Here is a 115343-nt window from a genome sequence, read left to right on the forward strand (position 1 = left end):
TGTCGCGTGAATTCACCACCCGCGTCACGCCGACGACCGCTGGCGGCGGCCCCACTGCCACCTCCAACGACACGGCTCATGGCGGCGGCTTTGGTATCGGCATGTTGCTGCCGCTGGTTCCGAAGGTGCTTGATCTGCAGCTTTCGGGCATGAGCGGTAAGGGCATTGGCCGTTACGGTACGGCTGGTCTCAATGACATCACGCTCAATCCGGCTGGTGGCCCGCATCCGCTGAAGGAAAACATGGCGCTCGGTACGCTGACCTGGCACGCCTCCGCTGCGCTTGATGTGTACGCTTCCGCTGGCCGTGAGCAGGAAGACAGCTACATTACCGCTGGCGCCAACGGCAAGGACTTCGGTTACGGTTCTGCGCTGCTCGGCTACAACAACAGCGATTGCTTGATCTACGGTGCGCCGACCGATTGCACGGGTCAGACCCGTCAGGTGGCCGAACAGACGCTCGGTTTCTGGTGGAAGTTCTACCAGGGCAAGTTCGGCCGCGTGCAGTTCGGTACGCAGTTCTCGCATGCAACGCGCCAGCTGTTCACGGACAGCAAGGGCAATGCTCCGACCGCGCCGGACAACATGGTCTTCACCAGCTTCCGCTACTACCCGTTCTAATCGGTGGAAAGCAGATAGCAGCAACAAATATCGGAAGGGAGTTCGACCTAAGGATGGAAAACGGCGGGCCTATGCCCGCCGTTTGTTTTTTGCGTTTCGTGTAGGCGAGGCGCGGCAATGTGAATGGATGCCATGTCGGGCATGGATAGCCATGGCTGTTTTGTCTTGCAGTGCGGCATCGTGATCCGATAGCTTGTGCGCATGTCGTCAGTTCGCCGCAAGCGTTCCATCCTTCTGACCTTCTGCGCACTCATCGCGTTATTGCTGATGAGCAGCCACGTGGCGACTAGTGCTCACGCGCGGATAACGGCGCTGTTGCATGACACGGCGCCATGCTTGACGGTTTCGGTCGATATTCATGCGACAAACGGGCATGGCAGCTTGCAGCGAGCCATTACGGGTGATGATTCCGGTGCTTTTGTCGACGATCACGATGCCGATGACGAGCTGGTCTTGCCGTCTTCTGTGCGCGTACGGTTGGATTATTTGCCCTCTGCCGCACCCTTGAATGCCGATGCTTCACTGCATCCCGCGCCTGTCAAATCCCCGCTGCGGCCTCCAAGCTTCACCTGATGCCTTGGGCGGCGTAATCGCCGCCATGTCCCTGATCAACCGATAAGCGCCTCGACGCGCGGCGATCACGCATCCGCATGCCCATGCCTGCGCTTATCGCATCCCTATTTCGAACGGCGGCGTCGACCGCCGCGACATCCTGCATCGTGAGGTTTTCCATGAAGCGTTTGATCCTTGGTTTTGAGCACTTTCGTCATCAGGTCTTTCCGCAGCAACGCGACTTGTTCAAGAAGCTTGCAGCGGGCCAGAGCCCCAGCACCATGTTCATTACCTGCGCCGACTCGCGCGTGATGCCCGAAATGATGTTTACCACCCAGCCGGGCGAGCTGTTTGTCTATCGCAATATCGGCAATATCGTGCCGCCGTATGCCCAGCACGTCAGCGGTGTGGTGGCTGCCATCGAATATGCGGTGAAAGTGCTTCAAGTCGAGCACATCGTTATCTGTGGCCACTCCGATTGCGGCGCCATGAAGGCCTTGCGCCAACCGGAACTGGTCCGCGGCATGCCATCGGTGGCCGCGTGGCTCAAGCATGCCGAAGTCGCGCGCTATGTTGTGGAACAGAACACCGAAGGGTTGCCGGATGACGAACGCCTGCAATGCCTGACACGCGAAAACGTGGTCGGCCAGCTCGAACATCTGCGCACGCTACCGGTAGTGGCCGCAGCGTTGGCGGGCGGCAGCCTCAGCATTCATGGCTGGGTTTATGACATTGCCCATGCGCGGCTGGAGGCGTTCGATGCGCAGCGAGGGTGCTTCGTCGAGATCGAGTCGAACGCCGGTTACTTGCCTGAGGCGACGCCGCACCTGCGCTTCGCCGCCGCTGCCACAACGGTTGCCTGAGGAGCGTGTCGTGATACGAGGATATGTTTCACGGGGATGGTTCAGTCGCGATCTGCTCGGGTCCATCGTGGTGTTCCTGGTGGCGCTGCCTTTGTGCATGGGTATCGCCATTGCGTCAGGCATGCCGCCGGCAGCCGGTCTGGTGACCGGCATTGTCGGCGGCGTGGTAGTAGGGGCGATTTCCGGATCGCCTCTGCAGGTCAGCGGTCCCGCCGCAGGTTTGGCGGTGCTGGTGTTCGAGCTGGTGCGCGAACACGGTGTGGCTGCGCTTGGGCCGGTGGTCCTGTTGGCCGGCCTGATCCAGATCGTTGCCGGCCTGGGCCGGGTAGGCGTGTGGTTCCGGATGATTTCACCCGCCGTGGTGGCGGGCATGTTGTCGGGTATCGGCATCCTGATTGTCGCTTCGCAGTTGCATGTGCTCATCGACGCCCTGCCCAAGGCGCGTGGACTGGAAAACTTTGCGGCTTTACCAGGCGCCCTGATGGATGCCATGAGTGGTGGAGCCGGCAGCATGGTGGCGTTACTGGTTGGTCTGGCGACGATCGCCATCATGCTTGGCTGGGAAAAACTGCGGCCGCCGTCATTACGCTTCGTGCCGGGCGCGTTGCTCGCCGTGGTCGCGGTGACGGCGACGGTGCAGTGGCTGGGTGCGGATGTGAAAAAGGTCGAAGTGCCTTCGAATCTGCTTGCAGCGATATCGTTGCCGACTTTCGAAAGCCTTGCTGCCTTGTCGCAGCCGTCACTGCTGTTGGCCGCTTTGACTTTTGCATTGATCGCAAGCGCGGAAACCCTGCTTTCGGCCGCCGCGGTCGATCGCATGCACGGCGGCGCGCGTACCCACTACGATAGGGAGCTGACTGCGCAAGGCGTGGGCAATCTGATCTGCGGCGTGCTGGGCGCCTTGCCGATGACCGGCGTTATCGTGCGCAGTGCGGCCAATGTGCAAGCCGGTTCGGCGACACGCATGGCGACGATCATGCATGGTGGCTGGATCCTGGTGTTCGCGATGCTGTTGCCGTGGCTGATGCGTATGACGCCAGTAGCCTGTCTGGCCGGCATCCTGGTTTTTACGGGCATCAAGATGGTGAACCTCAAGCAGATGAAGGCACTTGCTGCTTACGGTCGCAGTACGGCCTTGATCTATCTGGTGACAACCCTCGCCATCGTGGCTACGGACCTGCTTACGGGTGTGTTGATCGGGTTTGCTTTGTCCCTGTTGCGTTTGGTTTGGCAGTTCTCGCAGCTGCGGATAGGCCTGGATCAGCACGCCGAACCGGGTACCAGTCGGCTTCGGCTCGATGGATCCGCAACCTTCCTCAAAGTACCGGCGCTGGCGCGTGTGTTGGAGCGCGTGCCGCCAAATACGCGGCTAATGCTCGAGCTGGACCGCCTCAATCATGTTGATCAGGCTTGCCTGGAGTTGCTGGCCGATTGGGGGCGTCATGCGCCTGCTCGCGGTAGCGAGCTCGTGGTGGACTGGTCTGCCTTACAGCGGCGTGTGGAAGGAACACGGCAAGCAGCATAGCCATTGGCAGTGATACTTCACGCCGTCGTCCTGGCGAGGGTCGGGGCGACGGCGTGCTTGAGCTAAGCCGCGAACGTGCAGGTCGTTGGCATTGCCGTGCAGCGACGGATTAATTGGCGGACGTTTTTTCTTTATACCGGCAAAGATCCCGAATCACGCATTGCGGACAATCTGGCTTGCGTGCCTTGCATACATAGCGCCCATGCAGGATCAACCAATGATGCGCGTCCTGCTTGAATTCTGGTGGCACGATCTTTTCCAGCTTGTCTTCAACCGCGCGTACATCTTTGCCCGGCGCCAGGCCGGTGCGATTGGCGACCCGGAAAATATGGGTGTCCACTGCGATGGTGGGATGGCCGAAGGCGGTATTGAGCACCACGTTGGCTGTCTTGCGACCAACGCCAGGCAGGGCTTCGAGCGCTTCGCGATGATTCGGTACCTCACCGTTGTATTGCTCGACCAGGATCCGGCAAAGCGCGATGACATTCTTGGCCTTGGCGTTGAATAACCCGATGGTGCTGATATATCGCTTCAGCTTTTCCTCGCCAAGATCAAGCATTGCCTGCGCGGTGTTGGCAACCGGGTAGAGCTTGCGCGTGGCCTTGTTGACGCCGACATCGGTCGCTTGTGCGGAGAGCACCACGGCCACCAGCAATTCGAACGGCGTGGTGTAGACCAATTCGGTGGTGGGGCGCGGATTGAGTTCGCGCAGCCGCGTGAACAGTTCGATCACATCCGCTTTCTTCACGCTTTGGGCTCCTGTTTCTTGGCTTTGGCGCGTGCAAGCGCGTCCAGCACGTTCTGGCTGGCGCTGTGAACTTGCGCTTTGCGCGACGCGAGTTCGGCTTCGCGCTGGGCTTGTTGTGCGGCCAGGCGCACTTCGCGGCGCTGGAAATGCCGGCGTGCAAGGTCGGCGTGGTACGGATCATCGGCCTGCGCAAGCGGCATTGGTTCCAGCACGATGCAATCAACAGGGCAGGCGGGTACGCAGCGTTCGCAGCCGGTGCAATCATCTGCGATCACCGTATGCATCAGCTTGTTGGCACCGACGATCGCATCGACCGGGCATACCTGTATGCACTTGGTGCAGCCGATGCAATCGGCTTCGATGATGCGTGCCAGGGTGCGCGGTTTTTCCACGCCGTTGTCGGGGTTCAGCGGCATGGGCGCGCGCCCGAGCAGTGCGGCGAGTTTGGCAATACCTTCGCTGCCGCCAGGTGGACATTGGTTGATCTCGGCCTCGCCGTCGGCGATGGCCTCTGCATACGGGCGGCAGCCGTGGTAGCCGCATTGTTCGCATTGCGTTTGCGGCAGCAGGGCGTCGATGCGGTCGGCTAGCGTGGTCATCGCGGTTGTGGCTGATCCTGCAAATCTTTCGCCAGATTGGCCCCTCACTCCAACCCCCGGATCAAGTCCGTGGCAGGCTCTCTCCACGGAGGGGAAAGAGGGTAAAGCGTCTTAGCGTACCGTTGCGCCTGGTTTCGCGCCGTTATCTGCATCCAGCAGGAACAAGTCGCTGCCGCCGTCACCCGCGGAAAGAATCATTCCCTCGGACAGGCCAAAGCGCATCTTGCGCGGCGCAAGGTTGGCGATAAACACCACATTGCGGCCAATCAGCTTTTCCGGTTCGGCATATGCGGCGCGGATGCCGGAGAAGATCTGGCGCTTGCCGAGCGAACCGGCATCCAGTTCAAAACGCAGCAGCTTGTCCGAGCCGTCGACGAATTCACAGGCCAGCACCTTGCCTACGCGCAGGTCGAGCTTGGCGAAATCGTCGATGCCGATGGTGGCGGTGTCTTGCGTGGCGGCGGCAGTGTTTTCGGTCATCGGCTGGCTGTCTTTCTTGGCGGGGTTCTTGGCGGCGCTTTCGGGCTCCGGCGTGGTGCCCATTGATTCTTTCGAAGCTTCGACCATCGCCTCGATGTGCTTGGGATCGATGCGCGAGAGCAGTGGCTCGAAAGCGCGAATGGTGTGATTGTGCAAGGTGGCGCAGGCCGAATCGAAATCAGCGATCGGTGCGGCCAGGAACTGCTCGGCGGCTTCCACCGTGACGGGCAGCACCGGCTTCAACAGGCCACCGAGCAAGCGGAACGCGGCCAGCGAGAACGAGCAGACCTGGTGCAGTTCTTCACGCTGATCTTCGTTCTTGGCCATCGCCCACGGCGCCTTGGCGGCGATATGGCCGTTGACCAGATCGGCAATCAGCACGAACCGGCGCATGGCTTCGGCGAACTCGCCGCTTTGATACAGCGCGGGCACGCCTTCGTAATGCGAGATCAGCACGCGCCACAATTCGTTTTGTTCTTCCGAGAACTGCGCTGCCAGGCGGCCGTCGAAGAACTTGTGCACGAAGCCCGCGGTGCGGCTGGCGATGTTCACCCATTTGCCGATCAGGTGCGAGTTGACGCGTTCCTCAAAGGCTTTGAGGTCCAGGTCCACATCCACCGGCGTGTCGCTCAACATGGCGGCGAAGTAGTAGCGCAGGAATTCCGGATGCAGGCCCGCATCCAGGTAGGTCCGCGCCTGGATGAACGTGCCGCGCGACTTGGACATCTTCGCGCCGTTCACCGTGAGATAGCCGTTCACATGCAGCGCGGTCGGCGTGCGCAGCTTCGCGCCATGCAGCATGGCGGGCCAGAACAGGCCGTGGAAGTTGATGATGTCCTTGCCGATGAAGTGATGCATCTCTGCATCGCTGTCCGGCGCCAGGAAGTCGTCGAACTTCAGTCCGGCCTTGTTGCAGAGGTTGAGGAAACTGGCGAGATAGCCTACCGGCGCATCCAGCCATACATAGAAGAACTTGCCGGGCGCGTCAGGAATCGGGAAGCCGAAATAGGGTGCATCACGCGAGATATCCCAGTCCTTCAGGCCGCCGTCCAGCCACTCCTTCAGCTTCGCCACGACGCCTGGATTGGCCACCGGTGCGCCGTGAGTCAGCTTGCCGCCAAACCAATCGCGCAGCAGTGTTTCGAACTTGCCCAGTTCGAAGAAGTAATGCTCCGAATCGCGCAGTACCGGTGTTGCACCGGATACCACGGAATACGGATTGATCAGATCGGTCGGCGCATAGGTGGCGCCGCAATTCTCGCAATTGTCACCGTACTGATCCGGCGTACCGCATTTCGGGCAGGTGCCCTTGATGTAGCGGTCCGGCAGGAACATCAGCTTGTCCGGGTCGAACAGCTGCTGGATGCTGCGCTTGGCGATGTAGCCACTGTCGCGCAGACGCGTGTAGATCAGCGACGCCAGTTCGCGGTTCTCGTCCGAGTGCGTGGTGTAGTAATTGTCGTAGCTGAAATGGAAGGCGGCAAAGTCCGCCTCATGGCTGGCACGGATGCCTTCGATAAACGCTTCCGGCGAAAGTCCTGCCTTCTCGGCAGCCAGCATGATCGGCGTACCGTGGGCATCGTCCGCGGCCACGAAATACACCTCGTTGCCCATCATCCGCTGTGCACGGACCCAGATATCGGTCTGGATATAACCCAGCATATGGCCGAGGTGCAGCGGGCCATTGGCATAGGGCAGGGCATGGGTAACGAGTAGGCGTCGGGACATGGCTTCGGCGCAGGCTGGAGAGCTGCGCATTATGGCACGACCGGCAACGAGTCCTTGTGATCAAGGGTTGGCGCAGTATGCCAACCCAGCCTGCCTCAAGCCTGTCCTGCTCGAGGTTTTGCCTGTTCGGTTTGATCTGCCTGGAATGCCGATGACCTCACCGTCACTCAAGCGAATTGCGGTGACGGTGAGGCAGGCTGAAATCAGATCAAGCGAGTGTTGCGCACGACAACGGCAACTACTGCTGGCGGATCCAGACCTGACTGCGGCCGAGCAGCGAGAAGCCGACGTAGCCATGCACGTCGAGTTTCTGTCCACCGTTGGATATGCTCAGCTTGACCTTGTAGACCGTGCCGCTTTTCGGATCGAGGATCTTGCCGCCATCCCACACATCGCCATCTTTGTGGACACCCCACATGATGGTCATGCCTTCGATCGGCTGATCTTTCTTGTCTCCCTCGCACTTCGTGCAGACCGGGTGCGGGCCAGTTTCTGAAATCAGAACCTGCAATACCTTGCCTTGCAGCTCACCGTTGTTGTCGGTGATCTGGATGATCGACTTCACCTTGCCGGTCTGGTCGTCCACCTGTTGCCAGGTGCCTACCGGGGTGTCGGTGGCGGCCCAGGCTACGGCGGAGCTGAGCAATAGGCAGGCGGCGAAGGCGAATTGCGGCAGCTTCGATTTGGACAGGTGTTTCATCGTAAAGCGCTCCCTACGTTGGCGTATGGGGAGCCTGCCCAGCTGCTCCGGGTGGGTCAAGTTGCATTGCGCAAACCGACCGCGACGCGTTCTCCGCTACGAGCCAGGGAAGCCGTGCTGGCATAATTGACGATCCCTACAGCCACTCCTTTCTCATGACGCAGGCGAATGAAGCCCTGGTACGCCGGATTCTTGGCGACCTCATCGATCCCCATACCGGCGGCCCGCTGGCCGAAGCCGTTCGTGCCGTCGGCGCGGATGGCGCCAGGGTGTCGGTGGATATTCAGCTTGGCTATCCGGCCGCCGGGGCGAGCGAGGCGTTGGCCTCGCAAGCGAAGCAGGCGCTGGAAGCGGATCCGGCCATTGATTCAGCCGCGATCTCCATCAGTAGCCGCATCCATGCACACAAGGTGCAGGGCACGCTGGCGCCGTTGGGCAATGTGAAGAACATCATTGCCGTCGCCTCCGGCAAGGGTGGGGTGGGCAAGTCCACCGTGTCGGCCAATCTGGCGCTGGCGTTGGCGGCGGAAGGGGCGAAGGTCGGCATCCTGGACGCGGACATCTACGGTCCCAGCCAACCGCGCATGCTCGGCATCAGCGGCAAACCCGAATCGCCGGATGGCAAGAGCATCACGCCGATGACTGCGCATGGCCTGCAGGCCATGTCGATCGGTTTCCTGGTCGACGAGGAAACCCCGATGATCTGGCGCGGTCCGATGGTCACCCAGGCCATGATGCAGCTGCTCGGCGATACACGCTGGGACGTGCTCGATTACCTGATCATCGATCTGCCGCCGGGCACCGGCGACATCCAGCTCACGCTTTCGCAAAAGGTGCCGGTGGCCGGTGCGGTGATCGTCACCACGCCGCAGGACATCGCCCTGCTCGATGCGCGCAAGGCGCTGAAGATGTTCGAGAAGGTGGAAGTGCCGGTGCTGGGCATCGTGGAGAACATGGCCACGCATATCTGCACGAACTGCGGCCATGAAGAACACATCTTCGGTGCCGGTGGCGGCGAGCGCATGGCCGAGCAATATCACGTGCCGTATCTGGGCTCGTTGCCGCTGGATATCCGCATTCGCGAGCAGGCTGATGGCGGTACGCCGACCGTGGCGGCCATGCCCGATTCGGATCTGGCTGCGCGCTACCGCGACATCGCCCGCAACACGGCCGGCCGGCTGTCGCGCCAGCCGCGCAATAAATCGCTGGGGCTCGGCAAGATCATCGTGCAGGGCACGCCTGCCGCATAAGCGGCGCATGGCGTGCCGCGCCGCTGCAAGAGCCCGTGGACTGAATGGTCCGCGGCCCGGCATGCCCGGACCAGCCGGTGCTGCGCAGATCCTTGCGAGCCCGGAACGCCGTCTGGAGCTGCGCACGGTACCGGCATGCCTTAACGCCAGCCAAGATGGGCGGTAGCCGACTGGCACAGTGGCCGTCAGACCATGTATTTTTGACGCTTTGCGCCCGGGGGAGCCTGGCGCATTCCAGGAGCACCGGAGTCCGCGTGAGTATCAAATCCGATAAATGGATCCGCCGCATGGCGGATCAGCACGGCATGATCGAGCCGTTCGAATCAGGCCAGGTCAAGCTGCGCGATGGCAACAGGCTGGTTTCCTACGGTACGTCCAGCTACGGCTACGACGTTCGCTGTGCACGCGAATTCAAGATCTTTACCAATATCAACTCCACCATCGTCGATCCGAAAGCTTTCGACCCGACCAGCTTCGTGGACGTCCAGGCGGATGTCTGCATCATTCCGCCCAACTCTTTCGCGCTGGCCCGTACGGTGGAGTATTTCCGTATTCCGCGCCAGGTGCTTACGGTGTGCCTGGGCAAGAGCACCTATGCGCGCTGCGGCATCATCGTGAACGTCACGCCGCTGGAGCCGGAGTGGGAAGGCCATGTGACGCTGGAGTTTTCCAACACCACACCGCTGCCTGCCAAAATCTATGCCAACGAGGGCGTCGCGCAGATGCTGTTTTTCGAGTCCGACGAGGAATGCGAAACCAGCTACAAGGACCGCGGTGGCAAGTACCAGGGCCAGCAGGGCGTGACCTTGCCGCGGACCTGAACGCAGGGTTCAGTCATCTCATCCACCTTTACGGGGCGGCGCTAAACTCTGCCACGCCTCACCGAATATTTGCAGGAGATCCGCATGATCCGTACTTCCACGTTGCCGAGTCGCGGCGCTGCCGTGCTTCTGTTCGGCAGCCTGCTGGTGCTTGGCGGTTGCCATCGCGGCGCAACCAAAGACACGATCCCGACCGTACAGACGCAAAGTCAGTTCGACATGACGATCAAGGCGTACAAGAGCGGTCAGTTTCTGATCGATGGCGCCGTGCTTTCCGCGTTGGATACCGGCAGCCACTTCGCTTATCTGAAGGACACCGGCCGGTTGCCCAAGACCGTATTGTTAGTGCCTAGCGATGATTCCGGGATCCGCAAGCAGCATCTGCAGTACCTGGCGCGTCTGCAGCTCGATTACGGTTTTGTCGCCTATTACGACGACGGCGGCAAGCTGGCGCGCATCAACCCGCTCGAAACCAAGGCCCGTGCGCTGGAGGATTACCACGCGCCGGTGCAGGAAAGTGATGAGCAGAAGGGCAAGGAGGCCGGCAGCAGTCCCAGTGATGTTCCCAGTGGCCAGCCCGGCGGTCTGCCCGGCGGCATATAACGGATTCGAGTTTGCCGATGTTTGCCGAAACGCCCGCGCATTGCGCGGGTGTTTTGCTTTTAGTCGCGAGCAGCTTCATGCTTCAAAGCCGTCGTCCCGGCGAAGGCCGGGGCCCAGTGTCTTGATCCGAAAATCCCCTCGGTTGCCGCGACGATAAGGCTTTGCTGAGATGAGCAGACTGAGTGTGGATCAGTGTGTGCTGGCAAGCTTTCCACGCAGCGCATCCACACGCGCCTGCAGCGCAGCTTCCTGATAAGGCTCCGCGCGCCCATGTCCCCATACCGGCCCTGGCCACGCTGCATCACCTTCCTTGCGTGCAATCACATGCACGTGCAGCTGACGCACGATGTTGCCCAGCGCACCGATATTGAGCTTGTCGCAAGGCGCGGATTCGCGCAGTGCCGTCGCGACCTGATTGACCTCCTGCCATAGCTCCTGCTGCGCGGCAGTGGGCAGATCCACTATTTCCACCGCACCGGTGCGGCGTGGTACCAGGATCAGCCACGCGTAACGGGCGTCGTTCATCAGCAGCACGTCGCACAGTGGCAGTGATGCGACGGGGTGCGTATCGGCCTGCAGGCGCGGATCGAGTGCGAAATCGATGGTTCTCATGCGTGGGCGAGATATTTGTCGAAGAAAGCCATGGTGCGTTGCTGGGCCAATTTGGCGCTGGCTTCGTGATAGTGATGCGGGTCGATATCGCGATTGAAGGCGTGGCCTGCACCAGCGTAGGCATGGACATCCATCTGCGGCAGCATCTGGCGATGCCTGGCAACGGTCTCGGGTGGAATGGATGGGTCGTCCTCGCCGAAGTGGAACATCACCGGCGCTTTGGGCTGTTCACCCAGAAACGGCACATTGCGCGCGCCGTAATAGCTGACGGACGGCAACCCAAGCCGGATCGCCGAGAGCAGGGCGACGGTGCCGCCCCAGCAATAGCCGACGGTGCCGATCTTGCCGGCGGAGGCGATCGCTTCGGCCGCGCTGGCCACATCTTCTATCGCCCGATCCAGGCCCAGCTCGCCCACCAGCAGCCGTCCCTGTTGCAGGCCTGCGTCGGTATAGTCGAGTTCGATGCCGGTTTCCAGATGATCGAAAAAAGCCGGTGCGACAGCGGCATAGCCGGCGGCGGCAAAGCGATCCGCCACCGCGCGGATATGCGCATTCACGCCGAAAATCTCCTGGATAACCACGATGCCGCCCCTGGGTTTGCCCTGCGGTTCAGCCAGATAGGCCCCGATGCATTGGGTGCCGCTGGTGGGAATATTGATCGCCTTGCCCATCGCACCCTCCCTTAACGGAAACTTCGGCCAGTTTAGCGGCCGGGCCGGGTCGGCTGGTCTGGCGTATAATTGACGGTTTCCCGCGTGTTTACGGTAGTCAGGGCGATGTCAAAGACCTCCCAGAAAATCGGCTTCGTCAGTCTCGGCTGCCCCAAGGCGCTGGTCGATTCCGAGCGCATCCTCACCCAGCTGAAGGTCGAAGGGTACGAGATCGTGCCCAGCTACGACGCCGCAGATGCGGTAGTGGTGAATACCTGCGGCTTTATCGATGCCGCCGTGCAGGAGTCGCTGGATGCGATCGGCGAAGCCTTGCATGAGAACGGCAAGGTGATTGTCACCGGTTGCCTGGGCAAGCGCTCGGAGCTGATTCGCGAAGCGTATCCGGACGTGCTGGCGATTACCGGGCCGCAGGATTATTCCAGTGTGATGAGCGCGGTGCATAGCGCGTTGCCGCCCAAGCGCAATCCGCTGCTGGACATCATCCCGGATACCGGCATCAAGCTGACACCGAAACACTACGCATATCTGAAGATTTCCGAAGGCTGCAATCATCGTTGCAGCTTCTGCATCATTCCGTCGATGCGCGGTGATCTGGTATCGCGCCCGGTGGATGAAGTGCTGCTCGAGGCTGAAAGGCTGGTCAAGGGCGGTGTGAAGGAATTGCTGGTGATCTCGCAGGACACCAGCGCCTACGGTGTCGACGTGAAATACGCCGAGCGCATGTGGCGCGAGAAGAGCTACCGCACGCGCATGACCGAGCTATGCGAAGGTTTGTCTCAGCTTGGTGTGTGGACACGTCTGCACTACGTCTATCCGTATCCGCATGTGGACGAGATCATGCCGCTGATGGCGGAGGGCAAGATCCTGCCGTATCTGGACATCCCGTTCCAGCATGCGAGCCCACGCATCCTCAAGCTGATGAAGCGCCCGGGCAATATCGACAAGACGCTGGAGCGTATCCAGAACTGGCGCAAGCTGGTGCCGGATCTCACCTTGCGCAGCACATTCATCGTCGGCTTCCCCGGCGAAACCGATGCGGAATTCGAAGAACTGCTCGACTTCCTGCGTGAAGCCGAACTGGATCGCGTAGGCGCTTTCACCTATTCGCCGGTGGAAGGGGCCAAGGCAAACGAATTGCCCGATCCGGTTTCCGAGGAGCTGAAGGAAGATCGTCTTGAGCAGTTCATGGCCGTGCAGGCAGAGATCTCCGCGGCGAAGTTGCAACGCAAGATTGGCCGTGCCATCAAGGTGCTGGTTGACGAGGCGGGTGTCGACGGTGCGGTGGCGCGTTCGGCCGCCGATGCGCCGGAGATCGATGGTGTGGTCCGCATTGCCAATGGCCAGTCGCTGAAGCCTGGCCAGTGGGTTGACGTGATGGTTGAGGCGGCGGACGAACACGATCTGCATGCCAGCCTGATCAACTGATACGACGGGCGATGCGCTATGTAGCGCCAACGCGTGATGCGGTCGACCCAGCGGTGTTTGGATTGGCGCCTCTGCGGGATTGGCCGGAGTACGCCGACTGGCTGCAAGGTCCCCGCTGGCCATCGATAGACGAGCTCAACGCACGTTGGCCGCAGGAGGCGGGCGAATGCTTTGTAGCCCAGACGCGCGAATTGCTTGACGATGGCCTGCATTACGAAGAACGCATTGCACAGCGTGGCGTGATTGCCACGCGTGAAGAAAACTGGCACGACTTGTTCAACGCGATGATCTGGTTGCGCTATCCGTCATTGAAGCGCGCGCTTAACCGCCAACAAGCGGCGGATGTGGTTCGCTTCGGTCCACGCGAGCGCTCGCGCCCGCAATGCGCGCAGACGCATTTTGACGAGGCGGGCGTGATGGTGATCCTGCGTGAACCGGATTTGTTGACACTGTGGGATGCGCACGACTGGCATGGTTTGTTTTGGCGCCACCGCGATGCCTGGAACGACGGCTCGATCCGGGTGGACGTGTTCGGGCATGCCTTGCTCGAGCATGCGCTGACGTCCGGCAAACTGTTGGTCGGCAAAGCGCTGGCGGTTCAGGTGTGTGGCGGCGAGAGTCGACAAGACGTGGTTGCACACTGTGCGAATGCCATCACTGCGAAGCGCCTGCTGCGTGATCCGCAAGAGCTTCGCCCGCTGCCGCTGTCCGGCATTCCGGGATGGTATGCCGGCAATGACGATGAAGCATTTCATCTGAGCGCAGCGTGTTACCAGCCCCTGCGCGATGGCCGCCGTTATCCAGCGCCTCTGCAGCTGTCTTGATAACTAACGCATCCTCCGGCTCTAGCGGATGATGCTCAGGACTTCGGTGGTTTATCCGGAGTGATCATCTTCGACAGACGCTCGAAAGCCTGCGTTTTCGCCGCTAATTGATGCCCTAAGCGCTCATACTGGATGAGCAGATTGTCCAGATGCGGCGTGTACAGGTCCGAGATGTTGCGCAGGACCAGGGCGCAATGGCCGAGTGAGCTCCAATCACTTTTTCCACGGGCCACCGCGAGGCAGTTTGCGTAGAACTCGGCGGTGAAGGGTTGCATGTCCATCAACGACGCGTCATCGCCGAAGGGCGTGGTAGCCACATGATGGCGATGATCTGCATGCAGGAAGGCGTCGATGTCGGCAGCTGCTGCGGCTTCGCTGCGAGGCCATGCCAGCGAGAGTTCGCTGGACACGCGCTGCATGGTGCCGCGCCAGTCGTGCAGCAGCTGATCGTAGGTGATCAGCGCGCGCGGGTACTGCTGGGTCGCGAGCACCGCTTCCATCATGTAATGCGCCCACAACAGGAAGATCGGTTCGCGCGGCCAGTTCTCGCGTGTCTGCAATGAATCGGCGACTTCACGGGGATCGCGTACCACGAACAGGCATTGCACGTCGTAACCGGCGGCCTCGAACGCTTCGATCCATATCGGCGCCGTGAGGCACATGCGTGGATCCTTCAGGGCGATGAGCGGACGTGAAGCGAATTCGGCCTGGATGATGGCGCGAATGCCAACCAACGCTTCGCGCGCGGCAGCTTGCTGCGACCAGTGCTGCGGCAGCGGCCGGATGTCAAACCACGAGCGGCCAAACGCTTGCAGCAGGTAATGGTTGCTCTTCATCGCATCAGCGTGTTCCCAGAAGCCTTGGGAGTTATCGTGGCCAGGCAACAGGATGTTGTTGCCGATATCCGCGCCGAGCAGATTGACCACGCGAGTGACCGCCGATGTGCCACTGCGATGCATGCCGAGGATCAGCAGTGCTTTCGGGCGTGCTGGATTGACTGACATTTCCCGAACTGCGTCCTCGAACAAACGCGACAATGTTTAAGTTTCAGGAAAGTTTTAACGTGTCGACATCGGTGCGGTTGACGCAGCGGCATTGATGCAAAAAAGATCGATGCGGCACAGGTTTTTACGCGGGATATTCGACTGTAATGACAACAAAGCGTGTGCGCCCGCCAGGCAGCTCCGCTTCGAATTCGTCATCCAGCTTTTTCTTCATCACGGCACGGGCCAGCGGCGAGTCGATGCTGATCCAGCCGCGCTTGGCGTCCGTTTCATCGGGGCCGACGATGCGGTAGCGCAGAGTGTCACCGCTGTCGATGTTTTCCAGTTCGATCACCGCGCCGAAAAACACGGTTTCACGATCGGCAGGCGCGCCTTCGGCCACTTTCAGCGATGGAATCCGCTTGCTGAGATAGCGCACCCGGCGGTCGATCTCGCCCAGCTGTTTCTTGCGATAGGTGTATTCGGCGTTTTCCGAACGGTCGCCTTCGGCCGCGGCGGCGGCGAGCGCCTTCACTACTTCGGGGCGCAGCGTGTGCCAGAGGTGGTCGAGCTCGCTCTTGAGCTTTTCGAAACCTTCGCGGGTGATGATCGCGGTGGAGCGTGGGGCAGGGGGACGCCAACGGGTCATGGCAGTACGATGGTTTCCGTTTGCAGCGAGGATGTATGGGTTCGATGGCGCTGAGCGCGCCGTCGGCCGGTCCGGCATGGCGCCTGGGCGGCTGGCTGGCGTGATTGTAACGATGTCGAAAGAAGTTGTTTGAGTCTGTCCGCAAGGCCCGCTATGGTTGCGCCTTCATTGCAGGTGTATTGCCCATGCCTAACCGTCCCGCCGCTGGTTCCCTCCGTCTGGTTTTATTGGTCGCGGGGCTGACGCAACTGGCGGCCTGTGCTTCGGGTGGCAAGGCGGTCAAGCCGCCGCCGTCGACCTCCGTCAATGCGCTCTACGCCCAGCTCGATCAGGCCAGCCAGAGCTACGAAAACGCCTTGCAGCAGACGCGCGCCGGCGACACGCAGGGCGCGCAGAAAACCCTGGATGGAGCGCTCGATCAGCTCAAGGAGGCCTCGGCGCATTGCGGTACCACGCCGGGTTGTGACCCGCAGCGCTTCTTCTCGGTATTCGACCATTTGCTGCGCCTGAAAGACGGCAGCTTCATCGGCGACGAAACGCCAGGCGAGGGTGAAGACACGGGCGAAACATCCGAGGTGTCAGTTCCCGCACAAGCTGGCGCCGCCGGCGCCCTGCCGGAGGCTCAGCGCGCCGTCACGTTGCTGCGCGGCCACCAGCTTTCCGAGCTGATCGCCATGAACGGTCCGGTCAAGGCGGCACTGGAGATGTGGCTGACACAGTGGCGTGGCAACCTGATGGATGCCTACGTGAATTACCAATACCTGCGCCAGGAAATGTGGCCGCAGTACCAGCAGGAAGGTCTGCCGGAAGCGCTGTTGTTTGGCATCCTGGCCAAGGAGTCCGGCGGCAAGGTGCATGCGGTGTCGCGTTCGGGCGCGGCGGGCCCGCTGCAATTCATGTATGCGACCGGCTTGCGTTTTGGCTTGAGTGACCAGGATGGTTTCGACACGCGTTTCGATCCGGCGGAATCGGCGCGCGCCAATGCCGAATACATGGACGAGCAGCTAAAGGTGTTCAACGACAACCTTGAGCTCACCCTGGCCGCCTACAATGGCGGGGAAGGGCGCATGAGGCGCCTGGTCGGAGATGACACCTCGGTGAGCTTCTACGACCCGCGCATCTACGGCCAGGTTTCGCAGGAGACCCGCGACTACGTCCCGGCTGTGCTGGCGGCAGCGTGGCTGTTCCTGCATCCGGATAGCTACAACCTGCGCTTTCCGAAAGTGGATGGTCTGACGGGCAGCATTACGCTCAAGCGTGCAGCGTCGATTTCCGAACTCACGGTATGCCTGGGGTCGGCCAACGACATGCCCGATGGCTGGTTTCGTACGCTGCGTAATCTCAATCCGCGTCTCGATCCGCAGCAGGAGCAGCCGGTTGGCGCAGAACTCCAGGTGCCCAAGTTGCTGGAACAGGCTTATGCGGCGCGCTGCGTGGACGGCCCCTGGCCCATTCTTGCTGCCGACCTGCACAACGCCGTGGTGCCGGTGTACCCGGATCCGCCGCCGCAAGAAGCTGACCCGGTGGTGCATTACACCGTTCGCCGCGGCGATACGCTCGCCAGCATCCTGCACAGGCACTCGGGCTGCTCCAGCGAGAGCGAAGTGGCGCGCATGAACAACCTCAAGTTCAATCACATCAAGGTTGGGCAAGTACTGAAACTGCCCAGCTGTCGTTAACCGAATAGCCGACCAAGTTGAATTAGCGCAGAGTATCTCTGGTCATCTGCGTGTCAGGGGCGAGGGACGAGCAGCGAGGGTGCTCGCCGGCAAACGGCCGCCTAGAGCCGCCCGCCGAGTCGCCTCGTCAAGTACCGTTCCCGTCTGTGAGGAGGAGGCTGGGGCGTTGACGCCCTCGCTACTCGTCCCTCGTCCCTGTCGTCATGTCATGACAAAAGACGTGCCGCAGTGGATCGCGATATTCAGGCGGCAGCGCCCGAGCGTATCCACTGGGAGGAGGCATCCGACGCCTCGTTGTTGCCGGCGCCGCGCAGTTCGCGCAGTACACGCAGCAGCTGGCGGTGCTGTGGTTGCAGGCTCGGGTAAGGAGATTCCTTGGTTTCGTGATAGGCCACAGCCAGCCACAGCGCGATCCCGCGCAGGGCAACCTCGGGGTTGTCCGACTGCGCACGGTTGAAACCGAGCTCGGTGCCCTGGCCCCACGGCATATAACGCTGTTCCGGAGCGGTGCCGTACAGATGAGGGAATTCGCACCTGGAAGCCTGACCGATCTCGCGCAAGGTCATGATGGCCAGCCGCGAGCGAGTGCGCGAAGGCAGCGCGGTGATGTTGCGTTCGATCTGCTGGAATTGGCGCTGCAACTGGCGGGCGCGAGTCATCGCAATCAGGCGGGTGACGATCTGCATGGAACCCCTCGCTGGACAGTGCCGCACGGCTGCGCGGATTAGGCGCGGAGCATAGCGAGCCGCCCAACGTGGATGCGCCGAAAACGTCACAAAATGACGACATGTGTCAGAGTTCGGCGCGCAGGGCTAAGCGAAAACACTTCTCCGGCGGATCAAGTGTGACGCAGTTCACCTAATCGTTCGCCGACCTTGATCGCTTGCTGTGGCATCAGGGGGTCCAGTTCGGCCGCGCCTTCAGGTAACAGCACGATGACGGTGGAGCCCATGTTGAAGCGCGCCATCTCGCCGAAGCGGTCCAGCGAAATGGTCTGACCGACAAATGATTTGCGGCGAATCGACGGCGCATAGGGCGGAATGACCAGTCCATCCCACACGGTGGCTACCGATGACACCAGGATCGCGCCCACCATCACCACGGCAAACGGACCATGCGCGCCTTCGAAATGACAGACCAGTCGCTCATTGCGCGCGAACAGACGTGGGATCGCCTCCACCGCAAAGGGGGCCACGCTGAAGATTCGGCCCGGTATATGCACTGTCTCTTTCAGCTCGCCGCGCAGGGGCATGTGTACTCGGTGGTAGTCGCGTGGCGAGAGGTAGATGGTGACAAAGCGTCCGTGGCGGTAGGGGGCTGCCGCGGCTTCGTCACCAAGCAGCTCGGCGGCCGTGTATTCCTGTCCCTTGGCCTGGAAGATGCGTCCGTCGAGGATGGGGCCCGCCTGGCTGATGCGTCCGTCAGCTGGCGAGAGCAGGGCGGCTGGGTTCGTGTCAGCACGGCGGGCATTTGGGCGCAGTTTGCGCGTGAAAAACGCATTGAAGTGAGGGTAAGCGAGCGGATCGGGTTGAGCGGCTTCGGTCATGTTGACCTGGTAGCGGCGCACGATCTGGCTCACCAGAAAATTCTTCCAGGGCGCAAATGTCCAGCGCGTGGCCCAGTAAACCACGCGTGAAAGTGCCCGATGGGGAAGGATGTATTGCAGGAATACCTTGAAAGTCATCTGGCAAGTATAAGGAAAAGGAAGCGATTCTCAGACGGGGGCTGATATCGCTTTCGGGGAGGCAACATGCAAGAACGTATGACCCCGGCCACCGCGTTGGCCGCACTCGATAAAGCGCGCAAGGCATCGGCCGGCATTTTCAGGCACGGCACCCTGGAGGTGGAAATCTTCCAGCCGGCCGGCATCGACACCCAGACACCGCACCGTCGCGATGAGTTGTGCATGGTGATTTCCGGCAAGGGATATTTCGTCTGTGGCGATTCGCGCCAGGCATTTGGGCCGGGCGAGCTGCTGTTCGCGCCCGCCGGTACACCGCACCACTTCGAGGATTTCAGCCGGGATTTCAGTGCCTGGGTGATGTACTACGGACCGAATGGCGGAGAGGCTGCGTGAGTTCGATCCATGAATCTGCATGGGGCCAATGACGAGCAGTCGCTATACTTCACAGCCCCCAAGCCGGACCGTGCCTACGTGACTGCCGAACTCGCCTCGATCATCGACTTTATCCGTTATGGCGCCAGCCGTTTTTCCGCGGCAGGGCTCACCTTCGGCCATAGCCACGACAACCCGATCGATGAAGCCACGCATCTGGTGCTGGCCAGCCTGCATCTGCCGCCGGATATTCCGCCGGCCTACGGCGCCGGCAAGCTCACCGCCGAGGAACGCCTGCGCGTGCTCAACTTGATCGAGCGTCGCATCACCGAACGGCTGCCGGTGGCTTACCTGGTCGGCGAAACCTGGTTTGCCGGGCTGAAGTTCAAGAGTGACCGCCGCGCCCTGGTGCCGCGCTCGCCGATTGCCGAGCTGATCGAGTCGGGCTTCACGCCCTGGCTGGATGGGCGGCATGTGGAGCGTGCGCTGGATCTTTGCACCGGCTCAGGTTGCATCGGCATCGCCATGGCCGAGTACAACCCGCATTGGCAAGTCGATATCGTCGATATCAGCGACGATGCCTTGTCGCTGGCGCGTGAGAACGTGGCCTTCCAGCACGTAGGTGATCGCGTGGAGATCATCAAGTCGGACCTGTTCGGCGGACTGCAGGGGCACAAGTACGACCTGATCGTGTCCAATCCGCCCTACGTCACCGAAGACGAATATGCCGCGCTGCCCGGCGAATACAGTCATGAGCCCAAGCTTGGGCTGACCTCGGGCGAGGATGGTCTCGATATCTGCCTGCGCATGCTCGACGAAGCAGCTGATCATCTGACTGAAGAAGGCCTGCTGATTGTCGAGGTGGGCGAAAGCGAGCACGCACTCAACATGCTGCTGCCGGAAGTGCCCTTCGTGTGGATCGAGTTCAAGGTTGGCCAGATGGGCGTGTTTGCGCTTGAGCGGCGTGAGCTGGTGGAACACGCTGCGGCGATCCGCGCCGTGGCGGCTGCGCGGCGCTGACGCGGGATTTCCACTGGACTTGTTTGATTGTCTCTCTCGTCGCCCCGGCCGTCGCCGGGACGACGAAGGCAGCCTGCGGTTCAAGCGGAGTTATCCATGGAAATGATCACAGCACGACTGCGCCTGGATGCGTTGCGCGAAAGCGACGTGGATACATTCTTCCGCTACCGCTCTGATCCCTCCGTCGCGCGCTATCAAGGCTGGTGGCCTGCCTCCAGCGACGAGGCGCTGGGCTTCATCGTGTCCCAGCAACAGGCGTCGCTGGACATTCCCGACAGCTGGCTGCAGTTTGCCATCCGTCTGTCTGCGGACGGCTGCCTGATTGGCGATCTCGGCTTGCACCTGCCTGCCGATGCCGACGGCTCGTATGAATTCGGCATCACCATCGCGCCGGCTCACCAGGGCAAGGGCTACGCCCGCGAAGCCGTGGCAGCGTTGTTCGATTTGCTCTTTCGCGGCTTGGGCGCGCATCGCGTGTATGCGTCGATCGATCCCCGCAACGTGGCCAGCGCCGCCTTGCTGCGCTCGCTGGGCATGCGTCAGGAAGCCCATTTTCGGGAAAGCCTGAAGCTGCGCGGGGAATGGGTGGACGATGTAATCCATGCATTGCTGGCAAGGGAATGGGCGGGCGCTGACATGCATCCCTAGGGCATCATCCATTCAGGCGTGGCAAGATGGGACATTGTCCGGGCCGTTTGCATGCAGCGCGGTCCACCAAGGGCGATATGCCAATCCCCCATCGCTAATGGTCCTCCTCGTGTCCAGCAATTCCACCGGCAAGTTATTTACCGTCACGACCTTCGGCGAAAGCCACGGCCCGGCGATTGGCTGCGTCATTGATGGGTGCCCGCCGGGTTTGCCTATCGATGCCGAGGAGTTTCGTACCGACCTGGAACGCCGTGCCACCGGCCGCAGCCGTCACACCTCGCAGCGCCGCGAGGCGGACGAGGTGGAGATTCTGTCTGGGGTGTACCAGGGCCGGACCACCGGTACACCGATCGCGCTCCTGATCCGTAACACCGATCAGCGCAGCAAGGATTACGGCGATATCGCCGATACCTTCCGCCCGGGCCACGCCGACTACACCTACTGGCAGAAATACGGCATTCGCGATCCGCGTGGCGGCGGCCGTTCTTCCGCGCGCGAAACCACCATGCGCGTAGCGGCGGCGGTGATCGCCAAGAAGTGGCTGGCGGAGCGCTACGGCGTGCGCGTGCGTGGCTATCTGGTCCAGCTCGGCGAGGTTACACCGGAGGGTTTCGATTGGAACGCGGTCGAGCAGAATCCGTTCTTCTGGCCGCATGAAGCACAGGTGCCGGCGCTGGAGGCATACATGGATGCGCTGCGCAAATCCGGCGACTCGGTCGGCGCGCGCGTGAACGTCGAGGCCGACGGCGTGCCGCCGGGTTGGGGCGAGCCCATCTACGGCAAGCTGGATGGAGACCTTGCTGCCGCCCTGATGTCGATCAATGCCGTCAAAGGTGTGGAGATCGGGGACGGCTTCGATGCGGTAACCCAGCGTGGCAGCCAGCATCGCGACGAAATGCATATGGACGGCTTTACGTCCAATCATGCGGGTGGCATCCTTGGCGGGATCAGCACGGGTCAGGTAGTGCGGGCATCCATTGCACTCAAGCCCACGTCGAGCATCCTGATTCCCGGCCATAGCGTGAACCTGGCCGGCGAACCGGTCGAGGTGGTGACCAAGGGACGCCACGACCCGTGCGTTGGGATCCGCGCCACGCCTATTGCCGAGGCGATGATGGCCCTGGTGCTGATGGATCATGCTTTGCGTCATCGTGCACAGTGCGCTGACGTGGGCGAGATAAAACCGCGTATTAGCTAATGGATTTCACTTCCTCCCTTGCGGGTCCATGAGGGACTGCCTTCGGGTCGCGGGGAGGGTTAGGGCGGGGCAGGCGAGCCGGGCGCTGAATCTGCGCAAGTCTCGCCGGCTCTGCCGTGAGCAGCTCGACGCTGCTCTCTGTCGGTAACGATGATGACCAAGCAACAAAGCGTCTGGGTTTCTCGCCCGCTATTTCCAGAAGTGCTGGCCAGCCTGGCGCAGTACGTCGACGTGCGCGTGGAAACCAAAGAAGCCAAGCGGACGCAGGCGCAACTGCGTGCCAAGCTGGCCGATGTCGATGGCGCGATCGTCGGTTTGAGCGATCGTGTCGATGCGTCCGTGGTGGCGGGCAACCGTCGCCTGCGCGCGATTGCGAACCTCGGAGTGGGTTACAACAATCTTGATCTGGCTGCGTTGACCGCGGCTGGCATCCTGGCGACCAATACACCGGATGTGCTGACCCAGACCGTCGCTGATTACGCGTGGGCCTTGCTGCTTGCGGCAGCGAGGCGGGTGAACAGCGCCGAGCGCTGGCTGCGTGCCGGGCGCTGGCGTGGCGGCATGCGTTTCGATGATTGGCTGGGTCTGGATGTGCACGGCAAGACGCTGGGCATACTCGGGATGGGGCGCATCGGTCAGGCCGTGGCGCGCCGGGCCAGTGGCTTCGATATGTCGGTGATCTATCACAATCGCTCGCGTCTGCCCGAGGCGGCCGAGCGCGAATACCGTGCTGTCTGGGTCGACAAAGCCGAACTGCTGCAGCAGGCGGATCATCTGGTGCTGGTGCTGCCCTACACGGCGCAGAGCCATCATGCGATCGGCGCGGCAGAGCTGGCGCAGATGAAGCGCTCGGCGGTGCTGGTGAATATTGCGCGCGGAGGCATCGTCGATGATGTGGCCCTGGCTGCGGCCCTGCGCGAAGGGCGCCTGGCTGCCGCCGGGCTGGATGTGTTCGAGGGCGAGCCGGCGGTGAACCCGGCGCTGCGCGAACTCGAGAACGCCGTGCTCAGCCCGCATATCGCCAGCGCCAGCGCCGATACGCGCCGCGCGATGGCTCAACTGGCAGCCGATAATCTGCTGGCCGCATTGGGCCATGGTCCCCGTGCGGGCCATCCGCCGTCGCTGCTGAATCCCCAGGTAGTCGGGCGGCATGCAGGTGAAACGTGATATGCCTCACGTTGATAAGGCTATGTGATGTCGTTCGCGTGCTGCTCGGGCTAGATTTCCCGTTTGGGATGTTGGTGCCGACAGCGAATTACCCGCAGACCGTTTAACCGTCTGCCAGGGCAGGCCACGGATGGCCTGCCGTGAATCAAGCTCCGTTAGGTGCTTGATTTGTCGGAGCCGAGTTCGGACCAGTGCTGACTTCGGCGGGTTGGGAAGCGCGGGAAAGCCATTCTCAACATTCAGCTAACTCCCCTGACAAGTGACCCGAGATGAGTAAGAAGAGTAGTTACAAGGTAGCCATGGTAGGTGCGACTGGCGCTGTCGGTGAAACGCTGCTGGGCATCCTGGCGCAGCGCGAATTTCCGGTCAGCGAGCTGGTGCCGTTGGCCAGTGAGCGTTCGGCGGGCGGCAAGGTGGAGTTCGCCGGCAAACAGATCACCGTGAAGAACCTGGCCGACTACGACTTCAGCGGCGTGGATATCGCCTTCTTCTCGGCCGGCGGTTCAATCAGCCGCGCGCACGCCCCGCGTGCGGCGGAAGCGGGTGCGGTGGTGATCGATAACACCTCCGAATTCCGCTATCAGGACGATATTCCGCTGGTGGTGAGCGAAGTGAACCCGCATGCCATCGCGCAATACACTCAGCGCGGCATCATCGCCAACCCCAACTGCTCCACCATGCAGATGCTGGTGGCGCTGGCGCCGATTCATCGTGCCGTGGGCATCGAGCGCATCAACGTCGCCACGTATCAATCGGTATCCGGCGCCGGGCGTTCGGGCATGGAAGAGCTGGGCAAGCAGACCGCTGCGCTGCTTAACTTCCAGGATGTGGAAAAGTCCAAGTTCCCCAAGCAGATCGCCTTCAACGTCATTCCGCACATCGACGAATTCCAGGCCAACGGCTACACCAAGGAAGAGATGAAGATGGTGTGGGAGACGCGCAAGATCCTGGAGGACGAGTCGATCCAGGTGAATCCCACCGCCGTGCGCGTGCCGGTGTTCTATGGCCATGCCGAAGCCGTGCATATCGAAACCCGCGACAAGATCAGCGCCGAACAGGCGCGTGAGTTGCTGGAAAACGCCGAGGGCGTGGTGGTGCAGGACGAGCGCAAGCCGGGCGGCTACCCCACGCCGGTGGGCGATGCGGCCGGTCAGGACCCGGTTTTCGTGGGGCGCATTCGCGAGGACATCTCGCATGACCGCGGTCTGGATCTGTGGATCGTGGCGGACAACATCCGTAAGGGTGCGGCGCTCAACGCCGTGCAGATTGCCGAGTTACTGATCGAGGATTACCTGTAATGCAACGTATTGCGCTGGTTCTTGCGGGTGGCCTGCTGGTTTCAGGGGCTGCCTGGGCCGCTCCGCCGTCCGCCACCCCCAGCTCACCGGCATTGACCGGCATGAACCAGCGCATCGCCAGGCATCAGGCCGAGGTCGACCATTTGCAGAAAGATGTGGGCCAGCAGGAGACGGCCAGCCAGCAGGCCGCGGCACGCCTGCAACAACAGGACCGTACCATTGCCGAGCTGCGGCAGCAGCTCAAGGCTACCCAGCAAACCAAGGGATCGGCGACCGGGCATTGACGGCCGTCACGTCCGGCAAAAAAATCGGCCATGGAGAGGGCCGACAAACCAAATCTGGTATTGTTGATTGACGTTTATCTAACTAAAGTGACGCCTTCCAAGAGGAAGTCACCGCAACCTGCGGTGATTTTTGAGTAAAGCGTCCGGGTTGTCTCGGGGGAGCACGCGATGAATCGTTCGTTGAAGCTGTCGATACTGATGGCGCTTGCGCTGGGCAGCACTCAGGCGGCGGCCGTGGAGTTGGGCCAGGCGCACGTCAAGTCGGCGCTGGGCCAGCCACTGCTGGTGGAAATTCCCGTCACCCAGGCCACACAGGCTGAACTGCAAACCCTCGGCGCCCAGCTGGCTTCGAACGATGCCTTTGCCAAGGTGGGCGGTGAACGCCCCTCCGTCGCGCTGCAGTTCAATGTCGTGGACGAGGCTGGTCACAAGGTGATTCGCATCACCAGCAGTGCTCCGGTGGACGATCCCTATCTTGACCTGCTGGTGGAAGTAACCAGCACCACCGGCAGCAGCGTGCGTGAGTTCGCCATCCTGCTTGACCCGCCGGGCAAGTTCGAGCAACAGGCTGCGGCGAGCAGCGCGCCGACTCGTCGGCGTGCGCCAGTCACCAGCGCTTCGGCGCCGGCTGGCGAAACCTCCGCGCCGGCACCGCGCGAGACCGCCGCAGCGCCATCCCATCATGCTGTGGCTGTCACCAATGGCCAGTTCGGTCCGGTGGAAAAGGGAACGTCACTGTCGCATGTAGCGGCTGAAACAGCCCCTGCCGGAGTCGATACCGACCAGATGATGCTGGCGCTGAAGGCAGCCAATCCGGACGCCTTCTATCGCGACAACATCAATGCCCTGAAGGCGGGCGTGATCCTGCGCGTGCCTTCGCGCGATGACGCGCTGGCGACCGCCGTCGCTGCTGCGACTGCGGCCGTGCGTCAGCAAAACAGCGATTGGCGCAATGGTACGGTCAGTGCGCCGGTTGCCGTGGCGGCCGGTGGAACGCGCGCCAACGCGTCGGTCGCGCCCACCCAGACCAGCAACGCCGACAAGCTGGCGTTGGTGCCGGTGGGCGGCGAAGGTCAGTCTGCGGGCGGCACGAATGGCAAGGGCAACACCGCCATCCGCCAGGAGCTGCAGCGCAGCCAGGAAACCCTGGCCTCGCTGCAAAAGCAGAGCGACGATCTGAAGTCGCGCCTGAAGGACCTGGAAGATATCAACGGCAAGAATCAGCGCCTGTTGTCGCTCAAAGACAATGAAATCGCGGATTTGCAGAAGCAGCTTGCCGATGCACGCAAGGCTGCGGGCATGCCGCCTGCACCGGCTGCGGCAGTCCCCGCGGCTCCCACGGCATCGGCTCCCGCGGCGGTCAAGCCGGCGCAGCCAGTGGCTGCCGCTCCCGCGCCGGCGCAGGTAACCAAGCCGGCCGCCACCACGGCGCCGGCCAGCAGCGCGACCGTGCAACACGCTGCGGCAGTTACCACGCCGGTCAATGCGTCGGCCAAGCCGAAGCCAGTCGCTCATCCCCCCGTGCACCGCGTACCGACGCCGGCCATGGCCGAGCAGCCGTGGTACACACAGACCTGGGCCATGGCGCTTGGCGGCGGTGTCGTTGTGCTTGTGCTGCTGGGCTTGCTGGCCCGCCGTGGCAAGTCGGGCAGCAAGCCGTCCAAGTCGAAGGCGGATACAGCGGCAAACAAGGGGTCGCTGGCGGATCGCTTCGGCACGGTCGACGTCGATAGTCTGGGCGGCATGCCGGGTTCCGATCCCGATCAGGATGAACTGCTCGACCAGCTTGCCGAACAGCCGGACGACATCGACCTGCACCTGGAACTGGTCAGCCTTTACTACACCCGCCGCGACGTCGAACATTTCGAGGCCGCCGCCGAAGCCATGCACGCTCACATCACCGATCCGAGCCAGCCGGAATGGCAGGATGTGGTGCATATGGGCGAGGACCTGGCTCCGGGCCATCCACTGTTTGCGCACGCCTCCGTGCCGTCGTCGGCGCATGACGAAGCGCCGCTGCATCACTTCGATCTGGACAGCTACGGCAGCAGCAAGCCGGCCGAGCCGGAACTGAGCGGCAGCAAGCAGGCGCCGCCGCCGCTGCCGTCCAAGGTCAGCGAATACCATTTCGACTTCGACCTTACGCCGCATCAGGCGGAGTCGGCCACGCAGGTGGCCAGTCATTCGCCGTCGACTGCCAAGCAGGATGTGGAGGAAGAACCGCTTTCGTGGAAGTTCGACGAGCCGTCGGAGACCGCGCACGAAGTTGAGCATGAAGCTGCGCACGCCGCTGTCCAGGAAGAGGATTTCGGCGAGCTGCATGACGATCCGGTCGACACCAAGCTGGATCTGGCCCGCGCCTACCTCGACATGGGCGATCCGGACGGCGCCCGCGCCATGCTGGAAGAGGTGCTGCACGAGGGTACCCAGATACAGAAGGATGTGGCGCTGACCCTGATGGCCAAGATCCGCTGATTGCAGCCACCTTCTGGGCGAGTTCGATCGGGCCGGCTATGCCGGCCCGATGCTTTTTGATCCTTTGCCGGTGGGCCTAGCTGTTACCCTTATCCGCTTCGCATTCCCCTGAATCACCATGCGCATCGCTCTAGGCATCGAATACGACGGCACCGACTTTCTTGGCTGGCAACGGCTGAGTCATGGGGCCAGCGTGCAGGCAAGCCTGGAGCGCGCGCTGTCGTTCGTGGCGGCCGAACCGATCGAAGTGACGTGTGCCGGCCGTACCGATGCCGGCGTGCATGGCCGGTGTCAGGTGGTCCATTTCGATACCGAGGTCCAGCGCGATATGCGTGGCTGGGTGCTGGGTGCGTGCTCGAACCTGCCGACCGGAGTGGCCGTGTTGTGGGCGCAACCCGTACCTGATGACTTTCACGCCCGCTTTTCCGCCCGCAGCCGCCGCTATCGCTACACCATTCTCAATCGCAGCATTCGGCCCGCCTTGGATGCGCGCTATGTCACCTGGGAGCGTCATCCGCTGGATGCAGAGCGCATGCATGCGGCGGCGCAGGCATTGATCGGAGAACATGATTTCAGCGCCTTCCGCGCGGTGTCGTGCCAGGCAGCGCATGCGCGACGCGAAGTGAAGGCTTTAAAGGTATGGCGTGAAGGTGCCCACGTCATCGTCGAGATTGAAGCCAACGCCTTTTTGCATCATATGGTGCGTAATATCGTTGGTTCCTTGCTGCCCGTGGGGCGCGGCGAACAACCGGTCGATTGGGTCGCGGCCCTGCTGGCCGGACGCAATCGCGAAGTCGCCGGTCCGACCGCGGCGGCTTCGGGCCTTACATTTATCGGTCCACGTTATGAGCGGCACTGGAAGCTGCCTGTCGAGGTAAGCGAATGACCCGTATCAAATGTTGCGGCATGACTCGCGTTGAGGATGCGCTGCTGGCAGCGCAACTTGGCGCCGATGCGATCGGTGTGGTGATGACGGCGCACAGTAAGCGACAGGTGTCGTTGGAGCAGGCAAAGACCATTGTCGATGCCATGCCACCGTTTGTCACGACCGTGGTGTTGTGCATGGATGACGACGCCGGCTTCGTGCAGGAAATCATCGACACGGTTCGCCCTTCGCTACTGCAATTCCACGGCACCGAAAGTGATGAATGGTGCCGACAGTTCGGCCATCCGTACCTGAAGGCGATCGCGATGGGCGAAGGGACCGCCGCCCTTTATCAGCTGCGCGATCATCCGCACGCCGCCGGTTTGCTGTTGGATGGCCACGGCCTGGGCGAAGCGGGCGGTAGTGGCAAGGTGTTTGATTGGTCGCTGATGCCGCACGATCTGAAGCAGCCGTTGATCCTGGCTGGCGGCCTGACGCCGGCGAATGTCGCCGAGGCGATTCGTGTTGCACGGCCGTGGGCGGTGGACGTGGCCAGCGGAATCGAGTCCGCGCCGGGCATCAAGGATCCAGCCAAATTGCGCGACTTCATCGCCGCGGTTCGTGCCACCGCGTAAACGCGGTGCCAGGTACAGGTTCGGTTCGGTCACCCCCGGATCAAGTCCGGGGCAATCCAGCCTGCGTGTTCGCATCACGTGTCAGTGCCTTGCGCAACCACGCAGCAAGGGCATCAACGCGGCTATCGCTGCGACGGCGCGGCGTCGCCAGAATCCAGCTTGCATCGGTTTGCCGGAATCCCCACGGCGCAAGCAGTCTTCCGGCATCAAGGTCATCCTGCACCAGTTGTTCGGGCGCGATCGCTACACCTAATCCGGCCACGGCGGCTTCCAGCAAATAAAACAGCCGGGTAAAGCCTTGGCCGTAATGCAGCGAGTCGACGGACAGGCCGCTGGCCTTGGCCCAGACGGGCCATGCTTGCGGGCGCGAACTTGTGTGTAGCAGTGCCTCATGCCCTAGCGCGGACTCGCCCAATGCCTGCAAGCGTACGAGGCCTGCGTAGCGCGGACTGACCACCGGGCCGATACGCTCCGGTGCCAGCTGATGCACCTGCCAGCCAGCTGGCCAAGGTGGCGCCGCCAAGGCCAGTGCGGCGTCGGGTTCGGCGTGCTGGGGCGCCAGCGGATCTTCTTCCGGTGACAAATGCAGCCGCAACATCGGCAAATCACGTTCCAGCCGGTCGAGCCGGGGAATCACCCAGCGTGCCAGCAGGCTGCTGGCGCAACCCAGCACAAACGGTGCTTCGCTGCGGTTTCGCCGCAACTCAACCCAGCCATCGCGCAACTGATCGAATGCGCCGGCCACGCGATCGCGCAGTTGTTCACCAACGGATGTCAGCACGATGCCGCGCCCCAGGCGGACGAACAAAGCTTGATCCAGCTCTCTTTCCAGTACGCGCAACTGGCGGCTGATTGCGCCATGGGTCACGTGCAATTCCTCGGCGGCACGGCTCACGCTGCCTAGTCGGGCGGTGGCCTCGAAGGCGCGCAGGGCATTCAGCGATGGCAGGTCACGGCTCACTGGTATTGTGAGTTTTTCTGACAGGTTGCGGCCATCATATCGCTTTTTATCGGCACGGATTCACGCTATTTTCTGCCTTCGATGGCCTGGTGCCATCTGTGACTTTGGCGATACGCAAAGGATATCTGACCGATGCCCACGATCCAGGATTTCCAGAACTGGCCGGACGCCCACGGGCGCTTCGGCGACTTCGGCGGTCAATACGTCGCCGAGACCCTTATGGCGCCCTTGGCCGAGCTGACCGAGGCGTATCTGCGCTTGCGCGAGGATCCGGAATTCGTGGCTGAGCTGGATCGCGATCTGACCCATTACGTGGGCCGCCCCAGTCCGATCTATCACGCCGAGCGCTTGTCCAGGCACGTCGGCGGTGCGCGCATCCTGCTCAAGCGCGAAGACCTCAATCACACCGGTGCGCACAAGATCAACAACACCGTCGGCCAGGCGCTGGTGGCCAAGCGCATGGGCAAGCCGCGTGTCATCGCCGAAACCGGTGCGGGGCAGCACGGTGTGGCCAGCGCGACGGTGGCGGCACGCTTTGGATTGAAGTGCGTGGTCTACATGGGCGCGGTCGATATCGAGCGCCAGAAGATCAACGTGTACCGCATGAAGCTGCTCGGCGCCGAAGTGGTGCCGGTCACTTCCGGCTCGAAAACGCTCAAGGATGCCTTGAACGAGGCGATGCGTGATTGGGTCACCAACGTAGCCGACACGTTCTACATCATCGGTACGGTGGCCGGTCCGCATCCGTATCCGATGATGGTGCGCGACTTCAACGCCATCGTCGGGCGCGAAGCACGCGCGCAGGTACTGGAGCAATATGGCCGTTTGCCGGATGTACTTACGGCCTGCGTCGGCGGTGGCTCCAACGCCATCGGCCTGTTCCATGCCTTCCTCAACGATCGCGATGTGCGCATCGTGGGCGCCGAGGCAGCGGGCGAAGGTATCGCAACCGGTCACCACGCCGCATCGCTTGCTGCGGGACGCCCGGGCGTGCTGCATGGCAATCGCACCTACGTGCTGTGCGACGACAACGGCCAGATCACCGAAACACATTCGGTATCGGCAGGTCTCGATTATCCGGGTGTCGGCCCCGAGCATGCGTTCCTGAAAGACGCCGGCCGCGCCGAATACGTCGGCGTCACCGATGACGAAGCGCTCGAAGCCTTCCATCTGCTGGCGCGTACGGAAGGCATTCTTGCCGCGCTGGAGTCCAGCCACGCGGTAGCACAGGCGATGAAGCTGGCGCGCGAGCTGCCGAAGGATGGCATCGTGCTGTGCAATCTCTCTGGCCGTGGCGATAAGGACGTGCACACGATTGCTGCGCGCGAAGGAGTGCAGGTATGAGCCGTATCGATCGCCGTTTCTCCGCGCTGAAAGCTGCCGGCCGTACGGGACTGATTCCGTTTGTCACCGCCGGTGATCCTGCGCCGGAACACAGTGTGGCCTTGATGCATGCACTGGTCGATGCCGGCGCCGATGTGCTTGAACTGGGCGTACCGTTTTCCGATCCGATGGCCGATGGTCCGGTGATTCAACACGCCAGTGAGCGCGCGATTGCCAAGGGTGTCGGACTGGCTGACGTCCTGGGATGGGTGCGTGCGTTCCGTGAGCGGGATCAGGACACGCCGGTGGTGTTGATGGGATATCTCAATCCGGTGGAAATCCACGGTTACGAGCGCTTCGCGGCGGAGGCCGTGGCGGCAGGCGTGGACGGCGTGCTGCTGGTCGATTGCCCATTGGAAGAAGCCGAGGTGCTCGCGCCTTTGCGTGCAGCGGGTTTGCAGCAGATCCTGCTTGCCGCGCCGACGACCGCACGCGAGCGTATGGCGAAGTTGTGCGAAGCCGCAAAAGGTTTCCTGTATTATGTATCGTTCGCTGGCATTACCGGGGCAGGACGCTTGAGTACCCAGGATATCGCCGCACGCGTGGCCGATATCCGTGCTCATGCGAAGGCACCGGTAGCCGTCGGCTTCGGCGTCAAGGACGCGCAAAGCGCGAAAGCCATTGCCGGATTCGCCGATGCGGTCGTGATTGGCAGTGCATTGGTCGAGCGGTTGGAAGGAGCGGTCAGCGCACAGGACATTGCGGCGCGGGCAGGGGATTTTCTCCGGCCCATCCGCCGGGCACTGGATGAAGCTTGATTTCTTGCTCTCCCTTTTAGGAGGGGGAAGGGTGAGAAGCCGGGGTTCCCAGACATCCAAAAATGGAACGGCTCCGGATCCGTGTGGTCCCAGAGCATGATCGAGGCCAGGTCGTCCTCGCCCTTTATCTTTTCCGGAAAAGCTCCATACAGGGCTTGCCTGACCAGAAAGGGGGATGCGCGTAATGCTCGCGTGACCAGGCGCGCCGAACAGGTGGCGCTTGTTTCCAGATTGAGGCGTATGCAATGAATTGGCTGCAAAAAATCATGGCACCCCGCGCGCGGACGCAAAGTTCCGCGGCCGGCAAAGGCAAGGTACCGGAAGGTGTGTGGGAGAAGTGCGGGGGCTGCGGCGCGGTGCTGTACCGGCCGGAGCTGGAACGCAACCTGATGGTATGCCCCAAGTGCAGCCATCATCACGCCATCGGCGCACGTGAGCGCCTGCTGGCCTTTTTCGACGAAGGCAGTGCGCAAGAGCACTGGGCGAGCATGGAGCCCAGCGATCCGCTGAAATTCCGCGACTCCAAGAAATACCGTGACCGTATCACCGCTGCACAGAAATCCACCGGCGAAAAAGACGCGCTGATCGCGATGAGCGGCAAGCTCAAGGACAAGCCGCTGATGGCCGTGGCTTTCGAGTTCTCCTACATGGGGGGCTCGATGGGTTCGGTGGTCGGCGAAAAATTCACGCGCGCCGCCGAGCGCGCCTTGGCCGAACGCAGTGCCCTGGTGTGCTTCTCCGCCACCGGAGGGGCCCGCATGCAGGAGGCGCTGTTCTCGTTGATGCAAATGGCCAAGACCTCCGCCGCGCTGGCACGTCTGCGCGAAGCGGGCGTGCCCTATATCAGCGTGCTCACGCATCCCACCACCGGCGGCGTGTCGGCGAGCCTGGGCATGCTGGGGGATATCAATGTTGCCGAACCGAAGGCGCTGATCGGTTTCGCCGGTCCGCGGGTGATCGAACAGACTGTGCGCGAGACCTTGCCGGAAGGTTTCCAGCGCTCGGAGTTCCTGCTTGAGCATGGCGCCATCGACATGATCGTCGATCGCCGCCAGATGCGCGACAAGCTGGCGGATGTGCTTGGCATCCTGCGCAAGGTACCGCGTGCGGCGTAAGCTTTCCGCATTGAGCGTGATGCATAAAAAAAATGCCGCCTTCGGGCGGCATTTTTTTCTCCCTTTCTCTTGCCGGGATAGGAGAAGAAACGCGGCGCGTTTTCCACAACTTGTGTGGACGCATTCGGGAAAAGCCTGTGGAAAAGCCGCGTACTCAATTGTGCGATCAAGCACTTGGCACGCAGTGATGAAATATTGCGCAGAAACTGCGCGTAGTTTTCCACAGCGATTGTGGAAAGTATCCGGTAGAGCTTGTGGATAGATGCGCTATGTCGTTGAGCGCAAAGCCTGCGAGTACAGTGTGATGAACGATTGATCAGGTCAACAAATGATCAATCATGTGCACCGTCGGGCAGCGCCGCTCGAAGCATGGCGGGAGTCGCGCCGCTTTTTCCACAGCAACTGTGGAAAGTGTCCGGTAGAGCTTGTGGATAGGTGTGCTATCTCGTTGAACGCAAAGCGTGTGGGTACAGCATGACGATGAATTGATCAGCACATGGCGTGATCAAGACCGCGCTGATCCGTCAAGCGAACAACAGCGGTGCGCTGTGCACCAGCCACAGCGACAGCGCACCGAGGCCGCTGCCAACGAATATCGCTGCAAGCACATCGCTTGGATAGTGCAGACCAAGGATCACGCGCGACGCTGCCACCAGGGCCGTGAATGTCAGCAGCAGCGGTGCGAGCAGCGGATACCATGCCAGCGCGACGATGGTGAAGCCCACCGCCTGCAACGTATGTCCGGAGGGGAAGCTGAACTCGTCCAGCGGCGGCACGTGTGCAATCACGCCGGGGCAAGTGCGGAACGGACGTGGACGGCGCGTCCAGCGCTTGAGAATGCGATACAGCAGCAGAGCAACCAGACCCGTCGCGGCCATGTGCGCTGCCGCTTCCAGCCCGCGGCGGCCGTCGATCAAGGCCAGCGCCAGCATCAATGCGTACCAGAAAATGCCGTCCCCGAGCCGGCTGATCACACCGAAGAACACCCCCACTGCGTGCCGCGCGCCCCAGCGGTTGGCGGCAATGCACATGCGTCGATCAAACGCATGGCGCGGAAGCGCGACCTGGTCAGGCAGGTGCGATGGTGACATGGCGCTCATGCACGTTCTCCTCGACCAGTTGGTTTAGTTGATTTTCAAACTCGCGGATCACCGCATCGGGTGAAAGCCGTTCAACGCTTTCCACCGCATTGCGGCCCATGTGACGAATCAGATGGATATCGCTGGCAAGCGTGACTGCCGCCGACGTGAATGCCGCGGCGTCACCGGAGGCGATGCGGAAACCGTTGACGCCATCGACCAGATGCTCGCGCGCCGCGCCTTCGTTATAGGCAACCACCGGCAGGCCGGCAGACAGTGCCTCCAGAATCACGTTGCCGAAGGTTTCGCTCAGGCTGGGGAAGGAGAACAGATCGGCGCTGGCGTAATGCGCGGCCAGCGTCTCGTCCCGCTTCATGCCGACAAAAATGAAATCCGGATGCGCCGCCTGCAGCGCCGCGCGGGCCGGGCCATCGCCCACCCACACGTAGCGCGCGTTCGGCGCTTTCTGCTGGATGGCGCGGAAGGTCGATACCGCCAGATCCAGATTCTTCTCCGGCGCGATACGGCCCACATAGAGCACCACCGGCGTGTCGGCATCGACACCCCAGCTTTGGCGCAGCGACTCATCACGCTTCGAAGGATGGAACAGCTTCGTATCCACCGCGCGGCGCAACAGGCGCGCATGATCCACGCCCATCGCGGTGAGCTCGGCGGCGAGTGCATCGGTGGGCACGAGCGTGATATTCGCGCGGCAGTGGAAGCGGCGCAGATATCCATGCACGACCGGCGTCAGAAAGCCCACGCCGTAGTGATTGGCATAGGTATCGAAGCGGGTATGAAAACCGGTCGCGACCGGGATGCCCAGCCGAACCGCCGTTTTCACCGCCGAGCGGCCCAGCGGGCCTTCGGTAGCGACGTAGATCACGTCGGGGCGATGTTCGGTCCAGCGCTTGCGCAAGGTGCGCGGCACCGGCAGGCCGAAGCGCAGGCCCGGATAGCGGGGCAGGGCCGCGCCACGGGTTTCCAGGGCTTCAATGCCCGGCTCGTCGGCGTGGCTGGTCGTCTGGCGGGGACGGATGAGATCGATCGTGTGGCCGCGTGCGGCCAGACCGGTCGCCAGACCATGGACGGTGAGGGCAACACCGTTGATCTCAGGCGGATACGTCTCGCTGATGATGCCGATACGCATGGCGCATCCTCGTCTTGTACGGCGGTAGCTTGCGCCGGCGTGATTTCGTACAGGTGGCGGTCAGGTGACAAGCCGGTTACGCGTGTTACGAAACGTGGAAATGTTGTCGCCAAGTGGACGCCTACTTGGGCTAGATTGCCCCAGGAGGCCTTTTCCCCCGGATCTATCCCTGGATAAGGAGACAAACCGATGAAACGTCTGTTGCTTGCTCTGGCGTTGGTGACCACTGCTGGTTACGCACTGGCTGCCGATGCTCCCGCTTTGCCGGTGACCAAGGCTCCTGCCGGGGCGGAGGTCTACATCATCTCGCCGCAGGACGGCGCCACGGTCCCACAGAGCTTTACCGTGCGCTTTGGGCTGAAGGGTATGGGGGTCGCGCCGGCAGGCGTGGTCCATGAAAACACCGGGCACCACCACCTGTTGGTGGACGTGAAGGTGCTGCCCGCAGCGGGCCAGCCGATTCCCAAGGATGAGCAGCACATCCATTTCGGCGGCGGCCAGACCGAAACCACCCTGAAGCTGACGCCCGGCACGCATACGCTGCAATTGGAGCTGGGTGATTCCAATCACATCCCCTTCGACCCGCCGGTGGTATCCAAGCCGATCACCGTGCATGTGAAGTAACGCCTTTAAGCCCTCTCCCCTCCGGGGAGAGGGGTGGGTGAGGGGACAGTCTTGCGAAGATACGGGCTCAAACCTGGTTTCGACGCGGTAAAGTCGCAAGATGGTCGCTCACCTCAACACCCTGGCGAGGTAAAAGCGAAGAGCCGTGCCTATTCAGCTAAAATGACGGGTTCTGCCACGCACGACTCGTAGCCATGACCGTCCGCACCCGTTTCGCCCCCAGTCCCACCGGTTTCCTGCACATTGGCGGCGCACGCACCGCGCTGTATTGCTGGCTGGAGGCCCGTCGCCGTGGCGGTGAATTCCTGTTGCGCATCGAGGACACCGATCGCGAGCGCTCCACCGATGAAGCGGTGCAGGCCATTCTGGACGCCATGCAGTGGCTGGACTTGAGTGCCGGAGAGGCACCGATCTACCAGACCCATCGCCTGGCCCGTTACAAGCAGGTGGCCGACGAGCTGCTGGCCGCCGGCAAGGCGTACTACGCCTACGAGAGCAAGGAAGAAATCGAAGCCATGCGCGAGGCGGCCATGGCGCGTGGCGAAAAGCCTCGTTACAACGGCTATTACCGCGATCGCAACGAGCCGTACCGCGACGATTCCAACCGAGTCATCCGTTTCAAGAACCCGCTGGAAGGCTCGGTGGTGTTCGACGACAAAGTGAAGGGCAGGGTGGAATGGTCCAATGCAGAGCTGGACGATCTGGTGATCTTCCGCTCCGACGGCTGGCCCACCTACAACTTCGCCGTGGTGGTGGACGATATCGACATGGGTATCACCGAGGTGATCCGCGGCGACGACCATGTCAACAACACGCCGCGCCAGATCAATATCTATCACGCACTCGGCGCCAAGGTGCCGGAGTTTGCGCATTTGCCGATGATTCTGGACAAGGAAGGCAAGAAGCTGTCCAAGCGCACCAACTCGGTCAGCGTGATGGAATATCGCGAAAACGGCTTCCTGCCGCATGCCATCCTCAACTACCTGGTACGTCTGGGCTGGTCGCACGGCGATCAGGAAATCTTCTCGCGCGAGGAGATGATCAAGCTGTTCGACGTCGGCGACGTCAACAAGGCCGCCTCGCGCTTCGATACTGAAAAGCTGCTGTGGCTCAATCAGCACTACCTGAAGACGGACGATCCGCAGACCCTGGTACCGGAATTTGCCTGGCACCTGGCGCGCGCCGGTATCGACACCAGCAAGGGCCCGGCTCCGGCGGATGTCATCGTTGCACTGCGCGATCGCGTGCACACGCTAGCGGAAATGGCCGAGCGCGCGAAGATCTGGTACGGCCCGATTACCGAATGGGACGACAAGGCCGTCGCCAAGCATCTGAAGAACGACAGTGCCGTGTCGGTGCTGCAGGCTGCGCGTGAACTGCTGGCCAGCTGTGAGTGGAAGCCGGAGCCGATCCATCAGGTGATCGAGCAAGTGGCCACCAAGCTGGAACTTGGCATGGGCAAGATCGCCCAGCCGCTGCGCGTGGCGATGACCGGCACCCAGGTGTCGCCATCCATCGACCACACCATTTACCTGACCGGGCGCGATGCGGCGCTCCACCGTATTGATGAGGCGATAGCCTTGGCTGCGCGCTGATTATTGCAGCGTATCCGGCATGTGTTCCCTGACGCGCCGTCTGCTCTTTATGGCTCGACGGCGCGCAACACTACCAACTGGTCATTGTCCCTAACCGCTGCCGCGCTTCTGATTGCGTGTCAGTGAAAGAACGCCGTAACGGGTGGCACCGTGTCGACCGGCTCGATGCGGATCCAGGATGTGCTGTTCTGCGCGCGATCGCGCTTTTCCATCAAGTGCATGAGCTGGAACTGGGACTCTGATAGCAGGCGCCGCGTCGTAGACAGATCTTCTGCGCTCATCCCCTGAAGAATACGCTTGGGGATTTTCTGTTCATTGAAGCATTTGATAATGAGCTCAAGTGTCAGAAACGAAGGGACGTGCGACGAAGCGCTGTCGATAAAGATGGATGATGTTCCAGCCATGCGCGGCAGGAACGCACGCACGATGTTCTCCACCATGTCTGGCGAATGCATGTAGTCGGAAAACAGCAGGTCGATGGGTCTGTGATCGAAATCGACGGTTAGGGTGGCCGGATTGTTGAGGTCGATGCCTGCCTTCTTGAACGCGATGTGTTCTCGCACATCGCATAGATCGAAGAGTGAAAAAATAAACGCTTCATAGCTTCCTTGCTGTGCGACCTGGCGCATCGACTCAAGCGGGCCGGAAGGCGTCGCAGCAAGGAATCGCCTGACATCGGGCATGTCGAAATGGCTACCGTTGTCGTAGGTATAAATGGTGCCGAAGCCATTTTCTTTCATGGCTGCGGCAATCCAGGCCGTTGTCACGCCCATACCGGTGCCCAGTTCCACCACCACTTCCGGTTTTTCCCTGCGAACGAGGGTGTAAAACAGCATGCAGATGTCTTCACTGCCGTACATCGGGCCAATTTGGTATCGGGCTGCCAGCAGTTCCGGAAACTTCTCGGTAATGTTCCACATGCGGATGGGGGCTTCCTGAGGGTGATCTAACAGCAATCGGATACTTAAAGCTTGAAGGGCAACATCGTAAAACGCTGTTCCTCGCTGCATCCTCGGACTTTGCCGGCGTTGCGTTTGAGAAGGCGCGTCATGTTTTTTTAAAAAGAAGCAGCGTTTTGCGGTTTTTGGCGTTCAGCGCCAGCTATAGGGTGTCCTCTGGGGGTTTGTCAAGATAGTGTTCGATAGAGCCAAAATGCTCTGGAGCATGAATTGCGGGCGATGCATGGGCACCGAGGATTGGAATGGAAGAACTGTTAGCCAAAGCGACCCAGGGCGTGGATCCGGATTCGCCGGGCGCGTTTTTTCACATCTTCATCAACCTCATGACCATGATTCCCTGGGAGGCGTTGTTCTGGTGGAACCTGGTGTTCTTGGCAGTGGGCGCCTTGCTTGGTTGGTGGCGCGGACGGTTGATGGCCGGTGTTGTCTGGGCATTGGTGTTGGGGCCGATCGGCTGGATTATCGTGTTGCTCGCCCCCAAATCGGCCAAGCCCCCGCCATTGCCGCGCTGACGACCCGCGCTCCGGGTGTATGATCATCCTAAGGACGAGGTGAATCCGTTGAGCAACAGTATCCCCACCAAAGTGCATGCCCATCATCACCACGAAGGTCCCAAGGAATTCGTGGCAGCCGTGGAGCATGCCAGCGAGGAGCGCGGCCTGCGGCTTACTCCGCTGCGCAAGGAAGTACTGGAACTGATCGCCGCCGCCGGCAAACCGGTCAAGGCCTACGATCTGCTCGATCACCTGCGCGAACGTCATGGCAACGCCGCGCCGCCGACGGTTTACCGGGCGCTGGATTTCCTGCTTGAGCACGGTTTCATCCACAAGCTGGAATCCATCAACGCTTTTGTGTCCTGCCATCATCCTGCCGAGGCGCATCAGGTGCCGTTCCTGATCTGCGATGTCTGTTCGAGCGCACAGGAAGTATGCGACGAGCGCGTGGCCGAGCTGATCGAAGCGCAGGCCAAGGCATTTGGCTTTCGTCCGCAGGCGCAGACGCTGGAAGTGCACGGCGTCTGCAAGAATTGCCGCAAGGCCTGATCCGCTGGCGTTCAGCGCGAGAGCTGCTGATCCATCCACCCGGCGATCGCATCAACCACCTGCGTTTCAATGCCGTAGTAACCATGCGGCGTCAGCGAGCCGCATGCATTCGACGAGCGCGAGATGCCGCCACTGACCTCAATCACCTTGACGGAAGGCGATGCCGACAGCGCCGCGGCAATGCGCGGGGCATTGCCGGGTGGGGCGACCGGGCATTGGTCATCGTGATTGGCAACCACCAGCGCCGGTATACGCACTTCCTGCGGATCGGCCTGGAACACGGTTTCATGGCTGCCGCCCAGCACGGATACCGATTCGGTCAATACCACGCCAGCCAACTGGGTAGCGCCGGGATGTGCCGCGCCATTCATCGCCGCAATCGAACCTTGGCTGGTTCCAAGCAGAAACACCGGTCTGGCCGATTGCTGGTGCGCGAATTTGACCAGGTCGCCGACCAGGGCCGCATAGGCCGGTGTACTGCGCATGCCACGCAGATTGTCGCCATCGATGGCATCGGGAATCAGCACGGCGAAACCGAGGTGCGTCCACAGCCCGCGCGTACGGACCACAAAATTGTCGTCATGACGCAGATCGCCGTCGCGCCGGATACCGACGTCACCCGCGCCTCCGGGCAGCATGACGATGGTTGCCTTAGGATTCGCCGGCGCATCGTACAGCACGCGTTGATGGCTGCCGTTGTGCAGCGGCAGATCCAAGACATGTTCGGTGAAAGTGGTTGCAGCGAAAAGGAGTGGGCCAAAGAGGCTGGCGACAAGTAGAGTCCAGGTTCGTCGCGCTTTTCTCATGGGTCTGTCCGTAAGACTCGAAATTCATTACTGCCGACGCATCGTGCCGGCAACGGCGGGACCTGGCTGCTTTGAGGCTTTGCGAGCCGCAGGCCCCAGCCTTCATCGGGACGACGAACATCTCCTCGCAGTTGATATAGCAGGAGACGGTTCCATATGGGAATGCTGCCGGCGGCCATCGCGGCGCTTGCCGACTGCCGCTTGCGCATGGAGCGTCTGTGTTATAATGTATCAATTTGTATCGCCGGTCCCTCCGGCACAACCCCGGTGTCATCCCCATGGCTTCCACGCCAACGCCGCATACCTCTCGCTGGTGGAACCTGGCTGATCGCCTTGGCGCGACCGCTTCGTTCCTGTGCGCGATCCACTGTGCGGCACTGCCGTTCGTGCTGGCCATCCTGCCGCTCATTGGCCTCAGCTTTCTTGCCGATCACGCATTCGAGCGCGACTTTGTGCTGTTCGCCAGTGCACTGGCGATGTTCGCCCTGGTCAATGGTTACCGTCGCCATCGCCGTCCTTTGCCGCTGCGCCTGGCGCTGCCTGGCCTGGCCTTGCTGGTCATGGGCGTGACCTTCGCCGAAAACTTCTCGATCGTCCTGCACAGTGTGATGGTCACCTGTGGCGGTCTGCTCGTGGCTAGCGGTCATTTCGTGAATCTTCGTTTCGACCGCCAGCACGGCCACGTGCACGGTCCGCACTGCGCGCATTGATTCATCTTTGGCTGCGCAGTGATTGTGTAACGGCGGTCTCGCTTTCTAGCATTGTCGTATGAATCACGCGCACAGCCATGACTGCGGTCATCACCATGATCATTCCCATGAAGTGGGAACGGTAAGCCGTGAGCGCAAATTGCTGATCGCCGTTGTGTTGACCGCGGGCATGATGCTCGTGGAGGTTGCCGGCGGCTGGTGGTCCGGTTCGCTGGCGCTGCTGGCCGATGCTGGCCACATGCTGGTGGACTGCGCGGCGCTGATTCTTGCCTTGATTGCGGCGCGGATGGCGCTCCGTCCAGCCGATGCCCGTCGCACGTATGGCTATGGGCGCATGGAAGTGCTCGCGGGTTTCGTCAATGCGCTCACCCAGTTCGTGCTGGTGGGTTTTATCGCGTACGAAGCGATCGAACGTCTATTCAAGCCGGTAGAGATTCTTTCCGGTGTGATGCTCGGCGTGGCGGTCGCAGGCCTGCTGATCAATCTGATCGTATTGCGCAGCCTGCAGGGCCATTCGCATGACGACGTGAACATCGGCGCAGCCACCTTGCATGTGCTGGGCGATCTGCTTGGTTCGGCTGGCGCCATCGTCGCTGCGTTGCTGGTGCGCTGGATGGGCTGGAACTGGGCCGATCCGCTGCTCTCGCTGCTGGTATCGCTGCTGATCTTGCGTAGTGCCTTGAGTCTGCTGCGCCGCTCGACCCACATCCTGCTTGAAGGTGTTCCTGAAGGCATGGACACGCAGGAAGTCGAAACAGCGTTGCGTGGTTCTGACGACTCGATCCGCGACGTGCATCATTTGCATGTCTGGCAGCTTGCTTCCGGTTCGCGCATGGCGACCCTGCATCTGGAGCTGCATGAACAGGGCGATGGCGCACGGGCATTGGCCGCGGTGAACCGAACCCTGCTGCAGCGTTTCGGTATCCAGCATGCCACCGTCCAGATCGATCCGGGTGATTGTCCGGACGGCACCCCGGGCTGCAGTGCTCAGCAGCAGCCTCAGCAAACGCACAATCACCATCATCACTGAACGGGGGCAGCTTGCGCTTTGGCCCTGCGCTGTTAGGATGAATAACCGTCCACACGTATGATGATATTAAGGAGTTTCCTATGGGTAAGGGCGATCGCAAAACCCGTCGCGGCAAGACCTACCGTGGCAGCTACGGCAACACGCGTGCGCACTCCGCGCAGCCTGCCGTGGCAGGCGGCAAGTCGACCGTGACCAAGACGGCTGCCGTGAAGAAGGCTGCTGTGCCGAAGAAGAAGTCGGCCTGAGTGCCTTTCTCGCTGCAAAGAGCCTCGGTTCATGCCGAGGCTTTTTTTATGCGCGCCTAATGAGATAACGCCTGCTCGATCGTCGGCGCGGTTTTGATGCCGCCGGACTATACAGACACACCACCCAGCCAAACATGGCGCACCAACCCGCCGCCGATCCAGTAACACAACTCCGCCGGCTGTCTCGCATTCCATGCCACCAGATCGGCTCGCTTGCCGACGGCGAGCGTGCCGCGATCCGACAAGCCCAACGCACGCGCCGCATTCACGGTTACTGCGCGCAGGGCTTCTTCGGGTGTCAGGCGGAACAAGGTGCACGCCATATTCGCCGCCAGCCGCAGCGAGAGCAGGGGAGAAGTACCAGGATTGCAATCGGTGGCAATGGCGATCGGCACACCATGTGAGCGCAGCGCGTCCACCGGCGGCAGCTTGGTTTCGCGTAGTGCGTAGAATGCGCCGGGCAGCAGCACGGCCACGGTTCCTGCACGCGCCATCGCTTGAATGCCGGAGTCGCTGAGGTATTCAAGATGGTCCGCCGACAGGCCATCGAACGTAGCAACCAGCGCAGCGCCGTCCAGATCCGACAGCTGCTCCGCATGCAACTTGACGCGCAAGCCGAGCTGCTGAGCATGTTCAAACACCCGCTGCGTTTCCGCGCGGCTGAAGCCGATGCCCTCGCAGAAGGCGTCGACGGCGTCGACCAGCCCTTCATCGGCCAGGGCGGGCAGCAGTTCATTGCAGACCAGATCGACGTAATCTTTTCGGTGATCTTTGTATTCCGGCGGCAGCGCATGCAGGCCCAGGAAACTGGTCTGCACATGGACGCCCAGCGTTTCGCCGATGCGGCGCGCCACGCGCAGCATGCGCCGCTCCGCTTCCAGTTCGAGCCCGTAGCCGGATTTGATTTCCAGCGTGGTGACGCCATCGGCCAGCAGCGCACGCGCACGCGGCAGCGACTGCGCCAGCAGTTCGTCTTCGCTGGCATGGCGCGTGGCGCGCACTGTCGACACGATGCCACCGCCGGCACGGGCGATGTCCTCGTAGCTGGCGCCGTTCAAGCGCAGATCGAACTCCTGGGCGCGATCACCACCGAAGACGAGATGCGTATGGCAATCGATCAACCCGGGCGTGACCAGTGCGCCATCCAGGTCATGCACTTCCCGCGCTGACGCGGCGGATGCTGCGGGCAGGTCGCGCATCGAGCCGATCCAGGCAATCTGTCCGTCCTGGCAGGCAATCGCCGCGTCCGTAATCAGACCGTGGCTGGCTTCGCCGACAAAAGTGGCTAGCGAAGCGTTGGTCAGCAGCAGATCCCAGTTCATGGTTTCAATTCGTCCTTGCGCGACTCGGCATCTATAGCAGGTTCACCATAGGCGCTTGTTGGGCCGGCGTGTTCACTTGGAGGCGACGCGGGGTCCGGCTTTTCCTCGGCGGCATGCAGCGCCTGTTGGCGTTCGAAATCCTGGATCATGCGTTCGGCGAAATCCTTGTACACCGGTGTTGGCGAGAAGATCGACGCCGCCGCACGTGCCAGCAGGCACACCGCCATGATCGGAATCACCATGTCCTGATTGTTGGTCAGCTCCATCGCGATCACTGCCGACGTCAGCGGCGCACCGGTGACGCCGGACAGATACGCGCTCATGCCCAGCAATACCACCGCCGCTTCCGGCGCGCGCGGCAGGAACTGGGCGATGTTGTGGCCAAGGCCTGCACCGACCGCAAGCGCGGGCGAGAAGATGCCACCCGGAATGCCCGCCCAGTACGACACCACATTGGCCAGCAGCTTCACGATGCCGAAGCTGTGCCCAGGTGTGACGGGTGACTCCTGCACGAACGCACGGGCCTGTGCGTAACCCGTGCCGTACACGGTGTTGTTCGACAATACGCCGAGCACGGCCAGCGCAAGGCCGCAACCCACCGCAAACAAGACCGGATTGCGATCGCGCAGGCGCCCGATGGCCGCCAATGGCCCGCTACGGCTCAACAGGATCAGCCGGGCAAACAGGCCGCCGAGCAGGCCGCAGACAATGCCGCACTCCAGTACCGCCAGCCAGGCGTGCCCCAGCGGCAGGCTGGCTTGCACGGTGCCGAAGTAGGTGTAGTTGCCGGTAATGCCCAGCGACACCACGCCGCCGACAAACACGGCGGTCAGCAGCAAGCCGCTGAAGCGGTGCTCAAAGGTGCCGGCCAGTTCCTCGATGGCGAACACCACGCCCGCCAGCGGTGTGTTGAACGCCGCCGCAATACCCGCCGCGCCACCGGCAAGGATGAACCGCGACAGCGCCTTGGGGTCGGTAAAGCCGAACCGCCGTCCGAGCCAGTGCATCACGCCCGCGCCCACGTGCACGGTAGGTCCCTCGCGGCCGATCGATGCGCCCACCATCAGCGCCAGCAGGGTCAACACCATCTTGCTGACCGCAATCGGCATGGCCAGCATGCGCGCACGAAAACTCGTGTCCTCGATATGAATCGTCGCGATCACCTGTGGAATACCGCTGCCGCGCGCCGCACGCAAGCGGCCGCTCGTCACCCAAGACAGCAGGCCGAACACGATGGGCGTGATAATCAACGGAATCCAGATGCCGTGCGCCAGCATTTTTTGAAACAGGGCATAAGACCAGTCACTGGCCTTCGCGAACAGGATTGCTGAGAGTGCAACCAGCACCGCGCCACTCCACAGGGCGATGCGTCGCTTCCACTGGTAGGGGGCGAAGAATTCGTGACCCAGTACGGCGCGCAGGCGTGGGTTGGAGGCTTGGGGAGGTGCTGGGGACTGGGATGACATCCACGCATTATGGCAGATCGGCTCGCCGCCTCCCCGCCGTAGGGCGCGAATCAGGCCTTGCCGGCACTAAGCGCGAAACCACGCCGCAGCCGAAAATCAGCGTGGCCTGGGAAACCACCGTGTCTCATACAGGTCATACCGGCGATCCTTCAGATTCTGCACCGCCCCCGCATTACGCGCCCTGGCCAGGCTTTCCAGTCGCAGATCGGCAAACAGCACGGTCTCAATATTCGGTGTGGAATCCGCTGCGATGCCATCGCGCGCAAAGGGAAAATCGCTCGGCGTGAGGATGCAGCTTTGTCCATACTGGATATCGAAGTTGTTCACGCCCGGCAGATTGCCGACGTTGCCGGAAAGCACCACGTAGCACTGGTTCTCGACCGCCCGCGCCTGCGCGCAATAGCGCACGCGCAAATAGCCTTCGCGTACGTCGGTGCAGAAGGGCACAAACAGGATCAGCGCGCCCTGATCGACCAGGTGCCGGGCAACTTCCGGAAATTCCGCGTCGTAGCAGATCATCACGCCGATCGGGCCGCAGTCGGTCTGGATGGTCGCGGCGCTATCGCCACCGGTGACATTCCACACGACGCGCTCGCTCGGCGTGGGATGCAGCTTTTCCCGCTCGTGGATCGAGCCATCGCGCAGACATGCGTAGCACACGTTGTGGATATCGCCGTTCGACTGTTCGGTGGGATGCGAGCCGGCCACGATATTGATGTTGTAGTGCACGGCCAGCCGGCTGAACAACTCTTTCACCTGCGGCGTGTAATGGCTGAGCTTGCGGATGGTTTCCACCGGCGAAAGCTCTTCATTCTCGATCGACAGCAACTGCAGCGTGATCAGCTCGGGAAAGGTCACGAAATCCGCGTTGTAGTCGGCGGCGATATCGGTGAAATACTCCACATGCGTGGCGAATTCATCGAACGAGGTAATACGCCGCTGCAGATATTGCACCGTCGCCACGCGCACCAGGTCGGGCAGGTTTTGAGGCGATTTAACCGTGGGGATATCCGGCTGGTTCAGCAGCGCGGGATTGCGCCAGACCAGATGCGCACCATAACCGAGCGACTCGTAGTCCATCGGCACGTAGGCACGCAGCAAGCCAACGAATTCGAAATCGTTGGTGAGCTGAAAACTCAGCGTCGCATCGCGCCGCTTTCCTTCGACGACCGCCTGCACATAGGCTTCCGCGCTGCCATAGCGCTGAATGTTCCGTGCAAGACCCGGAATGCGGCCGCCAAAGGTGATGCCGCGCAGTTTCAGATCAGTGCAAAGCCGCTTGCGTGCCTGATACAAGCGCTGGCCGATGCGCATGCCGCGGTAATCCGGATGCACCACCACTTCCATGCCATACAGCCAATTGCCGTCCGGATTGTGGCGCGAAGCCATGCCGCCGCCGGTGATCTGCATCCACGTGTGCGGCTTCAGCGCCAGTGATTCATCAATGCGAAACGTCGCGCAGTAACCGACGATATTGCCCTCGTACTCCACCACGAGCTGGCCTTCCGGAAAATGCGTTTGCTGGGAGCGCAGCATTTCCGCCGAATGGCCCCATTCGGGTGTATAGACGCGGGCGGTCAGGTCAACCAGGGCGGGTACGTCAGTAGGCACGGCCCGGCGCAAGGTCAGCTTGGGCGAGTTCTCGTTCTTCTTGGCCATGTCTTCATCCTTTCGCAAACAAGGTGAAGCGGATGCGAGCAAGGCAGCTACACTTTAGGGGCCTTGCTCTGCTTCCTCTCCCCTGGCGGGAGAGGATGGAGATGGGGAGGCCTACTCTTGTCGCGACCGGTATCGAAGCGACGCTTCGAATCGCCACGCTGACGAGAAGGGCCCTTCACTCTAACCCCTCCACACGGAGGGGAGCGCAGGGGACGACTTTAAGCTTCACGGAGATTGTTCATGAGCAACACCACAGCAGTCCACACCTTCAAGGCAAAACAGCTCTGGCAAGCGGCAGGATGGCACGGCGATGCCGTTTTCGCCGTCGATGATCGTGGCTATCTCACTGACGCAGCGAGCGAGTCGTCCCACTATCTTGGCAGCTGGGTGCTACCCGGCATGCCCAACCTGCATTCCCACGCATTCCAGCGCGCCATGGCCGGCCTGGCCGAGCGCCGCGGTCCCGGCGACGATTCCTTCTGGACCTGGCGTGAAACCATGTACAGCTTCGCGGCACGCATCGATCCGGATACCTTGCAGGCCATCGCCGCCCAGCTGTATGTGGAAATGCTCAAGGCCGGCTACACCCAGGTCTGCGAATTCCATTACCTGCACCATCAGCCCGATGGCACGCCTTACGCACAGCCCGAAGCGATGTCGCTGGCCTTGATCGAAGCTGCGCGGGAAGCCGGTATCGCGCTCACCCTGTTGCCGGTGCTGTACATGAGCGGCGGCTTCGATGGACGTCCGCTGTCGCCGCGCCAGCGTCGCTTTGGTCACGATGTGGACAGCTATCTGCGCTTGCTGGCCAATCTTCGCAAGCTGGAGAGCGACCAACTGCGAGTTGGCGTCGCCCTGCATTCGTTGCGCGCCATTCCGGAAAGCGCCTGGCGCAGCGTGATCGACAGTGAGGCGCTCAAGACCGGCCCCATCCACATTCATATCGCCGAACAGATCGGCGAAGTGCAGGACTGCCTCGCCACGCGCGGTGCACGCCCGGTGGAATGGTTGTTTAATCATGCACCGGTCGACAAGCGCTGGTGTCTCGTGCACGCCACGCATCTGACCGATGCGGAAATGTCGCAGTTGGCGCGCAGCGGTGCGATTGCCGGCCTGTGTCCGACGACCGAAGCCAATCTCGGCGATGGCCTGTTCCCGCTGGCGCATTACCTGGATGCAAACGGCGTGCTGGGTGTTGGCTCCGATTCGCATATCTCCATCTCGCCGGTGGAGGAACTGCGCTGGCTGGAATACGGTCAGCGCCTGAGCACGCGCCACCGTAATGTCGCTGCGCGTCATGCTGGCGATAGCGTCGGCGAAACGCTTTGGCGTGCAGCGCTGAAGGGTGGTGCGCAGGCAGCGGATTTACCTATCGGTGCGTTGCACTCCGGCGCACGCGCCGATTTCACCGTGCTCGACAGCGAATCGCCCCTGCTGGCTGCGCGCGACAGCCGCTCAGCAATGGATAGTTATCTGTTTGCCGGAAACACGCCCCTGGTGCGCGATGTGATGGTGGGTGGCCATTGGGTGGTTCGCGATTTTCGTCATCGCGACGAAGCGCGGATTGCTGCAAGGTACCGTGCTGCCGTGGAGCGGCTGGCGCAGTCATGAGGTTTCGTCCTTGCCGCGTTAGCTGGAAGCAGGCGGCGGGCAAACCCTCAGAATGTCCAGCAGGTTTGCAGCCGGGGCCGGGTCATCAGAGGCTGCTGCCCGCTACCTCGCGTGGCGACCTCCGGCTGCAAGCCTGCTGGACATCGGGGTGTGTTGTGCAGGGGATAAATCTGGCGTGTCGCTATTGTTGTTCTTGGGTGGCGTATTCAACGCGGTGCATATGTTGAACGGTTTGACATAGAAATCGGATAAAGGACGGGCACAGCTGCGTAGAAAAAGCGTAATTTTTTCTTCGCAGCGCGCATCCTGCCTGTTATGTGGTCAGGCCATGCTTTTTTCCAGCACACAGTCAGCCTCAGATTTACGTGAGTACGGGTTACCGTGCGTGCGAAGCAATTTAACGCGATGTTGATATTTCGCATGCGTGCTTGACTGGACTCCGGTTTTCGCAAGACGACGATTCGAAGCGCTGCGATGTATCGGATATCCCAACGCGGATTGGCTTTCATTTGCCTGACGCTGGGCCTGAACCATCGGCATCAGTTCAGGTTGGTGCCGTCATCGGGATAATTCCAGGGTGCGTTCTCCGACATGAGTTTCACGCTCATGAGGAGAGCACCATGCGCCGTTATCTTTCCGTCTTGCTGATTGCACTGGCCGTGCTGGGTGGCACCCTGGCGCAGACAGGATGCATCGTTGTCGCCCCGCGTCCGGCCCGCGTATGGGTGCCCGGTTACTGGGGGCCGGGTCATGTCTGGGTTGGCGGTTACTGGCGCTATCGCTGAGTGCCCGTTCAAGACGCGCGTCGATGTTGAGGCGATCGTCGCGCGTCTGGCCCACGCACGGATAAAGTCGATGAATACGCGTGCCTTAGGCGGCACACAGTGCTAGCGAGGCGCCGTTGACGGTTGGGCTCGGTCAACGGCTATCTCGTAGCAGCATCCCTTTTGTGCACGGCTGCGATGTACAAATTCCCATCGGTAGATGGCGCCCCCGCTGTTGTAGAGCGCTTCCGGCTCGCGCCGGGCGGCGGGATGTAGCTTTGTGGCGGCCCTTTGATATCCAAAACATCTCGATCCGGATTCGTCAAGTTATCGATCCACTCGTCGCGTCCGACTATGCTTGCTCCATCTGCTTCGATTGCACGGCGATGGACACCAGCATCCCAACGCAAGCCACAAATCATCCGGTTGCCTGGTCCGCGGAGGACTTGATCCGCCACGGCACGCCGGTGTTCAAGCGCACCAACCTGGCGCTGTTCGCTGCGGGCCTGGCCACTTTTGGCCTGCTGTATTGTGTGCAGCCGCTGATGCCGCAGTTCAGTCAACACTATGGCATCAGCGCCGCGGCGAGTGCTTTGTCGCTGTCCCTCACCACGGGGGTGTTGGCGTTTGCGATGTTGTTCGCCGGTGGGGTGTCCGATGCCTTGGGGCGCAAGTCGGTGATGGTGGCTTCGCTGCTGTCCTCGGCGGTGCTGGTGCTGCTTACGGCACTCATGCCGAACTGGTACGCGTTACTAGCGATCCGCACCTTGCTCGGGCTGACCTTGAGTGGCTTGCCTGCGGTGGCGATGACCTATCTCACGGAAGAGATGCACGCCGATTCGATCGGCCTTGGCATGGGCTTGTATATCAGCGGTAGTGCTGTGGGCGGAATGAGCGGGCGTCTGATCTCCGGCGTCGTGGCCGATTATCTCGGCTGGCGCGCGGGTGTCGGCGTGGTCGGCGTGATCGGTTTGATCTCCGGCCTGGTGTTCTGGCAATCCTTGCCGCCATCGCGCCACTTTCATCCGAAGCCATTGCAGTGGCGCGCGCTGTATGCGCGCTTTGCCGGCATGTTTCGCGACGCTGGCTTGCCATGGTTATTTGTCGAAGGTTTCCTGCTGCTTGGCGGGTTTGTCACGGTCTACAACTATCTTGGCTATCGCTTGATGGCGCCGCCGTACCGGCTCAGCCAGACCGTGGTGGGACTCATCTTCGCCATCTATCTGATCGGAACCTTCAGCTCGGCCTGGATGGGACATCTGGGCGGCAAATTGGGTCGGCGCAAGGTGCTGTGGACGGCATTCGCGCTGATGCTGCTGGGTACCGCATGCACCATGATGGCGTCGGTATGGTTGATCATTCTGGGTATCACGGCCATCACCTTCGGTTTCTTCGGCGGCCACTCCATCGTCAGCAGCTGGGTCGGGCGGCGCGGTGGAGCGGCGAAGGCACAGGCTTCGTCGATGTACTTGTTCAGCTACTACATGGGGTCGAGTGTCGCGGGGGCGAGCGGGGGCTTGTTCTATGAGGCTCACGGCTGGAACGGCGTGGCGTGGTTTGTCGGTGTGCTGGTGCTGGCCGGCTTGCTGATTGCGCTGTGGCTGTATCGCTTGCAGCCATTGCCGCAGATCGTGACTCCACCCACCCCCATGAGCAAAGGCGCCATGCCATGAAGATCGACCGCCTCGACCACTTTGTGCTTACCGTGGCCGACATCGACGTGACCTGTGATTTCTATTCGCGTGTGCTCGGCATGGAGATAGTGAGCTTCGGCCAGGGCCGCAAGGCCTTGGCTTTCGGCATCCAGAAGATCAACCTGCACCAGCACCATCATGAGTTTGAACCCAAGGCTCAGCGCCCCACACCTGGTTCTGCTGACTTTTGCCTGGTTACCTCGGTGCCGCTGGATCAGGTGATCGACCATCTCAGGCAATGCGGCGTCACCATCGAAGATGGTCCGGTGATGCGCACGGGTGCACGCGGGCCGATCCAGTCGGTGTATTTCCGCGATCCGGATGCAAATCTGGTGGAAGTGAGCAACTACGCGTAGCGCGCGATCGGCTCTAGCGCGTTTCGGTGAGTATCAGCTTGATGAAGCGCGGAACCAGTGGCGAGCGTTCGTCTTCGCGATACACCACATGCACTTCCGACATGGCTGAAGGATCGGCCAGCGATACATAGCTCACGCCTTCGATGTTGATGTGCCCGCAGGAGCTGGGAAGGATCGATACACCGAGGCCGGTCGCGACCAGGCCGATAATGGTGGATGCTTCGCGCGCCTCTTGCACGATGCGTGGTGCAAAGCCGGCATCGCGGCATAACGAAGACACATGCTCATAAACGCCCGCGCCGGCGGTACGGGCGAAGACCACGAAGGGTTCCTGCGCCAGCGCCTTGGCCGCCAGTTTGCCGCGTGCATCGACCCGTTTGAGGGCGGGGTGACTGTTCGGCAGCACGGCCATCAGCGGATCGCGAAACAGGCGCTTGGATACCAGCGACTTGGGCAAGGTGCTGGGACGAAGAATGCCGATATGCAGCTTGCGTTCCAGCAAGGCATCGATTTGCTGGAGTGACATCATTTCTTCCAGTTGCAGATGTACGGCTGGAAACTGCTGGCGAAAGGCCAGAATCGCGCGTGGAATATCCTGGGTCAGCGGCACCGTACGCGTGAAGCCGATCCGTAGCTCACCCAGCTCGCCGCGTTGCGCACGTTGTGCCAGGTCGGTAGCGCGCTCCACCTTGGCCAGGATCTCACGCGCTTCAGCCAGAAACAGCTTGCCCGGCTCGGTCAGCGCCACGCGGCGGTTGGTGCGCGTCAAAAGGCGTGCACCAACCGTGTCTTCCAACTGGCGAATTTGCTGGCTGAGCGGCGGCTGCGACATGCCCAGTCGCTCTGCCGCCCTGCCGAAATGGAGTGTGTCGGCCACGGCCACGAAGTAACGCAGATGGCGGAGTTCGATGTTCATATGCGTACGTTGGCCTTGGCTTCCTCTTCGCTGAGGAAAGAGGAGTGAGGTGACGGGGCAATCTTGCCACGACCTGACACCAAAACACGTCCCTTACCTGGCACGCTCCTCGTTCCTCGAAGCCGAGCACATCCACCCTCGTGCCCCAGGAGAGGTGTGGGTGGCGTGCATGGCGACGCAGCTGCGGGAAACGGCTTCAAGGTTTGCCCCGCGATTATGGTGCGGTACCTGCCTCCGCGGGTTCCGCCGCCGGCTTCAGCATGCCTTGCACATCATCAAGATTGCCGTCGCTGAAAGCCGGCGTGATGCCCAGCAGATGCGCCATCAGCGGATACACATCCACGTTCGGGAAGCTGTGGTAGCCGATGCCGCTCTGGAACGCCGGGCCATGCGCGATAAACAGGGCCTGCATGCGCGGATCGGCATTGTCGTAACCGTGTTCACCCAGGTTCATCGGACCCTTGTGCTTGGCCAGGTATTCCGTGGTGGTGATGCGCCAACCCACATCCGCCAGGCACACCATCTGCGGCACGCGTGCATTGGCGCCGTAGTTGAAGCGCTTGGGAATGCGCGTCTTGTCCCAGCAGTGCATGTGCTCCTGCGGCTGTTCCATTTTTTCCTCGACCGCGTTGAAGTCATGCTTGCGCTTGGGATTGAAGCCGGCGAGGATCCCCAGGTTGACTTCCTGCACATCCTTCATGTTGATCAGTTTGTCGATCAGGATGTTGTTGCCTTGCGGCACGCTGGCCATGCCGTGATCGGCGAGCACGATGATGTTGATCTTGTCGTAGAGCCCACGCTGGCGCAGGCCGTCGACCAGACGTCCGATCGCGGCATCGGTATCGTGCAGCGCCTGGTTGACCTCGGGGGAATCCGGGCCATACGTGTGGCCGGCGTGATCCACCGCATCGAAGTACAGGGTAATGAAGCTGGGGCGCTGATCAATCGGCATGTCCAGCCAGGTCAGCACCTGATCCACGCGCTGATCCGGGGTGACTTTGCCGTCGAACGGTTTCCAGAAATCCGGGCGCCTGCCCTGGATATCCGCTTCCGAACCGGGCCAGAACATGGTCGCGGTACGCAGGCCGGCGTCGTCGGCGGTTTCCCATAGCGGCGTGGCCTGGTCCCACCACAGGCCGTTGCGCACCGCCTTGCGGTCGCCCATGGAAAAGGGCCCCAATTGCGGATCCCACATGGTGTTGTTGACCATGCCGTTATGGTCCGGGACCAGACCGGTGACGATGGCATAGTGGTTGGGGAAGGTCAGCGAGGGGAATGACGGTTGCATGGAATCGGCGTGCACGCCGCTTGCGGCCATCTGCTGCAGGTTCGGGGTGACGCCGCGGTTGAAATAGTCGGCGCGATAGGCATCGATCGAAATCAGCAGCAGCGGCGTGGTGGCGGCTGCCTTCGCTTGCTGTGTCTCGGTTTCCGGCGGCGGTGGCGTGGGCTGGTTGGTGTGGCGGTGGAAGACGCAGCCGGTGCTGAGGGCAACAAGCGAGCAAAGCAGCAGGCGGGGCAGGTATTTCATGAAGACGATCCGTTTCTCGCGAAAGGTAACCCGCTAATAATGGCGTACTTGCGTGACTAATACAGCTTGCGGAAGGCGGCGAGTAGCGCAATTTCTTGGGTGCCGCAGGTTTACTGCGGCACCTGGCTTTGCGATCCATGCGGCGGGCCGCACCACTGGCGGGTTGATCCGGTCAACAAGCGATCAGCCGGCCTGCCGCATCGCTACTTTGCCGGTGGCCAGTTCATAGACGCCACCCACCACTTTCACCCGGCCTTGCTTCACCGCTTCGGATACCACCGGCTGCGCTGCCGCAATGCGCGACACGTTGTAATCCACATTCGCGCCGATCGCCTTGCCGAGTACCTGGTCACCGCCGGCTTTGACGACGCTCTCCACGCCGGGGCGCAGGGCATCGACGATGTCCCAGATATGTCCCGGCAGCGGATGCGGATCCTTGATCTCGGCGATCGTCGCCTTGATCGCGCCGCATTCGGTATGGCCCAGCACCATGATCAGCGGCACCTTCAGCACCCCCACTGCGTATTCAAGGCTGGCCAGGTTGTTGCTGCTCAGGTAATTGCCCGCAATGCGGATGACGAACAGATCGCCAGGGCCCTGATCGAACACCAGCTCCGGCGCTACGCGCGAATCGGAGCAACTCAAGATGGCGGCGATCGGATATTGTGCCTTGACGCGTGCGGCGCGGTCTGCCGAAAAATCCTTGGCATCGAGCTGATTGGCGGCATAGCGCGCATTGCCGTCAAGCAGTCGGCGCAATGCGGCGTCCGGAGAAATGGCATTCTGCGGCGACGCCGTTTCGGCGAACAATTGCCGCGGTGCAATGGCGCTCAGGGCCAATAATCCAAGTCCTGCTCCAAGAAATTGACGGCGGGACTGTTGCAGATGCGAAGGGTGATCGCACATGGTACGCCTCCATCCAGATGGTCAGGTTGGGCTTCGGAAAAATCATCGGCGGCCGGCCGGTATTCCCCCAATGCCGTGGATCCAGCGTTGCTATCTAACGGCGCACCGGCGTATATGTCACGTAAAAATCAACTGGCTTGTAAGCGGCGCGCCAGATTCCAGGCGGAAGATGGTGCGCGTTCGCCTTTGCCCAGGTCCCCCACATGGGCAAAAGGTTCACCCCCTGCGCTGGAGCAACCATGTCTTCGATCGAACAGCGTCCCCCTTTGCCGCCTTTTACCCGCGAAACCGCAATCCAGAAAGTGCGCCTTGCCGAAGATGCCTGGAATACCCGGGACCCATCGCGGGTTGCCTCGGCGTACACCCTCGATAGCCGCTGGCGTAATCGCGCCGAGTTCCTGCAGGGCCGTGAAACCATCGTTGACTTCCTGACCCGCAAGTGGGCACGCGAGCTGGAATACCGCTTGATCAAGGAGCTGTGGGCGTTCGAGGGCAATCGCATAGCCGTGCGCTTTGCCTACGAGTGGCACGATGATTCCGGCAACTGGTTCCGCTCCTATGGCAACGAGAACTGGTTGTTCGATGAGAACGGTTTGATGGCGCAGCGTCACGCCAGCATCAACGATGTGCCGATTGCGGAGTCACAGCGCAAATATCATTGGCCGCAGGGACGCCGTCCCGATGATCATCCGGGCCTGAGTGATCTGGGTCTGTGATGCTTATCAGCGCGTTTGCGCAATGTTTCATCACAGCGCAGATCAATACAAAACGCGCTAGCGCTGCAGCCACGAAGCCGCGCCATGCCCGGCGCGATAGCCGCTGGCAAAACAGGCGGTGAGCAGGTAGCCACCGGTTGGCGCTTCCCAATCGAGCATTTCGCCTGCGCAGAAAACACCGGGGAGCGCGTGCAACATCAGCTGCTGGTTGAGCGCTTCCAGTCGTATGCCACCGGCGCTGCTGATGGCTTCGGCGATCGGCCGTGCCTGCTTCAGCCGCAACGGCAGGCGCTTGATGGTACGGGCCAGCGTCGTGGTGTCGTTGAGTTGCGTCTTGTCCAGCACTTCGTGCAGCAAGGCTGCCTTGACGCCGCTGATACCGGTTTGCCGGCGCAGATGTTCGCTGAATGAGCGGCTGCCGCGCGGTTTGGCCAGATCATGCTGCAAGCGTTCCAGCGTGCGGTCCGGCGCGAGATCCAGTTCCAACGTGGTCTTGCCATGCTTGGCAATCGCATCGCGCAAGGTCGCGGACAGCGCATAGATCAGGCTGCCTTCGATGCCGGTCTGGGTGATCACGCACTCGCCCTGGCGCATCTGTCCGTGTCCGGATGCATCGCGCCAATGTGCCGCCACGGGTTTGAGCGGCGCGCCGGCGTAGCGGGTGGCGAGGTGTTCGCTCCAGCCGATATCGAAGCCGCAATTGGATGGCTGCAAGGGAGCGATGTCGACACCGCGCGTGCCGAGCCATGGCTGCCACGTGCCATCGGAACCCAGTTGCGGCCAGCTTCCGCCGCCCAGGGCAAGCACGGTGGCGGCCGTGGTAATCGAACGTTCGCCATCTGGCGTGGCGAAGCGCAACGCGCCATCGTGGTCCCAGCCAAGCCAGCGGTGATGCACATGAAAACGCACGCCGCTTTCGCGCATGCGATGCACCCAGCCACGCAGCAGGGGCGCGGCTTTCAGATCGCTGGGAAATACCCGGCCCGAGCTGCCGACAAAGGTTTCCACACCCAGGCCCTGCGCCCAGGCACGCAAGGCATCGGCATCAAAATCATTCAGCCAGGCGCCGACGTCCGTAGCGCGCGCACCGTAGCGCGCGTCGAAATCGGGCCTGGCTTCGCTATGGGTCAGGTTCATGCCGCCTTTGCCGGCGATCAGGAACTTCCGTCCGACCGAGCCCTTGGCCTCATAAAGATCCACGTCGATGCCGCGTGCGCGCGCCACCTCGGCGGCCATCAGTCCGGCCGGACCGCCGCCGATAATCGCCAGGCTGGGTTGAATCACTGACACGGGTGACATGCTTTGACGCGGTAAGAAGCCGTGCATTGTATGTCGTCGCCGTGCTGCCGGGCGCATCAGCCGTGCCTGGGTGCCGTGGCCTCGTGCATGGCGTGGTCACGCTGCTTCAACCTCAAAAGCAGGGCGGCGTGCCTGGGATAACGAGATTGCAGCTCGCCGATGTCGGCCAGTTCAAAACTATCGAATTCGAAGCCTGGCGCCACCGTGCACCCAGCCAGCGAGAAACCTCGTGGCCCGGTGCGTTCCGCGGCAAACCAATGTCCGGCGGGCACCAGCACCTGAAACGCGCCGTCCGGCTGTTCAAGCGTATTGCCGAGAATGTGCGTGACCAGTTCGCCATGCGGATCCAGCACATGGATGAACAGCGGATCGCCCAGGTAGAAATGCCACATTTCATCGGCATCGATCCGGTGCCAGGCGGAATGGTCGTCATCGTGCAGCAGGTAATAGATGGCCGTTGATGCACGGCGTTCGACCCGGCCTTGGCCCGTACTGAATCTGAGAATGCATTCCTCGCTGCGATAGGTCTGCCGGTACAGGCCGCCTTCCGGATGTGGGGCAAGCTCCAGCTTGCTGATCAGGCGATCGAGATAGCGCGTGTCGACAGTCATCGGTAGCTCCAGACGATGTCATGATGCCTTTCGAATACCGGTGTTCACTCGGAGCAGCGTTTGGCCGCATCGATGTTTACTGAAAGGATATATAGGCCAATTTCCCGTTTGTGTGGCCTACCCAACGTAATCGGATTTGCGTCAGTGGTCTTGGCTTGCAGCGAATCAGGCGCCAGACACCGTTTAGAAAGCGTGACGAGGTGGGTCCCTTTGCATCAGGCTGAAGTGCAGCGCGTTGGCCTGTGCGTCAAGCGCCTGGAGCATCAGCATCGACTGGGGGACACCCATCGGGCTGGCGGAGGTTACGGTGCAGCCTGGTCAAACAGATCGCCATGCACCACGCGGTCTTCCATGCCAAGCAGGAAACGCTTGGTCGGCAAGCCACCACCGAAGCCGGTAAGGCTCCCATCGCTGCCAATCACCCGATGGCAAGGCAGGACAATCGGCAGCGGGTTGCGTCCATTGGCCGAGCCTACGGCGCGTACCGCTTGCGGATGGCCGATGCGCCTGGCCAGTTCGGCGTAGCTGATGGTGGTGCCGTAGGGAATCTTCGCCAGCGTGCGCCATACCTGCACCTGGAACGTTGTGCCCAGTGGATGCAACGGCAGGTCGAAGGTCTGCCGTTCTCCGGCAAAGTATTCCTCCAATTGCTTGCGCGCGAAGGCGAGTTTGACGGGTTGGTGTTGCCAGCTCGGATCCAGTTGCTTCCGGTGCTTGCCGGTTTCGAACCAGACTTCACGCAATCCCTGTGCATCCGCAGCGAGCAGCAGCTTGCCGATGGGCGTGGCCAGATAGTCGTACCAGATGGTGTCGGGGAGCGTGCTCATGCCAAGGCTTCCTGGCGAGAAGGGCGGGTTGATCGGGCTGGGTCGCTCATGCTGCGCCACAGATGCATGACCGCATAGGCGCGCCATGGACGCCACGCTTCAGCCAGCGTCATCAGGGCTTTGGTGCTGAGGATGTCTTCACCTCGCGCCGCAGCGCGGCGAAGAACCAGGTCGGCGGCGGGAAATGCATCCGGATGACTCAGCGCGCGCATCGCCATGTAGTGGGCGGTCCATTCGCCGATGCCGGGCAACGCGACCCAGCGCAGTACAAACTCGTCCAGCGATTGTTCGACCCGGAAATCCACGCGGCCATCCAGTACGGCGCGCGCTACGCCACGAATGGTTTCGGCGCGTGCGGTGGTCACGCCCAAGCTGCGCAGGTCTGCATCGGCCAGCACCTCCGGTGTAGGGAACAGGCGTTCCAGTCCGGCGGCGACCGGGACAGGCAGGGCCTCGCCGTAACGCTGCGCGATACGCGACGCCAGCGTACGCGCGGCGGCGACGCTCACTTGCTGGCCGAGTATCGCGCGCACGGCGACTTCAAAACCATCCCAACTGCCCGGCAAGCGCAAACCCGGACGCTTGCGCAAAAGTGGCCGTGTATGCGGCGTGGTTTGCAAGGCTGCGCCGATCGCCCGTGGATCGGCATCCAGATCGAACATGCGGCGAATGCGCGTGACCACCGCAAGCATCTGTGCCGGCTGCGGACAATGCAGTTGCAGGCGCAAGGCATGTTCATCGCCCGGCCACGCACTCAAGCGCAACCAGCCCGGCGCTTCGGCAGCACCGAATACGCGTGAATAGCTGTCATCGTCGACCCGTTCGATACCGGGCAGTGCGCGGCCACGCAGAAATGCAAGCAATGACGCGAAGTCGTACGGCGGCCGATAACTCAGGCGCAAGCTCAGGCTGTCGTCGCTGCCGGCATGCGGATGACGGCGCAAATCACGCGGGGCGATGCGATTGGCTTGCGCGAACGCCGCATTGAAGCGGCGCAGGCTGCCAAAGCCCGCAGCCAGCGCCACATTGGTAACCGGCATACGCGTTTCGGTCAGCAGTTGCTTGGCGAACAGCAACCGTCGCGTGGTGTGCACATCGATCGGCGGTGCGCCCAGCCGTTCCACAAACAAGCGACGCAATTGACGCGCTCCCACGCCTACCCGCCGGGCAAGTTCGTCAACCGGGTGATCCTGCAGCAAACCGCCTTCGATCAGCTTCAGCGCGCCCGTTACCACGTGATCGCCACGCTGCCATGCGTCGTTGCCTGGCGCCAGTTCGGGACGGCAGCGCAGGCAGGGTCGGAATCCTGCTGCTTCGGCCGCTGCGGCGGTACCGAAAAAGCGGACGTTCTCACGTTTGGCTGTCGGGGCCGGGCAAACGGGCCGGCAGTAAATGCCAGTGCTGCGTACGGCGATGAAGAACAAGCCGTCGAAACGCGCGTCACGGCTTAATCGCGCCCGTTCGCAGGTCTGAAGATCGAGCGCGGGGATGGGGGCGGTCTCAGGCATGGAAGCAGGCTAGCACTGTTGCCAGCCGGAAACTCGCCGTTTTCGGACATCAATGCCCGCGCTGTCCATCACACGTGCGCGCACTGAGTGCACTGACCGATGGAGCGACTCCGGGCGGTGTCCGGAGCCACCCAAATCGCTATTTTGCGCGCCCACCCACCATGCTACGCAGGACGCCGTCGCGGCGAATCAGGCCGTGATACAGCGCTGCGCCCAGATGCGCCAGGAAAGTAAGAAACAGCAGCATCGCCAGCCAGGCGTGCGCATGCCGCAAGATCGCGAAAGCAGCGGCATTGACCGGAAAAATCGGCGGCAGACGCAATGAATCACTGAGCATCACCGGATAGCCGCCCGCTGACAGCATGGCCCAGCCGACCAGCGGGATGATCAGCATCAGCACATACAACACCCAATGCGAGGCGTGCGCCGCAAACTTCTGCACGGCAGGCATATCAGCCGGCAGCGGCGGTGGCGGATTGCGCAGGCGCACGATCAGGCGTACCACGACAAGCACAAGTATCGCGATGCCTAACGGCTTGTGGATGTGGATCAGGCACTGATGCCATTCCGATACTGAGGCGACCATGCCCACGCCAATAAACAGCATCGACAGGACCATCACTGCCATCAGCCAGTGCAGCACTCGCGCGGCGGGCACGAATTGTGTGGATGAGCGTGTCATCACTTGGCCTCCGGCTTGGTGTCGGCAACGGCCGTACCGGGCAGGTGAGCTTCCTCACTAGTACGGCGCAGATACGAAGTGGCGTATGCCGCCGAACGTGCAGGCAGCAGCGGGTCATCCGAGGCTTCGATGCCATCAGGCAATACCAGCGGGTCGTAATTGATATCGCGACACGGCCCGTTTGCCTGCGGTTCGCTGGCGGTGAGTACGAGCGTGCCTGCATCGACATCGCGGCGATCGGCGGGCCAGGCCTTGGTGGCGTCGTTGGTCGGATCGCCGGGATTGGCCAGCGTAATCACCAGATGCCAGCGTTGCGGTCCTTGCGCGAGCCGTTGCGCGAGGTCGGCATCCAGATAATTGGGATCGCTGCCGCCGGGCGTGGATTCCCCATTTTCCGACACCATGCGCCAGCGCACCGCGTGCTTGTTGCCTTGCGCATCGACCAGCACAAACGCATTCAGGCTCCAATAGCTTTCTGTCGCGTAACTGGCGGATGGTTTTGCGGTTTTTACCCAGGCAAGGAAAGGCCCTGCTTCCGGATGCGCGCCGAAAAATGCCCCCAGCTTCGCCGGATCGGGTTTGCCGGTCGTGGGGTCCGGATGCTGCGCCTGTAGCAGTTCGTAGAATGCCTGCGGCGTGGTGACCGGGAATACCGGCATGGCGTTCATGCCGGTGCGCCATTGCTGGCCGTTGGCCTCACTAAAGCGTATTGCCATGCTGCGTATAGGCACACTGCTATCCGGCGCGTAGGGATTACCGCTGGGAACGGCAAAGCGTCCGACCACCGGAGTGCGGCCCGGCGCGAACACCTGGGCCACGGAATAGGCCTGTGCCTGGCCGTTGCTGTCAAAGTAGCCGGTGACGCACACCCCCTTCGCGTGATTGCGGCGGTAGCCTGGAAACACCCCGTTATCTGCCTGCAACTGATTCACCATGCGCTGCGCGGTCAGCCGTTTGGGCGCCAGCCAGCCTCCGACATAGCCGAAGGCGAGCACGATGAGCAGCAGGATGATGCCGATCAGCGCCAAACGCAGCAGGACGCCGCCGGCACCAAGCGGAGGGGGGCGGGATACGGACGACTCATTCATAGAGGCATTTCCTGGTTGATGAGGCTTCAACGATCCACGCGGCGATCTTGCTCTTGTCGGGTCGCGTTGTCGTGTGCTCCGTGAGACGGGGTCAGGCTGTTACGGGGCAGGGAAGTGCCGTGTAGGGCTTTGCCGCATCGCAGTTGGCGCGGAGGAAACGGGGCGACCATAATGAGGACCTTTTCCCCAAGGCAGTCGCAGGTATACCGATGAATGCTCCCACCCGCATCGACACCACCCGCAGCATCCGCGCCCCGCACGGCACGGAGCTGAGTTGCAAGAGCTGGCTCACCGAAGCGCCTTACCGCATGCTCCAGAACAACCTGGACCCGGCCGTGGCGGAGAACCCCGCCGAGCTGGTGGTGTATGGCGGCATCGGCCGCGCCGCGCGCAACTGGGAGTGCTTTGATGCCATCCTGCGGGCGCTGCGCGATCTCAATGACAATGAAACCCTGCTGGTGCAGTCCGGCAAGCCGGTCGGCGTGTTCCCGACCCATCCGGACGCACCGCGCGTGCTGATCGCCAATTCCAACCTGGTGCCGGCCTGGGCCAACTGGGAACACTTCAACGAGCTCGATAAGAAGGGCCTGATGATGTACGGCCAGATGACGGCCGGTTCGTGGATCTACATCGGCTCGCAGGGCATCGTGCAGGGCACCTACGAAACCTTCGTGGAAATGGGCCGCCAGCATTACAACGGCAGCCTCAAGGGCAAGTGGATTCTTACCGCCGGTCTGGGTGGCATGGGCGGCGCACAGCCGCTGGCGGCCTCATTGGCCGGCGCGTGCAGCCTGAATATCGAATGCCAGCAAAGCCGCATCGATTTCCGTCTCAATACGCGTTATGTCGACGAGCAGGCGACCGATCTGGACGACGCGCTCGCCCGCATCGAGAAATACACCAAGGCCGGCGAGGCAAAATCCATCGCGCTGCTCGGCAATGCCGCCGACATCCTGCCGGAACTGGTACGCCGTGGCGTGAAGCCCGATGCCGTCACCGACCAGACCAGCGCCCACGATCCGGTCAACGGCTACCTGCCGCAGGGCTGGACGGTGGAACAATGGTTCGAGCGCCGCAAGAGCGATCCGAACGGCACCCGCGATGCCGCGAAGAAGTCGATGAAGAAGCATGTGGAAGCCATGCTGGCGTTCCATGCGCAGGGTGTTCCCACCTTCGACTACGGCAACAACATCCGCCAGATGGCCAAGGACGAGGGCTGCGCCAATGCCTTCGACTTCCCCGGCTTCGTACCGGCCTTCGTGCGTCCGCTGTTCTGCCGCGGCGTAGGCCCGTTCCGCTGGGTGGCGCTCTCGGGTGATCCGGAAGACATCCTCAAGACCGACGCCAAGGTGAAGGAACTGATCCCCGACGATCCGCACCTGCACAACTGGCTGGACATGGCCGAACAGCGCATCAGCTTCCAGGGCCTGCCGGCGCGCATCTGCTGGGTCGGCCTGGGCCAGCGCCACAAGCTCGGTCTCGCCTTCAATGAAATGGTGCGCAAGGGTGAACTGAAAGCGCCGGTCGTGATCGGCCGCGATCACCTCGACTCCGGCTCCGTCGCCAGCCCCAACCGCGAAACCGAAGCCATGAAGGACGGCAGTGACGCCGTATCCGATTGGCCGCTGCTCAACGCCATGCTCAATGTCGCCGGCGGCGCCACCTGGGTCAGCCTGCACCACGGTGGCGGTGTGGGCATGGGGTACAGCCAGCACAGCGGTGTGGTGATCGTATGCGACGGCACTGAAGCGGCCGACAAGCGCATTGCACGCGTGCTGTGGAATGACCCGGGCACCGGCGTGATGCGCCATGCGGATGCGGGTTATGACATTGCGGTGCAGTGCGCGAAGGAGCAGGGCTTGAAGTTGCCGATGGCGTAAGCGCCATTACATTTCGTTGAAGTAGTAGTACTACGCCCTCATTTTTGAGGGCGTAGAAATAGCAAGTAGCAAATAGGTTGGGTTACCCGGATCAATTCTGGAATAACCCAACCTGCCGACTGCCGGCAGATCTGCAACCCTGGTCCAACCAACAAGGTAGGCGATGGAGGGGCACCATGAATCTGGAAGAGATCGAGAAAGGCGTCAGGCAAGAGGTTCAGAAGTGGAGTGAGCTTTCAGAATACCGACGGGAGCCCCGGGTATTGACCGAAGGAGCTGTCCGCTTGCTGATTCAGCTCGTTGAAAATATCGAGCGTGATCGTTCGCCACACTGGCGGGATTTCCAATACGACGACATTCAGAGATATGTCGTTTCGATCGTGCCCAATATGTTAGTTGATATCGACAATCACTTAAGTCGTGGTTGGAAGAGTCGGGAAATCAGTTCATGGGAGATACTGCATGGCATTTCATTTGCGCTGACCAGGTGGTGTCCTGTTCCGAAGGATATCTAAGCCATGAATCAGGCTATCGACAAAAGTCACGTGGAGGCCTGGAAGGCGGTCATCGATTTTGTAAAGACCATCATTTCGATTTCTTCGGCGATATTGACGGCTTTCGTCGGCTACTACGCGTTGAATCAAATTCCCATCGGCGAGTCGTGCCTCAACTTTGTGTCGCCATTCTTTTTGCTGGCATCGATCGTTGTGGCGCTGTTTGGATTTGGCCGGTCGATAAAGGCGATCAGTTCAGGCATCTCGCAGGAAGGCGGAGTGCTATTTACCAATATTTCCGCTTATTGTCTGCTCGTTGGCATCCTGGCGGTTCCACTGATAAGCACCGGCAGCAATAAATCCCTGGATAAAGTATTAGCCGATATAGATCGAATGCCGCCCGTGTCCGGCATTGAGCTCAAGCAAGACGCCGTGCAGAAAATTGTCGTGGATGGTCAGAACTACATCATTACCTATGCATGGGGTAATGCCGGCGTGATAGTCACGTACTCGGAAAAAGAGGGGCGCGTCATCAAGTTTGAGCGGCAGCAGATCACGCAACCCGGCAAACCATAGACAAGTGGTCTATAGGTTGGGTTACCCCGGACCACGTTTGGGGCAGCCTGAGCTACGCACTATTCCAGTCGCTTACTGAGGCTGCTTGTAGATCGCGCCGCCTTTCATCACAAACGGTACGTGCTCGATGGCGCTGATATCCGCCGTGGGGTCACCTTGTACGGCAATGATGTCGGCATCGAGCCCGGCCTTGAGCTGTCCAAATTTGTCCTGCTGGCGCAGTATCTTTGCATCAACCGCCGTTGCAGCCAGCAGCGCACGCGCCGGCGACATGCCATCGCGCACCATCCATTCCAGCTCCTTGTAATTGGTGCCGTGGGTAAATACGCCCACGTCGCTGCCGGAGCCGATGGTGACGCCAACCTGCATGGCCAGCTTGAAGGCGTTGGCGGCCTGTTGCATGTCTTCGGTCAGCGGCAGACCGGGTTTCCAGCCGTGGAAGTATTCGGCGTAAGCGGCTTCGGCTTCCAGCGTCGGCATGTAGGCGACGTTGTGCTGTTTCATCAACTCGAATACTTCACGTGTGCCGCCGTAGGCATGTTCGACGGTGTCGACACCGGCCAGGATGGAGCGGCGCATGCCTTCAGGTGTGGTGGAGTGTACGGCGACAGGTAGCCCGAGCGAGTGCGCGGCTTCGACGCCGGCATTCAATTCCTCCTGCGTGAAGGTCGGTACGGCACCCTTGCTCTTGCCGCAATGGTAATCGGCGTAGATCTTGATCCAGTCCGCGCCATGCCCGGCCTGATCGCGTACCGCATCGATCATCTGTGCGGTGCCGCTGACGGGGATGCCGCCTTGTGGAATATCCATGTCGGTACGGAAGCCCATCGGGCCGGGACCATAGCAATGGGCAGCGATGGTGGCGCGGGTCGCGACGAACATATGCGGACCGGGAATCAATCCCTGGTCGATGGCGTGTTGCACATCGACATCCGCATAGCCAGCGCCTTCGGTGCCCAGATCGCGCAGTGCAGTGAAACCGGCCATCAGCGTGTCATGCACGTGTTGCACGGCTTCGATGGTGCGGTAAGGCAGCGATTCCTTCAACACCTGATCGTTCCACAGCGTTTCATTGTAGGGATGCAGAAAAATATGCGAGTGCGCATCGATCAGGCCGGGCAGCAGCGTGGTGCCGGGGAGATTGATGGCCTGCGTGCCGGGCGGAGCATTGACCTGTGAAGCTGGTCCCACGGCAGCGATCTTGTCGCCTTGCACCAGCACCACCCAGCCGGCGTGGGTTTGCTCGCTGCGCGCGTCGAACACCCGATCGGCTTTGAGCAGCCATGCGTGATCGGCAGGTTTGGGGACCGGGTCGGCCAGTGACAGGTTGGCCATGCTTACGAGCCCGATAGATCCAGCAAGTAGCACGGCGACGGTGCGCCGGAATCGATACATCGGCATGTCTGCTCCCCTTGTTGCAGTTGCTTCGTCGGTGATAACGCCTGCGCGTTGAGGATAGCGGCAACAAGGTGCCGCGTCAGCTTGTTGCAAGTTTGCCTGGTGGGCGCACGCGTATCGGTCGTGAACATGCCATCGGTGTTTCACACCGTGGACGCCGAACCATGCCGAAGGGCATACCTGTGCAGGTATGACTGGTGGCATGGATGTTTTTGCACATGTGCGCCATGTGCTTGATTCAAGCCGAATCCATCGTGTGTGCAGGAAGTGCGGGGGACTTTCAGCCTATGCAACCGTTTTTCGCGCTGTGGCATCACATGCGTGTTACCCCACTTCACCACATAAGAGGTCAATCGTCATGGCAATCGAAGTTGCTCGTTTCCTGCGGAAACCTGTCGTGCTTGCAGGTGCTTTGACCGGTATGTTGTGCATGTCCGCGCATGCTTCCAACCTGATCGTTACCGTGGATGGCGTGCGTAGCACCAACGGCACCATCCATATCGATCTGAACAATTCCGAGGCGTCGTGGAAGAACAAGGCGCCGCCGTTTGCGACGGGTACGGTCAAGGCCGCTCCGGGCGCGGTGACCTACACGTTCAACAATGTCACACCGGGGTTGTACAGCATCGACGTGTTCCAGGACACCGATGGCAGCGGCAAGATGCAGACCGGCATGTTCGGCAAACCCCGGGGTGGCTACGGCTTTAGCAACAACCTCACCTTGATGGGCAAGCCTTCATTCGATCAGGCCAATTTCCAGGTGACAGACCAGGATACGTCGGTGTTGATCCATCTGAAAAACGGGGCGTAAGCGAGCGAGTTGTTCGGAAGTCTTACTCTGCCATCTTCTTTCGTTGCATTATCGGCACGGTAAACGCGTGCCTGCCATGCCGGCCAGGGTCGGAATGGCAGGCACGTCGCGCATGACATTCATCGTGGAGGCGGCGTATGACTTCTTCTCTCGTTCGCACGGACGAATCGGCCGGAATCGTCACCCTGCAAAGCCCGTATGCGTTTGCTGATACGGTGCAGCGCCTGCTTGGTACGCTGGCCGATCATCAGATCAAGATTTTTGCGACGATTGATCAGCGTGCGGAAGCGATCGCCGCGGGCTTGTCGATGCCACCGACGACGCTGATCCTTTTTGGCAATCCCAAGGCGGGAACGCCGGTCATGCTTGCCAGCCTGGCATCAGGCATTGATCTTCCACTCAAGGCACTGGTGGTCGAGCCGGAGCCGGGACGCGTGGAAGTGGTCATGAATGCCACCGCTTACCTTATCCAGCGGCACGCGCTGCCACAGGCATTAGCTGCCAATCTTTTGCCGGCGGAGCGTCTGATCGCCGCTGTTCTTCATGGCTGAGACCCTGGGCCATCGGGAGGTGACGTCATGGGCAAGCTGATCATGTGGAACCTGGTCACGCTGGACGGGTATTTCGAAGGCCCGAAAAGTTGGGATCTGGATTTTCACCGGGAGGTCTGGGGCGATGAGCTTGAACGCTTCGCCATCGAGCAACTTGAATCGGCTGAAGGGTTGTTGTTCGGCCGGGTCACCTATGAAGGCATGGCCGCTTATTGGAAAACCGCCGAAGGCACGGTGGCCAATTTCATGAACAGCCTGCCCAAGCTGGTGGCTTCACGCACGCTTCGGAAGCCGGACTGGAACAACACCGGCCTGGTGAGTGAAAACGTTGCCGAAACCGTGCGCGAGGTCAAGCTGCAGGCGAAGAAGGATCTGTATGTCTTCGGCAGCGCCAATCTATGCGAGACGCTGATCGAGGAAAATCTTTTCGACGAATACCGGCTGGGTGTCGTGCCGGTCATTCTTGGTAACGGACATCCGCTGTTCAAGCCAGGCGTGTCGTTGCAAAAACTCAAGCTGGCCGGTTCGAAGACCTATGCGTCCGGCTGCATCGTGCTTCGCTATATCAACGAGTAAAGCTGGGCGCTTGCAGCCAATTCGGGTTGGCCTGGATCGCGTTCGGAGCAACCCAGGCCATCCCGGCTACGGATGCCGGGTCGTAGTAACCGATTTGGCTAGATCGCCTCCGGCCGGATTCCTGATTCAAGAGCGGGCAGGGTCGGCAACATGACACAAAGACGTGGCAAAGTGAGGCCCTGCGGCTGATGATTCCGGCATGTGTTCATGTCGTCACAGTCTTTGACGGGAGTCCCGGGTGATGGTGCCTACACGTCGACTGGCGGTGTTGGAAGCGCCTTCCAATCTCGGGCTCAAGCCGCCATTGCCGGCGGTGGAGCCCGGCGTGAAATACATGGCGCATGTGCTGCGGGAACACGGCGTTCTGACGCGTTTGCAGGCTGAAGACGCGGGCGTGGTCGTACCGCCTGCCTATGCCGAAGCCATCGATCCTGTCACTCGTGTGCGCAATGCCCGGCAGATCAGGCACTACAGCATGGAGTTGGCCGATCGCATCGCGGTGTTGCTGGAACAGGGAAACTTTCCCATCGTGACGGGCGGCGATTGCAGTGTGTTGCTGGGCAGCGCCTTGGCATTGCGCCGGCGTGGCCGGCACGGCCTGCTGTTTATCGACGGGCATACAGATTTGATGACACCCGAGCACTCACAGACCGGTGGCCTGGCCGGCATGGATCTGGCCTGTGCAACGGGCGCCGGACCGGACTTATTGGCGGATATCGATGCGTGCAAGCCTTATATCCAACCCAGTGATGTGGTGGTGTTCGGTTATCGTTGGCCTGCACCGGACGAGGTGTCCGTGGCCACGCCGACGGCGTCCATGCACGCGATGCCTTTGCACCGGATTCGCGAACAAGGTGTGGCTGAGTCTGCACATGCGGCCATCAAGCAACTGGAATCGTTGGCCGAGGGGTTCTGGATCCATCTTGATCTCGACGTGCTGGCACCGGAGTGGATGCCGGCCGTCGACTCCCCCGATCCCGGCGGCATGGACCCTGACGAGTTGCACACAGTGCTGAAGATCGTGCTGGCGTCGCCACGATGTGTCGGCATGGAGGTGACCATCTACGATCCAACGCTGGATCCAGACGAAAAACTGGCGGACTTTATCATCGACCTGCTGGCATCAGTCTGGCCTTGAACGCAACGGTGCAAGCCCACCAGCTGCTCACTTGATAGGCAGGAAAATATCGACGACGGCCTCGTGCTCCGACACATCCGGAAAGAAACGCACGCGTTGCAGATAAAGCGGGAACCCGCCTGGTTCCTCACCGCTTTGTGGCAACCATGCTGAGTAAAGGTAGATGATGGATTGGTGCAAGGTGTCGTCGGATCCGATGTGCCGCAATACCGCACAGCGGCCAGCAGGGATGGTTTTGCGGACGATGCCGAACGGGTTGTCAGTAATGTCCTGGTTGGTCGCCACGCACAGATCAAAGCGATAGTCGGCGGGCGCCACCTCGTTCGGATCGTCGTAGAGGATATTGAAGGTAGCGTTCTTGCTGGGCGGCAAGTGGTTCTGTTTGCGCCATTCGATGAATCGGCGGATGGAATCACCGAGCATGTGAGGGTCGCCACGGTGTTCAAGTACGGCAATGGGTGTTTCTTGTACATCGATCACCCGGACGTCGTGGATCTGTGGTTGGCTCGGCATGTGTTGGGTCCTCAGTTCGGCAAGGGATTGGTACGCGGCTTGCCAAGGCACCCACTGCGGTTGTTTCCGGAATTCGGACGGCGTCTGTCCAATCGCTTTCTTGAACGCGCGGGAAAACGATTCAGGGTTTTCATAACCGCTGTTCAGTGCAATGTCGATAACCGGCTGGTCTTCGCGAAAAGCGAGCTGATGCGATGCCCGCTTCAATCTGCTGCGTTGCACGTATTGATAGACACCGATACCGAACAATGCCGAAAACTGCCGCAGGAAGTGATGCTTCGAAAACGCGGCGACATTGCTGAGCCGGTCCAGGCTCAGGTCTTCGGAAAGATGCGTGTCGATGTAGGCAAGCACCTTTTGAAAACGGGCGCGGTAGGCATCGGTGGAAGTCTCGGTCAATGAAGTATCTCCTTGGCGAACGAGAGGCTACTTATTGCCGCCGAGCGATGCCTGACAGAAGTTGCTGGCTGGTGTCGCAAGCTGTCGAGGGTTCTATGTCGCGAACGGACTCGTCATTACTCGCCGCCGCGCGCATACAAACCAGTGATCTGTCCTTTCGCAAGCACATGCCCCTGGATTGCCGCCATGAGCTGCTCCTCGCTTTGTCCGGCAGGCAGGTCCGGATTCACATCAAGGGCATACACCTGGAACACGTAGTGGTGCGCATTGCCTTCAGGCGGGCAGGGGCCGCCATAACCGGCATGGCCGAAGCTGTTGGCGCCTTCTCCCGCATGATCGAGCCGCTTCGAAGGTGTGGATGCGCCTTCGGATAAATCGTGGGTGTTGGCCGGGATGTTGTAGGCAAGCCAGTGCGTAAATCCTTGTGGCGCATCGGGATCATCCATCACGATCGCATAACTTTGCGTCCTGGCGGGCGCGGCTGACCACTGGATATCCGGCGACACGTCGGGGCCATCGCAGGTCAGCCTTTGCGGCATGTTTCGCCCATCCGCGAAACTCGTACTGGAGACGTGCAGTGTTTGCGCTTGCGCACACGCCGTGCTTGCCGCCAGCAGCACGATAAGGGCGCTGAAGGTGGTCCGGCTGGTCCAATGCTTCACTGTCATGGCTGTTCACCGCTGGTCGATGCGGCTGAAGCTTAACGCGAAACCTGCCCGGGCTTGAGTGACTTGAAAGGCATGCTTAATCGGCCTAGCTTGGACGCCATGAGCTACGCCCCCCACATTGTCCGCCGCGACCTGCATTTCGGCATGCAGGAGGATATTCCACGCTATTGGCTGGATGGCGATGCGCATCAGACCCGCTATTTCGATGCGTTGTCGCTAATGTTTCCGGATGGGGAGCGCTTTTTCATCGATAGCGTGCGTGCGTTTCGTCCCGAGATCGCCGACGACACGGCGCTTGATGCGGCCGTCGGCGGCTTTATCGGCCAAGAGGCCATGCACAGTCGCGAACATCTCGCCTACAACGAGCGGCTGGAGCAGCAGGGCGTAGGTGCTTATGCGTTGATGCAGATCGTGAAGGATGTGCAGGACATGCGGGCACGCACCTTGCCGCCGATCGGCCAACTCGCGCTGACCATCTGCTTGGAGCATTTCACGGCGATGCTCGCGGATCATCTGTTGCGTCATCCGGGCGTCATGCGCAAGGCCGATCCGCGCATGGCGGCAATCTGGCGCTGGCATGCACTGGAGGAAACCGAGCACAAGGCGGTGGCCTTCGATGTCTATCAGCGCGTAGGCGGTACGCCTTTCGTGCGTTGGCGCCGACGCTGCCGTGCCATGTTCTGGATCACCATGCTTTTTACCTACCGCAGCTGGCAATTCATGTGGCGGCTGTCCAAGGCGGATGGCACGCAGAAAGACTGGCGCGGCTGGCTGCGCCTGCTGGGTTTCCTGTTTGTTTCACCAGCGCCGATTACCCGCATCAGCGGTCAGTGGCTGAAGTGGTTTATCCCGGGGTTTCATCCGTGGCAGCACGATAATCATGACCTGATCGAAGCGACGAGTCGTGACTACAACGTCACGTCGAACGCCCAGGTATCGAAGGGGTAGTACACGCTACCCCTTCGAGCGTGATGCAGCTTGTGCCGCTTATGGCTGCGCCCGGCATTCCAGCGGCAACGCGTTGGCAGGGATATTGCCGCTGCAAGACCACTGGATCGTGTTGTTGCTCAGGTAGGGCCTCAGTAACAGTTCGCGGCTGCGCATGGACGGACTGACGAAGGTGACGGTCAGGGTACCGTTTCCGCCAAGTACGATGCCGGCCACCGTCTGGTCACCCGGAAATTCAGTCATGCCCAGTTGCTGCATGGAGCTGGGCCATTGCTGCTGGCTCAAACTGTATTGAGCAATCGCTTGCCGATAGGGCGCGCTGTCCGTCATGGCGACGGTGGCGGCCACGCGATCGAGGTAATTCTGATAAGCGGGAATAGCGATGGCCGCGAGGATGGCGATATAGACGATAACGAGGAAGCCACCGCCAATACCCAGGCCCGGCATGCGTGGTAGCAACAGGCTGATCACGTATGCGAATGGATTGCGCGAACCCAGCTTGGGCTCACGTTGTTCCGCCAGTGCGCGCAGCCAGGCATGACGCTTGCTAAGCCACGGATAATCACCGACCAGTTCGTGCAACGACATCCAGAAACCGGGTGTCGCGGCCGCGCTCTTGCTGAACTCTTCCAGATCGACGGCGCGCCAGCGACGCTTGCCGGCAGCCAGCGCCACCAGTCCGTACTGCGCGTCTTCCGGGTTATCGCAGACGGCCAAACCATGTCGATCGCAGGTGTATTCGCGTGCACGCGAATAAGCCGCGCCGATCAATGGCAGGAACATCGCCGGGGCGAGGATCTTGGACCAGGTCAGATGGTGCCGGCGCAGATGCCCAAGCTCGTGGCCGATATAAAAATCCAGCGCGCCAGGCCGATCTTCCATGCTGTCGACCACATCCGACAGCAGCACCACAAAATTGCGGCCGAGAAAACGCGTTGCAAAAGCATTGAGCACACCATTGCCGTTAACCAGATACGCCTCCGGTACGTCATTCATGCCCAGCTTGCGCGCGCAACGATAAATACGCGCGCACAGATCGGGCATTTGCTTGGGCGTAATGCGAATGGCATTGCCACGCAGGTGGGCGATAAGCGCCGAATGGGCGACCAAGGCAAACAGCGCAATCAGCAGGATATAGACCAGCAAGATGCCTACCGTGCCAAACAGCAGCAACAGCCAGATGATGATGGACAGCGCCAGCGCGATGGTGCGCAGCGTCGTCTCGTTCCGATAGACGAGTTCGTTCATTTCCCTATCTCCCCTTGTGGCGCATCCCCCGATGCGCCAGGGCAGTCTAGAGCAGGGGTGATAACGGGGCTAGAGCGCCCCTTTTGGGGATGATGGTGGCCGGAGTGGCTCTACCGGGGTTCCATTCTTGACCACTTGATGGAGGCACCGGGCCGTGGTGACGGCCCGATGCCTGGCGCTTGAATCGATGGTTCAGCTATTCGCGTCCGCAAGACTGACGGTGACGAAGGTACGGTGATGGAAGCGTACACGCAGCTTGTTGTCATCGAGCCGAAGCTCGTTCGCCGGCATGGGGCGCGTTTCCGGGTACAGCCTGGACGTGGCAAAACTGAGAAAAGGGTCGACGATTTGCAGGGACCAGGTTCCAACCTGGGCAGCGAGGGGCACGCTGGCTACACCGCCGACCTGCTGTACCCAGAACACGACATGTCCGTTCTCCGGGACGACGAAATTCTCATTCGTATGGGTGTCACCGACGAAATAGGGCGTCAGGGACACCGTTTTGACCAAGTGCATGCGCGGGCAATCACTGTTGCACATGGCGACCTGCAGGACCATCACCGGTTCGGCGTTGAAGGATCGGACATTGATCACGTCACCCTTTTTCAAGGTAGTCGTGCTCTGAAACATGACCGGATGACCCGCGCTGTCGTTGATCAATACCGAGAAGGCGGGGGCCTCGGCAGCTTGCACGGCCGAGGCTGCGGCGAGACTGAAGAAGGCGGCGGCCAGTATGCGAGACAGAAACATTGCGACGACTCCTTGCTGGATATCTCTGCGCGCCCGCACATGTGGGAATAGGGCAGGCCGCTCAGCGTGACGCCGATGACGATACGCTGGTTCCAGAGCCTTGTCAGCCAGTCGAAAGCCGGTCTGGCCGCTCCGCAACACACGCCTCAAGCAGACGCCGCCAGCCCAAGAAAAGTCCGCGTACGCTCGAAACGCCGCAAGCACAGACGCTCGATCAGCCATATCAGCAGCATCGAGCTACCCAGCAACGGCAGCACGATGCCAAGTAACACCAGCAGGGCGAGCAAGGCATGCGGGTATCGCGCTGCCGATGCCGGCGGTGCGCCAAGGACGCCGGCCGGCCGCCGCCGCCACCACATCACGACGGCACTGACGCACAGCGTGATCAGCCCCAGCGCGGTAAACACGCCGAGGATCTGGTTGAGCGGCGGGAACAAGGCGCCTTCATGAATGGCGATGCCATAGCCGATGATGCGATCGAGCAAAGGCTTTTGCGCAAAGCTGCTGCGTTGCAGTACCGCACCGGTGGCTGCATCCAGCACGACCGTGCTGCGGCTGGGGCGATCATCCGCATCCGAACGAGCTGTCCAGTGGCTGGCATGCAGCGAAGGCGGCGCAATCAACACCGGTGGTGTGATGTGCTGAGCGACGACAACCGGCACGAGACGATCGATCGCCGAATAATCGATGCGGGTTTGCTCTGGCATGTCGCCCATATCCATGCCGGGCATGCTCATCGCCATGGCGTGTTGACCCGATGGCTGCGTGTTTTCCGCCTTGGTCTGCGTACGCTCCGCGGCGCTGCTGGTGGTCCAGTCCTGCGGTGCTGTGGCGGTGGCATAGGATTGACGGATGGTGTGCAGCATGCCGCCCCAGAATGTGCTCCAAGGCAGACCGGACAACAGCAGGCATAGCGCAAACATCGATATCCACAACCCTGCTATCGCATGCAGGTCGCGCCAGAAAACGCGCTTTCCCTGACGCAGCCGTGGATATAGCGTACCGCCCAGGCGCGCATTGCGCGGCCACCATAGATAAAGACCGGTTATCAGCATCAGGATGGTCCACGACGCGGCCAGTTCCACCAGCATGGAACCCCCACGGCCCAGCAACAGTTCACCGTGCAGATAGAAGATCACCCGCATGAAGCGATCGTTTTCACGCACCACGCCCAGTACTTGCAAGCTCGACGGGTTGACGAAAACGCGGATCAACTCGCTGCCGTGACCTACCAATACGCGCGTGGCGGCTTCCGGCGAGCTCGGCAGCACATACGCGTTGAGCACCGATCCCGGCACCGCATTCAGCGCCGCGGCCACCTGTGCGGAAGCAGGCTGGGCTGGTGCGTTGGTGACGTGCGCATAGCGTTGTTCCAGCAGCGGTTCCAGTTGCGGCTTGAACAGATAGATCAAGCCGGTCGTCGCCAGCCACAACACAAATGGCAGGCAGAACAGGCCGGCGTAGAAATGCCAGCGCCAGATCAGGCGGTATGCATCGCGCCGCATCGGGCGCTCAGAGACGGAACTTGATACTGCCGACATAGGTACGCTGCGGGAACGGGTGATAGAGGAAGTACTTCTCGTTGGTCAGGTTGTCGATGCCCAACGAAGCGGAAAGACGCGCACTGATCTGGTAGGCCACGTGCGCGTCGAACACCAGGAACTTGTCGAAAGCGCCAAACACGTTCGGTGTGTTGTCGGTGTTGTCCAGCGTGGAGTACTGCTTGCCGCTGTAACGGCCTGCAAGGGTAAAGGCCCAGGCGGCAGTCGGGCGGTAGGTGGCCACGGCGGTGGCCCGCCAGCGCGGTACATAAGGCACATGCTTGCCGTCCGCGGTGGTGCCGGCGACGCTGACAAAGCCGGGGTCGGACAGGGTGGTGGAGTCGACAAAGGTGACGCTGCCGGAAAGCTCCAGTCCCTGGATCAGCACATTGTTCTGCTGTGCGGCCAGTTCGATACCGCGGTTGCGCACCTCGTTCACATTCATCGTGTAGGTGACCGGCACCGGGTAGTTGGCCAGGGTCGAGGTTTGCGAGATCAAGGCATTGCGCGTGTTCTCGTCGAACAACGACAACCTGACCGAGCCGTCACTGAGCGCATGCTCCAGCGCGAGTTCGCCGCTGAGATCGCGTTCCGGTTTCAGGTTCGGATTCGGCGAGCTAAAGGTGGAACCGGTGGATACCAGCTGGTACAGCTCGCCAACCGTGGGGAAACGCAGGGACTTGGCCACCGAGCCGGTGAGCTGCCAGGTCGGCGCCATATCCCAGCGCAAGGTCGCCTTGGGTGAGAAACCGGATGCTCGCTCGGTAGGCTGGTACACCGCCGTGTGGCCGCTGAAGTTGAAGCCGTCGCTTGCCTTCCATTGTTCGTAGCGGCCGCCGAAGGTGGCCAGCCAGTCCGGTGCGAGTTGCCAGGCATCCTGTAGCCACAACGCGTTGGTGCGGGTCTTGCCGCTGCCGGCCGAATACAGGCTGGTGATGCTGGACGGATCCTGCCAGATCTGCGTGTTGTACGTGGGATTGGCCAGCGTGTACTCATCGGCATGCACACCCGCGGAAACTTCGTGGGCGCCGCCATAACCTTCAGGCCGCCAGGTGCCTTGCAGATCGGCGGTCGACCAGTTGGTGCCGGCGTAGCTGGCGGCCAGACCGTTCGGCGTGAACGCCGTATTGGCGAGGACACCATAAGGTGACCATTGATCGTCCTTGATGAAGTTGTAGTGCGTCACGACCAGGGAGCCGTCGAAGTCGCCCTTGGTATCGGTCTTCAACGACGCCGCCTGCATCAGGTGATGTTCGACGATGCTGTAGGTGTTGCTGGCGAAGCCGGCGGCTTTGCCATAGGTCGGTTCGCCGCTGGCATTGGAGAGATAGGTCTGCGCGTGCGATTGACCGTCATTGCTCCAATAGCCCACCCAATAGGCGGCCTGCAGCCACGGCGTAATGTCGTAGGCGAATTTGCCGTCGAGATTGACCATGCGCGTATGCAGCAGTCCGCCGGCGCCCAACACATTGGCGGTCTGGCCGACTTTGTTGAGTGCGGGAATCGTGCCGGTGGTGCCGGCCGGCGTCGATCCGCTGGTGATGAACGTCAGTGGCTGGCTGAAGCTGTTGGCCGAGTTCGCGCCCACGAACCAGGACAGTTTCCCGTTGCGGCCGCTCGCGGTGACGCTGGTCTTGCTGGTCGCGTAATTGCCGTGTGTGCCGTAGAGGTTGAAGGTCTGCAGCGCCTCGGTCTGATCGATGGTCACTACCGGCTTGTCCGGCGTGCGTGTGACGATACGCATCACGCCGCCCATCGCATTGCCCGGATACGCCGCCGAGTACGGCCCATACAGCATGTCGATATGGTCGATCTCGTCCGGCGACACCATGCCCCAGCGGGGCGCACCGATCGTGTTGTTGTTGGCGATCAGCGCGGAGATCGGAATGTCATCGACATAGACCAGGCTCCGTGCACTGGAGTTGACGCCCCAGTCACGGGTAGCCAGCACGGGCTGCGTGTCGCCTTCGTTGCGCTTGCGGATAAAGACGCTGGGCAGATATTTGGCGGCGTCTTCCGCATCCACCGCGTTGACGGTGTCATCGATCTGCGCTGCGGTCACGCTTACTTGCGTGGCAGGGAAGGCGGGCATCGTCGGCGACGACGGGTTGCCGGACGCCGTCACGTTGACGGCTTGCAGGGTGGCCGGTTTCTTGGCTGATGCCGCCTTGCCGGTGGGCGTTGTCGCGGGCGGCGACGCTGAATTCTGATTGCTCTGGGCCATCACCATGGATGAAGCCAGCATGGCAAGCGGCAATGCGGCCAGCGCGTTGATGCAAGAAGGTGTGCGCATGTTGAAGGATGATTCCGATCGACGGCTCTGCCGTTCCATGTACGGGGCAGCAACAAAGGGACGTCAACGCATCAAATGCTTGCCATGCCAATCACACGCAGGCATGACGCCTGCGCTCACATGGGTGATGGGTTGACGCGGATAACGGCGCCGCGAATGGGCGCCGTATCAACCGTTGGCGAGCAACGGTGGCCCTCTTGGACGCGCACTCAGCAGTAATGCTGATGCCGCGCTGCGCAGTTGCGCGGTTTGCGGCGAAAGCGCCGGGAGATCGAGCGGCGCGAGCAGTACGGCCAGCCCCATGCCGACGACCGGCGTATGCGTCAGCAGTACGCAATAAGCGCAGCATGCGGTGGGATCGTCCGGATGGGTGGGCATGCCGGGATGCGCATGATCCGCATGATCCATGTGCATGCCCGTGCTCATGCTCATGCCCATCATCGGGGCATCGGCCGGCACCACGCGCGATACCACCGGCATCAACACGATCAGCGCCATGGCGGCGAGAGCCAGCCATGCCACGAACCGTTGTTGTGCTGCGCGTTTCAACACGCTTGGATCCCTAACTGTCGTACTAGCCTGGAGCAGGCTCCAGACATGATGACACCAAAGTACGAAAACGTCATGTGACAGGCTGCCACGCGCACCGGTACATCGCTGTGTTGCGGGCACAGACGTGCGCTCAACACGCGTGCACACAAACAGCATGGGTTTACGGTGCGGCATCTGCACTCTCCCCTCGCGCGATGGCGGCGATTGACGAGCTCAGGCAAGTCGCGTGATCTGAAGCTGCGGTGTAGCCATGTTTAATGTAATGTTATAACATATCCAAATCAAGTTTCGAGATGGCGGTATGAGGCAGGAGATCGATCTGGCCGGCGTGATGTCTGCCAGTCTGTTGGTGGCGCTGGCGTCCTTGTCGGCGCGGTTGGTCATATGGTTGCCGCCGCGCCGCCTGCAGGCGTGGCTGCCCTGGTTGCAGGCGACGGCCGCGGGTCTGCTGATCGGCGATGCGTTGCTGCACATGCTGCCGGAAGCGATCGAGCGTGGGATTTCCATCGACCAGGCCGGCGCGTGGATCGGCTTGGGCATGCTTGGGCTGCTCGCGCTCGAGTGCCTGGTGCGTACCGTGGGCACGTCGTCATCGACGGCGGTGTACGCGCGGATGGACATCATCGGCGACACGCTGCATCACTTCGTCGATGGCACCGTCATCGGTGCGGCCTTTGCGATCGATCACACCCTCGGCTTGGTGGTGGCGCTGGCCATCATGGCGCATGAATTGCCGCGGGAAATGGGTAACGCCGGAGTGCTCGTCGCCGGCGGTTATGTGCCGCGCCGCGCGTTCGCTTTGTCGGTCGTTACCACGCTCGCCATTCCACTCGGCGCGCTGCTGGTCACGCTGACCGGCCACTCACCCTGGTTGCTTGGTGCCAGCCTCGCGCTTGCAGCCGGCACGACGCTCTATCTCGCCTGCGGTGATGTATTGCCCGGCATATGGCCGAACCTTGGCGCGCGTCATCGCTTTGCGCCGATGCTCGGCGTCGCGGCAGGCATGGTTTTCATGTGGCTGGCCGCCGGCCTGGAACATCGGCATTGACGGCTGAAGGCACGACTTGCTCATTGGCCAGGAGGGTGTGATGCGCCGTGCGTTGATGATGTCGCTGATGACCTTGTTGCTGACCGTATGGCCGCTCATAACGCTTGCAGGCACAGCGAGTGAGACCGTGGACACCGCCGTCCAGGATCGCGCAGACAACTTCTGGTTCGGCCATCGCGGGCGCATGTCCGACGTGATACGCACCATCACGGTCGTGATGCAAGGCTCACGCTTCCTGCCCGGAACGATCGACGTCAAGCGTGGCGAGACCATTCGCTTCCTTGTTATCAATCGCGATCCGATTGCCCATGAGTTCGTGCTCGGCGATGTGGCCGAGCAGGCTGCGCATGAAAAGGAAATGGCCTCGATGCCGGGCATGCCCATGACCGATCCCAACGGTGTCACCGTCGCACCAGGCAAGACGGGTGTCTTTATCTGGATGTTCACGCAAGTAGGTCAGCTGCAATACGCGTGTCATTTGCCTGGGCATTATCAGGACGGCATGTTTGGCCAGTTGAACATCCACGATTGAATTTATTGCCAGGGGCTCGATGAAAGACAAAGCCTCGATGAAAGACAAAGCATGGGTCGGCGTCGCCGGCCTCCTGATGGCTGTGTCATTGACTGTCCGCGCCGGTGCCGATGCGCCGGAATCCGATTTCCAGATTGTGGAAATGGAAACGTACCTGGGCACGCTAGGCGTGCCCAGGTATGCCCCTGCCCCCGCTGCAATTAAGTTACCTGTAAGCCTCGTTACATGTGCGTATTGGCGGTGAAGCCCGGGTGAGCGACCATTTCACACATCGACCATCCGCTGGCCAAGTCCCTGATTGGAACCGGCGACTTTGGCCGCATGTGACTGCTGGTCGTTTCCTGCATAAGGTGTAGAGAGTCATGAAGATCCTGATGATCGGCGCGGGTGCCACCGGTGGTTATTTCGGCGGCCGTCTACTGGAAAGTGGGCAGGACGTGACCTTCCTGGTGCGCAAGGCGCGGGCGGAAGCCCTCGCGCGCGACGGCCTGGTGATTCGCAGTCCGGTTGGCGACGTGACCTTGCCGTCGCCACCGACCGTGCAGGCCAATGGCTTCAACCGTCCCTTCGACCTGATCATTGTCAGCTGCAAGGCCTATCACCTGGCCCAGGTGATCGAGGACATGGCACCGGCGGTCGGGCCGGACACCACCATCCTGCCGGTTCTCAATGGCATGCGGCACATGGATCTGCTCGACGCACGCTTTGGCGCGGAGCATGTACTGGGCGGCTCCTGTTTCATTGCCGCCACGCTGGATGCGCAGGGCGTGGTGCGTCATCTGGGAACTCCCCATGGGCTTACCTACGGCGAGCGCGACGGTTCGCGTTCGGCACGGGTGGAGGGGGTTGAACAGGCCATGGCCGAGGCCCGTTTCGATCCTCGCCTCAGCACCACCGTCCTGCAGGACATGTGGGACAAGTGGGTGTTTCTCGCCTCGCTGGCCGGCATCACCTGCCTGATGCGCGCACCGATCGGCGACATCGTTGCGGCGCCGGGAGGATCGCCGGCCGCGCTGGGCCTGCTCGATGATTGCCGCCGGGTGGCCGAGGCCCACGGCCACGCCCCGGGCGATACCGCGCTGCAGCGCGCCCGTTCGGTGCTGACGGAGGCGGGTTCGAAGCTCAGTGCGTCGATGATGCGCGACCTGGAGCAGGGCGCACAGGTCGAAGCCGATCACATTGTGGGCGACATGCTGGCGCGAGGCGAGGCCAAGGGCCTGGATTTGCCGATGCTGCGGCTGGCCTACGCTCACCTGAAGGCTTATGAGGTGCGGCGGGCGCACCCGTAAAAGCGTAACGCCGCAGCGGTGACGGTCCACCTTTCATCCCGCATCGCCGCCGTTCGTCCCTCGACCCGCGCCAACCATCCCCTGGCACTGGTCGATATGGCCGGTGCCACCGACAGTGGCGCCATTGAGGGCCATATGGCGGAGAGGATTCCATGAACAGGCGTGAGCTGTTGAAGGCGGCGTTGGCGATTCCGTTTTTGTCCGGCGCGATGACCGGCGGTATCGCTTCAGCATGGGGAGCCGGCATAACAAAGCTCGCCAAAGGACTACGCTCCAGAGTCCGCCCGGGTGATCCGGGCTGGCCTTCGCCGGCGCAATGGGATGACCTGAAGCAGCAAGTCGGTGGACGTCTGCTGAAGCTGGTATCGCCGTTTGCTGACCCGTCCAGTGCTGCGTACAGCGAAGCGCTCAGGCACCTCAAGAACCCGTTCTATATCGGTGATCAGCCGGCGCTCACCCAGACCAGCGGCTGGTGGCAGGCCTGGACTTCACGGCCCAGTAGCTACGCGGTGGCGGCGGAGAATACGGCCGATATCGTGGCGGCGGTGAATTTCGCTCGTGAGCATCACTTGCGGCTGGTGGTGAAAGGGGGCGGCCATAGTTATCAGGGTACGTCCGACTCCGCCGACTCGCTGTTGATCTGGACCCGCCACATGAACAAGGTGACCCTGCATGATGCGTTTGTCGCGCAGGGCTGCGCCGGTGTGCAGGCGCCGCAACCGGCGGTGACCGTGCAAGCGGGTGCGATGTGGATCGACGCCTATGACGCGGTAACCACCCATGGCGGACGCTACGTGCAGGGCGGCGGTTGCACCACGGTCGGTGTGGCAGGATTGATCCAGAGCGGCGGCTTTGGCAGTTTTTCCAAGTGTTTCGGCACCGCATCGGCCGGTTTGATCGAAGCGGAGATCGTCACCGCCGATGGTGTGGCGCGTATCGCCAATGCGTGCACGAATCCGGAACTGTTCTGGGGCATCAAGGGCGGTGGCGGCGGCAGCCTGGGGGTTGTCACACGCCTGACCTTGCGCACGCATGCGTTGCCGCAATGGTTTGGCGGCGTGTTTGGCGACATCAAGGCGTCGTCGGACGAGGCTTATCGTGCATTGATCGCCAGGATGGTCAGCTTTTACCAAAGCGATCTGTTCAATCCGCATTGGGGTGAACAGATCGCTTTCACGCCCGGCAACGTGTTGCATCTTTCCCTGGTGTTTCAAGGTCTGGATCAGCAACAGGCACAAGCGGTGTGGGCGCCGTTTCTGGATTGGGTGCGCGCACGCAAGGAGTATGTTTTCGAAAAGCCGGTGCAGGTGCTGGCCTTACCTGCGCAACATTTCTGGGACGCTGACTTTTTCCGGCAACACCTGCCCAGCGCCATGGTGGATGACGATCGTGCCGACGCGCCGCGCAATCATGTGCTGTGGGCCGGCGATCAGGAGCAGGTGGGCTGGTTCATCCACGCGCTGAAGTCCGCCTGGCTTCCGGCGTCGCTGCTGCAGCAGGATCAGCAAGCACGACTGGTCGATGCGATCTACGCCAGTTCACGTCATTGGTATACCGGTTTTCACTTCAACAAAGGGCTGGCCGGTGCACCGCCCGAGGCGATCGCTGCGACGCGCGATACCGCCATGAATCCGCAGGTGCTCGATGCGTTTGCACTGGTCATCATCACCTGTTTCGGCTCGCCTGCTTATCCGGGCATGCCGGGCCCGGATCCGAATCCGGCCGACGCGCGTGGCGGAGTCAAAAACGTCGGCGCGGCGATGGATGCATTGTTGCAGTTAGCCCCGCACGCCGGCGCCTATGTCTCGGAAAGTGATTACTTCCAGCGCGACTGGCAGCACGCATTCTGGGGTGGCAATTATCCCAGGCTCGCCGCCGTGAAGCAGAAATACGATCCGCAGGGATTGTTCTTCGTGCACCATGGCGTGGGCAGTGAAGCATGGAGTGAAGACGGCTTCACGTGCTTAGCTTGAAACGTGCCAATACGGCAAACGAAGCTTAGGACAAGCTTAGTGTGTCGTGTTTCTGTGTACTGCAGTGACGACTGTCACGCGCGCATAACATATGAAATGTCATGCGCGGCGTTGTCAAAAATTCTTCATTGCGCGTGATTACCGTGTGGCGGGTTGTGCCCTGTAACTCCGTCAAACCACCACCCGGAGATCACGATGACCACGACCTCGTCTCACCGCATTCGTCGCCGGCATGTTGTTGCCGCACTGGCGATCACGGCAATCGCTGCCGGTGTCGCTGCTTATGCCAATGATTTTTCGCCCAATCGCGATTTTCACTTCTGGCCAGGCAATCTGGTGGTCAGTCGTAGCGTGTACGACAACAATGCCAGCAATGTGCAGGTTGGCGAAATTCTGCCGCCGAATTGTCCGGCGGCCAGCGGTGCCTGTGGTACTGCGCCCGGTGCGCCGTATGACGGCACCTATCCTTATGTGTGGAACGATGCCAACTACGACCCCAGCTTCGGCATCACCTCACGCATTTATCTGGATCAGATCACGCCGAACGGCTGGCTGATCAATTCGCTCGAAGTCCCCAACAGCATGCTGCCCGCGGCACCGGAAGGCGAACTGGTGACCAGCTTCAGCTCCAAGTCCGAACTTGGTTTGCATCTGTCGCTGGATGGCAAATACCTCACGTTCATGGGTTACGTCGCGCCAGTCAACACGATCGATGTTTCCAACGCCAATACGCCGTTGGCAGTCGATCCGACCAATCCGGTGGGACAGAACTTCTATCGCGCCGTCGCCACGGTGGACGGGCAGGGCCGGTTCCATTTCACCGAGACCAACGCCTATAGCGGCGACAACGGGCGCGCCGCCATCTACAACAATCTCGATGGCGCCAATGTGTTCTACACCGCCGGCAATGGCGGCAACGGCAGCAATCCGCAGCCGGCCAGCATCATTCAGGGTACGGGTGCGCAGTGGATCACGCCGTCCACCTTGCCGGAAGCCTTGCAGAATCCCGGCGCCACCACGCCGCTCGCCAGTTTCTCAGTCACGCAGTTGGGCGACAAGGCGGACAAGATCGGCAAGGACGACAACTTCCGCGGCATGACCGTGTACAACAACGTGCTGTATTACACCAAGGGCAGCGGCAGCAATGGTGTGAACACCGTGTATTTCGTGGACACGACCGGCACGGCATGTCCGAACGGCGTAGGTGTTCCGGTGGCCGGCGCGACGCTGCCCACCTCATCGTTGGCCTTCAATGCGTCCACGCTGCAGAAGGACGGCCTGCCGAGCAATATGTGCATTCTCGCCGGTTTCCCAAGCACGCCGGTAAAGACGGCTACCACGGTGGCCTATCCGTTCGGCATCTGGTTCGCTGATGCGAATACGTTGTACGTCGCCGATGAAGGCGATGGCTACACGGGCGGCACGGACCTGTATACGCATGCCGCCGCGCAGACCACCGCCGGTTTGCAGAAGTGGGTCTTCAGTGCCACGACCAAGACCTGGAACCTGGCCTACACGCTGCAGGCCGGTTTGAATCTTGGCCAGCCTTACACGGTGCGCAACTATCCCACCGGCACCAACCCCGGCACCAACCTGCCGTGGTCGCCGGCCACCGATGGCCTGCGCCAGATCACCGGACGTGTGGATGAGGATGGCAAGGTCACGATCTGGGCGGTCACCTCGACCATCAGCGGCGGTGGCGACACCGGTGCCGATCCGGACAAGCTGGTCGCGATCCGCGATGGATTGGCGAACACCACCGCAACCGGTGCGGCCGATGAACATTTTGTGACATTGCGTACGGCAAAGTTTGGCGAAGTGCTGCGTGGCGTGTCGTTTACGCCGGGTAGCGACAGTCACCAAGGTGGGTGGCACTGACTGAAGTCAGCGAACGGGGAACACGCTACTTCGTGTTCCCCGTTCCGTTTTTATCCAAGCTGCATAGTGCCTTGAACCCGTCGCAGAACATCTGCCGGCCGTCGAACGGCAGTGATTTGCTATCGAACAATGCTTTCATCCGCAGCTAGCCGCACAAGCGTGTCAGCCCCCGGTAAGCCGGCAGTTCGACCATGGATACGGGCAAGACAAGCCCGTCGTCGTAGCTCATAAACCCTCCCGGCGGTTCGAAACCCGCTCTTTGCATGATGCCCCTGGCGCGGGCGGGAGGGGCCTCTTCCTGGATAGGAAAAAGAGGGGTCGCAACCCCTTCGCCAGACGCCCACTATGAAGGGGCCGGGTCCGCCCAACAGGTCCTGGTACCGGCTGCTTCCGTAGCCGGGACGACCCTAAGTAGCAATATCCAAAGTGGAGAAGACACATGCACGCACATTTCGAACGCACCGGGGCCCTGACCGAACTGTCCAGCTATCCGACCTGGGCACAAGACCTGGTGACAGCCTGCGCGGGAACCAAGCAAAGCGTGATCGACCATGAGGCATGGTCGTTGATGGGTGAAGCGCGATTGGACGCCGTGGCAACACGTGATTTCATGGTCGGAATCTGGCCGGTCATTGAGCGTTTCCCCGGCTACATGGCGCTCAATCTGCTCAAGACGCGCTATGGCCGCAGCAAGGGCGAAAACATGGCCAGGCGCTGGCTGGTCCGCAACATCCGGGTGGAGCAGAATCACGCCGAATACTGGCTCAACTGGGCCGAGGGTGCCGGCGTAGCCGAGAGCGAAGTGCTCAACGGACCCGCCCCTTATGGCACCGAGGCGTTGGCCACTTGGTGTGAGGAAATCAGTCGCAGCGGTCCGTTGGCGGCGGGCATGATAGCCACCAACTATGCCGTGGAGGGGGCAACCGGGGAGTGGTCGCAGAAGGTCTACGAAAGCGTGGCCTATAGCGAAAGCTTCCCCAAGGCGATTCGCGCGCACAGCCTGCGTTGGCTTCAGCTTCACGCGGCTTATGATGATACTCACCCCTGGGAGGCGCTGGAGATCGTTTGTACCCTGGTGGGGACTTCCCCGCGCGCAGATGAGGTGGCATACCTGCAAGAATGCGTCAAACGGAGTTACGTAAGCATGAGGATTACCCTGGATCGGTGTCTGGATGTGCGTCGTGACCCTTGGCAGCTTAGTGAGCCAGCTCTCGATCAGCCCGCTTTTGAGGGGCGTGTCGTGGCGAATGAGGCAGCCGCTTAAGTATTTGTAGTCGTGGGGCGATACACAACAGAAGCATCTTCGTGCAGAGTGTTGGCAGATTGTGGTTTCAAAGAGGCACGATGCGTATCGCCCGGAATGTCCAGCAACGACCGCTGTCTCGCCGCCTTATGCCCTTGGGCTATGGCCTGGCGGCGGTCGTTGGTTTGGTTCTCTGCCTGACCTGGGGGGCGCTCCAGGTCCAGGTGACGCTTGCCGGTTTTTTGAACGGTGAAAGTCTTTGGTCGAAAGCGCAGAAGCAGACCGTTATTGATCTTTACGCCTACGCACGCAGTGGCGATCCCAACCGGCTGGAAAGTTTCAAGCGCAACTATGCGGTCGTGAGCACGGACCGCTGGGCGCGCGACAGCATCGCCAGGGGCCACTACAACAAGCAAGAGGTTGGCGCGGCCTTCAAGCGCGGCGGTGTCATTCCCGCGGCGATCCCGGGGATGATCTTCATACTCGATCATTTCGCCCACGCGCCGTACATGGAGCAGGCGATCACTGATTGGCGTTCGGTCGATAGCGCCATCGAAGAACTCAACGTCATCGCGGGCGAATTGCAGCAGGCCTATGCGCAGGGCAAACCGTCCGAGGACGAACTGGAACGGCAAAGTGCGCGCATCGATGCGCTCAATGACTATATCCAGCCGCGCAGTGACGAATTTTCGTTGGACATCGCCCTGGGTGCAGCCTGGCTCGGCGGCGTGCTGTTCATTGCGGTGTTGGTCACTGCCTTGCTGGCGTCCTTGCTCTGGATCCGCATGGCCCAGCGCATTCTGGCCAGCATCCGCGGCACGGAGGAGAAGTACCGGCTGTTGTTCGACAGCGCTGCCGATGCGATCGTGATGGTGGACGAAGCGCACGGCAAGATCATCGGCGTGAATCGCACCGCAAGCGTATGGACCGGTCGCGATCCGCAAGAGCTGATCGGCATGACCTTCCTCAACCTGTTCGTGGAAGGCAGCACGCGTGCTTCCGGCTCATCGATTATCGGCCTGCTGCGCGCGGTGAACGGCGTGGTGCGGACGGTGGAAACGCACAGCAGCCTCACCACCTGGGGTACCCAGCCGGTGCGTCAGGCGATCATGCGCGATATATCCGATCGCGTCGCGATGGAGCAGGAGCGGCGCATTGCGTCGGAAGCCATGGCCAGTGTGGCCGAGGGCATCATCATCGCCGACGCCGAGCGGCGCGTGACCACCGTCAACGCCGCCCATACGCGGATTACCGGCTACACCCTGCAATACCTGCAGCATCATCGTTTTGATGAACTGCGCCGCATGCCGGACGGCTCACCGCTGCCCGTGTCGATCTGGGACATGGTGGCCGAAGGCGGCAACTGGGTCGGTGAAGTGCAGAGCTGGCGCTCGGATGGTTCGTCCTATCCGGAACTTCTCAGCGTCAGCGCGATCCGCAACGGGGATGGCCGCGTGCAACATTACGTGGCGGTGATTACCGATATCACGCGTAGCAAGGCCGATCGCCAGCGGCTGGAATACATGGTGGCGCATGATCCGCTGACCGGCCTGGCCAATCGCAGCGAATTCCAGCGGCATTGCTCGCAGGCGATTGAAGCGGCGGGGCGCATGAATGGCGCTGCCGCCGTCTTGTTTGTCGACCTGGATGCATTCAAGGCGGTCAACGACAGTTACAGCCACGCCATCGGCGACCGTCTGCTAGTGAAGGTGGCGCAGCGTATCCGTCGCGAACTGGGCGAAAACGACGTGGCCAGCCGCATCGGCGGTGACGAATTCACCGTACTGCTGGGGGGCCTGCGTACACGCGAGCAGGCTGCGCAGTTTGCCAGCCGGTTGTTGCAGAGCCTGTCCGAGCCGATGCTGATCGGCGATTACGAAATCGTGATGAGCGCAAGTATCGGTATCGCCGGTTATCCGCTGGACGGCAGCGATCCGGTGGTGCTGATCGCCAACGCCGATGCGGCGATGTATGCGGCCAAGACCCAGGAGCGCAACACGTTCCGCTTCTACACGCCGCTGATGCACGCCGATGCGCGCATGCGCCTGATGCTCGGCGCGGATCTGCGGCAAGCCTTGATGCGCGATGAATTCCATCTGGTCTTCCAGCCCAGTGTGGAACTGCGCAGCGGACGCATCGTGGCGGTGGAAGCACTGTTGCGCTGGCGTCATCCCGAACGCGGCGAGCTGATGCCGGATGAATTCATTCCGCTGGCCGAAAGCCTGGGGCTGATTCGGCGCATCGACGCCTGGACAATGCGTGCCGCATGTGCGCAAGTACGGCTGTGGGATCAGGCCAAGCTGCCGCCGATCCGCGTGGCAATCAACGCGTCGGCGGCCACCTTTGGGCATCCCGGCTTTATCGAAAGCGTCAAACAGGCGCTGCAGACCAGCCAGATTTCGCCCAATCGCCTGATGTTCGAAATTACCGAAAGCGCGATCCTGCGCCTGGGCGAAGCCACCGAGCAAACCATGCATGCCTTGCATGCGTTGGGCGTCGGCATCGCCATCGACGATTTCGGTACGGGTTATTCCTCGCTTGCCTATCTGAAACTGTCAGGCATCGATTACCTGAAGATCGACCGCTCTTTCGTCACGGATTTGCCGAACAGCACCAACGACGTGGCCATTGTTGAAGCCATGCTCGCGATCGCCAGGAGCCTGGGCATCTGCACGATCGCCGAAGGCATCGAAACCGCCGCGCAACATGATTTCCTGTTGCACGCCGGCTGCGTGGAAGGGCAGGGGTATTACTACGCGCGTGGGTTGCCCGCAACGGAAATCGAACGGATGCTCTCGCCCAATCCGCGGCACGAAACCTCGCGCCTCCGCCTGGTGCCGCCCAAGTAGGTTGGAGTAAGCGCCAGCGCACTCCAACACCGCCATCTCCGGCACAGCGATGAATCATTGCTGGCCCAACGATGCTTCCGCCGCAAGACAAGACATGGCGACGTCGGGGGGCGCAGGCTTACCCCGACCTACACTCTGAGATACATCTGCTCCGGCACAGTGATAAATCATTGCCGGCCCAAGGGTGCCTTCGCCGCAAGACAAGACATGGCGACGTCGGGGTGCGCAGGCTTACCCCGACCTACGCCCCGACCTACAGCTGCACGTCTACAACCTGCTGCTCCGGCTGATACAGCGCCGGATACTGCTGCTTCAAATGCGCCACCTTCGGTGCATCGTTGATCACGATATACATGTCATCCGGATGATTGCGCGCGTAGTCCTGGTGATAGGCCTCTGCCGTATAAAAGGCTTTCAGCGGCTGCACCAGTGTCACAATGGAAGCGTCGAACACCTTGGCGGCGGTGAGCTGCGCGATATACGCCTGCGCGATCTTTTCCTGCTCCGGGTTGCCATAGAAGATTTCGGAGCGGTATTGCGTGCCGCTATCGGGCCCTTGCCGATTCAACTCGGTCGGGTCGTGCGCGACCGCAAAATACACTTTCAGCAGTTGGCCATAGCTGACCACCGCGGGATCGAACTGAATCTCCACCGATTCGGCATGGCCGGTATTGCCATCGCTGACATCGTCGTAATGGGCCGTGCTGGCATCGCCGCCGCTATATCCCGCCCATACCCGGCGCACGCCGCGGACATGCTCGAATACGGACTGCATGCCCCAGAAACAGCCGCCGGCAAGTACCGCGGTTTCGGTGCCATGCGTGGCAGGTTTGGGGGCGTCGTAGCTGGGGTCGGGGAGGTTGGCGTTGCTTGCTACGGCGGTGCAGGCGGTGAGGCTGCCGAGGACGAATACGCTGATCAGGTGGGGTAGTTTCATGGGGCCTCCGAGGGGATCCGGGTGCTTGGTATTCGCTGGAGCCGGCCGGAGGGTTACCACAAGGGATACCTTGCGATGGGCTGCCCCAGCCTACCCAACCCGGATTTCCACATCATCAATCCGTACAACTTGCCCTGCGTGGATCTTGCACGTCTTGCGCAGTTCCTGCTGCCCGTCCACCCGCACAGCGCCACTGGCAACGATCAATTTCCCCTGGCCGCCGCTATCGCACAGCCCTGCCAATTTCAGCAGTTGATTGAGTTCGACGTAGTCGCCGTCAAGTTCGAAGTCGATGTATTGCATGTCAGCGGTGGGGGGGAAAGGCAATGGGATGTTCGGGCAGGCTGAGAAACGCGAAGAACGGGCGGTCCTGGCCCATGGCGAAACTGGCCGACTCGTGCAGGATGCCCAGGAAGGTATCAAAGTCCTTGATGGCGGCCTGGCGCAGATCGTTGGCGTGGTCGAGCAGCAGGGCATGGCCAACGCCATGCAGCCAGCCCAGATCGCGCAGGCTGTCGACCAGTGCATCCCAGTTTTGGCCAAAGCCTGCGGGCAGCTTCAGCGCAATCGCCAGCCGGCGCAGGAGTTCACCCTTGTCGTGACAGCCGGCCAGGTCGGCACGGCAGACATAAAGATGGCCTTCCTCCGCTGCGGCGGCCAGCGCCTCGAAGTCGGCTGCGTCGACAAAATAGACCCCTCCATCATGGGCTTGGGTCAGGTCGAGGGCGCCTTCTGCGCTCATTGATACACCTGGATGAGTTGGAAGCTGTGGTAGTGGTCGCCGGTGTAATAAAAAACCGAGGGCGGTGTACCGCCTGTGATGATGCGCCGCGTGCCGCGATTGTGTTCACCGGGCGTGTCGACGGTGTACTCGTGATAAAAGCCGCGCGGCTCCGGTGGCAGCAGGCCTTCGTAATTGTTGAACACCACGCCATCCTGACTGTACGGGAACGGTCCATTGTGCATGATGCGTGTCAGCGTAGCGCAGGCTTCCGGCGGCAAGAACGAGGGAAGGCTCCCACCGAAGGCCGGGCAGTTGTTGGTCGGCAACGTGACGTTGCCGTGCGACACCATCTCGGATGGCTGAGCCGTATGGCGATTCCAGTACACCAGCCCGCCGACAAATAGAACCAGCAGCAGTAAAGAGATAAGACGTGATACCGACATCGCGGACTCCTAGGGCCTGTTTACACTATTGACGTAGCTCGCGTTGCCGTTGAGTGGCCGTCAGGTGGTAGTGCGTGGCGCAGGCTTGGCTGGCTGCCAAGCCAAGCCGCGTGCTACCGCATGGCGGCCACTCAACGGCAACCCGAAGGGCCGGGTCTGTTTGCCCACCATCCCGCGTCATCGCTCAGTCGTGTACGGACGTACACGCCATCGCTCTTCCTTGGCTGGCGCGCAAACAGCTCCCGGCGCGAGCCACGCAAATAGTGTAAGCAGGCCCTAGCTTGCGATAACGGGCAGTGTAGTGGGTTCCGCTGGGCGTGTTTGCAACCACGTTGCAAGGACGCGCCGGACGATCGATGGATCAGGCAAGCCACCCGTAACGGGAACGGTTGGCGCGACATCAACACGCCGCTTGCTGCAGTGCGATGCCGATGAACGCGTGACTTCCGGCGCAGGTTGTCGAACGGGCAAGGCAAGCTAGACTGCGGCTTTGTCACGCCTGGAGTCACCATGCCTCGTTCTTCCTTGTCCTTGCGCCTGGCCGGGTGCAGTGCGCTGTTGGTTTTTGCCTCGGCCGCGCCGGCATGGTCTGCTCCGGCCGCACCGGAACAAACGGCCGCGGTGACCACGCAGTCAGCGGCGCAAGCCAGCCTGCCGCCCATGCTGCAGGACTTCGGCGCCTATGTGGACGGCGTGCGCAAGACCTTCAACGTGCCGGGCATTGCGGTGGCGATCGTGAAGGACGGCAAGGTGGTGTTCGAGCAAGGTTATGGCGTGCGTGAAGCCGGCAAGCCGGACAAGGTGGATGCGCATACGCTGTTTGCCATCGCTTCCAACACCAAGGCATTTACCGCCGCCGCGCTGCAGATGCTGGCGGAACAGGGCAAGGTGGATATGGACGGCCGGGTCACCGATTACCTGCCGTGGTTCCAGATGTCCGATCCTTACGTGACGCATGAAATGCGCGTGCGCGATCTGCTGGCGCATCGCAGTGGCCTGAGCCTGGGGGCCGGCGATCTGTTGTATTGGCCGCCGACCAGCTACACCACCAAGGAAGTGGTGGAGCGCCTGGGCAAAGTGCCGCTCACCAATGGTTTCCGCAGTCACTATGCCTACGACAACATCCTGTTTGCAGTGGCGACGTTGATCATCGAGAAAGCATCGGGTGAGTCGTATGCCGACTACCTGCGTGAGCACATCTTCAAGCCGGTCGGCATGGATGAATCGCTGGTCGACATGACCTATCTGAAACCCGGCATGGACTACGCGACCGGGCATGCGCTGTATGACTTCAAGGACCTCAAGCCGGTACCGCCGATGGCCTGGCTCAATGATCCGGGCGCGGGCGGCATCTACGCCAGCGTGCATGACCTGGCGAAGTGGATGAATGTGCAGCTGGCCGGCGGCCAATTGCCGGGCAACGGCCCCGACGGCAAGCCGCGCCACCTGTTCTCGCAGGACAGCCAGAACCAGATGTGGACCATGTTGACCCCGATCCCGGTGAGCAAGCCGCCGATTCCGGAACTGCAGCCGCTGGTGCCGAATTTCTCGGGCTATGGCGAAGGCTGGTTTCTCAGCGATTATCACGGCCAGAAACTGGTGTGGCACACCGGCGGATGGCCGGGCATGGTGTCGCGTGTGACCCTGGTGCCGGGCCAGAACCTGGGCGTGGTGGTGTTGACCAACCAGGAATCCGGCGCGGCCTTCAACGCCGTTACGTATCGCGTGCTCGACGCCTATCTCAACCCCGGCAGCAAGACCGATTGGGCCGCGGTGTACGACAAGGCCGTGCAGCACGCGCATAGCGATGCCGACGACAGCTGGAAGAAGCACGAAGCCGCACGTGATCCGAACAGCAAGCCTTCGCTGCCGCTGGCCGATTATGTGGGCACGTATCGTGATCCGTGGTATGGCGACATCATCATCAGCAACGAAGGCGGCAAGCTGCGTTTGCGCTTCAGCAAGACCAGGCAATTGATCGGCACGATGGAGCCCTGGCAGCACGACACCTTTATCGTGCGGTGGGACGATCGTGCGTTGAATGCCGACGCCTTCGTCAACTTTGCGCTCGATGTCGATGGACATGTGCGCGAAGTACGCATGGAGCCGATCTCGCCGTTGACCGATTTCAGTTTCGATTTCCAGGATTTGCGACTGGTGCCGCTGAAGGATGCGGAAGCCAAGGCGGAGTAGGTGGCATTTTGCGGGCAGGTCGCAAAAGCTCGTCGTCCCGTGCCGGAACGACGAGCTGGACTGGCCGGTTGGGGGTATCTACGCAAGTACACGGGGAGCTAGTCATGCACCAACGTCCATTTGTCTTCTCTGCATTGCTCGCCATCGGCGCGCTGGCCGGCGTTTATGGCTGCGCACAGAAAGAAGAGGCAAACGTTCCCGCCCATCGCTTTTTCCACGTGCAGCTCGGTGCGAATGAAAAACAACCGGTATCCGGCCGCCTGCTGCTGTTTGCGATGAATGCCGCAGCGGCCAAGGCACAGTCGAAGGGTGGCACTGTCACGGACATCGATGCCGATCCTTTCCATCCGACGCAGACCTCGATCGCCGCCGAGAACATCGATCGCCTGACACCTGGCGAGATGGTGGATATCGATGCTGATCACGTGGCCTATCCCGCAGCGTGGTCGGCATTGCCAGCGGGTGATTACGTCGTGCAGGCGGTGCTCGATGTCGGGCACGATTACAACTACCTGGGGCGTACTGCGGGAGACATCGTCAGTAAGGTGGTAACGGTGCATTTGCCCGACAACGCGATTCCCACGCTGACACTCGACCAAACCGTACCTAGCCAGGATCCATGGAAACTGCCGGACTCCATGCCTGCGCCCTTGCGTCAAGCGGCCGCGGCAGCCGAGCAACATTCGCAACTCATCGATTTTGTCAGTCCTTCGTTGACGGCATTCTGGGGGCGGCCCATCCATATGCTTGGGCGTGTGTTGCTGCCGCCCGGTTACGATGCGTCGTCCGACCAGCGTTATCCGACGGTGTATTTCACGCATGGTTTCGGCGGCAACAACGACCGGTTCGGGCGTGTGATGGCTTATGTCGAGGCCGGCATGGCGAGTGGGCAGATGCCGCCGATGATCTGGGTGTTTCTCGATGAATCCAGCGCCACCGGCACGCACGAGTTTGCCGACTCGGTCAACAACGGACCATGGGGACAGGCGCTGACCACCGAGCTGATTCCTTATCTGGAATCGCACTACAAGATGGATGGCGATGCAAACGGGCGCTTCCTCAATGGCCACTCATCCGGCGGTTGGGCAACGCTGTGGTTGCAGACGCGCTACCCGCAGATCTTCGGCGGCACCTGGTCGACGTCGCCCGATCCCAGCGACTTCCATGATTTCACCGGCCCGGATCTGTACGCGCCGCATGCGAACGTCTATCACAAGCCGGATGGCACGCCATGGCCGCTGGTGCGTGACAAAGGCCAGGTGCTCGGTACGTTCGAGCAGTTCGCGAAGATGGAACGCGTGCTGGGTCCGTACGGCGGCCAGATGGCCTCGTTCGAGTGGGTGTTCTCGCCGCGCGGTAAGGACGGCCGGCCGGAGCAGTTGTTCAATCGCGATACCGGCGATGTTGATCCGGCGGTATTGGCTTACTGGAGTGATCACTACGACATCGCCTATCGGCTGCAAAACAACTGGCCGGCATTGAAGCCGGACCTGGACGGCAAGATTCATCTGTATGTGGGCACGGCCGACACCTTCTATCTGGATGGCGCGGCCCACCGCCTGAAAGCAGTGCTGGATGGCCTCCATGCGCATGCCGAATTCCGTTTTATCCCCGGCCGCACTCATTTCGATTTGTATAAGGTCGGTGACGATCCCTACGCGCTGCTGAAGCAGATCAGCTGGTCCATGTACGCCGTGGCCCGGCCGGATACCAAGTTGAAACCGGCCGTAAACCAGGCCCCTTGAGCAACCCGGGACCGGGCTGGCCGGTGTGTCGGCCAGCCGGTTTTCAGGCATAGTTATCGCGGCAAACGCTGTAGGTGCATGGCGTTTGAGGGTGTCGTTTCATGCCGAGGCGACACGTCGGGAACCGCGTTCATCAAGGACGGCGCGCTTCCTGTATCGGGGCATTTCAAGTGGGAGGGATTCACGATGAAATCATTTGGGTTGATCGCAGTGCTGGCAGCCGCTGTGATGGCTGCTCCGGGTGTCTATGCGCAATCAGCCGCACCGGCGGCGGGTAGCACGATGACCGTAACGTGCAACGACGGTACGACGCAGACGGTTTCCACCACCAAGGGTGCCTGTCACGGGCACAAGGGCATCAACAAGTCAGCGAGCGGTTCGTCCGGCTCCAGCTCAGGCAGCAGTTCGAGTAGCGGTTCGAGCAGCAACTCATCGTCGGCCGCTGCGGCACCGACTGCTGCCAGCAAGTCGACTGCGTCCTCGAGCAAGTCCGCTCCGGCAGCCACGCCGGCAGCAGGTGGCGGTCCCGGTCAGGTTTGGGTGAACACCGGCTCGAAGACCAAGGTGTATCACTGTCAGGGCAGCAAGTGGTATGGCACGACCAAGCAGGGCAAGTACATGAGTACGTCTGACGCGCAGGCGGCCGGTTATCACGCTGCCAAGAACGAGAAGTGCTCGTAATGCAAGGTTTCAAAAGGTAGTTTCCGACAACGGGCCGGTACATGCCGGCCCGTTTTTTTATCTCAGGGCGTTTGCCACGGGTTGTAGCTGCCGAACCACCACAGGTGGCCTTCCGGATCACGGCAGCCATAACCGGCGCCGCCATAATCCTTCTCCGCATATTCGTCGATGATCACCGCGCCAGCGGCTTTGGCGCGCTCGTAGTGCGCCTTGCAATCGGTCACGGTAACGGCCGAGCATTGTGTTTCGCGGCCCTGGATTTCATCCGGTTGCGCCATGTATCGGCCAATACCTTCCGGATGGGTGTCGCTGAGCATCACCATGCCGGTTCCGAAAGTGAGTTGCGCGTGCATGACGCGCCCCTTGTCATCCTCATACACCGCCTGCTTTTCGAAGCCGAAGGCGTTGCAAAGCCAGTCGATCGCCGCGTGGGCGTTACGGTAACGCAGCGCGGGAATGATGGTGCTGCCGTGATGGGGCTGGTTCATGGCATGGCATCTCGCTGGGATGGTTGCTTAAGCCTAAGACGTCGGCATGGCTCACGTCTTGTAGATTTTTTTGAGCGGCCAGGAGCCATCCGGCTGCGTTCAGAGCGACAAATGGTTGAGGTATGGCCCACGCAGGGCGGCAAACTCGGAGGGCGTGATGCCGGAGAAACGGCGGAATTCGTGGCTCAGATGCGCCTGATCGCAATAGCCGCCTTCGACCGCAAGACGTGCCCAATCCAGCTGTTGCACGGGATAAGCCATGTCGACCACGGCACGAAAGCGCATCAGGCGTGCGTATTGCTTGGCGGTCATGCCTGCGTGGCGGCGGAACAGCAGTCCGAAGCGATGGGCGGAATAACCGCTGTCGCGTTGCAGGCGTCCGATGGAAGGTACATCCGGTATGCGGGCCAGCGCGGCAATGGCGTGCATGATGGTGGCGTCCCATGACGGTTCCGCCGTCAGCTGCAGCAGCCATTGCTCCAGCAACGCCAGCCGCTCCACCGGCGCTGCCGTTTCCAACAGACGCTGGCGCAATCGTTGCGCGCGCAAGCCGAACATATCTTCGAGATTGATATCGTGCCGGGTGAGTTCTTCCGCATTCAGTCCGATCAGGGCATGTGCGCCGCCAGGGCGGAAATTCACACCTATCACGCGTACCTGTTCGGCGGTATCGATGATGCAGCTTTGCCGGTACGGCCCGCCGATGACACTGCCGGATGCGCGTATGCACTGGCGCGTGCCGTCATCGCGATAGACCCGGGTTTCATCCTCCAGCAGATTGATGATCAGGCTGGTGGAAGGATTGGGCAGGATGCGCTCGTAGCGGAATTCGCCCGCCGGCATGTCCCAGTCCCAGATGGCTTCGATGATGGCAGCCAGCGGTGGGGCAGGGACGATGCGTAGCAGGCCCATACGATTATCCGGGTGCGTCTTCGCCCAACGGGCCGAGGTTGCGCACGATCATGCTTTGCGGCGTAGACAGCGGCAGCTGCGCCTTTTCCAGGCGCGCCAGCAGGTCGAACAGCAGTTCGCTTTTTATCCCGGATGCTTCGCGCGGACTGCGCACGTACGCTACGCCGCTAAAGCTCATCGCGGTGCTGGTGATGTCGTCCAGTGTGACGTAGGGGGCCGGCGTTTCGAGGGTCGCGTTGTTGTCGTTCAGCGCCTCCAGCATGATTTCGCGCATCTTGGCGGCATCCGTACCCAGCGGCATGGGCAAGGTGATTTTCACGCGGCCCAGCGCATTGCCGTGGGTGACGTTGCGCAGGTTCTGGGTGATGAACTGGGAGTTCGGCACGATCATGGTCGAGCGATCCCACAGCTGGATTTCCGTGGCGCGCACATTGATGCGTTTCACGTCGCCCTCCACGCCGGACATGCTCACCCAGTCACCGACCTTCACCGGTTGCTCGGCCAGCAGGATCAATCCCGAAATAAAGTTCGAGACGATCGCCTGCAAACCAAAACCAATACCTACCGACAGCGCACTGGCGATCCAGGTCAGGCTTTGCAGGCTGACGTCCGCAGTCTTCAGCGCCAGCGCAAAGACGATCACCACCGCCACGTAGTTGAGCAGCGTGACGATCGACATCTGCATGCCAAGATCGAACTTGGTCTTCGGCAACAGCTGTTCCGACAGCCAGCGCTTGATGATGCGCACCACCATCAGGCCAACCACGAAGACGATCAGCGCATTGAAAATCGCGCCGGGCTTGATGGTCAGCTGGCCAACCTTGAGCCCGACGAAAACATTGCCGATGTGCGAGAACAGATCGTTCGGGCCGCCGCCAAATGGCATCAGCAGGGTACCCACGGCCACCATCAGCAACAGCACGCGGCATAGCGCCGACAGCACCGTCGAGGATTGCTCCAGTGCGCTGGGCGAAATGTTGAAGGCCGATTGCAGTTTCTGGCCGCTTCGTCCCTTGGGATTGAGCACGGTTTCGAACAGATCGTGTTGCAGATGCGTGAGTATGTACAGCGACGACACGATCATGCCGATCCACAGCATCTGCCAGGAAATGAAAAAGGCAAACGCGATATAGCCGGTGAAGACCGCCAGCCATGCAATGACCACGGCCAGCGTCGCCAGCCCGGCAAGCGCGCCGACCCATAACGGATGCTTTGCCTGGTGGTGTTGATGATCGTGACTGCGTTTGATGCGCTTGACGCGCATCAGCGCGGTGCCGATCAGTCCGCTGATCAGCAGTGCCAGCAGTGCGCGTGTGCAGACAGCAGCGGGCAGACTGGTGCCGGCAGTGCTGTTCAAATGTTCAAGTACGCCCAGCAGCAGGAATGCGCCACCCAGCAACCACGGGAACCAGCGCAGCGCGTGCGCTGTGCGATCCAGCAAGTTGGGCAGTCGCCAGGACGGGTGATGGAAAGAGAGCAGGGCGCGTCCAAGACCCGCGACAAACGCGGAGAAGAAGGCTGAGCGCACGATCGCCTGCGCCAGCGCGTCCAGGTCATCATCAAGCGTGTCGTTCCAGTTGAGGCCCTGGTGGACCAGCCAGAACGCCAGGCCGATCGACAGCGTGACGGTAAGCGTGAAGATCAACGCCAGGGCGCTGCGCCGGAAATGCCCTTCGGGCATGAAGCGGCGGGCTATGACCAACGTAAGGCGCTCGGCGAGCCAGCGGCCCGGCACGATCAACAGCACCGCACCGATCAGGCACAGCAGAAACGGCGTGCGACTGTCCGGCTGCCAGGCGGTGCTGATGCCATCGGCCAGCCGGCCGCCAATGCGCTTCAGGTGGGCCATGTCGTCGGGGAACGACTTCACCACGTCAGACCAGAAGTGGATGCTCAGCGGCGAGTCGGCGCGCAGGGTCAGCTGGGTCTGGAATTGCTGGTTGCGCGTTTCGGCAATTTCCGTGGTCAGCTTGGTCGCATCCTGGCTCAGCAACTGCGCCTGCTTTATCTCGCCGTCCAGCTTGCTCTTGTCGCGTTCGAGCTGACGGCGTTGCTGGCTGACTGCTGCCGTTTCCGGTGGCGCGCCAGCTGCCGGAGGAGGGCCGAGCACGGTCAGGCGCGATTGCAGGCTGTCCATCTGCGGCGCCAGCGTCGTCACCCACTGATCGGCCTGCTGCTGCACCGTGCCCGCCTGGCTGCGCAGATCACCCACCGGTGCGCCGCTGGCCGACTTGTTGCTCAGCGTGGTCTTGATGGTATCGAGCTGTTTGCTGAGGTTGACCAGTGCCTGGGCCGGATCTTGAGTGGAACTCGCACTGGCCGGCGCAGAACTGGCCGATGCGGGACTCTGCGCATGGGCGGCCGAGGCCGCGAAGCCGAGCAGGCTCAGCGCAAGCGAAAGGATCGAAAGCTGACGAATGAAGGTACGCATGCTCGGCATCATCCGAATGACGTGCCGTATGGTCAATTGCCTCTGACCGTATTGGCCGTTCAAGGGTAGTCGGCGTTCAGGCAGGCGCAGTGTATGGAAGAAGCGTGACGAATCGTCAGTGTTTGCTCAGCTTGTATAGTGTGCGGGCTCAACCCTCTATTCCCGCTGGCCCGCAGACGGGCAGGACGTCATGATCTTTCGCTGGTTCGAATCGCTGATCGACGCCTTCAAGGAGCCGGTCGACAGCATGCCGCCCAAATCCGTGTGGCGGTTCTATGTGTTCTATCTGCGCCAGGTGTGGCCGGTTTTTGCGGCGGCCATCGTGGTGGGCTTTGGGGTGGCGCTGGTCGAGGTGTCGCTGTTTGGCTTTATCGGTCGCATCGTGGACATGGCCAAGGGCGCGCCCGGCAAAGCCTTCTTCCAGGCGCATGGCCACGAACTGTTATGGATGGGCTTCGTGGCCCTGGTGCTGCGCCCGCTGTTCATCAGCGTGCACGATCTGCTGGTGAACCAGGCGGTGGTGCCCAACCTCACCAATCGCATCCGCTGGCAGAACCATCGCTATGTGATTCGCCAGAGCCTGGGGTTCTTCCAGAACGACTACGCCGGACGCATCGCCAACCGCATCATGCAGACCGGCGCATCACTGCGCGAATCGGCGGTGCAGATCGTCGACGCGATCTGGTACGTGGCGATCTACACCGGCAGCGCCATTGTGATGTTTGCGCAGGCCGACATGTGGCTGGCGGCGCCGTTGGTGGTCTGGCTGTTTGCCTACATCGGCACGCTGTATGTCTTCATCCCGCGCACGCGTGAACGCTCGTGGCTGGCTTCGGAAGCGCGCTCCAAATTGATGGGCCGGATCGTGGATGGCTACAGCAATGTGCTGACCCTCAAGCTGTTTGCCCACACCCAGCGTGAAGAAGCCTATGTGGCCGAGGCGATGGAAGAGCAGACACAGAAACTGCGCCGCATGACCCGCCTCACCACCGCGATGGATGCCACCATCACCACGCTCAACGGCTTCCTGATCGTCGGCACTTCGGCGCTGGCGGTGTGGCTGTGGAGCGAGGGCAGGGTCACCGTCGGCGCGATTGCGCTTTCCACCGGCCTGGTGATTCGCATCAACAACATGTCCGGCTGGATCATGTGGGTGGTCAACGGCATTTTTGAAAATGTCGGCACGGTGCAAGACGGCATCACCACCATCTCCCAGCCACGTACCGTGCAGGACCGCGAAGGTGCGATGCCGCTGGAAGTGGTGGCTGGCGAGGTGCACTTCGAGGACATCCACTTTCACTACGGCAAGCAGGGCGGCGTGATTGCCGGACTGAACCTGTCGGTGCGGCCGGGCGAGAAAATCGGTTTGGTCGGGCCATCCGGCGCCGGCAAATCTACGCTGGTGAACGTGCTGTTGCGCCTGTATGACCTGGAAGGCGGCCGTATCCGCATCGATGGCACCGATATTTCACAGATAACGCAGGAAAGCCTGCGTTCGCAGATCGGCGTCGTCACCCAAGACACGTCCCTGCTGCATCGCTCAGTGCGCGACAACCTGCTTTACGGTCGCCCCGATGCCAGTGAGGGGCAGTTGTGGGAAGCGGTGCGCAAGGCGCGCGCCGATGAGTTCATTCCCAACCTGATCGACGGCGAAGGCCGCCGCGGCCTGGATGCGCATGTCGGCGAACGCGGCGTGAAACTTTCCGGTGGCCAGCGCCAACGCATCGCCATTGCGCGCGTGCTGCTGAAAGATGCGCCGATCCTCGTGCTCGATGAAGCGACTTCTGCACTGGACTCCGAAGTGGAAGCCGCCATCCAGGAAAGCCTGGAGTTGCTGATGGAAGGCAAGACCGTGATCGCCATCGCGCATCGCCTCTCGACCATCGCGCGCATGGACCGCCTGGTGGTGATGGACAAGGGGCTGGTGGTGGAAACCGGCACGCACGGGGAGCTGATTGCCCATGACGGCTTGTATGCCAGGTTGTGGCAGCGCCAGACGGGTGGTTTTGTCGCGGCGGATGACGCCCTGGTGTAATGCAGAAAAGCCGGAGCATGGCGCTCCGGCTTGTTCGTGCGAGGCTGATGGCCTTGATGCGTTATGGGCATCAGCGTGCCAAACGCATCACGGAGCCACGGCTTTTCGCCCCAGCTGCCGGGCAGCGTCGCGTGCTTCCTTCAACCGCTTGGCGTGAGCCGCGAGCAGATCGCCGCGCGTGACGATGCCCACCATGGTATGCGGCGCATCCTTGCTCACTACAATCAGGCGGCCGACTTCGGATTCGACCATGTGATCGGCGGCTTCGCGCAGCGTATGGTCTTCCCTTACCACCAACGGCGGGCGCGTAATCAGCGACTGCAGGCTGGCGTTGTCAGGGGTCGAGGTTTGATAGATCTGGCGACGGGTCACCACGCCGACCAGCTTTCCATGCGGGTCAATGACCGGGAAGCCCTGGTGCTTGGTGGTCGTACCATCACAGCCGAGCCAGTCCCGAATCTCCCCGGTGGTCTGGTTGGCGCGCAAGCTCACCACGTCCCGGCTGCAGGCATCGCTCACGTAAATCTGATCCAGATAATCGGCTGCGTAATCCGACGGCACGCGCACGCCGCGGCGCACGATCTTTTCAGTCATGATGGTGTTGCGCATCATCAGGCCAGAGATCAGATAAGCCGCCGCGCAGGCGCCGAGCAGCGGCAACAGGCCATGCGGTTGTTGCGTGGTCTCAAACGCGAACACCACTGAAGTGAGAAAGGCACGTGAAGCACCGGCAAAGATCGCCGCCATGCAAATCAGCGCCGCCATGCGCGGATCGATCTGCAACCAGGGTGCGACATGCACCAGCGCCAGTCCAATCACACCGCCCATCGCGCCACCGATGGTGAACAACGGTGCCAGCGTACCGCCTGACGTACCACTGCCCAGCGCGACCAGCCACGAAACGAGCTTCAGCAGGCACAGTGCGAGCATGGTGCCCAGGCCGAACTGTCCGGCGAGCACCGATGCGATATTGGTATAGCCCACGCCAAGCGTCAGCGGCATGAAGTAGCCGACGATGCCGACCACCACGCCGCCCAGCGCCGGCCACCACATCCAGTGGATGGGCAGTTTCTCGAAGCCATCCTCGACCGCGTAGACCAGCTTGGTGATGCCGACGCTCACCACGCCGATGAGGAGGCCGAGCACGATATAAGTGGCCAGGGCGGGCAGGGTAGGCGCAGCCATGTCCGGCATCGGAAACATCGGCTGGTTGCCTTCCAGTATGTAGCGAATGCCCGTACCGACCGTGGCCGCCAACGCGACAGGGATCAGCGAACGTGCGCGGCGTTCGAACAGCAGCAATTCAACCGCGAGCAGGACCGCTGAGATCGGCGCGGAAAACACCGCCGCCATACCGGCCGCCGCACCCGCGGCGAGCAGTGTCTTGCGTTCATCCGCCGTGACATGCATGAGCTGCGCGATCAGCGAGCCCAGCGCGCCACCGGTAGCAATGATCGGACCTTCCGCGCCAAACGGGCCGCCGGTACCGATAGCGACGGCCGATGAAACCGGCTTCAGCCAGGTGATGCGTGGAGGAATGCGGCTTTCATTGAGCAGCACTTGTTCCATCGCTTCGGGAATGCCGTGACCGCGAATGGCACGCGAACCCCAGCGTGCCATGACACCGACGATGAGGCCGCCGATGACCGGCACCGCGATCATCCATTGGCCAAGATGCGTACCGGCCGGGCTGACAAAGTCGAAGCTCCAACGGCCGTAGAACGCCAGGTTGGTGACCAGGCCAATCAGGGCCGTGAGTATTTTGGCGACACACGCTACGACTGCCCCGAGCCACAAGGCGACAAAGCTGATCCATAGTACGCGCCGGTCCAGCGGACGAAATTGCCGCGGCATGTGGGCTGCGGCAAGCGTGGGGTCCAGCGACGGCGCCAATGGCACCGACGCTCGGGTGTGTTGCTCAGATTCTGTATGCACTTTCTGTAGGCCAGACCTTAAGGTCGCGCAAGGTTACTGGGATGGTGTCGCAGTAGCTGGCTGGAAAATGAACGTGCGATTTTCGGGTTTGCCGCCCGTTATACACCTTCGCCCCCGATGGCTTGCGACCAGCGGAGGAGCCTGTCGCGCCTGGCTTCCGGCGGCCTATTGACTCTTGACCTAGATCAATAGTCTAGACTTGCGCCATGACCAGCACACAGCCTTCCCTGACTATCGGTGCCGTCGCCAAGCGCGCCGGCGTTGCTATCGACACCATCCGCTATTACGAGCGCGAGGGTCTGCTGCCCGAGCCGTTACGGCGTGCGTCCGGCTACCGCAGCTACAACGAGTCGGTCATCAGCCGGCTGCGCTTCATTCGTCGCGCCAAGGATCTGGGTTTCACGCTGGAGGAGATCCGCGACCTGCTGGCGCTGTCGGCCGATCGCCATCGCGGCGTGAAGGCGGTCAAGCAGCGCGCGGAGCAGCGCCTGGCCAGCATCGATGCGCGCATCGCGGAACTGATGCGTATCCGCACAGGCCTGGAGCAATTGATCGAAGCGTGTCCTGGACGAGGTGATCCGGGGCACTGCCCGATCTTGCGCGCGCTCGCCGATGAGGAGCCGCAAGCATGAGCGCGCCAGGTACGTGCTGCCAGTCAGCCAATAACACTGCACGCGATCCGATTTGCGGCATGAGCGTGGATAAGACCCAGGCGCAGCACCGCAGCGACTACAGCGGCCAGACCTTTTATTTCTGTTGCGGTGGATGCAAGAGCAAGTTCGATGCCGATCCCGCACGTTATGCGCAGCCGGTGGTCAAGCCATTCGCGCCGACTTTGCATAGCTTGCCGATGGCCGGACAGGCGCATACACATACACATGCGCACGCGCATACGCATGGCGAGAGCCATGCTGCCTCCATGGCGAAGGATCCGGTGTGCGGCATGAGCGTCGACCCGGCCACCACGCCGCATCGTGCGGAACACGAAGGTCATACGCACTATTTCTGTGCGGCTGGATGCAAACAGAAGTTCATCGCTCATCCGGAGTTCTATCTGCAAGAACACCGTGCCCCCGTGGCAGCGGTGCCCGGCGCGACCTACACCTGTCCGATGCATCCGGAAGTACAGCAGGATGGTCCCGGCGATTGCCCGAAATGCGGCATGGCGCTGGAACCGATGATGCCCAGCCTGGATGAAGACGACTCCGGCGAAGTGAAGGCCATGCAGCGCCGCTTGTGGTCGTTGGCGGGCCTGACACTGCCGGTGTTCCTGATCGCGATGCTGCCGGATATGGGGATGCCTGTGCCGATGGCCTGGGCGGGCGCGGCGGGGTGGATGGAAGCGCTATTGGCCAGCATCGTGGTGTTGCGGGGCGGTGCTCCGTTTTTCGCGCGCGGCTGGCGGTCACTGCGACCCTGGCAGCCAAACATGTACACGCTGATTGCCATCGGCACGGGCGTGGCGTGGATCTATAGCGCGCTGGCTTTCTTGTTGCCACAGATCTTCCCACCCGGTTTCCGCGATATGCATGGACGTGTTGCGGTGTATTTCGAATCCGCCGCGGTGATTGTCACGCTGGTGACGCTGGGCGATTTTCTGGAGTGGCGCGCGCGCCGGCGCACCGGCGCTGCTCTGAAGGCGCTGTTGGGCCTTGCTCCGAAAACGGCGCGGCGCATAGTCGGCCATGAAGACCTCGATGTGCCGCTGGATGAGGTGCATGTTGGCGACGTGCTGCGTATTCGACCCGGCGAAAAAGTGCCGGTGGATGGCGTGGTGCTGAGCGGCAGCAGCCAGGTCGACGAATCCATGCTTACCGGCGAACCGATGCCGGTGAGCAAGGAGCCGGGCGATACGCTCACCGGTGGTACGGTGAATCGCGATGGCGCGCTGACCATGCGCGCCGAAAAGGTCGGCGCCGCAACCGTGCTGGCGCAAATCGTGACGCAAGTAGCACAGGCGCAACGCAGCAAGGCGCCGTTGCAGCGGGTGGCCGATCGGGTGGCCGCGTGGTTTGTGCCGACGGTCATTGCGGTGGCGATACTGGCTTTTGCGGGATGGATCTGGCTTGGGCCCGACCCGCGCTTTGCCCATGCGCTGATCGCGGCGGTGTCGGTGCTCATCGTGGCGTGTCCCTGCGCGCTGGGTCTGGCTACGCCGATTTCGATCATGGTGGCCAGCGGTCGCGGTGCGCAGCAAGGCTTGTTGTTCAAGGATGCGGCGGCGATCGAAACCATGCGTGAAGCCGATACGCTGGTGGTGGACAAGACCGGCACCTTGACCGAAGGCAAGCCGTCATTGACGTCCATCGTGCCGTTCGATCAGCACCGCCGTGCCGAGTTGCTGGCGCTGGCGGCAAGCCTTGAGCGCTCCAGCGAACATCCGCTGGCCAAGGCAATCCTGGCTGCCGCGAAGGAAGAACAGATCGACGTGGCCGACGCCAGGGATTTCCACGTGCTCAATGGTGGCGGCGTCAGCGGTCGTGTCGGGCAAAGCGAGGTGGTATTCGGCAATGCACGACTCATGCAGCAGCACGGTATCGACCTGGACCAGGAAACCCAAGCCAAAGCCGATGCCCTGCGTGGCGATGGCGCTACGGTGATGATGCTCGCCATTGACGGCAAAACGAGCGGTTTGTTTGCCGTCAGCGATCGCATCAAGCCGGATACGCCGCAAGCCATCGCCGAACTCAAGGCATCCGGCATGCGGATCGTGATGCTCACCGGCGACAACGCCGTTACGGCCCGCAGTGTGGCGCGCGATCTGGGTATCGAAGAGGTACACGCTGATGTGTCGCCAACGGGCAAGGCGGCGGTGATCGAAACCTTGCGCAAGCAAGGCCGGCGCGTGGCGATGGCCGGTGACGGCATTAACGACGCGCCCGCGCTGGCGGCCGCGGATGTCGGTATCGCCATGGGGCACGGCACGGATGTGGCGATCGAAAGTGCGCAACTTACCTTGGTGAAAGGAAGCCTGACGGGCATCCTGCACGCGCGTAGCTTGTCACAGGCCACCGTGCGCAATATCCGCCAGAACCTGTTTTTTGCCTTCATCTATAACGCGCTGGGCGTGCCGCTGGCGGCAGGGGTGTTGTATCCGCTGTTCGGCATCATGCTGTCGCCGATGCTTGCGGCGCTGGCGATGAGCCTGTCGTCGGTGTCAGTCGTTAGCAATGCGTTGCGGCTGCGCGATGCGGAGGTGAGTTCCGACCTCGCTGCAAAATAGTCTCGCCGAAGCGTAATATCGCTCCCACAGCCGCCACACGCGACGGCTGCATGATGATGTCGGCCGGGAGGCCTGTGTCATGTCACGGAGAGGGTGGTTCGTGTGGAGTGGCGCCTTGTGCGCGGTATTGGCTTTGGCATGGACGCCACCGACCGTCGAGGCGCCCGCGGCAGCTTCGGACGCTGCTTTCGTTGCGCGTATCGAATTGATCGGTCCGATCGGTCCGGCGGCCGCTGAATATGTGCACGGTGCAATCCAGCACGCCACCGATGACGGCGCCAAAGCCATTGTGTTGCAGCTGGACACACCGGGCGGCTTGATTGAATCCATGCGCGACATCGTGGCGGATATTCTCGCTGCCAAAGTACCGGTGATCGGCTATGTGGGGCCGGCCGGTGCGCGTGCGGCGTCGGCGGGTACTTATATTCTGTATGCGTGTCCGCTGGCGGCGATGGCGCCGGGAACGCATCTGGGCGCGGCAACGCCGGTCGATCTGGGCGGCGGTACACCGATGCCGTCGCCATTCGGCAACGGCTTTCCGGCATCCAGCAAATCAGCGGATAAATCCGCGCCTGGCAACAATGCCGTCAGCGATGCCGAGGCCAATAAGGTACTCAATGACGCGATCGCGATGATCCGTTCACTGGCGCAGCTGCACGGGCGCAACGCGGTATGGGCGGAGCAGGCTGTGCGCGGTGCCGCAACGCTGACCGCCAACGAGGCCGCTGCGCAGCATGTGATCGATTTTGTCGCCGCCGATCCGTCATCGCTATTGGCGCAAGCCGATGGACGCACGGTGAAGATAGGAGAGCAATCAGTCACCCTGGCGCTGCGGGATTTGCCGTTACGGGACTATCCGCCGAACTGGCGCGCGCGCTTCCTCGGCATCATCACCAATCCGACCATCGCCTATGTACTGCTGCTGGCCGGTATTTACGGGCTGATTATCGAAGCCTTTCATCCCGGCAGCTTCTTCCCCGGCGTCACCGGCGGCATTTGCCTGTTGATCGGCTTGTATGCCTTGCAACTGCTGCCGGTGAGCTACGCCGGACTGATCCTGATGGCACTGGGTGTGGCGTTGTTGCTGGCGGAGGCGTTCGTGCCCACGGCCGGCGTGCTGGGCGTGGGCGGGGTGATTGCCTTTGTGCTCGGCTCGATCATGCTGTTCCGCACCGATGTGCCCGGTTACAGCGTGAACCTGGGCGTGATCCTGGGCATTGCCTGCTGCGCGATCATCATGCTCGGCTTGCTGCTGCGGCTGGTGATGCGCGCGCGTCGCGCCCGTGCGTTCAACGGCGAAGAACAGATGCTGCAAAATACGGGTGAATTACTGCAGGCCGTCGCAGCGGGCGGCCAGGGTTGGGCACGTATCGGCGGCGAACGCTGGCGCGTGCAATGCGAGGCGGCGCTTCCCGCCGGTGCGCCGGTGCGCGTGGTCAGCCGTCATGGCTTGTTGTTGCAGGTGACGGCGGCGCGGGCAGGCGAAGGAGAATCTTCATGATCGGCTTTGCGGGCGTTGTCGTGCTTGTCGTGATTGCGCTGTTGTTTTCTGCGATCAAGGTTTTGCCGGAATACCAGCGTGGCGTGGTGCTGACATTGGGCCGCTATACCGGCACCAAGGGGCCGGGGCTGTTCGTGCTGGTGCCGATGGTGCAGCGGATGACGCGGGTGGATCTGCGCGTGACGGTAATGGACGTTCCGCCGCAGGATGTGATTTCCCGCGACAACGTTTCGGTACGCGTCAACGCGGTGGTGTATTTCCGGGTGATGGAGCCGGACAAGTCGGTGCTGAAGGTGTCCGATTTTTTGCAGGCCACCAGCCAGCTCTCGCAGACGCGCCTGCGTTCGGTGCTCGGCCAGCATGAGCTGGACGAGATCCTGTCGCAGCGCGACTCGATCAATCACAGCCTGCAGCAGATCCTGGACGAGGCGACCGATCCCTGGGGCATCAAGATCACTAATGTCGAGATCAAGGATGTCGACCTCAACGAGACCATGGTGCGTGCCATCGCTCGCCAGGCCGAGGCCGAGCGCGAACGGCGCGCCAAGGTGATTCACGCCGATGGCGAGCTGCAGGCCTCGGAAAAACTGCGTGACGCCGCCGCCATGCTGGCGCAGCAGCCACAGGCTTTGCAGCTGCGTTATCTGCAGACCCTGGCCAGCATGTCCAACAGCGGGCAGTCCAGCACCATCGTATTTCCGCTGCCGCTGGATCTGCTCAAGCCATTGCTGGATGGCGTTGAAAGGAATCGGGGAGGAGAAGGAAAAGCATAGCTTGGACTTTGGCGCGCTTTAGCCAGCGTCAGATGGTCTGCTGGAATGTGTGACATCACCTCGCCGTCGTCCCGGCGCAGGCCGGGATCCAGCGTCTTTCGCTTTGTGCGAAATGATTTAACACCAGAGCAAAGTCACTGGGTCCCGGCCTGCGCGGGACGACGAACAAACGGGGCCTTTCCCATGACGTCTGTCAGATCCAATAGATGACGCCTGCGCCTGCCACCGCCGACACCGAAAACCGATGATGCTTCCCACACCGATCCGGGTGAGGGAGGAGCAAGTCATGAGCGCTATCAATGACACACGCAGCACCTTTGAAAAATACCTGCCGCTGTTGGTTGGCCTGTTGGTCGCCTTCCTGGCCGGCAAGGCCCTGAAACGCACTTTCTGGACGCTGTTCGGCATGTACTGGGCGCTGCACGCCACGGGCATCCATCTGTTCTAGACAAGGATTGTGCGTCGGGCTGGATGCCCTTATGGTGCGCGGGCCCGAATCCGGAGTCCCGCGTGAAACCAAGAACCCTCGCCGAATGGCTGGATTATCAGCAACGCATCCATGCGCTGGGTGTCGATCTGGGGCTGGATCGGGTGCAAGCCGTGTGGCATCGCATGGGAGCCCCCCGACTCGCCCCCCACGTCATCACCGTGGGCGGCACCAACGGCAAGGGTTCGACGGTCGCATTCCTGGAAGCGATGCTGACGGCGGCGGGGCAGCGGGTGGGGTGCTACACCTCGCCCCATCTCATTCATTACAACGAGCGGATTCGCATAGCCGGTGTGGATGCCGACGATGCGTCGCTGATCGAATGCTTCGAACGCATCGAGCTTGCCCGTGGCGAGATTCCCCTGACCTATTTCGAATTCGGCACGCTGGCTGCGTTCGATCTGTTCGCGCGCGACCCGTTGGATGTCGCCGTGCTGGAAGTGGGACTGGGCGGGCGACTTGATGCGGTCAACCTGATCGACGCCGATGCCGTGATCGTCACCACGGTGGATCTGGATCATGTGGAGTGGCTGGGGCCGGATCGTGACAGCATTGGCCGCGAGAAAGCGGGCATAGCGCGCCGCGACCGGCCGGCGATCGTGGGAGAAATCGATCCACCCAAGGGTTTGCTGGAGGCGTTGTCTGCGCATGGCGCGCGGGTCGAGCGGGCAGGGCGCGATTTTTGGGTCGAGCGTGGTTCCAGCGACTGGCAGTGGCTGCATCAGGATGGCACCCGACTGCGCTTGCCCGATCCCGAACTGGCCGCGCCGGTGCAATACGCCAACGCGGCGTCGGCGATCGCCACGCTGCATGCCTTGCATGTGGTCGATCCGGCTGGACTGGAACGCATCGCCTCGGCCGGCATGCATCGACCGCGGGCGCCGGCACGCTTGCAGTTCCTGGGCGGCGATCCGGCGGTGATCGTCGACGTTGGCCACAACCCGCAGGCGGCACGGGCGCTTGCCGAATGGCTGGACACCCAGTCCGGCGATGAGCGCGTGCATGCCGTGTACGGCGCGCTCTCCGACAAAGATGTCGGCGGCGTGATGACTGCATTGGGATCGCGCATCACGCATTGGCATCTGGCCAGCCTGGATCAGGACACACCACGCGGCCTGCCGGCGTCGGTGCTGGCTGGCGTACTGCATCAGGCGCTGCCGCACGCAGCGTGCGATACGCATCCTGACGTGCGCCACGCGCTGGCGGCAGCTCGCGCCAGCGCGCGGCGCGGCGAGCGCATTCTGGTATTCGGTTCGTTTTTTGTTGCCGCCGCAGCGCTGGAAGAAACGGCTGGCTGAACCTTTGTCCTGTTTCTGTCATGTCCGGCGGCAGGGACAGGTATAATCGCCGCCGTCACGCACAAGCTGGTTGTCTGGAGTCCATCTTGAACACACGCCTGTTGGGAGCTGCCGTCCTCGTCGCGCTGGCTATCTTGTTCGTGCCGATGATGTTCTCAAGCAAGCCGCCGTCGACCAGCACCACCACCGATCAATCGGTCAGCCTGGCCATTCCTGCGGCGCCGGATCGCGACTTGCAGACCAAGACGATGAGCTTGAACGGCCAGCCGGCGGTTTCGAGCAGTGTCGCCCCGGCGACCACCGCGGCGCCGAATGCCAGCGGCATGTCCACGGTGAACACGAATTCCCAGCCTGCTTCCAGCGCAACCGCGCCCGCGATTGCCGCACCCGTCCAGCAGGCCGCGGTGCCGTCTTCACAACCGGCGATTCCCGTCATTCCGTCGAAGACCGCCATGGCGAGCCGCCCGGTCATCGCACCGCCTCCGGCCGCCACGCCAACGCCATCCCCGGCGCTGCCGCCGGAGACCGCAGCGCGCGGCATCTATAGCGTCAACCTCAGTGCCTACGAGCCGGCAGGGGCGAACCGTCTCATGCAGCGTGTGCGGAGCCTGGGTTATCCCGTTCGCAGCGAGCCGATCCAGCGCGCCGGCAAGACCCTGACCCTGGTCAGCGCCGGTCCGTTCGATACCCGGGCCGCGGCGGAAGCCGCGCGCTTGAAGATCGCCCAGACCGTACCCGGCGTGCCGGCCCGCCTGGAAAGTGGCGCCACCACGCCCCAGGGTGATGAGCCGGCTCCGGTGGCGGCAGGCCCTGGTCCAGTTCGCGCTGGCGCCTGGGCCGTTCAGGTAGCCGCCATGGGTAGCCAGGCCGATGCCATCGCGCTGCGCGACAAGCTGCGCGCGAACGGCTTCGACGGTTTCGTGGACTCGGTCAATGCCGGCGGCAAGCGGCTGTGGCGCGTGCGGGCTGGCCCGCAGACGCAGCGCAGCGATGCGGTCAGCGTGCGAGATCAGATCAAGGCCAAACTCGGGCTCGACGGTAACGTCGTTAGCGCTAACTGAACAACGCCACCGGAAGCCTGGGCATGAACGCGGTCGACCTGATCATCATCGCGGTATTAGCGCTTTCGGTCCTTGTAGGACTTTTTCGAGGCCTCATATCCGAGGTGCTGGCGCTGCTTACCTGGATAGCGGCTTTCTGGGTGGCGAAAATGTACGGCCCGATGGTGTCGGCGCACTTCGAGCGGACCATCGAAACGCCGGTGCTGAGAGTGCTGGTCGGCTACGGCATCTGCTTCATTGCCGTGCTGATCCTTGGTGCACTGGTGCGGTTTGTGTTGCATCAGCTGGTGGACGGCACGGGTTTGGGCGGCACGGATCGCCTGTTAGGAATGATTTTTGGTTTTGCACGCGGCGTGCTGCTGGTGGCGCTGCTGGTGTTTCTGGTCGGCATGACGTCGTTTGCGCGTGAACCGATGTGGCAGCAGTCGACCCTGTTGCCCCAGTTCAAGGGCATCGCGGCATGGCTGGAGCAGGAATTGCCAGCCAATGTGCGTGAACATTTGCAGCCGGGCAACCTGCCGGCGCATCTGCAAAACCTGCAAAACGTGCTGCCGGCCGGACTGTCGCCGCACGTACCGAATTCTCCGGCTGCAGCTTCCAGCGCGGCTGGTTCAACGCATTAACACTAACGGGTAGCAACACCATGTGCGGAATCATCGGTATCGTCGGTACCACTGAAGTGGCATCGGCGCTTTATGACGGCCTGACCGTCCTGCAGCATCGCGGGCAGGATGCGGCGGGTATCGCGACCGTGGACGGCGCGCGACTGCGACTGCACAAGGACAACGGCCTGGTCCGTGACGTGTTCAATCAAGCGTCGATGAGCCGCCTGCGCGGCCGCATCGGCATCGGGCATTGCCGCTATCCCACGGCGGGCTCGGAAGGTTCATCCGAATCGCAGCCGTTCTACGTGAACTCGCCCTACGGCATCGCTTTCGCGCACAACGGCAACCTGGTGAACACCGAGACCTTGCGCCGCGAGATGTTCGAGGACGACCGCCGGCATATCAACACCGATTCGGATTCGGAAGTGCTGCTCAACGTGCTCGCGCACGAGCTGCAAATCCAGGACCGGATGGCGTTGACCCCGGACCAGATCTTCAAAGCCGTGGCCGGTGTGCATGCACGCGCACGCGGCGGCTATGCCTGCCTGGCGCTGTTGCTGGGTTATGGCCTGCTCGCGTTCCGTGATCCGCACGGTATCCGCCCGCTGGTGCTGGGCGAACGCGTGACGCCGGAAGGCCGCGAATATGCGGTGACATCCGAATCGGTGGCGCTGGATATCCTTGGCTTCAAGCGCCTGCGCGATGTAGCGCCGGGCGAAGCGGTATTCATCACCAAGGACGGCCAGCTGCATACTCGCATGTGCGCGGATGGCGCGGTGCATGCACCGTGCATCTTTGAGTACGTGTATCTGGCACGTCCGGATTCGATGATCGAGAACGTGTCGGTGTACAAGGCGCGCCTGCGCATGGGCCAGAAGCTGGCCGAGAAGATTCTGCGCGAGCGTCCCGATCACGGCATCGATGCGGTCATCCCGATTCCGGACACCGCGCGCACTGCCGCCAGTGCACTCGCCGAGGCGCTGGGCGTGCCGTTCCGCGAAGGCTTCGTCAAGAACCGCTACATCGGCCGCACCTTCATCATGCCGGGGCAGGGCGAGCGCGTGAAATCGGTACGCCGCAAGCTCAATCCGGTGGAGCTGGAATTCCGCAACAAGAACGTGCTGCTGGTGGACGACTCCATCGTGCGCGGCACCACGTCCCGGCAGATCATCCAGATGGCCCGCGATGCCGGTGCCAAGAACGTGTACTTCGCCTCCGCCGCGCCGCCGGTGCGTTATCCGAACGTGTACGGCATCGACATGCCGGCCGCTTCCGAACTGGTGGCCGCCGGCCATACCGACAAGGAAGTGGAAAAGGTACTCGGCGCCGACTGGCTGATTTACCAGGATCTGCAAGACCTGATCTGGGCCGTGCAGGACGGCAACGAAAACCTGAAGCACTTCGACACCTCGTGCTTCTCCGGCGAATACATCACCGGCCTCGATCAGCATTATCTGCAGCAGATCGAAATGCTGCGCTCGGACGATGCGAAGGCTGCACGTCGTAGTGCGTAACACTGCTTTTCCCCTCTCCCCTTCGGGGCACGCGGAGAGAGCACATGGATGTGCTCGGCTTTGAGGAGCGAGGAGAGGGCAGGGTGAGGGGCGGCCTAGCCACAAACTCCCATGACCGACCTCCACACCGCCGCCAAACGCTGCCTCGACGCACGCGACCCCGCCGAAAAATTGCGCCTGACCCATGCCACATGGGTGGCGCTGCAAGCCGGCGAGCTACGTCCCGATTCCACGTCACCCGCACCCGAAGCCATCGGCAATCCCGGGCGCCCAGAGCGCCCGCAACTTGTCCCGCAACGCCAAGTACCCCATCGCGGCCTCGGTACACCGGAAGGGCGTGCTGCCTTGGTACACGCCGTCGCGCATATCGAATTCAACGCCATCAACCTGGCCTGGGATGCGGTGTATCGCTTTCGCGGCATGCCTGCCGATTACTACACAGACTGGGCCAGTTGCGCCAACGACGAAGCGCGCCACTTCGCCTTGTTATCCACGCGGCTGACTGAACTTGGTCACGTCTATGGCGACTTCGATGCCCATAACGGCCTGTGGGAAATGGCCGAGAAAACCGCGCATCACGACACGGCACGCATGGCGCTCGTGCCGCGTGTACTCGAAGCGCGCGGTCTGGATGTAACCCCCGGCATGATCGAACGCCTGCGCGCGGTCGGCGATGAACCCACCATCGCGATACTGGAAGTGATCCTGCGCGAAGAAGTCGCGCATGTTGCCGCCGGCACACGCTGGTTCCGCTGGTGCTGCGAGCGTGATGCGCTCGATCCGCGCGAAACCTTTCTCGGTCTGCTGCGCGACTACATGGGACGCAACCTGCGCGGCCCCTTCAACCGGCCCGCGCGGCTGGCGGCAGGTTTCGATGAAGACGAACTCGACCAGTTAACCCAACTGGCGCTGGCCTCATAACACCGTAGGTTGGGTTAGCGAAGCGTAACCCAACGATATTTATCGTCTCGATCGAATTCCGTTGGGTTACGCTGCGCTAACCCAACCTACCCAACCTACATTGGCTTGCGAAACTTGTAGATAAACCGATCCGTCTTGCCCTTGATCGACTTGTCGAAGATTGGCAGCGTGTGATCGTCGGCCGGATTGCGCTCAGCATCGCTTTCACCGACAAACTCAAATCCCGCCGCCGTAACTTCCGCTTTCACCGCGGCAGGATCGATGCGATGCAGCGTGTTGGTCTCTGAAGTTCCCGTTCCCGCTGCAGCGGCGTGATCAAGCACGATGTAGATGCCGCCCGGCTTCAGCGCGTCATAAATGGCCTTGTTCAGGCGTGCCATATCCGGCGTGCCCATGAACGGATCGTGCAGGTCGTGATAGTTCTGCGAAGTCCAGATCATGTCGACGCCCTTGGGAATATCCAGCTGCGCAATCGGCTGCACCAGCACCATCACGTTGGAGTAAGCCGGTGTCCCGGCAAAGCTGCGCAGGATCGGCAGATTCTTGGGCGCTACCTTGTCCATCTCGACCGGCTGTATCGCATACACGGCACCCTTCGGACCGACGACCTTGCTGAAGAGGCGCGTGTAGTAACCCGCACCCGGCATCAGGTCCACCACCTTCCAGCCGCGCGTAATGCCGGTGAAATTCAATACCTCGATCGGCTTGCGTTCGGCATCCAGCGCCCGCTGATCGGCCGGCCGGTTTGGATCGGCGACGGCGAGAGCGGTAAAAGAGGGCAGTGCAGGGACGGCGTTGGCGGGGATGCCGGCCAAAACGGTGAACGCAAGCGCAGCGGCGAACAGACCATGGAGCTTCATCGAGGATCTCCTTCAACCGTAGTTATTCAGAATGAC

General features: G+C 61.6%; 109 protein-coding genes (1 of these 109 only partly in view). 64 read left to right on the forward strand and 45 right to left on the reverse strand.

Going from position 1 to position 115343, the window contains the following annotated elements; translation table 11 throughout:
* Positions 1-620, forward strand: partial view of a hypothetical protein gene (locus tag ISP19_RS19870; RefSeq protein ID WP_204684142.1) — the 3' portion only. It extends 1081 nt beyond the left edge of the window; the window shows 620 of its 1701 coding nt (coding positions 1082-1701); the start codon falls outside the window, past its left edge; the stop codon is at positions 618-620.
* 201 nt (positions 621-821) lie between these two features.
* Positions 822-1193: a hypothetical protein gene (locus ISP19_RS19875; protein WP_204684143.1), complete on the forward strand. Its 372-nt coding sequence runs from the start codon at positions 822-824 to the stop codon at positions 1191-1193.
* Here the strand turns inward: ISP19_RS19875 and ISP19_RS19880 are convergent.
* Positions 1186-1353 carry a hypothetical protein gene (locus tag ISP19_RS19880; protein WP_204684144.1) on the reverse strand — a complete coding sequence of 56 codons (168 nt, stop codon included), beginning with the start codon at positions 1351-1353 and terminating at the stop codon, positions 1186-1188. The genes ISP19_RS19875 and ISP19_RS19880 overlap by 8 nt on opposite strands.
* Between ISP19_RS19880 and ISP19_RS19885 the strand changes: the two genes are divergently transcribed.
* Positions 1352-2035, forward strand: coding sequence for a carbonic anhydrase (locus tag ISP19_RS19885; protein WP_204684145.1), 684 nt, complete (start codon positions 1352-1354; stop codon positions 2033-2035). The two genes, ISP19_RS19880 and ISP19_RS19885, sit on opposite strands and share 2 nt — an antisense overlap.
* A complete protein-coding gene (locus ISP19_RS19890; protein WP_379945901.1) occupies positions 2016-3560 on the forward strand; it encodes a SulP family inorganic anion transporter in 1545 nt (514 codons plus the stop codon). The genes ISP19_RS19885 and ISP19_RS19890 overlap by 20 nt, the downstream gene beginning before the upstream one ends.
* 109 nt (positions 3561-3669) lie before the next feature.
* Here the strand turns inward: ISP19_RS19890 and nth are convergent, their stop codons facing one another.
* The 4 genes from nth to ISP19_RS19910 form a co-directional block, all read right to left on the reverse strand.
* Positions 3670-4308, reverse strand: a complete 639-nt coding sequence (gene nth, locus ISP19_RS19895; RefSeq protein WP_204684147.1) for an endonuclease III — start codon at positions 4306-4308, stop codon at positions 3670-3672.
* Positions 4305-4907, reverse strand: coding sequence for an RnfABCDGE type electron transport complex subunit B (locus tag ISP19_RS19900; RefSeq protein ID WP_204684148.1), 603 nt, complete (start codon positions 4905-4907; stop codon positions 4305-4307). The genes nth and ISP19_RS19900 overlap by 4 nt, the downstream gene beginning before the upstream one ends.
* 111 nt (positions 4908-5018) lie before the next feature.
* Positions 5019-7115: a methionine--tRNA ligase gene (gene metG, locus ISP19_RS19905; RefSeq protein ID WP_204684149.1), complete on the reverse strand. Its 2097-nt coding sequence runs from the start codon at positions 7113-7115 to the stop codon at positions 5019-5021.
* A gap of 238 nt (positions 7116-7353) precedes the next feature.
* The gene (locus ISP19_RS19910) at positions 7354-7815 is read right to left on the reverse strand and encodes a DUF2147 domain-containing protein (protein WP_204684150.1); all 462 of its coding nucleotides are present in this window, start codon (positions 7813-7815) and stop codon (positions 7354-7356) included.
* 155 nt (positions 7816-7970) lie between these two features.
* Here ISP19_RS19910 and apbC point away from each other — a divergent pair, with 155 nt between their 5' ends.
* The 3 genes from apbC to ISP19_RS19925 all read left to right on the forward strand — a co-directional run bounded on the left by apbC (position 7971) and on the right by ISP19_RS19925 (position 10489).
* Complete coding sequence (gene apbC / locus ISP19_RS19915) at positions 7971-9065, forward strand: iron-sulfur cluster carrier protein ApbC (protein ID WP_204684151.1); 1095 nt, start codon at positions 7971-7973, stop codon at positions 9063-9065.
* Positions 9066-9319: 254 nt separating this feature from the next.
* Complete coding sequence (gene dcd, locus ISP19_RS19920) at positions 9320-9886, forward strand: dCTP deaminase (RefSeq protein ID WP_204684152.1); 567 nt, start codon at positions 9320-9322, stop codon at positions 9884-9886.
* Positions 9887-9970: 84 nt separating this feature from the next.
* Positions 9971-10489, forward strand: coding sequence for a hypothetical protein (locus ISP19_RS19925; RefSeq protein ID WP_204684153.1), 519 nt, complete (start codon positions 9971-9973; stop codon positions 10487-10489).
* A gap of 189 nt (positions 10490-10678) precedes the next feature.
* Here ISP19_RS19925 and ISP19_RS19930 read toward each other — a convergent pair whose 3' ends face one another.
* The gene (locus tag ISP19_RS19930) at positions 10679-11101 is read right to left on the reverse strand and encodes an HIT domain-containing protein (RefSeq protein WP_204684154.1); all 423 of its coding nucleotides are present in this window, start codon (positions 11099-11101) and stop codon (positions 10679-10681) included.
* Positions 11098-11772, reverse strand: coding sequence for a dienelactone hydrolase family protein (locus tag ISP19_RS19935; RefSeq protein WP_204684155.1), 675 nt, complete (start codon positions 11770-11772; stop codon positions 11098-11100). Before ISP19_RS19935 ends, ISP19_RS19930 begins: the two co-directional genes overlap by 4 nt.
* 105 nt (positions 11773-11877) lie before the next feature.
* Here ISP19_RS19935 and rimO point away from each other — a divergent pair, with 105 nt between their 5' ends.
* A complete protein-coding gene (rimO, locus tag ISP19_RS19940) occupies positions 11878-13197 on the forward strand; it encodes a 30S ribosomal protein S12 methylthiotransferase RimO (RefSeq protein ID WP_204684156.1) in 1320 nt (439 codons plus the stop codon).
* Between the two features lie 11 nt (positions 13198-13208).
* On the forward strand, positions 13209-14021 hold the full coding sequence (locus ISP19_RS19945) for a DUF3025 domain-containing protein (RefSeq protein WP_204684157.1): 813 nt from the start codon (positions 13209-13211) through the stop codon (positions 14019-14021).
* Positions 14022-14056: 35 nt separating this feature from the next.
* Here ISP19_RS19945 and ISP19_RS19950 read toward each other — a convergent pair whose 3' ends face one another.
* Both ISP19_RS19950 and greB read right to left on the reverse strand, forming a co-directional pair.
* Complete coding sequence (locus tag ISP19_RS19950; RefSeq protein ID WP_204684158.1) at positions 14057-15025, reverse strand: sulfotransferase family protein; 969 nt, start codon at positions 15023-15025, stop codon at positions 14057-14059.
* Between the two features lie 124 nt (positions 15026-15149).
* On the reverse strand, positions 15150-15653 hold the full coding sequence (gene greB / locus ISP19_RS19955) for a transcription elongation factor GreB (protein ID WP_204684159.1): 504 nt from the start codon (positions 15651-15653) through the stop codon (positions 15150-15152).
* A gap of 185 nt (positions 15654-15838) precedes the next feature.
* Here greB and ISP19_RS19960 point away from each other — a divergent pair, with 185 nt between their 5' ends.
* Entirely contained in the window at positions 15839-17332 is a 1494-nt protein-coding gene (locus ISP19_RS19960) for a transglycosylase SLT domain-containing protein (RefSeq protein ID WP_204684160.1), read from the forward strand.
* A 242-nt stretch (positions 17333-17574) separates the two neighbouring features.
* Here the strand turns inward: ISP19_RS19960 and ISP19_RS19965 are convergent, their stop codons facing one another.
* Together ISP19_RS19965 and asd are read right to left on the reverse strand one after the other, a co-directional pair.
* Positions 17575-18018 carry a hypothetical protein gene (locus ISP19_RS19965; RefSeq protein ID WP_204684161.1) on the reverse strand — a complete coding sequence of 148 codons (444 nt, stop codon included), beginning with the start codon at positions 18016-18018 and terminating at the stop codon, positions 17575-17577.
* 152 nt (positions 18019-18170) lie between these two features.
* On the reverse strand, positions 18171-19016 hold the full coding sequence (gene asd, locus ISP19_RS19970) for an archaetidylserine decarboxylase (RefSeq protein ID WP_204684162.1): 846 nt from the start codon (positions 19014-19016) through the stop codon (positions 18171-18173).
* 66 nt (positions 19017-19082) lie between these two features.
* Here asd and ISP19_RS19975 point away from each other — a divergent pair, with 66 nt between their 5' ends.
* The 10 genes from ISP19_RS19975 to ISP19_RS20020 all read left to right on the forward strand — a co-directional run bounded on the left by ISP19_RS19975 (position 19083) and on the right by ISP19_RS20020 (position 28978).
* Positions 19083-19409 carry a cupin domain-containing protein gene (locus tag ISP19_RS19975; protein ID WP_204684163.1) on the forward strand — a complete coding sequence of 109 codons (327 nt, stop codon included), beginning with the start codon at positions 19083-19085 and terminating at the stop codon, positions 19407-19409.
* Positions 19410-19487: 78 nt separating this feature from the next.
* Positions 19488-20408, forward strand: coding sequence for a 50S ribosomal protein L3 N(5)-glutamine methyltransferase (gene prmB / locus ISP19_RS19980; protein ID WP_284385077.1), 921 nt, complete (start codon positions 19488-19490; stop codon positions 20406-20408).
* Between the two features lie 96 nt (positions 20409-20504).
* Positions 20505-21056, forward strand: a complete 552-nt coding sequence (locus tag ISP19_RS19985) for a GNAT family N-acetyltransferase (RefSeq protein WP_204684165.1) — start codon at positions 20505-20507, stop codon at positions 21054-21056.
* Positions 21057-21165: 109 nt separating this feature from the next.
* On the forward strand, positions 21166-22254 hold the full coding sequence (aroC, locus tag ISP19_RS19990) for a chorismate synthase (RefSeq protein WP_204684166.1): 1089 nt from the start codon (positions 21166-21168) through the stop codon (positions 22252-22254).
* 153 nt (positions 22255-22407) lie between these two features.
* A complete protein-coding gene (locus ISP19_RS19995) occupies positions 22408-23421 on the forward strand; it encodes a 2-hydroxyacid dehydrogenase (protein WP_204684167.1) in 1014 nt (337 codons plus the stop codon).
* 269 nt (positions 23422-23690) lie between these two features.
* A complete protein-coding gene (locus ISP19_RS20000; RefSeq protein WP_204684168.1) occupies positions 23691-24719 on the forward strand; it encodes an aspartate-semialdehyde dehydrogenase in 1029 nt (342 codons plus the stop codon).
* A complete protein-coding gene (locus ISP19_RS20005) occupies positions 24719-25003 on the forward strand; it encodes a hypothetical protein (protein WP_239556960.1) in 285 nt (94 codons plus the stop codon). The genes ISP19_RS20000 and ISP19_RS20005 overlap by 1 nt, the downstream gene beginning before the upstream one ends.
* A gap of 168 nt (positions 25004-25171) precedes the next feature.
* Positions 25172-27478, forward strand: a complete 2307-nt coding sequence (locus ISP19_RS20010) for a motility hub landmark protein FimV (protein WP_204684169.1) — start codon at positions 25172-25174, stop codon at positions 27476-27478.
* A 118-nt stretch (positions 27479-27596) separates the two neighbouring features.
* On the forward strand, positions 27597-28364 hold the full coding sequence (gene truA / locus ISP19_RS20015; protein ID WP_204684170.1) for a tRNA pseudouridine(38-40) synthase TruA: 768 nt from the start codon (positions 27597-27599) through the stop codon (positions 28362-28364).
* Complete coding sequence (locus ISP19_RS20020; RefSeq protein WP_204684171.1) at positions 28361-28978, forward strand: phosphoribosylanthranilate isomerase; 618 nt, start codon at positions 28361-28363, stop codon at positions 28976-28978. The genes truA and ISP19_RS20020 overlap by 4 nt, the downstream gene beginning before the upstream one ends.
* A 40-nt stretch (positions 28979-29018) precedes the next feature.
* Here the strand turns inward: ISP19_RS20020 and ISP19_RS20025 are convergent, their stop codons facing one another.
* On the reverse strand, positions 29019-29939 hold the full coding sequence (locus tag ISP19_RS20025; protein ID WP_204684172.1) for a LysR family transcriptional regulator: 921 nt from the start codon (positions 29937-29939) through the stop codon (positions 29019-29021).
* Positions 29940-30071: 132 nt separating this feature from the next.
* Between ISP19_RS20025 and trpB the strand changes: the two genes are divergently transcribed.
* The 3 genes from trpB to accD all read left to right on the forward strand — a co-directional run bounded on the left by trpB (position 30072) and on the right by accD (position 33195).
* On the forward strand, positions 30072-31283 hold the full coding sequence (trpB, locus tag ISP19_RS20030; RefSeq protein WP_204684173.1) for a tryptophan synthase subunit beta: 1212 nt from the start codon (positions 30072-30074) through the stop codon (positions 31281-31283).
* Positions 31280-32080: a tryptophan synthase subunit alpha gene (trpA, locus tag ISP19_RS20035; RefSeq protein WP_204684174.1), complete on the forward strand. Its 801-nt coding sequence runs from the start codon at positions 31280-31282 to the stop codon at positions 32078-32080. The genes trpB and trpA overlap by 4 nt, the downstream gene beginning before the upstream one ends.
* 245 nt (positions 32081-32325) lie before the next feature.
* Complete coding sequence (gene accD / locus ISP19_RS20040) at positions 32326-33195, forward strand: acetyl-CoA carboxylase, carboxyltransferase subunit beta (RefSeq protein ID WP_204684175.1); 870 nt, start codon at positions 32326-32328, stop codon at positions 33193-33195.
* Positions 33196-33719: 524 nt separating this feature from the next.
* Here the strand turns inward: accD and ISP19_RS20045 are convergent.
* Both ISP19_RS20045 and ISP19_RS20050 read right to left on the reverse strand, forming a co-directional pair.
* Complete coding sequence (locus ISP19_RS20045) at positions 33720-34295, reverse strand: phosphatase PAP2 family protein (protein WP_204684176.1); 576 nt, start codon at positions 34293-34295, stop codon at positions 33720-33722.
* Positions 34264-35424 carry a glycosyltransferase family 4 protein gene (locus ISP19_RS20050; RefSeq protein ID WP_204684177.1) on the reverse strand — a complete coding sequence of 387 codons (1161 nt, stop codon included), beginning with the start codon at positions 35422-35424 and terminating at the stop codon, positions 34264-34266. Before ISP19_RS20050 ends, ISP19_RS20045 begins: the two co-directional genes overlap by 32 nt.
* 189 nt (positions 35425-35613) lie before the next feature.
* Here ISP19_RS20050 and ISP19_RS20055 point away from each other — a divergent pair, with 189 nt between their 5' ends.
* A complete protein-coding gene (locus ISP19_RS20055; RefSeq protein ID WP_204684178.1) occupies positions 35614-36048 on the forward strand; it encodes a DUF4399 domain-containing protein in 435 nt (144 codons plus the stop codon).
* Between the two features lie 194 nt (positions 36049-36242).
* On the forward strand, positions 36243-37643 hold the full coding sequence (gene gltX, locus ISP19_RS20060) for a glutamate--tRNA ligase (RefSeq protein WP_204684179.1): 1401 nt from the start codon (positions 36243-36245) through the stop codon (positions 37641-37643).
* Between the two features lie 119 nt (positions 37644-37762).
* Here the strand turns inward: gltX and ISP19_RS20065 are convergent, their stop codons facing one another.
* Complete coding sequence (locus ISP19_RS20065; RefSeq protein WP_204684180.1) at positions 37763-38563, reverse strand: class I SAM-dependent methyltransferase; 801 nt, start codon at positions 38561-38563, stop codon at positions 37763-37765.
* Positions 38564-38844: 281 nt separating this feature from the next.
* On the opposite strand from ISP19_RS20065, the gene ISP19_RS20070 reads away from it, so the two are divergent.
* Together ISP19_RS20070 and ISP19_RS20075 are read left to right on the forward strand one after the other, a co-directional pair.
* Positions 38845-39114, forward strand: coding sequence for a hypothetical protein (locus ISP19_RS20070; RefSeq protein ID WP_204684181.1), 270 nt, complete (start codon positions 38845-38847; stop codon positions 39112-39114).
* A 48-nt stretch (positions 39115-39162) separates the two neighbouring features.
* Positions 39163-39645, forward strand: coding sequence for a transcriptional repressor (locus ISP19_RS20075; RefSeq protein WP_239556961.1), 483 nt, complete (start codon positions 39163-39165; stop codon positions 39643-39645).
* Positions 39646-39656: 11 nt separating this feature from the next.
* On the opposite strand, the gene ISP19_RS20080 is transcribed toward ISP19_RS20075, so the two are convergent.
* Positions 39657-40361 (reverse strand): alpha/beta hydrolase, encoded by a 705-nt coding sequence (locus ISP19_RS20080; RefSeq protein ID WP_204684182.1) that lies wholly within the window; start codon positions 40359-40361, stop codon positions 39657-39659.
* A 368-nt stretch (positions 40362-40729) separates the two neighbouring features.
* Here ISP19_RS20080 and ISP19_RS20085 point away from each other — a divergent pair, with 368 nt between their 5' ends.
* From ISP19_RS20085 to ISP19_RS20095, 3 genes are all read left to right on the forward strand, one after another.
* Positions 40730-41161, forward strand: a complete 432-nt coding sequence (locus ISP19_RS20085; protein WP_204684183.1) for a MerC domain-containing protein — start codon at positions 40730-40732, stop codon at positions 41159-41161.
* A 58-nt stretch (positions 41162-41219) separates the two neighbouring features.
* A complete protein-coding gene (locus ISP19_RS20090) occupies positions 41220-42191 on the forward strand; it encodes a cation diffusion facilitator family transporter (RefSeq protein WP_204684184.1) in 972 nt (323 codons plus the stop codon).
* 80 nt (positions 42192-42271) lie between these two features.
* On the forward strand, positions 42272-42436 hold the full coding sequence (locus tag ISP19_RS20095; RefSeq protein ID WP_204684185.1) for a 30S ribosomal protein THX: 165 nt from the start codon (positions 42272-42274) through the stop codon (positions 42434-42436).
* A 107-nt stretch (positions 42437-42543) separates the two neighbouring features.
* Here the strand turns inward: ISP19_RS20095 and hutI are convergent, their stop codons facing one another.
* From hutI to ISP19_RS20110, 3 genes are all read right to left on the reverse strand, one after another.
* The gene (gene hutI / locus ISP19_RS20100; RefSeq protein WP_204684186.1) at positions 42544-43758 is read right to left on the reverse strand and encodes an imidazolonepropionase; all 1215 of its coding nucleotides are present in this window, start codon (positions 43756-43758) and stop codon (positions 42544-42546) included.
* Positions 43755-45224, reverse strand: coding sequence for a chloride channel protein (locus ISP19_RS20105; RefSeq protein WP_204684187.1), 1470 nt, complete (start codon positions 45222-45224; stop codon positions 43755-43757). The genes hutI and ISP19_RS20105 overlap by 4 nt, the downstream gene beginning before the upstream one ends.
* A gap of 96 nt (positions 45225-45320) precedes the next feature.
* Entirely contained in the window at positions 45321-46883 is a 1563-nt protein-coding gene (locus tag ISP19_RS20110) for a bifunctional GNAT family N-acetyltransferase/carbon-nitrogen hydrolase family protein (protein ID WP_204684188.1), read from the reverse strand.
* A gap of 240 nt (positions 46884-47123) precedes the next feature.
* Here ISP19_RS20110 and ISP19_RS20115 point away from each other — a divergent pair, with 240 nt between their 5' ends.
* The 4 genes from ISP19_RS20115 (at position 47124) to ISP19_RS20130 (ending at position 51308) form a co-directional block, all read left to right on the forward strand.
* On the forward strand, positions 47124-48494 hold the full coding sequence (locus ISP19_RS20115; protein ID WP_204684189.1) for a formimidoylglutamate deiminase: 1371 nt from the start codon (positions 47124-47126) through the stop codon (positions 48492-48494).
* Positions 48495-49114: 620 nt separating this feature from the next.
* A complete protein-coding gene (locus ISP19_RS20120) occupies positions 49115-49279 on the forward strand; it encodes a hypothetical protein (protein WP_204684190.1) in 165 nt (54 codons plus the stop codon).
* 365 nt (positions 49280-49644) lie between these two features.
* Positions 49645-50931, forward strand: a complete 1287-nt coding sequence (locus ISP19_RS20125) for an MFS transporter (protein ID WP_204684191.1) — start codon at positions 49645-49647, stop codon at positions 50929-50931.
* Positions 50928-51308, forward strand: coding sequence for a VOC family protein (locus ISP19_RS20130; protein ID WP_204684192.1), 381 nt, complete (start codon positions 50928-50930; stop codon positions 51306-51308). Before ISP19_RS20125 ends, ISP19_RS20130 begins: the two co-directional genes overlap by 4 nt.
* 13 nt (positions 51309-51321) lie before the next feature.
* Here the strand turns inward: ISP19_RS20130 and ISP19_RS20135 are convergent, their stop codons facing one another.
* The 3 genes from ISP19_RS20135 to ISP19_RS20145 form a co-directional block, all read right to left on the reverse strand.
* A complete protein-coding gene (locus tag ISP19_RS20135) occupies positions 51322-52224 on the reverse strand; it encodes a LysR family transcriptional regulator (RefSeq protein ID WP_204684193.1) in 903 nt (300 codons plus the stop codon).
* 214 nt (positions 52225-52438) lie between these two features.
* On the reverse strand, positions 52439-53755 hold the full coding sequence (locus ISP19_RS20140) for an alkaline phosphatase family protein (RefSeq protein ID WP_204684194.1): 1317 nt from the start codon (positions 53753-53755) through the stop codon (positions 52439-52441).
* A gap of 183 nt (positions 53756-53938) precedes the next feature.
* The gene (locus tag ISP19_RS20145; protein ID WP_204684195.1) at positions 53939-54661 is read right to left on the reverse strand and encodes a carbonic anhydrase; all 723 of its coding nucleotides are present in this window, start codon (positions 54659-54661) and stop codon (positions 53939-53941) included.
* Between the two features lie 239 nt (positions 54662-54900).
* Here ISP19_RS20145 and ISP19_RS20150 point away from each other — a divergent pair, with 239 nt between their 5' ends.
* Positions 54901-55377, forward strand: coding sequence for a nuclear transport factor 2 family protein (locus ISP19_RS20150; RefSeq protein WP_204684196.1), 477 nt, complete (start codon positions 54901-54903; stop codon positions 55375-55377).
* A 57-nt stretch (positions 55378-55434) separates the two neighbouring features.
* On the opposite strand, the gene ISP19_RS20155 is transcribed toward ISP19_RS20150, so the two are convergent.
* The 6 genes from ISP19_RS20155 to ISP19_RS20180 all read right to left on the reverse strand — a co-directional run bounded on the left by ISP19_RS20155 (position 55435) and on the right by ISP19_RS20180 (position 61392).
* On the reverse strand, positions 55435-56676 hold the full coding sequence (locus ISP19_RS20155; RefSeq protein WP_204684197.1) for a TIGR03862 family flavoprotein: 1242 nt from the start codon (positions 56674-56676) through the stop codon (positions 55435-55437).
* 56 nt (positions 56677-56732) lie between these two features.
* A complete protein-coding gene (locus ISP19_RS20160) occupies positions 56733-57287 on the reverse strand; it encodes a cupin domain-containing protein (protein WP_204684198.1) in 555 nt (184 codons plus the stop codon).
* 302 nt (positions 57288-57589) lie between these two features.
* A complete protein-coding gene (locus tag ISP19_RS20165) occupies positions 57590-58114 on the reverse strand; it encodes a methylated-DNA--[protein]-cysteine S-methyltransferase (RefSeq protein ID WP_204684199.1) in 525 nt (174 codons plus the stop codon).
* On the reverse strand, positions 58111-59622 hold the full coding sequence (locus ISP19_RS20170; protein ID WP_204684200.1) for a DNA-3-methyladenine glycosylase 2 family protein: 1512 nt from the start codon (positions 59620-59622) through the stop codon (positions 58111-58113). The genes ISP19_RS20165 and ISP19_RS20170 overlap by 4 nt, the downstream gene beginning before the upstream one ends.
* 139 nt (positions 59623-59761) lie before the next feature.
* Positions 59762-60304 carry a cytochrome b gene (locus ISP19_RS20175; protein ID WP_204684201.1) on the reverse strand — a complete coding sequence of 181 codons (543 nt, stop codon included), beginning with the start codon at positions 60302-60304 and terminating at the stop codon, positions 59762-59764.
* A complete protein-coding gene (locus ISP19_RS20180) occupies positions 60304-61392 on the reverse strand; it encodes a catalase family peroxidase (protein WP_204684202.1) in 1089 nt (362 codons plus the stop codon). The genes ISP19_RS20175 and ISP19_RS20180 overlap by 1 nt, the downstream gene beginning before the upstream one ends.
* Positions 61393-61601: 209 nt before the next feature.
* Here ISP19_RS20180 and hutU point away from each other — a divergent pair, with 209 nt between their 5' ends.
* The 3 genes from hutU (at position 61602) to ISP19_RS20195 (ending at position 64342) form a co-directional block, all read left to right on the forward strand.
* Positions 61602-63272, forward strand: coding sequence for a urocanate hydratase (gene hutU / locus ISP19_RS20185; protein ID WP_204684203.1), 1671 nt, complete (start codon positions 61602-61604; stop codon positions 63270-63272).
* A gap of 176 nt (positions 63273-63448) precedes the next feature.
* Positions 63449-63787 (forward strand): hypothetical protein, encoded by a 339-nt coding sequence (locus tag ISP19_RS20190; RefSeq protein ID WP_204684204.1) that lies wholly within the window; start codon positions 63449-63451, stop codon positions 63785-63787.
* A gap of 3 nt (positions 63788-63790) precedes the next feature.
* Positions 63791-64342 carry a hypothetical protein gene (locus ISP19_RS20195; RefSeq protein ID WP_204684205.1) on the forward strand — a complete coding sequence of 184 codons (552 nt, stop codon included), beginning with the start codon at positions 63791-63793 and terminating at the stop codon, positions 64340-64342.
* 72 nt (positions 64343-64414) lie between these two features.
* Here ISP19_RS20195 and ISP19_RS20200 read toward each other — a convergent pair whose 3' ends face one another.
* Positions 64415-65743 (reverse strand): metal-dependent hydrolase family protein, encoded by a 1329-nt coding sequence (locus tag ISP19_RS20200; RefSeq protein WP_239556962.1) that lies wholly within the window; start codon positions 65741-65743, stop codon positions 64415-64417.
* Between the two features lie 355 nt (positions 65744-66098).
* Between ISP19_RS20200 and ISP19_RS20205 the strand changes: the two genes are divergently transcribed.
* The 4 genes from ISP19_RS20205 (at position 66099) to ISP19_RS20220 (ending at position 68816) form a co-directional block, all read left to right on the forward strand.
* Positions 66099-66551, forward strand: coding sequence for a DUF2141 domain-containing protein (locus tag ISP19_RS20205; RefSeq protein ID WP_204684206.1), 453 nt, complete (start codon positions 66099-66101; stop codon positions 66549-66551).
* Between the two features lie 137 nt (positions 66552-66688).
* Positions 66689-67102, forward strand: a complete 414-nt coding sequence (locus ISP19_RS20210) for a DUF302 domain-containing protein (protein ID WP_204684207.1) — start codon at positions 66689-66691, stop codon at positions 67100-67102.
* Between the two features lie 27 nt (positions 67103-67129).
* Positions 67130-67678 (forward strand): dihydrofolate reductase family protein, encoded by a 549-nt coding sequence (locus ISP19_RS20215; RefSeq protein ID WP_204684208.1) that lies wholly within the window; start codon positions 67130-67132, stop codon positions 67676-67678.
* Positions 67679-67919: 241 nt separating this feature from the next.
* Complete coding sequence (locus ISP19_RS20220) at positions 67920-68816, forward strand: arginase family protein (protein WP_204684209.1); 897 nt, start codon at positions 67920-67922, stop codon at positions 68814-68816.
* A gap of 27 nt (positions 68817-68843) precedes the next feature.
* On the opposite strand, the gene ISP19_RS20225 is transcribed toward ISP19_RS20220, so the two are convergent.
* Positions 68844-69728 carry an AraC family transcriptional regulator gene (locus ISP19_RS20225; protein ID WP_204684210.1) on the reverse strand — a complete coding sequence of 295 codons (885 nt, stop codon included), beginning with the start codon at positions 69726-69728 and terminating at the stop codon, positions 68844-68846.
* 116 nt (positions 69729-69844) lie between these two features.
* Entirely contained in the window at positions 69845-70396 is a 552-nt protein-coding gene (locus tag ISP19_RS20230; RefSeq protein WP_204684211.1) for a YbhB/YbcL family Raf kinase inhibitor-like protein, read from the reverse strand.
* 99 nt (positions 70397-70495) lie between these two features.
* Here ISP19_RS20230 and ISP19_RS20235 point away from each other — a divergent pair, with 99 nt between their 5' ends.
* The gene (locus ISP19_RS20235) at positions 70496-71344 is read left to right on the forward strand and encodes a metal-dependent hydrolase (protein ID WP_204684212.1); all 849 of its coding nucleotides are present in this window, start codon (positions 70496-70498) and stop codon (positions 71342-71344) included.
* A 39-nt stretch (positions 71345-71383) separates the two neighbouring features.
* Here the strand turns inward: ISP19_RS20235 and ISP19_RS20240 are convergent, their stop codons facing one another.
* From ISP19_RS20240 to ISP19_RS20260, 5 genes are all read right to left on the reverse strand, one after another.
* Positions 71384-72592, reverse strand: coding sequence for a M48 family metallopeptidase (locus tag ISP19_RS20240; protein ID WP_204684213.1), 1209 nt, complete (start codon positions 72590-72592; stop codon positions 71384-71386).
* Positions 72593-72784: 192 nt separating this feature from the next.
* Positions 72785-73342: a hypothetical protein gene (locus ISP19_RS20245; RefSeq protein ID WP_204684214.1), complete on the reverse strand. Its 558-nt coding sequence runs from the start codon at positions 73340-73342 to the stop codon at positions 72785-72787.
* Positions 73343-73488: 146 nt separating this feature from the next.
* Positions 73489-74847 (reverse strand): PepSY-associated TM helix domain-containing protein, encoded by a 1359-nt coding sequence (locus ISP19_RS20250; RefSeq protein WP_204684215.1) that lies wholly within the window; start codon positions 74845-74847, stop codon positions 73489-73491.
* Between the two features lie 7 nt (positions 74848-74854).
* A complete protein-coding gene (locus tag ISP19_RS20255) occupies positions 74855-77176 on the reverse strand; it encodes a TonB-dependent receptor (RefSeq protein WP_204684216.1) in 2322 nt (773 codons plus the stop codon).
* Between the two features lie 168 nt (positions 77177-77344).
* Complete coding sequence (locus ISP19_RS20260; RefSeq protein WP_204684217.1) at positions 77345-77728, reverse strand: DUF2946 family protein; 384 nt, start codon at positions 77726-77728, stop codon at positions 77345-77347.
* 301 nt (positions 77729-78029) lie between these two features.
* Here ISP19_RS20260 and ISP19_RS20265 point away from each other — a divergent pair, with 301 nt between their 5' ends.
* From ISP19_RS20265 to ISP19_RS20295, 7 genes are all read left to right on the forward strand, one after another.
* Complete coding sequence (locus ISP19_RS20265; protein WP_204684218.1) at positions 78030-78776, forward strand: ZIP family metal transporter; 747 nt, start codon at positions 78030-78032, stop codon at positions 78774-78776.
* A 40-nt stretch (positions 78777-78816) separates the two neighbouring features.
* The gene (locus ISP19_RS20270) at positions 78817-79308 is read left to right on the forward strand and encodes a cupredoxin domain-containing protein (RefSeq protein WP_204684219.1); all 492 of its coding nucleotides are present in this window, start codon (positions 78817-78819) and stop codon (positions 79306-79308) included.
* A 362-nt stretch (positions 79309-79670) separates the two neighbouring features.
* Positions 79671-80597 (forward strand): 2-dehydropantoate 2-reductase, encoded by a 927-nt coding sequence (panE, locus tag ISP19_RS20275; protein WP_204684220.1) that lies wholly within the window; start codon positions 79671-79673, stop codon positions 80595-80597.
* A 152-nt stretch (positions 80598-80749) separates the two neighbouring features.
* Positions 80750-82570, forward strand: a complete 1821-nt coding sequence (locus tag ISP19_RS20280) for an FAD-binding oxidoreductase (protein WP_204684221.1) — start codon at positions 80750-80752, stop codon at positions 82568-82570.
* Positions 82571-82765: 195 nt separating this feature from the next.
* A complete protein-coding gene (locus ISP19_RS20285; protein ID WP_204684222.1) occupies positions 82766-84448 on the forward strand; it encodes a hypothetical protein in 1683 nt (560 codons plus the stop codon).
* A gap of 439 nt (positions 84449-84887) precedes the next feature.
* On the forward strand, positions 84888-85712 hold the full coding sequence (locus tag ISP19_RS20290) for an iron-containing redox enzyme family protein (RefSeq protein ID WP_204684223.1): 825 nt from the start codon (positions 84888-84890) through the stop codon (positions 85710-85712).
* An 80-nt stretch (positions 85713-85792) separates the two neighbouring features.
* Positions 85793-88540, forward strand: coding sequence for a putative bifunctional diguanylate cyclase/phosphodiesterase (locus ISP19_RS20295; protein WP_239556963.1), 2748 nt, complete (start codon positions 85793-85795; stop codon positions 88538-88540).
* Positions 88541-88793: 253 nt separating this feature from the next.
* Here ISP19_RS20295 and msrA read toward each other — a convergent pair whose 3' ends face one another.
* The 4 genes from msrA to ISP19_RS20315 form a co-directional block, all read right to left on the reverse strand.
* Positions 88794-89477 carry a peptide-methionine (S)-S-oxide reductase MsrA gene (gene msrA, locus ISP19_RS20300; RefSeq protein ID WP_204684224.1) on the reverse strand — a complete coding sequence of 228 codons (684 nt, stop codon included), beginning with the start codon at positions 89475-89477 and terminating at the stop codon, positions 88794-88796.
* A 90-nt stretch (positions 89478-89567) separates the two neighbouring features.
* Positions 89568-89780, reverse strand: coding sequence for an RNA-binding S4 domain-containing protein (locus ISP19_RS20305; protein ID WP_204684225.1), 213 nt, complete (start codon positions 89778-89780; stop codon positions 89568-89570).
* 1 nt (position 89781) lies between these two features.
* Entirely contained in the window at positions 89782-90219 is a 438-nt protein-coding gene (locus ISP19_RS20310; protein ID WP_204684226.1) for a barstar family protein, read from the reverse strand.
* Positions 90216-90644, reverse strand: a complete 429-nt coding sequence (locus ISP19_RS20315) for a ribonuclease domain-containing protein (RefSeq protein ID WP_204684227.1) — start codon at positions 90642-90644, stop codon at positions 90216-90218. The genes ISP19_RS20310 and ISP19_RS20315 overlap by 4 nt, the downstream gene beginning before the upstream one ends.
* 510 nt (positions 90645-91154) lie before the next feature.
* Between ISP19_RS20315 and ISP19_RS20320 the strand changes: the two genes are divergently transcribed.
* The 3 genes from ISP19_RS20320 (at position 91155) to ISP19_RS20330 (ending at position 95263) form a co-directional block, all read left to right on the forward strand.
* A complete protein-coding gene (locus ISP19_RS20320; protein ID WP_204684228.1) occupies positions 91155-92837 on the forward strand; it encodes a serine hydrolase in 1683 nt (560 codons plus the stop codon).
* A 104-nt stretch (positions 92838-92941) separates the two neighbouring features.
* The gene (locus tag ISP19_RS20325; RefSeq protein WP_204684229.1) at positions 92942-94582 is read left to right on the forward strand and encodes an alpha/beta hydrolase; all 1641 of its coding nucleotides are present in this window, start codon (positions 92942-92944) and stop codon (positions 94580-94582) included.
* Between the two features lie 186 nt (positions 94583-94768).
* Positions 94769-95263: a hypothetical protein gene (locus ISP19_RS20330; protein ID WP_204684422.1), complete on the forward strand. Its 495-nt coding sequence runs from the start codon at positions 94769-94771 to the stop codon at positions 95261-95263.
* A 62-nt stretch (positions 95264-95325) separates the two neighbouring features.
* Here ISP19_RS20330 and ISP19_RS20335 read toward each other — a convergent pair whose 3' ends face one another.
* From ISP19_RS20335 to ISP19_RS20345, 3 genes are all read right to left on the reverse strand, one after another.
* Entirely contained in the window at positions 95326-95751 is a 426-nt protein-coding gene (locus ISP19_RS20335; protein WP_204684230.1) for a VOC family protein, read from the reverse strand.
* Positions 95752-95850: 99 nt separating this feature from the next.
* Positions 95851-96663, reverse strand: a complete 813-nt coding sequence (locus tag ISP19_RS20340; RefSeq protein ID WP_204684231.1) for a helix-turn-helix domain-containing protein — start codon at positions 96661-96663, stop codon at positions 95851-95853.
* Between the two features lie 4 nt (positions 96664-96667).
* Positions 96668-99094: a DUF3772 domain-containing protein gene (locus ISP19_RS20345; protein WP_204684232.1), complete on the reverse strand. Its 2427-nt coding sequence runs from the start codon at positions 99092-99094 to the stop codon at positions 96668-96670.
* A 193-nt stretch (positions 99095-99287) separates the two neighbouring features.
* Between ISP19_RS20345 and ISP19_RS20350 the strand changes: the two genes are divergently transcribed.
* Positions 99288-101129, forward strand: coding sequence for an ABC transporter ATP-binding protein (locus ISP19_RS20350; protein WP_204684403.1), 1842 nt, complete (start codon positions 99288-99290; stop codon positions 101127-101129).
* 87 nt (positions 101130-101216) lie between these two features.
* Here ISP19_RS20350 and ISP19_RS20355 read toward each other — a convergent pair whose 3' ends face one another.
* Positions 101217-102983 (reverse strand): chloride channel protein, encoded by a 1767-nt coding sequence (locus ISP19_RS20355; RefSeq protein ID WP_204684233.1) that lies wholly within the window; start codon positions 102981-102983, stop codon positions 101217-101219.
* Positions 102984-103270: 287 nt separating this feature from the next.
* Between ISP19_RS20355 and ISP19_RS20360 the strand changes: the two genes are divergently transcribed.
* The 10 genes from ISP19_RS20360 to ISP19_RS20405 all read left to right on the forward strand — a co-directional run bounded on the left by ISP19_RS20360 (position 103271) and on the right by ISP19_RS20405 (position 114447).
* Complete coding sequence (locus ISP19_RS20360) at positions 103271-103696, forward strand: heavy metal-responsive transcriptional regulator (protein WP_204684234.1); 426 nt, start codon at positions 103271-103273, stop codon at positions 103694-103696.
* The gene (locus ISP19_RS20365; RefSeq protein WP_204684235.1) at positions 103693-106287 is read left to right on the forward strand and encodes a heavy metal translocating P-type ATPase; all 2595 of its coding nucleotides are present in this window, start codon (positions 103693-103695) and stop codon (positions 106285-106287) included. Before ISP19_RS20360 ends, ISP19_RS20365 begins: the two co-directional genes overlap by 4 nt.
* A 79-nt stretch (positions 106288-106366) precedes the next feature.
* Complete coding sequence (locus ISP19_RS20370) at positions 106367-107788, forward strand: NfeD family protein (RefSeq protein ID WP_204684236.1); 1422 nt, start codon at positions 106367-106369, stop codon at positions 107786-107788.
* Positions 107785-108561: a slipin family protein gene (locus ISP19_RS20375; protein ID WP_204684237.1), complete on the forward strand. Its 777-nt coding sequence runs from the start codon at positions 107785-107787 to the stop codon at positions 108559-108561. The genes ISP19_RS20370 and ISP19_RS20375 overlap by 4 nt, the downstream gene beginning before the upstream one ends.
* Positions 108562-108847: 286 nt before the next feature.
* Positions 108848-109009, forward strand: coding sequence for a hypothetical protein (locus ISP19_RS20380; protein ID WP_204684238.1), 162 nt, complete (start codon positions 108848-108850; stop codon positions 109007-109009).
* 62 nt (positions 109010-109071) lie between these two features.
* On the forward strand, positions 109072-110346 hold the full coding sequence (gene folC / locus ISP19_RS20385) for a bifunctional tetrahydrofolate synthase/dihydrofolate synthase (RefSeq protein ID WP_284385038.1): 1275 nt from the start codon (positions 109072-109074) through the stop codon (positions 110344-110346).
* Positions 110347-110432: 86 nt separating this feature from the next.
* Positions 110433-111407 carry an SPOR domain-containing protein gene (locus ISP19_RS20390; RefSeq protein ID WP_204684240.1) on the forward strand — a complete coding sequence of 325 codons (975 nt, stop codon included), beginning with the start codon at positions 110433-110435 and terminating at the stop codon, positions 111405-111407.
* A gap of 23 nt (positions 111408-111430) precedes the next feature.
* Positions 111431-112030: a CvpA family protein gene (locus ISP19_RS20395; RefSeq protein ID WP_204684241.1), complete on the forward strand. Its 600-nt coding sequence runs from the start codon at positions 111431-111433 to the stop codon at positions 112028-112030.
* 20 nt (positions 112031-112050) lie between these two features.
* Positions 112051-113526 carry an amidophosphoribosyltransferase gene (gene purF, locus ISP19_RS20400; RefSeq protein WP_204684242.1) on the forward strand — a complete coding sequence of 492 codons (1476 nt, stop codon included), beginning with the start codon at positions 112051-112053 and terminating at the stop codon, positions 113524-113526.
* Positions 113527-113637: 111 nt separating this feature from the next.
* The gene (locus ISP19_RS20405) at positions 113638-114447 is read left to right on the forward strand and encodes a ferritin-like domain-containing protein (RefSeq protein WP_204684243.1); all 810 of its coding nucleotides are present in this window, start codon (positions 113638-113640) and stop codon (positions 114445-114447) included.
* Positions 114448-114542: 95 nt separating this feature from the next.
* On the opposite strand, the gene ISP19_RS20410 is transcribed toward ISP19_RS20405, so the two are convergent.
* Positions 114543-115307, reverse strand: coding sequence for a class I SAM-dependent methyltransferase (locus tag ISP19_RS20410; RefSeq protein ID WP_204684244.1), 765 nt, complete (start codon positions 115305-115307; stop codon positions 114543-114545).
* Positions 115308-115343: the final 36 nt, after the last annotated feature.

This window comes from Dyella flava, assembly GCF_016904955.1.
Classification (GTDB): Bacteria; Pseudomonadota; Gammaproteobacteria; order Xanthomonadales; family Rhodanobacteraceae; genus Dyella_B; species Dyella_B flava.

Coding starts and splice junctions, on each gene's coding strand:
- ISP19_RS19875 (WP_204684143.1), top strand. CDS start 822: ATGTCGTCAGTTCGCCGCAAGCGTTCCATCCTTCTGACCTTCTGCGCA.
- ISP19_RS19885 (WP_204684145.1), top strand. CDS start 1,352: ATGAAGCGTTTGATCCTTGGTTTTGAGCACTTTCGTCATCAGGTCTTT.
- ISP19_RS19880 (WP_204684144.1), bottom strand. CDS start 1,353: ATGGAAAACCTCACGATGCAGGATGTCGCGGCGGTCGACGCCGCCGTT.
- ISP19_RS19900 (WP_204684148.1), bottom strand. CDS start 4,907: ATGACCACGCTAGCCGACCGCATCGACGCCCTGCTGCCGCAAACGCAA.
- metG (WP_204684149.1), bottom strand. CDS start 7,115: ATGTCCCGACGCCTACTCGTTACCCATGCCCTGCCCTATGCCAATGGC.
- ISP19_RS19910 (WP_204684150.1), bottom strand. CDS start 7,815: ATGAAACACCTGTCCAAATCGAAGCTGCCGCAATTCGCCTTCGCCGCC.
- apbC (WP_204684151.1), top strand. CDS start 7,971: ATGACGCAGGCGAATGAAGCCCTGGTACGCCGGATTCTTGGCGACCTC.
- ISP19_RS19925 (WP_204684153.1), top strand. CDS start 9,971: ATGATCCGTACTTCCACGTTGCCGAGTCGCGGCGCTGCCGTGCTTCTG.
- ISP19_RS19930 (WP_204684154.1), bottom strand. CDS start 11,101: ATGAGAACCATCGATTTCGCACTCGATCCGCGCCTGCAGGCCGATACG.
- ISP19_RS19935 (WP_204684155.1), bottom strand. CDS start 11,772: ATGGGCAAGGCGATCAATATTCCCACCAGCGGCACCCAATGCATCGGG.
- rimO (WP_204684156.1), top strand. CDS start 11,878: ATGTCAAAGACCTCCCAGAAAATCGGCTTCGTCAGTCTCGGCTGCCCC.
- ISP19_RS19945 (WP_204684157.1), top strand. CDS start 13,209: ATGCGCTATGTAGCGCCAACGCGTGATGCGGTCGACCCAGCGGTGTTT.
- ISP19_RS19950 (WP_204684158.1), bottom strand. CDS start 15,025: ATGTCAGTCAATCCAGCACGCCCGAAAGCACTGCTGATCCTCGGCATG.
- greB (WP_204684159.1), bottom strand. CDS start 15,653: ATGACCCGTTGGCGTCCCCCTGCCCCACGCTCCACCGCGATCATCACC.
- ISP19_RS19960 (WP_204684160.1), top strand. CDS start 15,839: ATGCCTAACCGTCCCGCCGCTGGTTCCCTCCGTCTGGTTTTATTGGTC.
- ISP19_RS19965 (WP_204684161.1), bottom strand. CDS start 18,018: ATGCAGATCGTCACCCGCCTGATTGCGATGACTCGCGCCCGCCAGTTG.
- asd (WP_204684162.1), bottom strand. CDS start 19,016: ATGACTTTCAAGGTATTCCTGCAATACATCCTTCCCCATCGGGCACTT.
- ISP19_RS19975 (WP_204684163.1), top strand. CDS start 19,083: ATGCAAGAACGTATGACCCCGGCCACCGCGTTGGCCGCACTCGATAAA.
- ISP19_RS19985 (WP_204684165.1), top strand. CDS start 20,505: ATGGAAATGATCACAGCACGACTGCGCCTGGATGCGTTGCGCGAAAGC.
- ISP19_RS19995 (WP_204684167.1), top strand. CDS start 22,408: ATGACCAAGCAACAAAGCGTCTGGGTTTCTCGCCCGCTATTTCCAGAA.
- ISP19_RS20000 (WP_204684168.1), top strand. CDS start 23,691: ATGAGTAAGAAGAGTAGTTACAAGGTAGCCATGGTAGGTGCGACTGGC.
- ISP19_RS20005 (WP_239556960.1), top strand. CDS start 24,719: ATGCAACGTATTGCGCTGGTTCTTGCGGGTGGCCTGCTGGTTTCAGGG.
- ISP19_RS20010 (WP_204684169.1), top strand. CDS start 25,172: ATGAATCGTTCGTTGAAGCTGTCGATACTGATGGCGCTTGCGCTGGGC.
- truA (WP_204684170.1), top strand. CDS start 27,597: ATGCGCATCGCTCTAGGCATCGAATACGACGGCACCGACTTTCTTGGC.
- ISP19_RS20020 (WP_204684171.1), top strand. CDS start 28,361: ATGACCCGTATCAAATGTTGCGGCATGACTCGCGTTGAGGATGCGCTG.
- trpB (WP_204684173.1), top strand. CDS start 30,072: ATGCCCACGATCCAGGATTTCCAGAACTGGCCGGACGCCCACGGGCGC.
- trpA (WP_204684174.1), top strand. CDS start 31,280: ATGAGCCGTATCGATCGCCGTTTCTCCGCGCTGAAAGCTGCCGGCCGT.
- accD (WP_204684175.1), top strand. CDS start 32,326: ATGAATTGGCTGCAAAAAATCATGGCACCCCGCGCGCGGACGCAAAGT.
- ISP19_RS20045 (WP_204684176.1), bottom strand. CDS start 34,295: ATGAGCGCCATGTCACCATCGCACCTGCCTGACCAGGTCGCGCTTCCG.
- ISP19_RS20050 (WP_204684177.1), bottom strand. CDS start 35,424: ATGCGTATCGGCATCATCAGCGAGACGTATCCGCCTGAGATCAACGGT.
- ISP19_RS20055 (WP_204684178.1), top strand. CDS start 35,614: ATGAAACGTCTGTTGCTTGCTCTGGCGTTGGTGACCACTGCTGGTTAC.
- gltX (WP_204684179.1), top strand. CDS start 36,243: ATGACCGTCCGCACCCGTTTCGCCCCCAGTCCCACCGGTTTCCTGCAC.
- ISP19_RS20065 (WP_204684180.1), bottom strand. CDS start 38,563: ATGTGGAACATTACCGAGAAGTTTCCGGAACTGCTGGCAGCCCGATAC.
- ISP19_RS20070 (WP_204684181.1), top strand. CDS start 38,845: ATGGAAGAACTGTTAGCCAAAGCGACCCAGGGCGTGGATCCGGATTCG.
- ISP19_RS20085 (WP_204684183.1), top strand. CDS start 40,730: ATGGCTTCCACGCCAACGCCGCATACCTCTCGCTGGTGGAACCTGGCT.
- ISP19_RS20090 (WP_204684184.1), top strand. CDS start 41,220: ATGAATCACGCGCACAGCCATGACTGCGGTCATCACCATGATCATTCC.
- ISP19_RS20095 (WP_204684185.1), top strand. CDS start 42,272: ATGGGTAAGGGCGATCGCAAAACCCGTCGCGGCAAGACCTACCGTGGC.
- hutI (WP_204684186.1), bottom strand. CDS start 43,758: ATGAACTGGGATCTGCTGCTGACCAACGCTTCGCTAGCCACTTTTGTC.
- ISP19_RS20105 (WP_204684187.1), bottom strand. CDS start 45,224: ATGTCATCCCAGTCCCCAGCACCTCCCCAAGCCTCCAACCCACGCCTG.
- ISP19_RS20110 (WP_204684188.1), bottom strand. CDS start 46,883: ATGGCCAAGAAGAACGAGAACTCGCCCAAGCTGACCTTGCGCCGGGCC.
- ISP19_RS20115 (WP_204684189.1), top strand. CDS start 47,124: ATGAGCAACACCACAGCAGTCCACACCTTCAAGGCAAAACAGCTCTGG.
- ISP19_RS20120 (WP_204684190.1), top strand. CDS start 49,115: ATGCGCCGTTATCTTTCCGTCTTGCTGATTGCACTGGCCGTGCTGGGT.
- ISP19_RS20125 (WP_204684191.1), top strand. CDS start 49,645: ATGGACACCAGCATCCCAACGCAAGCCACAAATCATCCGGTTGCCTGG.
- ISP19_RS20130 (WP_204684192.1), top strand. CDS start 50,928: ATGAAGATCGACCGCCTCGACCACTTTGTGCTTACCGTGGCCGACATC.
- ISP19_RS20135 (WP_204684193.1), bottom strand. CDS start 52,224: ATGAACATCGAACTCCGCCATCTGCGTTACTTCGTGGCCGTGGCCGAC.
- ISP19_RS20140 (WP_204684194.1), bottom strand. CDS start 53,755: ATGAAATACCTGCCCCGCCTGCTGCTTTGCTCGCTTGTTGCCCTCAGC.
- ISP19_RS20145 (WP_204684195.1), bottom strand. CDS start 54,661: ATGTGCGATCACCCTTCGCATCTGCAACAGTCCCGCCGTCAATTTCTT.
- ISP19_RS20150 (WP_204684196.1), top strand. CDS start 54,901: ATGTCTTCGATCGAACAGCGTCCCCCTTTGCCGCCTTTTACCCGCGAA.
- ISP19_RS20155 (WP_204684197.1), bottom strand. CDS start 56,676: ATGTCACCCGTGTCAGTGATTCAACCCAGCCTGGCGATTATCGGCGGC.
- ISP19_RS20160 (WP_204684198.1), bottom strand. CDS start 57,287: ATGACTGTCGACACGCGCTATCTCGATCGCCTGATCAGCAAGCTGGAG.
- ISP19_RS20165 (WP_204684199.1), bottom strand. CDS start 58,114: ATGAGCACGCTCCCCGACACCATCTGGTACGACTATCTGGCCACGCCC.
- ISP19_RS20170 (WP_204684200.1), bottom strand. CDS start 59,622: ATGCCTGAGACCGCCCCCATCCCCGCGCTCGATCTTCAGACCTGCGAA.
- ISP19_RS20175 (WP_204684201.1), bottom strand. CDS start 60,304: ATGACACGCTCATCCACACAATTCGTGCCCGCCGCGCGAGTGCTGCAC.
- ISP19_RS20180 (WP_204684202.1), bottom strand. CDS start 61,392: ATGAATGAGTCGTCCGTATCCCGCCCCCCTCCGCTTGGTGCCGGCGGC.
- hutU (WP_204684203.1), top strand. CDS start 61,602: ATGAATGCTCCCACCCGCATCGACACCACCCGCAGCATCCGCGCCCCG.
- ISP19_RS20190 (WP_204684204.1), top strand. CDS start 63,449: ATGAATCTGGAAGAGATCGAGAAAGGCGTCAGGCAAGAGGTTCAGAAG.
- ISP19_RS20195 (WP_204684205.1), top strand. CDS start 63,791: ATGAATCAGGCTATCGACAAAAGTCACGTGGAGGCCTGGAAGGCGGTC.
- ISP19_RS20200 (WP_239556962.1), bottom strand. CDS start 65,743: ATGCCGATGTATCGATTCCGGCGCACCGTCGCCGTGCTACTTGCTGGA.
- ISP19_RS20205 (WP_204684206.1), top strand. CDS start 66,099: ATGGCAATCGAAGTTGCTCGTTTCCTGCGGAAACCTGTCGTGCTTGCA.
- ISP19_RS20210 (WP_204684207.1), top strand. CDS start 66,689: ATGACTTCTTCTCTCGTTCGCACGGACGAATCGGCCGGAATCGTCACC.
- ISP19_RS20215 (WP_204684208.1), top strand. CDS start 67,130: ATGGGCAAGCTGATCATGTGGAACCTGGTCACGCTGGACGGGTATTTC.
- ISP19_RS20220 (WP_204684209.1), top strand. CDS start 67,920: ATGGTGCCTACACGTCGACTGGCGGTGTTGGAAGCGCCTTCCAATCTC.
- ISP19_RS20230 (WP_204684211.1), bottom strand. CDS start 70,396: ATGACAGTGAAGCATTGGACCAGCCGGACCACCTTCAGCGCCCTTATC.
- ISP19_RS20235 (WP_204684212.1), top strand. CDS start 70,496: ATGAGCTACGCCCCCCACATTGTCCGCCGCGACCTGCATTTCGGCATG.
- ISP19_RS20240 (WP_204684213.1), bottom strand. CDS start 72,592: ATGAACGAACTCGTCTATCGGAACGAGACGACGCTGCGCACCATCGCG.
- ISP19_RS20245 (WP_204684214.1), bottom strand. CDS start 73,342: ATGTTTCTGTCTCGCATACTGGCCGCCGCCTTCTTCAGTCTCGCCGCA.
- ISP19_RS20250 (WP_204684215.1), bottom strand. CDS start 74,847: ATGCGGCGCGATGCATACCGCCTGATCTGGCGCTGGCATTTCTACGCC.
- ISP19_RS20255 (WP_204684216.1), bottom strand. CDS start 77,176: ATGCGCACACCTTCTTGCATCAACGCGCTGGCCGCATTGCCGCTTGCC.
- ISP19_RS20265 (WP_204684218.1), top strand. CDS start 78,030: ATGAGGCAGGAGATCGATCTGGCCGGCGTGATGTCTGCCAGTCTGTTG.
- ISP19_RS20270 (WP_204684219.1), top strand. CDS start 78,817: ATGCGCCGTGCGTTGATGATGTCGCTGATGACCTTGTTGCTGACCGTA.
- panE (WP_204684220.1), top strand. CDS start 79,671: ATGAAGATCCTGATGATCGGCGCGGGTGCCACCGGTGGTTATTTCGGC.
- ISP19_RS20280 (WP_204684221.1), top strand. CDS start 80,750: ATGAACAGGCGTGAGCTGTTGAAGGCGGCGTTGGCGATTCCGTTTTTG.
- ISP19_RS20285 (WP_204684222.1), top strand. CDS start 82,766: ATGACCACGACCTCGTCTCACCGCATTCGTCGCCGGCATGTTGTTGCC.
- ISP19_RS20290 (WP_204684223.1), top strand. CDS start 84,888: ATGCACGCACATTTCGAACGCACCGGGGCCCTGACCGAACTGTCCAGC.
- ISP19_RS20295 (WP_239556963.1), top strand. CDS start 85,793: ATGCGTATCGCCCGGAATGTCCAGCAACGACCGCTGTCTCGCCGCCTT.
- msrA (WP_204684224.1), bottom strand. CDS start 89,477: ATGAAACTACCCCACCTGATCAGCGTATTCGTCCTCGGCAGCCTCACC.
- ISP19_RS20305 (WP_204684225.1), bottom strand. CDS start 89,780: ATGCAATACATCGACTTCGAACTTGACGGCGACTACGTCGAACTCAAT.
- ISP19_RS20310 (WP_204684226.1), bottom strand. CDS start 90,219: ATGAGCGCAGAAGGCGCCCTCGACCTGACCCAAGCCCATGATGGAGGG.
- ISP19_RS20315 (WP_204684227.1), bottom strand. CDS start 90,644: ATGTCGGTATCACGTCTTATCTCTTTACTGCTGCTGGTTCTATTTGTC.
- ISP19_RS20320 (WP_204684228.1), top strand. CDS start 91,155: ATGCCTCGTTCTTCCTTGTCCTTGCGCCTGGCCGGGTGCAGTGCGCTG.
- ISP19_RS20325 (WP_204684229.1), top strand. CDS start 92,942: ATGCACCAACGTCCATTTGTCTTCTCTGCATTGCTCGCCATCGGCGCG.
- ISP19_RS20330 (WP_204684422.1), top strand. CDS start 94,769: ATGAAATCATTTGGGTTGATCGCAGTGCTGGCAGCCGCTGTGATGGCT.
- ISP19_RS20335 (WP_204684230.1), bottom strand. CDS start 95,751: ATGAACCAGCCCCATCACGGCAGCACCATCATTCCCGCGCTGCGTTAC.
- ISP19_RS20340 (WP_204684231.1), bottom strand. CDS start 96,663: ATGGGCCTGCTACGCATCGTCCCTGCCCCACCGCTGGCTGCCATCATC.
- ISP19_RS20345 (WP_204684232.1), bottom strand. CDS start 99,094: ATGCGTACCTTCATTCGTCAGCTTTCGATCCTTTCGCTTGCGCTGAGC.
- ISP19_RS20355 (WP_204684233.1), bottom strand. CDS start 102,983: ATGCCGCGGCAATTTCGTCCGCTGGACCGGCGCGTACTATGGATCAGC.
- ISP19_RS20360 (WP_204684234.1), top strand. CDS start 103,271: ATGACCAGCACACAGCCTTCCCTGACTATCGGTGCCGTCGCCAAGCGC.
- ISP19_RS20365 (WP_204684235.1), top strand. CDS start 103,693: ATGAGCGCGCCAGGTACGTGCTGCCAGTCAGCCAATAACACTGCACGC.
- ISP19_RS20370 (WP_204684236.1), top strand. CDS start 106,367: ATGTCACGGAGAGGGTGGTTCGTGTGGAGTGGCGCCTTGTGCGCGGTA.
- ISP19_RS20375 (WP_204684237.1), top strand. CDS start 107,785: ATGATCGGCTTTGCGGGCGTTGTCGTGCTTGTCGTGATTGCGCTGTTG.
- ISP19_RS20380 (WP_204684238.1), top strand. CDS start 108,848: ATGAGCGCTATCAATGACACACGCAGCACCTTTGAAAAATACCTGCCG.
- ISP19_RS20395 (WP_204684241.1), top strand. CDS start 111,431: ATGAACGCGGTCGACCTGATCATCATCGCGGTATTAGCGCTTTCGGTC.
- purF (WP_204684242.1), top strand. CDS start 112,051: ATGTGCGGAATCATCGGTATCGTCGGTACCACTGAAGTGGCATCGGCG.
- ISP19_RS20405 (WP_204684243.1), top strand. CDS start 113,638: ATGACCGACCTCCACACCGCCGCCAAACGCTGCCTCGACGCACGCGAC.
- ISP19_RS20410 (WP_204684244.1), bottom strand. CDS start 115,307: ATGAAGCTCCATGGTCTGTTCGCCGCTGCGCTTGCGTTCACCGTTTTG.